Source organism: Bradyrhizobium sp. BTAi1, assembly GCF_000015165.1.
Taxonomy (GTDB): domain Bacteria; phylum Pseudomonadota; class Alphaproteobacteria; order Rhizobiales; family Xanthobacteraceae; genus Bradyrhizobium; species Bradyrhizobium denitrificans.
The window spans coordinates 3,709,995-3,825,337 of the sequence record NC_009485.1 but is presented as its reverse complement, the minus strand read 5'-3'; the positions used below and the strand labels follow the sequence as shown (position 1 = coordinate 3,825,337).

General features: G+C 65.0%; 96 protein-coding genes and 2 pseudogenes (2 of these 98 cut by a window edge). 24 read left to right on the top strand and 74 right to left on the bottom strand.

All coding sequences use genetic code 11. The annotated features are described in order from the left end of the window. From rbbA to BBTA_RS17115, 3 genes are all read left to right on the top strand, one after another. Positions 1-949, top strand: partial view of a ribosome-associated ATPase/putative transporter RbbA gene (gene rbbA / locus BBTA_RS17130; protein ID WP_012043750.1) — the 3' portion only. 1,826 nt of this gene lie to the left of the window's left edge; only the last 949 of its 2,775 coding nucleotides appear in the window; its start codon lies off the left edge, out of view; its stop codon occupies positions 947-949. Positions 950-951: 2 nt separating this feature from the next. Beyond that, the gene (locus BBTA_RS17125) at positions 952-2,064 is read left to right on the top strand and encodes an ABC transporter permease (protein WP_012043749.1); all 1,113 of its coding nucleotides are present in this window, start codon (positions 952-954) and stop codon (positions 2,062-2,064) included. A gap of 1,121 nt (positions 2,065-3,185) precedes the next feature. After that, on the top strand, positions 3,186-3,557 hold the full coding sequence (locus BBTA_RS17115; protein WP_012043748.1) for a hypothetical protein: 372 nt from the start codon (positions 3,186-3,188) through the stop codon (positions 3,555-3,557). 378 nt (positions 3,558-3,935) lie between these two features. On the opposite strand, the gene BBTA_RS17110 is transcribed toward BBTA_RS17115, so the two are convergent. Next, on the bottom strand, positions 3,936-4,235 hold the full coding sequence (locus BBTA_RS17110) for a hypothetical protein (RefSeq protein ID WP_049795376.1): 300 nt from the start codon (positions 4,233-4,235) through the stop codon (positions 3,936-3,938). A 31-nt stretch (positions 4,236-4,266) separates the two neighbouring features. Between BBTA_RS17110 and BBTA_RS38200 the strand changes: the two genes are divergently transcribed. Beyond that, positions 4,267-4,458: a helix-turn-helix domain-containing protein gene (locus tag BBTA_RS38200; RefSeq protein ID WP_049795375.1), complete on the top strand. Its 192-nt coding sequence runs from the start codon at positions 4,267-4,269 to the stop codon at positions 4,456-4,458. A gap of 397 nt (positions 4,459-4,855) precedes the next feature. Here BBTA_RS38200 and BBTA_RS17100 read toward each other — a convergent pair whose 3' ends face one another. The 3 genes from BBTA_RS17100 to BBTA_RS17090 form a co-directional block, all read right to left on the bottom strand. Then, positions 4,856-5,557 carry a VIT family protein gene (locus BBTA_RS17100; RefSeq protein WP_012043746.1) on the bottom strand — a complete coding sequence of 234 codons (702 nt, stop codon included), beginning with the start codon at positions 5,555-5,557 and terminating at the stop codon, positions 4,856-4,858. After that, entirely contained in the window at positions 5,554-5,958 is a 405-nt protein-coding gene (locus BBTA_RS17095; protein WP_012043745.1) for an OsmC family protein, read from the bottom strand. The genes BBTA_RS17100 and BBTA_RS17095 overlap by 4 nt, the downstream gene beginning before the upstream one ends. Positions 5,959-6,101: 143 nt before the next feature. Beyond that, the gene (locus BBTA_RS17090) at positions 6,102-6,668 is read right to left on the bottom strand and encodes a cytochrome b (protein WP_041750714.1); all 567 of its coding nucleotides are present in this window, start codon (positions 6,666-6,668) and stop codon (positions 6,102-6,104) included. A 327-nt stretch (positions 6,669-6,995) separates the two neighbouring features. Between BBTA_RS17090 and BBTA_RS17085 the strand changes: the two genes are divergently transcribed. Further along, positions 6,996-8,237 (top strand): APC family permease, encoded by a 1,242-nt coding sequence (locus BBTA_RS17085; RefSeq protein ID WP_012043743.1) that lies wholly within the window; start codon positions 6,996-6,998, stop codon positions 8,235-8,237. Positions 8,238-8,372: 135 nt separating this feature from the next. Here BBTA_RS17085 and BBTA_RS17080 read toward each other — a convergent pair whose 3' ends face one another. From BBTA_RS17080 to BBTA_RS17070, 3 genes are read right to left on the bottom strand one after another with little or no spacing between them, the layout of a single operon-like run. Beyond that, positions 8,373-9,284 carry a DUF1259 domain-containing protein gene (locus BBTA_RS17080; RefSeq protein WP_012043742.1) on the bottom strand — a complete coding sequence of 304 codons (912 nt, stop codon included), beginning with the start codon at positions 9,282-9,284 and terminating at the stop codon, positions 8,373-8,375. A gap of 15 nt (positions 9,285-9,299) precedes the next feature. Continuing rightward, positions 9,300-9,536 carry a PepSY domain-containing protein gene (locus BBTA_RS17075; RefSeq protein WP_012043741.1) on the bottom strand — a complete coding sequence of 79 codons (237 nt, stop codon included), beginning with the start codon at positions 9,534-9,536 and terminating at the stop codon, positions 9,300-9,302. Positions 9,537-9,577: 41 nt separating this feature from the next. Then, positions 9,578-9,898: a hypothetical protein gene (locus tag BBTA_RS17070; protein ID WP_148221459.1), complete on the bottom strand. Its 321-nt coding sequence runs from the start codon at positions 9,896-9,898 to the stop codon at positions 9,578-9,580. Positions 9,899-10,148: 250 nt separating this feature from the next. Here BBTA_RS17070 and BBTA_RS17065 point away from each other — a divergent pair, with 250 nt between their 5' ends. Beyond that, the gene (locus tag BBTA_RS17065; RefSeq protein WP_041750712.1) at positions 10,149-10,427 is read left to right on the top strand and encodes a metal/formaldehyde-sensitive transcriptional repressor; all 279 of its coding nucleotides are present in this window, start codon (positions 10,149-10,151) and stop codon (positions 10,425-10,427) included. Positions 10,428-10,431: 4 nt separating this feature from the next. Next, complete coding sequence (locus BBTA_RS17060; protein ID WP_012043738.1) at positions 10,432-11,496, top strand: sulfite exporter TauE/SafE family protein; 1,065 nt, start codon at positions 10,432-10,434, stop codon at positions 11,494-11,496. A gap of 665 nt (positions 11,497-12,161) precedes the next feature. Here BBTA_RS17060 and BBTA_RS17050 read toward each other — a convergent pair. From BBTA_RS17050 to BBTA_RS17035, 4 genes are all read right to left on the bottom strand, one after another. Next, positions 12,162-15,353 (bottom strand): efflux RND transporter permease subunit, encoded by a 3,192-nt coding sequence (locus BBTA_RS17050; RefSeq protein ID WP_012043736.1) that lies wholly within the window; start codon positions 15,351-15,353, stop codon positions 12,162-12,164. Then, positions 15,350-16,777 (bottom strand): efflux RND transporter periplasmic adaptor subunit, encoded by a 1,428-nt coding sequence (locus BBTA_RS17045; RefSeq protein WP_012043735.1) that lies wholly within the window; start codon positions 16,775-16,777, stop codon positions 15,350-15,352. The genes BBTA_RS17050 and BBTA_RS17045 overlap by 4 nt, the downstream gene beginning before the upstream one ends. 82 nt (positions 16,778-16,859) lie before the next feature. Then, entirely contained in the window at positions 16,860-17,252 is a 393-nt protein-coding gene (locus tag BBTA_RS17040; RefSeq protein ID WP_012043734.1) for a FixH family protein, read from the bottom strand. Positions 17,253-17,348: 96 nt separating this feature from the next. Further along, the gene (locus BBTA_RS17035; RefSeq protein WP_041750710.1) at positions 17,349-17,717 is read right to left on the bottom strand and encodes a hypothetical protein; all 369 of its coding nucleotides are present in this window, start codon (positions 17,715-17,717) and stop codon (positions 17,349-17,351) included. Positions 17,718-17,928: 211 nt separating this feature from the next. Between BBTA_RS17035 and BBTA_RS17025 the strand changes: the two are divergent. Both BBTA_RS17025 and BBTA_RS17020 read left to right on the top strand, forming a co-directional pair. Further along, a pseudogene (locus BBTA_RS17025) lies at positions 17,929-18,893 on the top strand (LysR family transcriptional regulator). Between the two features lie 548 nt (positions 18,894-19,441). Beyond that, positions 19,442-21,382: a sigma-54-dependent Fis family transcriptional regulator gene (locus BBTA_RS17020; protein WP_012043732.1), complete on the top strand. Its 1,941-nt coding sequence runs from the start codon at positions 19,442-19,444 to the stop codon at positions 21,380-21,382. Positions 21,383-21,466: 84 nt separating this feature from the next. On the opposite strand, the gene BBTA_RS17015 is transcribed toward BBTA_RS17020, so the two are convergent. From BBTA_RS17015 to BBTA_RS16970, 10 genes are all read right to left on the bottom strand, one after another. Further along, positions 21,467-23,095 carry a molecular chaperone GroEL gene (locus BBTA_RS17015; protein WP_012043731.1) on the bottom strand — a complete coding sequence of 543 codons (1,629 nt, stop codon included), beginning with the start codon at positions 23,093-23,095 and terminating at the stop codon, positions 21,467-21,469. 70 nt (positions 23,096-23,165) lie between these two features. Beyond that, positions 23,166-23,969, bottom strand: coding sequence for a metal-sulfur cluster assembly factor (locus BBTA_RS17010; RefSeq protein ID WP_012043730.1), 804 nt, complete (start codon positions 23,967-23,969; stop codon positions 23,166-23,168). 5 nt (positions 23,970-23,974) lie between these two features. Beyond that, complete coding sequence (locus tag BBTA_RS17005) at positions 23,975-25,012, bottom strand: amidohydrolase family protein (protein WP_012043729.1); 1,038 nt, start codon at positions 25,010-25,012, stop codon at positions 23,975-23,977. 105 nt (positions 25,013-25,117) lie between these two features. After that, positions 25,118-25,474, bottom strand: a complete 357-nt coding sequence (locus BBTA_RS17000; RefSeq protein ID WP_012043728.1) for an MmoB/DmpM family protein — start codon at positions 25,472-25,474, stop codon at positions 25,118-25,120. Positions 25,475-25,516: 42 nt separating this feature from the next. Next, positions 25,517-26,611: an aromatic/alkene monooxygenase hydroxylase subunit beta gene (locus tag BBTA_RS16995; RefSeq protein WP_012043727.1), complete on the bottom strand. Its 1,095-nt coding sequence runs from the start codon at positions 26,609-26,611 to the stop codon at positions 25,517-25,519. A gap of 48 nt (positions 26,612-26,659) precedes the next feature. Beyond that, positions 26,660-27,730 (bottom strand): 2Fe-2S iron-sulfur cluster-binding protein, encoded by a 1,071-nt coding sequence (locus BBTA_RS16990; RefSeq protein ID WP_012043726.1) that lies wholly within the window; start codon positions 27,728-27,730, stop codon positions 26,660-26,662. Positions 27,731-27,795: 65 nt separating this feature from the next. After that, positions 27,796-29,466 (bottom strand): aromatic/alkene/methane monooxygenase hydroxylase/oxygenase subunit alpha, encoded by a 1,671-nt coding sequence (locus tag BBTA_RS16985; RefSeq protein WP_012043725.1) that lies wholly within the window; start codon positions 29,464-29,466, stop codon positions 27,796-27,798. A 166-nt stretch (positions 29,467-29,632) separates the two neighbouring features. After that, entirely contained in the window at positions 29,633-29,932 is a 300-nt protein-coding gene (locus BBTA_RS16980; RefSeq protein ID WP_244424443.1) for a hypothetical protein, read from the bottom strand. Beyond that, the gene (locus tag BBTA_RS16975) at positions 29,932-30,309 is read right to left on the bottom strand and encodes a hypothetical protein (RefSeq protein WP_012043723.1); all 378 of its coding nucleotides are present in this window, start codon (positions 30,307-30,309) and stop codon (positions 29,932-29,934) included. Before BBTA_RS16975 ends, BBTA_RS16980 begins: the two co-directional genes overlap by 1 nt. A gap of 51 nt (positions 30,310-30,360) precedes the next feature. Beyond that, positions 30,361-31,404 carry an NAD(P)-dependent alcohol dehydrogenase gene (locus BBTA_RS16970; RefSeq protein WP_012043722.1) on the bottom strand — a complete coding sequence of 348 codons (1,044 nt, stop codon included), beginning with the start codon at positions 31,402-31,404 and terminating at the stop codon, positions 30,361-30,363. Positions 31,405-31,742: 338 nt separating this feature from the next. On the opposite strand from BBTA_RS16970, the gene BBTA_RS16965 reads away from it, so the two are divergent. Further along, the gene (locus BBTA_RS16965) at positions 31,743-33,623 is read left to right on the top strand and encodes a sigma-54-dependent Fis family transcriptional regulator (RefSeq protein WP_012043721.1); all 1,881 of its coding nucleotides are present in this window, start codon (positions 31,743-31,745) and stop codon (positions 33,621-33,623) included. Positions 33,624-33,665: 42 nt separating this feature from the next. Then, positions 33,666-34,106, top strand: a complete 441-nt coding sequence (locus BBTA_RS16960) for an SseB family protein (RefSeq protein ID WP_012043720.1) — start codon at positions 33,666-33,668, stop codon at positions 34,104-34,106. Positions 34,107-34,962: 856 nt separating this feature from the next. Here BBTA_RS16960 and BBTA_RS16955 read toward each other — a convergent pair. From BBTA_RS16955 to BBTA_RS16895, 12 genes are all read right to left on the bottom strand, one after another. Continuing rightward, on the bottom strand, positions 34,963-35,469 hold the full coding sequence (locus tag BBTA_RS16955; protein WP_148221458.1) for a hypothetical protein: 507 nt from the start codon (positions 35,467-35,469) through the stop codon (positions 34,963-34,965). Between the two features lie 8 nt (positions 35,470-35,477). Further along, positions 35,478-35,945 carry a hypothetical protein gene (locus BBTA_RS16950; protein WP_148221457.1) on the bottom strand — a complete coding sequence of 156 codons (468 nt, stop codon included), beginning with the start codon at positions 35,943-35,945 and terminating at the stop codon, positions 35,478-35,480. A 1,180-nt stretch (positions 35,946-37,125) separates the two neighbouring features. Next, complete coding sequence (locus BBTA_RS38195) at positions 37,126-37,896, bottom strand: TIGR02391 family protein (RefSeq protein ID WP_012043716.1); 771 nt, start codon at positions 37,894-37,896, stop codon at positions 37,126-37,128. After that, the gene (locus BBTA_RS16940) at positions 37,893-38,684 is read right to left on the bottom strand and encodes a hypothetical protein (protein ID WP_012043715.1); all 792 of its coding nucleotides are present in this window, start codon (positions 38,682-38,684) and stop codon (positions 37,893-37,895) included. The genes BBTA_RS38195 and BBTA_RS16940 overlap by 4 nt, the downstream gene beginning before the upstream one ends. Positions 38,685-38,691: 7 nt before the next feature. Then, positions 38,692-39,408: a hypothetical protein gene (locus BBTA_RS16935; RefSeq protein WP_041750705.1), complete on the bottom strand. Its 717-nt coding sequence runs from the start codon at positions 39,406-39,408 to the stop codon at positions 38,692-38,694. Positions 39,409-39,987: 579 nt separating this feature from the next. After that, positions 39,988-40,497 carry a hypothetical protein gene (locus BBTA_RS16925; protein ID WP_012043713.1) on the bottom strand — a complete coding sequence of 170 codons (510 nt, stop codon included), beginning with the start codon at positions 40,495-40,497 and terminating at the stop codon, positions 39,988-39,990. Positions 40,498-40,508: 11 nt separating this feature from the next. Beyond that, positions 40,509-42,113 carry a glutamine-hydrolyzing GMP synthase gene (gene guaA / locus BBTA_RS16920; protein WP_012043712.1) on the bottom strand — a complete coding sequence of 535 codons (1,605 nt, stop codon included), beginning with the start codon at positions 42,111-42,113 and terminating at the stop codon, positions 40,509-40,511. Positions 42,114-42,622: 509 nt separating this feature from the next. Further along, the gene (locus BBTA_RS16915; RefSeq protein WP_012043711.1) at positions 42,623-43,921 is read right to left on the bottom strand and encodes an RsmB/NOP family class I SAM-dependent RNA methyltransferase; all 1,299 of its coding nucleotides are present in this window, start codon (positions 43,919-43,921) and stop codon (positions 42,623-42,625) included. A 15-nt stretch (positions 43,922-43,936) separates the two neighbouring features. Then, on the bottom strand, positions 43,937-44,275 hold the full coding sequence (locus BBTA_RS16910; protein ID WP_012043710.1) for an MAPEG family protein: 339 nt from the start codon (positions 44,273-44,275) through the stop codon (positions 43,937-43,939). A gap of 141 nt (positions 44,276-44,416) precedes the next feature. After that, positions 44,417-45,439, bottom strand: a complete 1,023-nt coding sequence (locus BBTA_RS16905; RefSeq protein ID WP_012043709.1) for an NADP-dependent oxidoreductase — start codon at positions 45,437-45,439, stop codon at positions 44,417-44,419. Positions 45,440-45,594: 155 nt separating this feature from the next. Next, entirely contained in the window at positions 45,595-47,082 is a 1,488-nt protein-coding gene (guaB, locus tag BBTA_RS16900; protein WP_012043708.1) for an IMP dehydrogenase, read from the bottom strand. A gap of 281 nt (positions 47,083-47,363) precedes the next feature. After that, positions 47,364-47,612 (bottom strand): hypothetical protein, encoded by a 249-nt coding sequence (locus tag BBTA_RS16895; protein ID WP_012043707.1) that lies wholly within the window; start codon positions 47,610-47,612, stop codon positions 47,364-47,366. A gap of 138 nt (positions 47,613-47,750) precedes the next feature. On the opposite strand from BBTA_RS16895, the gene BBTA_RS16890 reads away from it, so the two are divergent. Further along, the gene (locus BBTA_RS16890; RefSeq protein WP_012043706.1) at positions 47,751-49,238 is read left to right on the top strand and encodes an MDR family MFS transporter; all 1,488 of its coding nucleotides are present in this window, start codon (positions 47,751-47,753) and stop codon (positions 49,236-49,238) included. A gap of 144 nt (positions 49,239-49,382) precedes the next feature. On the opposite strand, the gene BBTA_RS16885 is transcribed toward BBTA_RS16890, so the two are convergent. From BBTA_RS16885 to BBTA_RS16835, 12 genes are all read right to left on the bottom strand, one after another. Further along, positions 49,383-49,856, bottom strand: coding sequence for an SgcJ/EcaC family oxidoreductase (locus BBTA_RS16885; RefSeq protein WP_041750703.1), 474 nt, complete (start codon positions 49,854-49,856; stop codon positions 49,383-49,385). 328 nt (positions 49,857-50,184) lie between these two features. Beyond that, entirely contained in the window at positions 50,185-51,477 is a 1,293-nt protein-coding gene (locus BBTA_RS16880; RefSeq protein ID WP_012043704.1) for a hypothetical protein, read from the bottom strand. Positions 51,478-51,841: 364 nt separating this feature from the next. After that, entirely contained in the window at positions 51,842-53,818 is a 1,977-nt protein-coding gene (locus BBTA_RS16875; RefSeq protein WP_012043703.1) for a glycosyltransferase, read from the bottom strand. Next, on the bottom strand, positions 53,818-55,032 hold the full coding sequence (locus BBTA_RS16870) for a hypothetical protein (protein ID WP_012043702.1): 1,215 nt from the start codon (positions 55,030-55,032) through the stop codon (positions 53,818-53,820). Before BBTA_RS16870 ends, BBTA_RS16875 begins: the two co-directional genes overlap by 1 nt. Continuing rightward, positions 55,029-56,498, bottom strand: a complete 1,470-nt coding sequence (locus BBTA_RS16865; RefSeq protein ID WP_012043701.1) for an HlyD family secretion protein — start codon at positions 56,496-56,498, stop codon at positions 55,029-55,031. Before BBTA_RS16865 ends, BBTA_RS16870 begins: the two co-directional genes overlap by 4 nt. Before the next feature lie 196 nt (positions 56,499-56,694). Continuing rightward, positions 56,695-58,194 carry a tripartite tricarboxylate transporter permease gene (locus tag BBTA_RS16860; RefSeq protein WP_041750702.1) on the bottom strand — a complete coding sequence of 500 codons (1,500 nt, stop codon included), beginning with the start codon at positions 58,192-58,194 and terminating at the stop codon, positions 56,695-56,697. Next, on the bottom strand, positions 58,194-58,685 hold the full coding sequence (locus tag BBTA_RS16855; protein WP_012043699.1) for a tripartite tricarboxylate transporter TctB family protein: 492 nt from the start codon (positions 58,683-58,685) through the stop codon (positions 58,194-58,196). The genes BBTA_RS16860 and BBTA_RS16855 overlap by 1 nt, the downstream gene beginning before the upstream one ends. Further along, positions 58,682-59,650, bottom strand: coding sequence for a tripartite tricarboxylate transporter substrate binding protein (locus tag BBTA_RS16850; protein WP_041750701.1), 969 nt, complete (start codon positions 59,648-59,650; stop codon positions 58,682-58,684). Before BBTA_RS16850 ends, BBTA_RS16855 begins: the two co-directional genes overlap by 4 nt. A 231-nt stretch (positions 59,651-59,881) precedes the next feature. Continuing rightward, positions 59,882-60,241: a hypothetical protein gene (locus BBTA_RS16845; RefSeq protein ID WP_041750700.1), complete on the bottom strand. Its 360-nt coding sequence runs from the start codon at positions 60,239-60,241 to the stop codon at positions 59,882-59,884. 82 nt (positions 60,242-60,323) lie between these two features. After that, on the bottom strand, positions 60,324-60,599 hold the full coding sequence (locus BBTA_RS38955) for a DUF3551 domain-containing protein (RefSeq protein WP_083780670.1): 276 nt from the start codon (positions 60,597-60,599) through the stop codon (positions 60,324-60,326). Positions 60,600-60,701: 102 nt separating this feature from the next. Continuing rightward, entirely contained in the window at positions 60,702-61,397 is a 696-nt protein-coding gene (locus tag BBTA_RS16840) for an RlmE family RNA methyltransferase (protein WP_012043695.1), read from the bottom strand. A gap of 109 nt (positions 61,398-61,506) precedes the next feature. Further along, positions 61,507-62,580, bottom strand: coding sequence for a Ppx/GppA phosphatase family protein (locus BBTA_RS16835; RefSeq protein ID WP_012043694.1), 1,074 nt, complete (start codon positions 62,578-62,580; stop codon positions 61,507-61,509). A gap of 201 nt (positions 62,581-62,781) precedes the next feature. Here BBTA_RS16835 and BBTA_RS16830 point away from each other — a divergent pair, with 201 nt between their 5' ends. Further along, positions 62,782-65,157, top strand: coding sequence for a xanthine dehydrogenase family protein molybdopterin-binding subunit (locus tag BBTA_RS16830; protein WP_012043693.1), 2,376 nt, complete (start codon positions 62,782-62,784; stop codon positions 65,155-65,157). 293 nt (positions 65,158-65,450) lie between these two features. After that, positions 65,451-66,608 carry an IS481-like element ISBrsp4 family transposase gene (locus BBTA_RS16825; protein ID WP_083780592.1) on the top strand — a complete coding sequence of 386 codons (1,158 nt, stop codon included), beginning with the start codon at positions 65,451-65,453 and terminating at the stop codon, positions 66,606-66,608. A gap of 277 nt (positions 66,609-66,885) precedes the next feature. Here BBTA_RS16825 and BBTA_RS16820 read toward each other — a convergent pair whose 3' ends face one another. After that, entirely contained in the window at positions 66,886-67,686 is an 801-nt protein-coding gene (locus tag BBTA_RS16820; protein ID WP_012043691.1) for a hypothetical protein, read from the bottom strand. Positions 67,687-67,809: 123 nt separating this feature from the next. On the opposite strand from BBTA_RS16820, the gene BBTA_RS16815 reads away from it, so the two are divergent. The 3 genes from BBTA_RS16815 (at position 67,810) to BBTA_RS16805 (ending at position 71,447) form a co-directional block, all read left to right on the top strand. Then, positions 67,810-68,304, top strand: a complete 495-nt coding sequence (locus tag BBTA_RS16815; RefSeq protein WP_041751481.1) for a YaiI/YqxD family protein — start codon at positions 67,810-67,812, stop codon at positions 68,302-68,304. A gap of 4 nt (positions 68,305-68,308) precedes the next feature. Next, the gene (locus BBTA_RS16810; RefSeq protein ID WP_012043689.1) at positions 68,309-70,129 is read left to right on the top strand and encodes an ABC-F family ATP-binding cassette domain-containing protein; all 1,821 of its coding nucleotides are present in this window, start codon (positions 68,309-68,311) and stop codon (positions 70,127-70,129) included. A gap of 238 nt (positions 70,130-70,367) precedes the next feature. After that, positions 70,368-71,447, top strand: a complete 1,080-nt coding sequence (locus BBTA_RS16805; RefSeq protein WP_012043688.1) for a D-TA family PLP-dependent enzyme — start codon at positions 70,368-70,370, stop codon at positions 71,445-71,447. A gap of 12 nt (positions 71,448-71,459) precedes the next feature. On the opposite strand, the gene BBTA_RS16800 is transcribed toward BBTA_RS16805, so the two are convergent. The 13 genes and pseudogenes from BBTA_RS16800 to BBTA_RS16740 form a co-directional block, all read right to left on the bottom strand. Further along, positions 71,460-73,022 carry an outer membrane beta-barrel protein gene (locus BBTA_RS16800; RefSeq protein ID WP_049795373.1) on the bottom strand — a complete coding sequence of 521 codons (1,563 nt, stop codon included), beginning with the start codon at positions 73,020-73,022 and terminating at the stop codon, positions 71,460-71,462. 240 nt (positions 73,023-73,262) lie between these two features. Beyond that, entirely contained in the window at positions 73,263-74,192 is a 930-nt protein-coding gene (locus BBTA_RS16795; RefSeq protein ID WP_049795372.1) for a hypothetical protein, read from the bottom strand. A gap of 257 nt (positions 74,193-74,449) precedes the next feature. Next, the gene (locus BBTA_RS16790; RefSeq protein WP_012043686.1) at positions 74,450-77,818 is read right to left on the bottom strand and encodes a M56 family metallopeptidase; all 3,369 of its coding nucleotides are present in this window, start codon (positions 77,816-77,818) and stop codon (positions 74,450-74,452) included. After that, the gene (locus tag BBTA_RS16785) at positions 77,818-78,177 is read right to left on the bottom strand and encodes a BlaI/MecI/CopY family transcriptional regulator (RefSeq protein WP_041750699.1); all 360 of its coding nucleotides are present in this window, start codon (positions 78,175-78,177) and stop codon (positions 77,818-77,820) included. Before BBTA_RS16785 ends, BBTA_RS16790 begins: the two co-directional genes overlap by 1 nt. A 152-nt stretch (positions 78,178-78,329) precedes the next feature. After that, complete coding sequence (locus BBTA_RS16780; RefSeq protein WP_041750698.1) at positions 78,330-79,571, bottom strand: TIGR03862 family flavoprotein; 1,242 nt, start codon at positions 79,569-79,571, stop codon at positions 78,330-78,332. Positions 79,572-79,720: 149 nt separating this feature from the next. Beyond that, positions 79,721-80,638, bottom strand: coding sequence for an SDR family NAD(P)-dependent oxidoreductase (locus BBTA_RS16775; protein ID WP_012043683.1), 918 nt, complete (start codon positions 80,636-80,638; stop codon positions 79,721-79,723). A gap of 165 nt (positions 80,639-80,803) precedes the next feature. Further along, positions 80,804-81,283, bottom strand: a complete 480-nt coding sequence (locus BBTA_RS16770) for a MaoC family dehydratase (RefSeq protein WP_012043682.1) — start codon at positions 81,281-81,283, stop codon at positions 80,804-80,806. Between the two features lie 197 nt (positions 81,284-81,480). Beyond that, positions 81,481-83,211: an AMP-binding protein gene (locus tag BBTA_RS16765; protein WP_012043681.1), complete on the bottom strand. Its 1,731-nt coding sequence runs from the start codon at positions 83,209-83,211 to the stop codon at positions 81,481-81,483. Continuing rightward, positions 83,211-84,119, bottom strand: a pseudogene (gene mmsB, locus BBTA_RS16760) (3-hydroxyisobutyrate dehydrogenase); the annotation flags it as partial. The pseudogene mmsB and the gene BBTA_RS16765, both read right to left, overlap by 1 nt. 10 nt (positions 84,120-84,129) lie before the next feature. After that, positions 84,130-85,206 (bottom strand): enoyl-CoA hydratase/isomerase family protein, encoded by a 1,077-nt coding sequence (locus tag BBTA_RS16755; protein WP_041750697.1) that lies wholly within the window; start codon positions 85,204-85,206, stop codon positions 84,130-84,132. Next, positions 85,203-86,348: an isobutyryl-CoA dehydrogenase gene (locus BBTA_RS16750; RefSeq protein WP_012043678.1), complete on the bottom strand. Its 1,146-nt coding sequence runs from the start codon at positions 86,346-86,348 to the stop codon at positions 85,203-85,205. The genes BBTA_RS16755 and BBTA_RS16750 overlap by 4 nt, the downstream gene beginning before the upstream one ends. Before the next feature lie 199 nt (positions 86,349-86,547). Next, positions 86,548-88,044, bottom strand: coding sequence for a CoA-acylating methylmalonate-semialdehyde dehydrogenase (locus BBTA_RS16745; RefSeq protein WP_009027964.1), 1,497 nt, complete (start codon positions 88,042-88,044; stop codon positions 86,548-86,550). Between the two features lie 180 nt (positions 88,045-88,224). Further along, the gene (locus tag BBTA_RS16740; RefSeq protein ID WP_012043677.1) at positions 88,225-88,881 is read right to left on the bottom strand and encodes a TetR/AcrR family transcriptional regulator; all 657 of its coding nucleotides are present in this window, start codon (positions 88,879-88,881) and stop codon (positions 88,225-88,227) included. A gap of 147 nt (positions 88,882-89,028) precedes the next feature. Between BBTA_RS16740 and BBTA_RS16735 the strand changes: the two genes are divergently transcribed. The 3 genes from BBTA_RS16735 to BBTA_RS16725 all read left to right on the top strand — a co-directional run bounded on the left by BBTA_RS16735 (position 89,029) and on the right by BBTA_RS16725 (position 92,490). Further along, positions 89,029-89,799 carry an enoyl-CoA hydratase gene (locus tag BBTA_RS16735; protein ID WP_012043676.1) on the top strand — a complete coding sequence of 257 codons (771 nt, stop codon included), beginning with the start codon at positions 89,029-89,031 and terminating at the stop codon, positions 89,797-89,799. Positions 89,800-89,938: 139 nt separating this feature from the next. Beyond that, positions 89,939-91,126, top strand: coding sequence for an acetyl-CoA C-acyltransferase (locus BBTA_RS16730; RefSeq protein WP_012043675.1), 1,188 nt, complete (start codon positions 89,939-89,941; stop codon positions 91,124-91,126). An 86-nt stretch (positions 91,127-91,212) separates the two neighbouring features. Beyond that, positions 91,213-92,490: an MFS transporter gene (locus BBTA_RS16725; RefSeq protein ID WP_012043674.1), complete on the top strand. Its 1,278-nt coding sequence runs from the start codon at positions 91,213-91,215 to the stop codon at positions 92,488-92,490. Positions 92,491-92,619: 129 nt separating this feature from the next. Here BBTA_RS16725 and BBTA_RS16720 read toward each other — a convergent pair whose 3' ends face one another. Both BBTA_RS16720 and BBTA_RS16715 read right to left on the bottom strand, forming a co-directional pair. Next, the gene (locus BBTA_RS16720; protein WP_012043673.1) at positions 92,620-94,179 is read right to left on the bottom strand and encodes an acyl-CoA carboxylase subunit beta; all 1,560 of its coding nucleotides are present in this window, start codon (positions 94,177-94,179) and stop codon (positions 92,620-92,622) included. Then, positions 94,109-95,095, bottom strand: a complete 987-nt coding sequence (locus BBTA_RS16715; RefSeq protein ID WP_012043672.1) for an IclR family transcriptional regulator — start codon at positions 95,093-95,095, stop codon at positions 94,109-94,111. The genes BBTA_RS16720 and BBTA_RS16715 overlap by 71 nt, the downstream gene beginning before the upstream one ends. A gap of 384 nt (positions 95,096-95,479) precedes the next feature. Between BBTA_RS16715 and glsA the strand changes: the two genes are divergently transcribed. Next, complete coding sequence (gene glsA, locus BBTA_RS16710) at positions 95,480-97,342, top strand: glutaminase A (protein WP_012043671.1); 1,863 nt, start codon at positions 95,480-95,482, stop codon at positions 97,340-97,342. A 664-nt stretch (positions 97,343-98,006) separates the two neighbouring features. Here glsA and BBTA_RS16700 read toward each other — a convergent pair. From BBTA_RS16700 to BBTA_RS16685, 4 genes are all read right to left on the bottom strand, one after another. Next, a complete protein-coding gene (locus BBTA_RS16700) occupies positions 98,007-98,363 on the bottom strand; it encodes a Zn-ribbon domain-containing OB-fold protein (protein ID WP_012043670.1) in 357 nt (118 codons plus the stop codon). Beyond that, positions 98,360-99,496, bottom strand: coding sequence for a thiolase family protein (locus tag BBTA_RS16695; RefSeq protein WP_012043669.1), 1,137 nt, complete (start codon positions 99,494-99,496; stop codon positions 98,360-98,362). The genes BBTA_RS16700 and BBTA_RS16695 overlap by 4 nt, the downstream gene beginning before the upstream one ends. Before the next feature lie 403 nt (positions 99,497-99,899). Then, positions 99,900-101,066, bottom strand: coding sequence for an acyl-CoA dehydrogenase family protein (locus tag BBTA_RS16690; protein WP_012043668.1), 1,167 nt, complete (start codon positions 101,064-101,066; stop codon positions 99,900-99,902). A 4-nt stretch (positions 101,067-101,070) separates the two neighbouring features. Next, positions 101,071-102,276 carry a CaiB/BaiF CoA-transferase family protein gene (locus tag BBTA_RS16685; protein WP_012043667.1) on the bottom strand — a complete coding sequence of 402 codons (1,206 nt, stop codon included), beginning with the start codon at positions 102,274-102,276 and terminating at the stop codon, positions 101,071-101,073. Between the two features lie 382 nt (positions 102,277-102,658). Between BBTA_RS16685 and BBTA_RS16680 the strand changes: the two genes are divergently transcribed. Beyond that, the gene (locus tag BBTA_RS16680; protein ID WP_012043666.1) at positions 102,659-103,084 is read left to right on the top strand and encodes a GFA family protein; all 426 of its coding nucleotides are present in this window, start codon (positions 102,659-102,661) and stop codon (positions 103,082-103,084) included. A gap of 93 nt (positions 103,085-103,177) precedes the next feature. Here BBTA_RS16680 and ybaL read toward each other — a convergent pair whose 3' ends face one another. Further along, positions 103,178-104,920: a YbaL family putative K(+) efflux transporter gene (gene ybaL, locus BBTA_RS16675; protein ID WP_041750695.1), complete on the bottom strand. Its 1,743-nt coding sequence runs from the start codon at positions 104,918-104,920 to the stop codon at positions 103,178-103,180. A 164-nt stretch (positions 104,921-105,084) separates the two neighbouring features. Here ybaL and BBTA_RS16670 point away from each other — a divergent pair, with 164 nt between their 5' ends. Further along, positions 105,085-105,648, top strand: a complete 564-nt coding sequence (locus BBTA_RS16670; protein WP_012043664.1) for a DinB family protein — start codon at positions 105,085-105,087, stop codon at positions 105,646-105,648. 97 nt (positions 105,649-105,745) lie between these two features. Here the strand turns inward: BBTA_RS16670 and BBTA_RS16665 are convergent, their stop codons facing one another. Then, complete coding sequence (locus BBTA_RS16665; RefSeq protein WP_012043663.1) at positions 105,746-106,300, bottom strand: GNAT family N-acetyltransferase; 555 nt, start codon at positions 106,298-106,300, stop codon at positions 105,746-105,748. A 268-nt stretch (positions 106,301-106,568) separates the two neighbouring features. Here BBTA_RS16665 and BBTA_RS16660 point away from each other — a divergent pair, with 268 nt between their 5' ends. Beyond that, complete coding sequence (locus BBTA_RS16660) at positions 106,569-107,798, top strand: LON peptidase substrate-binding domain-containing protein (protein ID WP_012043662.1); 1,230 nt, start codon at positions 106,569-106,571, stop codon at positions 107,796-107,798. A gap of 231 nt (positions 107,799-108,029) precedes the next feature. On the opposite strand, the gene BBTA_RS41115 is transcribed toward BBTA_RS16660, so the two are convergent. The 7 genes from BBTA_RS41115 to BBTA_RS16625 all read right to left on the bottom strand — a co-directional run. After that, positions 108,030-108,560 carry a GNAT family N-acetyltransferase gene (locus BBTA_RS41115; RefSeq protein WP_012043661.1) on the bottom strand — a complete coding sequence of 177 codons (531 nt, stop codon included), beginning with the start codon at positions 108,558-108,560 and terminating at the stop codon, positions 108,030-108,032. Positions 108,561-108,664: 104 nt separating this feature from the next. Continuing rightward, positions 108,665-109,834, bottom strand: a complete 1,170-nt coding sequence (locus tag BBTA_RS16650; RefSeq protein ID WP_012043660.1) for an acetyl-CoA acetyltransferase — start codon at positions 109,832-109,834, stop codon at positions 108,665-108,667. A 73-nt stretch (positions 109,835-109,907) separates the two neighbouring features. Continuing rightward, positions 109,908-110,891 carry a D-erythronate dehydrogenase gene (gene denD, locus BBTA_RS16645; RefSeq protein WP_012043659.1) on the bottom strand — a complete coding sequence of 328 codons (984 nt, stop codon included), beginning with the start codon at positions 110,889-110,891 and terminating at the stop codon, positions 109,908-109,910. 187 nt (positions 110,892-111,078) lie between these two features. After that, positions 111,079-111,987 (bottom strand): carbohydrate ABC transporter permease, encoded by a 909-nt coding sequence (locus BBTA_RS16640; protein WP_012043658.1) that lies wholly within the window; start codon positions 111,985-111,987, stop codon positions 111,079-111,081. Then, complete coding sequence (locus tag BBTA_RS16635; protein WP_012043657.1) at positions 111,984-112,937, bottom strand: carbohydrate ABC transporter permease; 954 nt, start codon at positions 112,935-112,937, stop codon at positions 111,984-111,986. Before BBTA_RS16635 ends, BBTA_RS16640 begins: the two co-directional genes overlap by 4 nt. A gap of 207 nt (positions 112,938-113,144) precedes the next feature. Next, on the bottom strand, positions 113,145-114,467 hold the full coding sequence (locus BBTA_RS16630; protein WP_012043656.1) for an ABC transporter substrate-binding protein: 1,323 nt from the start codon (positions 114,465-114,467) through the stop codon (positions 113,145-113,147). A gap of 96 nt (positions 114,468-114,563) precedes the next feature. Beyond that, positions 114,564-115,343, bottom strand: partial view of an ABC transporter ATP-binding protein gene (locus tag BBTA_RS16625; RefSeq protein ID WP_041750694.1) — the 3' portion only. Its footprint extends 282 nt past the window's final position; only the last 780 of its 1,062 coding nucleotides appear in the window; its start codon lies beyond the right edge, outside the window; its stop codon occupies positions 114,564-114,566.

Genomic DNA, 115,343 nt, shown 5'->3' with positions numbered 1-115,343 from the left:
GACCATCAGCCGCGACTACGCGCTGCAGATCGCGGGATCGCGCTATTTCGTCGAAAGGCCGCCGATCGCGGACTATACCGATCTGGACCGGCGCATGCGCAACGGCGAACTCAGCCTGGCGCTGGAGATCCCGCCGGGGTTCGGCCGCGATCTCGAGCACGGACGGAACGTGCAGATCGGCGCGTGGATCGACGGAGCGATGCCGAGCCGCGCCGAGACGGTGCGCGGCTACGTGCAAGGCATCCATGCCGACTGGCTGTCGAAGAAGGCGACCCAGCTCCTGGGGAAGCGCGCCGCCACCAGTGAATTCCAGCTCGAGATGCGCTACCGTTACAATCCGGCCGTGGCGAGCCTCGTCGCCATGGCGCCCGCCGTCATTCCGCTCCTGCTGCTGATGATCCCCTCGATGCTGGCGGCCCTCAGCGTCGTCCGGGAAAAGGAGCTCGGCTCGATCATCAACTTCTACGTCACGCCGGTCACCAGGCTCGAGTTCCTGGTCGGCAAGCAGCTCCCCTACGTCGCACTCGCCCTGTCCAACGCGGTGCTGCTCGTCCTGTTTGCAGTCCTCGTGTTCCGCGTCCCGTTCACGGGAAGCTTCCCGACCTTCATGCTCGCCGCGCTGCTCTATGTCACCGCCACGACCGGGATCGGGCTGCTGATCTCGAGCTTCACCAGCAGCCAGATCGCGGCGATGTTCGCCACGACGCTGCTCACGATGATCCCCGCCGTCCAATACTCCGGTCTGATCGATCCGGTCTCTTCGCTGCAGGGCGTGGGAGCAGTCATCGGCCGGGTCTACCCGACCACCTATTTCGTGACCATTGCGCGTGGCACGTTCTCCAAGGCGCTCGATCTTCGCGAGCTGTGGACGCAGCTGCTGCCGCTGGCCGCGGCCATTCCCGTGCTGATCGGAGCGGGCGCCGCGCTCCTCAAGAAGCAGGCAGATTGATCATGCAGATCGTCAACATCGTCCAGCTTGGCATCAAGGAGCTGCGCAGCCTGCTCCGCGATCCGATGATGCTCGTGCTCATCATCTACGCGTTCTCGGTCGCCATCTACACCGGCTCCAAGTCGATGCCGGAAAACCTGAACATGGCGACCATCGCCATCGTCGACGAGGATCGGTCGCCGGCCTCGTCCCGCATCATCACGGCATTCAACCCGCCCTATTTTTCCCTGCCCCGGCTGATCAGCCAGCCGGAGATGGATCGGCGGATGGACAATGGCATCGACACCTTCGCTCTCGACATTCCGCCAAACTTCCAGCGCGACCTGCTGGCGAGGAAATCTCCCGCGCTTCAGCTCAACATTGATGCGACGCGCGTCTCACAGGCGTTTACCGGCGCGGGCTACATCCAGTCGATCCTCACAAGTGAGGTCAGCGAGTTCCTCAGGCGATATCGCAGCTCCGCCGCCCTGCAGGTGGATCTGGACCTGCGGGCGCGCTTCAACCAGGAGCTCAAGCAGGCCTGGTTTGGCGCCATCAACAACCTGATGTCGAATATCACGATGCTCTCGATCGTGTTGACCGGAGCCGCGCTGATTCGGGAGCGCGAGCACGGTACGATCGAGCACCTGCTCGTGATGCCGGTGACGCCGTCCGAGATCATGCTCGCCAAGATCTGGTCGATGGGGCTCGTGGTGCTGGCGGCGTCCACTTTCGCGCTGGGCGTCGTCATCCACGGGCTGCTCGCCGTCCCGATTGAAGGCTCGTGGCTGTTGTTCCTGGCCGGAACGGCCCTCTACCTGTTCGCCACGACCAGCCTCGGCATCTTCCTTGCCACCCAGGCCGGCACGATGCCGCAATTTGGTCTGCTGCTGATGCTCGTGCTGCTGCCGCTGCAGCTGCTCTCCGGAACCATGACCCCGCGGGAGAGTATGCCCGAGCTGATCCGGGACATCATGCTGGCCGCGCCAAATACGCATTTCGTCATGATGGCGCAGTCGATCCTGTTCCGCGGAGCCGGCTTCGACGTCGTTTGGAGGCAGTTCGCGTCCTTGTTCGTGATCGGCACGATCCTCTTCGCCTTCTCGCTGCGCAAGTTCAGAGGGTTTCTGAAGTAGCGAGGCAGCTGCTGCCGACCACTTGCCGACGATCAGATCTGCACATCGCAGCTTGCCGCTTGAACGAGATCTTCGACCGCCACACAAGCGGCTCTCAGATGAACGCGATCCGTATGCGGCCTGTGACACCTTACGCCGCTTACAGGATTGAGACGTGGGCGCCACGCCGGCGCGCGATCTCGTCACGGTCACCTTCTCCACGTTTCAAACAGCAGGCGCGACGATGCCATCTCGCGGCGGCCCGTGCCCGAGTTTTTGCGATCGGTCGACCTCTTCCCGGGAAGAAGAGGCGCAGGGAAGGCCGGGTATCGACTGATACCCGCGGTCCGCGTGCAGCAAATAAGCACGCGGTAGAACCACAGGTTCAGCCCAATATCCGGCCTTCCCTGCGCGACGGTTTGAACGGGTTATAGGCGCTCTCCCCGGGGATCGGCTGTCTTGCCCCCGTCGCCAGCGGATCATCATCCCGACCGGCTTGGCATCAGCACCGCGATGCCAGGACCACACCATTTCGCCGTCGCATCGCTCCGTTCGCCGGCCCGGCTGTGACACCAGGCTGCAGAGCAACACGCCCGTCGCATCTTCCAGCTCGACGCTCGTGACGATCGCGAAACGTCCCTCTTCAGCGAGCCGGGATGCGCGGAAAGGTGGAGGTGATTTGCCCGACGAGACAAGCGATGCGTCCGCGACAAACTGGCACGACGGGCGGCTGGCGCATGCGGGCGATGCAGAGATTGCCCGTCGTGCGGCTCCGGATGGCACGCGTTGAGCGGAGCATCGTGGCCGGTCTCGTCGACATCCCTTCAAACGTCTGTCACAGTGATGAATTGTCCGCCGCGCCGAGCGCCTGGGTCGGCAGAGCAAGGACGCAGCGGCACAGGTCCGATCGCATCAAAGTTCCGGCCGGGCTGGAACTCCAGAGGGGAGCAGCGGTTCTCATACGGTGGACCTGACCTTCGCTTTGGGACCGCCGCCGGCTCCGCAAGCGAGTTCAGGTTCAGAACCGCAATCGCTTATCCGTCTGCCGGCATTGTTCGGCTCTGGCATTCGTCAACAGTTATCGGCAGAGCCCGACGCGGGAGACATCCGTCGATCACGGCGCACTTCACCGGAGGCACAACATGTCGACCAAACAATCACTCCTCGGCCGCACGGCCATCATCGCTTCATTGACCGCACTCGCGATCGGCGCCCTGACGCCGACGAGTGCCGATGCTCGGAATCGGCGCTGGCACGGCGGCGCTGCGGCCGGCGCGGCCCTTGCGGCGGGAGCCATCGGCACCGGTCTTGCGATCGCCGCGAGCCGCGACGCCTATGATTATTATGGTGGTCCGGTCTATGGCGGCCCGGCCTATGAGGAGGTGCCGGCCTATTACGGCCCGAACCCCTACGCCTATGGCTATTATCGCAAAGGCGAATACCCCTATCAGGTGTATGGCGGCGAAAGCCCGAACGCGGTCTGCGCGCAAGGAACCACCTGGAATTGCCGCTGAGGGGCTGCTGATGGAAACCTCGGGGCCGCACAGGGGGCGGTTTCGCGGCGTTCGCCCGGCACCGAGGCCCAGCGCGTCCCTGCCCTCGTGACCAGTCCCGTGGCCCGCCATGAGCGTAGCGGCATGCGGGACCGGTCGCGGGGCGTTTCCCCGAAGCCCGCTGAGCCTCGGCGGGCGCGCCCCCGGCCAACGTCAAACGCGATGACTTGCGTTGATCCCGGCACAGTCAGTCTCGCGCACTGTCGCGGCTCCCCCCGCAAACGGATCGCCCGGAGAGCAACACCCAGCGGCGTGAGTCGCCGAAGCTGCCATCCGCGTCATCGCGCGTCACCAACCAAACGAAGATCGATCCTGCCGATCAGCTCCGCGCGAAACCTCTCAGCGGCGGCGATCGCCGCCATGGTCGCGCGCCGCCGCCGACGACTGCTCGAAACATTCGACATAAGGCGCGAAGTGACCGCAAGGCAGGCTGACGAACTGCTTCGGCTCGCCCGCCTGGGCGAAGGCCGCGCGCGCCGCCTCGATCGGCATCAGCGTGTCGCCCTCCGCAGCGATGACCATCAGCGGACGCGGCGCGATGCGATGCAGATAAGCAGCCGGCTCGAAGCTGAAGGTCAGCTCCAGGGTCCGCACGGTGACCTCGTTGCGCCACAATGGCGAGAATTTCGCCGCCTCCATGCACCAATCATACGCGTCGGGTGTCGCGAGAATGCACGGCGTCGTCCGCCAGCGCCGCCTCGACCGTTGCCGCAGCGATCTGGAAGCCGCGCGCCGCACCGAAAGCATCACCAGCATTGCCCTGCGCTGGGGCTTCAACGACCCCTCGCATTTCAGCCGCCTGTTCCGTCGCCGCTACGGCATCGCGCCGCGCGCGCTGGCACGAAAGAGGCAGGAGGCCTGATTACGCGCCGCGGTTCGATGGCCTCGTAACCGGACATCCCGAACAATCCGAACAGCCTCCGCATCTGCAGGCGAATGCGGACCAGCACGTCCTCCTTCATCGCGCGAGCGTCGAGGATGACCCTATCGGTCGCGCCGCGATCGGACTTGAACTCTGCGGCGTCCGTTGCCGCCAGCGTGCCGTTGACCATCATTCTGCCGAGCATGGTCGCATATTTCTTGCCGCGACAGACCCTGCCGCCGATGGAAAGGCAGCATTGGTGCTCGCGGCTTACTCCTCGATGGCGGCGATCGCTGCGCCATTGTGCGGGATCATCGCTTCGGTTCTTGCCGGCTTCGCATCCGGCGCACGATGCCGGAAGCAAGTTCGCTCTCGAAGGCTATTCAAAGCACCGATTTCAAACGACGGCCCCAAACAGCTTTCCGATGCCTGCGGTGAGACCGAGGGCGAAAGCCCCCCAGAACGTCACGCGAACCGTGGCGCGCGGAATGTTCGCCCCGCCCGCCTTTGCGCCGATCGCACCCAGCACCGCGAGGAAGGCGAGAGACGCCGCGGACACGATCGGGACCAGCGCGTTGACCGGCGACAGGACGACCATCAGCAAGGGCATGGCGGCCCCCACCGAAAACATCATGGCCGAGGTCAGGGCAGCCTGGATAGGCCGCGCTGCGGTGATCTCGGATATTCCCAATTCATCACGCGCATGAGCTGTCAGTGCGTCTTTCGCCATCAACTGCTCCGCCACCTGCCGCGCCAGGGATTGCTCGACACCCCGCTTGATGTAGATGTCGGCAAGCTCATCGCGTTCAAATGCCGGGTTGTCGCTGAGTTCCTTGCGCTCTCGCGCAAGGTCGGCCTGCTCCGTGTCCGACTGCGAACTGACCGAGACATATTCTCCGGCGGCCATCGACATCGCTCCAGCGACCAGCCCCGCAACGCCGGCGATCAGGACGTCGTTTCGAGTCGCTGCTGCCGCGGCAACACCGACGATCAGGCTCGCAGTCGAAATGATGCCGTCATTGGCGCCCAGAACGGCCGCCCTGAGCCATCCGATCCGCGCCACCAGGTGGCTTTCCGGATGGACGTGAAGGCGGCTCATGTCTTTCTCCTGATCACGCCCTGCAACTTCGTCGCGGCCGCCACGGTGTTGGATATCGTCCCATACTTCCGGACATTCTGATGGAGTAATTCGAGCCGACGGTCATCTTCGTCGGTGTCGATGATCAGCTCATAGTCGATCGACGCCATCATCGGCGGGCTGTCCTGCCGGACGCCGATCAGGCGCACTTCGACGCCGCTCATATGGAACTTGAGCATCGGCGTGACACGTTCGATTCCCTTGATCATGCAGGCAGCCACCGCAGCAAGCAGAAGCTCCGCAGGGTTGAACGCATCCCGCCGTCCCATGACATCCGTATCGAGCACCACGGTCGCATCCTTGCAGTCTGCGACGCTTTCATGCGCATCGATCCGTCTGGCGCTGACGCGATACTCCAGCATTGGCGTGTCTCCCGATCGGGTTTGCCTGGAGATTGTCAATCCGGACGACGAGCGGAGCGATCGACCAGATCCCGGCCTTTCAGTCACGCCGGCAGAGGTGTCCGGCGGACTCGTCATCTCCTGCAGGCGCGTCATTCCTTTAATTAAGTGTCCGAGTGAGGGAGCATGCGAAGGAGCGTCCGATCGCGGAAGATCCAGTGATGGATCAGCGCTGCAGCCGCATGCATTGCGGCCACGATGACCAGCGCATGGGCGAGAATTTCATGCACTTCCTTGACGTTGTGAGCAAACGCGCGGTCCCTGGCCCAAGGCGAGGCGATCTCGGCGATGCCAAACAGCGGCAAGGCATCACCGCGCGCAAACTGCAACACAATGCCAACGACAGGCACGGCAAAAAGCAGCGCATAAAGGACGTAGTGCGCGAAACGCGCGGCCGGATCCTGCCACTTTCCCATCCATGAGGCGAACTCGGTCGCTTCGGGCGGTGGAGATGGATCGGCCAGCCGCCAAGCCAGACGCACCACCAGAAGCGCGAGGATCGCGGTTCCGGCCATCACGTGGACGAACAGGCCGGACTCCCGCGGCGCGCCCTTGGGCAGCACATCACCGAACACGCCAATGACCCAGGCAACGGCCACGAGCAGCACCGTGAGCCAATGCAGTATCTGAGGAATCGCGCCGTATCTCCGCGTCGAATTGAAGAGCTGCATCTCAAGATCCTCTCGACACAACGTAGTTCGGGCTCGATGACCCCTCGTTGACGTGGATCAAGTCCTTGCAGACCTGCGCTGCTTCGGGCTCCACTCGGACTTCGTAGCTCCGGCATCAGTCGAGGCCGTGAATGCCGTTGGAGGAATTCCGGCGCCCCCGCCATCTTGGTTGCTTTCGCGGCAGCGGCTGGTGCATTTTACGGCCCAGCCATCGGCTGAGAGCAAGACCACTCCACGCAAGACTTCCTCGATCGACTTGCAGCTGAGACCGTTTCTGCCCTGAACACGTGCGGGTGCACGTGTCATTCCAAGCGAGGAGAACGTCGAATGTCTATCGAGGCTGCTGGCTCGCCGGCCGAGTCGCAGCGCCTGTTGCGGTCACTGTCGCTGACCCAAGCGGTGCTTTATGGCCTTGGCGTCACCATCGGCGCAGGAATCTACGTCCTGGTCGGGATCGCCGCGGCACGCAGTGGTATGCATGCGCCACTTGCCTTCATCGGTGCAGCCCTTGTGATGGCGTTCAGTGCAGCATCATTCGCCGAACTGGGAACGCGCATGCCCGTCAGCGCCAGCGAGGCCGCTTATGTGCAGGCCGCTTTTGGTCGCAAATGGCTCAGCCTCGGGGTCGGGCTTCTGGTGGTCGCGACGGCAACAATCTCCGCCGCAACCATCAGTGTTGGTAGCTCGGGCTATGTTGCCGTGTTTCTGCCGATTTCGGCTCCGTGGATCATCTCGGGAGTCGTTCTTGCGATGGGCGTCGTGGCGTGTCTCGCCACGGCCCAATCCGTCACCTTCGCCGGGATCATGACGGTTGTCGAGGTGGGCGGTCTCGTGCTGATCATTGTGACTGGCCTCGGTCACGGGACGGATGTTGTCACACGCCTGCCGGAAATGTGGCCGCCGACACGTGATACGGAGGCCTGGATTGGATTGGGCGGAACGGCCCTCATCGCAGTCTTTTCCTTCATCGGCTTCGAGCACGTGGTCAACATTGCGGAGGAAATGAAGGAGCCGAGTCGCACCCTGCCCCGTGCGCTGTTCCTGACCCTCGGTTTGACCGCGCTGATCTACGCGCTGGTTGTGTGGATTGCCGTCACGGCGGTACCTCCGCAGGAACTCGCGCGCTCATCGGCACCGCTTGCGCTGGTCTTCGAGCGACTGACAGGCCTGCCGCTCGTCACCATGAGCGCAATCGCCATTGTGGCCACGCTCAACGGCATCATTGTGCACATGATCATGATCGGTCGCGTCATCTATGGTCTCGCGGATCAAGGCAATTTGCCAAGGGTCTTTGCCCGGTTGAATTCGGTCACGCAGACGCCGCTTCTTGCGACGGCGTTCGGCATCGGAGCGATCCTCGTACTCTCACTGGCCGTTCCGCTTGGTGGCCTTGCAGATCTCACGGCGCGCTTCACCCTTGTTGTTTTCGCAATCGTGAATATCGCGCTGATCCGGATTAAGGGCAGACGACAGCCGGCGCCATCTGGGGCGTTCATTTGCCCGATGTGGGTGCCCTGCTTCGGCCTCGCCTCGAGCCTCCTGCTTCTCGTCGTCGATCTTGTGGCATGAAGAAGGTTTGCCGATTTCGGTATCCCCTGCTCTGCGCCCGCTACAGTGTAAGCACCGGGGGCTCACGAACCGGCTCGCGCAGTGCGGAGACCACCACGCGTCTTAGGCTGTAGCGGGCAGGCCGGCCGTCTTTGGCTAGCTCTTCGTGCTGGCAGTCTTGTCGAGCGCCGCGCGGAGACCTTCCGCGAGCTTCACGGCATCGTCGTTCGCCCAGAAGTGCATGAAGAAGAGCCGCGGCTGTTCATCGAGCATGTGACTGTGCAAGGCGGTCACCTCGATGCCGTGAGCCCGCAACGCCAAGATCACGGGGTTGACCTCGTCGCCAGTCAGAACGAAGTCTCCGGTTATTGCCGCCTTGCCTGCTCCGGTCGGCTGGAAATTGATTCCAATCGCGACGCCCATCGCGCCGACTGGCGTCAGCGGAGTGCCATCTTGCGTGATCGCATCGCGTCGCTTCACGCTGTACTGGTAGACCCCTCCGTTGGCCTGCCCCTTGACGCCGATGATCTGATCGAGCTTCGCCGTATCGAGGTCCACGGCAGGCGACGGCCCCGTCGGCGCCGGGACCACCAATGGCGTCTTGCTTTCGGCCAGCGCGTCGTGGATGGCCGAGGCCAGTCTGACAGGTTCTCCATGACCGGCGACGTGCATGTAGAAGGTCGCAGGGTTCGCCCGCAGCAAGTGATTATGCACGGCGGTGATCTCGAGACCGCTCGCGATCATTTTGGCCATGACCGGATTGATCTCAGTCTCGAGGAGCACAAGGTCTCCCATGACCATGGCACCGCCATGCGCGGGCTTGAATGCGATCCAGCCGCCGAGCGCCAGTGCCGGCTTGATCGGCACTCCGTCCAACGTCACCGCGAGATCCGTGCGCGGAAAGCTGTAGCGGTGAACGTCGTCAGAGACGGCGGGCTTGCGGCCGAGCGTCTCGTCGACCTTTTGCCAGTCGACGTCTTGCGCATGGGCCGCCGAGGCGAGCCATTCCGAAGCCGGCGCCAGAACGCAGGCGCCGATGCCGATCAGGGCCAGGATTGCTTTTCTCATCGCGCTGCTCCTTCCTCAGTCCTGCTGTTCTTTGATCCGGCCGCCGCTATCGACGACGAGCCGCACTTCCTTGCCGTTCTTCATCGCCTTCGCGGTCGTGCCTTCCGCGGTGGACTTGATGTCCCTGACTTGCGAATAGCCGGCTGCCTGAATCTTGGCGACGAGCTCTTCCTGGGTCAGCGCATGGGCGGGTGACAGCCCCGCCACTAACGCCAGCAAGGCTGCGACTTGAGAGATATTCGGTATCCGCATGATCGTTCTCCTGGTTGTCCTGCCCCAGGTGAAGTCAGTCGTCATACCGCCGCTCGATGAGGTCTCGTGTGCAGCGAGAAGCAGATCAACAGATTCAGGATCACGACGGCAGCGGGTGACCGCCGGGAGCAGATGATCTCCCGGGGAGCCACCCAACAATGGCATTCGGCGGCCTGCCGGGCGACGCAGGTGAGTACCGCATAAGCCCCACCGAACGTCACCACCGCCATCTCGAAGTCATCCTCGACAAGCGTCCGCGCGGCCGACGCACCGAGCAGTCGAGACAATTTGTCGGGTGGAATCGAACTGGATGATGATGACATGCGGCGCCCTTGGTGATCCAGGACGCGATGCTTGGGCATGTCGCCTCGCGGGGAGATCGCACATCCCCGTACCGCAAATAGAACTCCTGAAGCCGGAGCTGTCAACCCGTTCGCACCCGAGATGTCACGCCGAAGGATCACGAAGACTTCACCGCTCCGGAACCGTTCATCTCACCGCCAAGGCGCAGGCCGGCGTCAATGGGAGCGGAACCGTCTCGCTTGGCCGGCCTGCGACACGCGCCATCGCGCTCACCTTGACCGAAATAGGGTACCCCCCTATCTTATGGGGATGTCGCACACCATCAAGCACAAGTCGAAGCTCCTGGCGCGGGTGAAGCGCATCAAGGGGCAACTGGACGCGGTCGAGCGTGCATTGGAGGCCGAGCTCGGCTGCACGGACGTCCTGATGCTGGTCGCATCGGTCCGGGGCGCCGTCGGCGGGCTCACCACCGAATTGATCGAGGACCACATCCGCCATCACGTCGTGGATCCGGACCGCGAAGAGGATCCCGAAAAGGCCAAGGGTGCGGCCGACCTGATCGACGTCGTCCGAACCTATTTGAAGTGAATTCATGACCGATCTGTCGCACCTGCTGCAGCAGAGCAGTGCTCACGCATGGCTCTTCGTTCCGAGCGCGATTCTTCTCGGCGCGCTGCATGGTCTCGAGCCCGGCCATTCCAAGACCATGATGGCCGCTTTCATCGTTGCGATCCGTGGCACGGTCTTCCAGGCCGTGCTTCTTGGACTGTCGGCGACGATCTCGCACACGGCGGTGGTATGGGCGGTCGCCTTTCTCGGCCTCTACTTCGGCCACGATCTCTCCGGAGAGCGCAGCGAAGCCTATCTCCAGATCGCGTCTGCACTCATCATCCTCGGAGTCGCCGCGTGGATGGTCTGGCGCACCTGGCGCGGGACGACCGAGGAGCACGGCCACGATCATCACCAGGACGAACCGCAGGCCGTCTCGCTCGCGGGCAGGACGCTTTCGATCGCGGTGTTCGAGACCGGCGTTCCGCCGCGCTGGCGGATTTCCAGCGACGCAGGTGGCCTCCCTTCCGCCGCGGACATCGGGGTGACGACAGTCCGTGCCGATGGCAGCGAACAGAGCTTCGCGTTCGTCGACCGCGACGGATATCTGGAGAGCACCGAGGAGATTCCGGAACCGCACGCCTTCAAGGCACGCATCGCACTCGCGGGCGATGTCGCCGAAATGCGTTTCGGGGAGCACGATCACGACCACATGGACCTCGGGGAACAGGATGACGCGCACGCTCGCGCTCATGCCGCCGACATCCAAAGGCGCTTCGCCGGACGCACCGTCACCACACCGCAGATCGTCCTGTTCGGTCTCACCGGCGGCCTAATCCCGTGCCCGGCAGCCATTACAGTTCTTCTGCTCTGTATTCAGTTGAAGCAGTTCAGCCTCGGCTTCGCACTGGTGCTCTGCTTTGGCCTCGGCCTCGCCATCACCATGGTATCGGCCGGCGTCGTTGCCGCTCTCGGTATTCGGCACGTCGAACGCCATTGGAGCGGCTTCAGCCGCTTCGCACATCGCGCGCCCTACGTCTCGGCGGCCTTGATCGCCCTGGTCGGGCTCTACACCGGCTGGATCGGCCTGCATGAGTTCGCGTCGTGATGTCCGCGGCCTCGGTATCGGCCCCGGATTGAGGTCTTTTCAGTTTTGGAACCAATTGCTTGCAGCCGTTTTTTTAACAAAAGATCGGAACGGATTCCCGGCTCGCGACTCATTCCATCGCAACTCAGATGGGGTAACGACCTCGTGCCGCGTTTCAACTATTTCGCCCGAGAAGCCGCAGCGACGCTCCTGAGGATGGCAAAGACGACAACAGATCCGGCCGTGGCATCCGGCTTGATCCAGCGTGCGGCCGATCTCAAGGAGCGCACGGAGGAACTCCCGGCGGTCCCCGAGGTCGATGCCATGGCAGAACAGTCGCCGAAGGCTCTCACAAAGAAGCAGAGCTAGCTCAACTGGCCCCTCCCCAACCGATGGCTCATCAGCGACCTCGGCGACCATGCACTCTTCAGCGAACGAGGCCGGTAAACCGGACATCAGGCGGAGGCTGCCGCGGAGGTGCTGATGCTGAGGCATCGCCCCCGCGATAGACGAGCTGCGCAGCCCGGCGGATTTGGTCAATTGGGAACTGTCCAACATTGCCGACTCGGCCTGGCCGAGACAGCCCGCGTAGGGGCTCCCCGGCAAGTGCCGGGGCCAGGAAGGCTAAGCGGACCACGTTTCGCTTGATGGATTTCTGCCCTCTGGTCGATGAAAAGACGCGATGCCTACTCGGCCGCTTGCGGAACCTGCGCCGGTCTCGCGTTTTGGCCAGGACGCCCATCAAGGGCGACGTCGCCTGCGCGGTCGGGCGGAAGGCCCCTGCCCTTCACGAGGCCGAAGATCGCCGGAATGACGATCAACGTCAGCAGCGTCGACGAGATCATGCCGCCGATCATCGGCACCGCGATGCGCTGCATGATCTCGGAGCCCGTGCCGGTGCTCCACATGATCGGCAGCAGGCCTGCCATGATGGCGACCACCGTCATCATCTTGGGACGCACGCGCTCAACAGCGCCGACCATGATCGCCGCATGGAGATCCTGCCGGGTGAGCGCGCGGTTCTCGGCGGCTCGCGACGCCCTGACCTCGGCCAGCGCGTGATCAAGATAGATCAGCATCACCACGCCGGTCTCTGCGGCGACGCCTGCGAGCGCAATGAATCCGACAGCGACGGCAACCGACAGGTTGAAGCCGAGCCACCACATCATCCAGATGCCGCCCACCAGCGCGAACGGCAACGAGAGCATGACAATCATCGTCTCCGTCAGAGCCCTGAAATTGAGGTATAGGAGCAGGAAGATGATTGTCAGCGTCACGGGCACGACGATCTTCAGGCGGGCCGCGGCGCGCTGCAGATATTCGTACTGACCGCTCCACACCACGTAATATCCGGCCGGAAACTGGATGCTCTCCGTCACGGCGCGCTGCGCGGCGGCGACGTAGCTGCCGATGTCCCGATCCCTGATGTCGACGTAGATGTAGGTGGCAAGCTGCCCGTTCTCGGTACGGATGGAGGTCGGTCCACGCGCCGGCTCGACCGTCGCCACCTCGCCCAGCGGCACGGCGCCGCCTGCCGGCATCGGCACCAGAATGTCGCTGGCGATAGCCTTGGGATTGTCACGGAGGTCGCGAGGGTAGCGCATGTTGACCGTGAACCGCTGTCGGCCTTCGACCGTCGTGGTCACCGTCTGGCCTCCCAACGCGGCAGCGATCGTGTCCTGAACGTCCTGAATCAGGATGCCGTAGCGGGCGAGCGCCTCGCGGTCGGGAGAGATCTCCAGATAGTAGCCGCCGATGCCGCGCTCGGCGTAGGCGGACGACGTCCCGGGGACCGTCTTGATGACACGCTCGATCTGCCTGGCCAGCCTGTCGATCTCGACCAGGTCCGTGCCCATCACCTTCACGCCGATCGGCGTCCGGATGCCGGTCGAGAGCATGTCGATGCGCGCCTTGATCGGCATGGTCCAGGCGTTCGACACCCCCGGGAACTGCAATGCCTTGTCCATCTCCGCGATCAACCCGTCGACAGTAAGGCCGGGGCGCCATTGCTCCTTCGGCTTCAAATTGACCACGGTTTCGAACATCTCAGTCGGAGCCGGATCGGTCGCGGTCGCCGCCCGTCCCGCCTTGCCATAGACCGAGGCGACCTCCGGGAACGACTTGATGATCCGGTCCTGCGTCTGCATCAGTTCGGCCGCCTTCGTGATCGAGATGCCCGGCAACGTCGTCGGCATATAGAGCAGCGTGCCCTCGTTCAGCGATGGCATGAACTCGGTCCCGAGCTGGCGGGCCGGCCATATCGAAATGGCCAGCACGGCCAACGAGGCCAGGATGACCAGCGTCTTCGCCCGCAGCACGCCCTTGATGACCGGCCGATAGATCCAGATCAGGAAACGATTGATAGGATTACGGTGCTCCGCAACGATCCTGCCGCGAACGAAGATCACCATCAGCGCGGGCACAAGCGTCACCGACAGCAATGCGGCTGCGGCCATCGAGAACGTCTTGGTGAACGCGAGCGGGCTGAACAGACGCCCCTCCTGCGACTCCAGCGTGAAGATCGGCATGAACGACACGGTGATGATGAGCAGACTGAAGAACAGCGCCGGCCCGACTTCCGCAGCCGCATCGATCAGCACCTGGACGCGCGACTGACCGGGTTTGGCCCGCTCCAGATGCTTGTGGGCGTTCTCGATCATGACGATGGCCGCATCCACCATCGCGCCGATCGCGATCGCGATGCCGCCGAGGCTCATGATGTTGGAGCCGAGGCCCAGCAGCTTCATCGCGCCGAACGCCATCAGCACGCCGACCGGCAGCATCAGGATGGCGACGAGCGCGCTGCGGATGTGCAGCAGGAAGACCACGCAGACCACAGCCACGACGAGGCTTTCCTCGAGCAGGGTGTGCTTCAGGGTGTCGATCGCGGCGTAGATCAGGTTGGAGCGGTCGTAAACCGGCACGATCTCCACCGAACTCGGCAAGCTGCTGGCGATATCCTTGAACCGGGCCTTGACGTTCTCGATGACGTCCAGCGCGTTGACGCCGAACCGCTGCAGCACGATGCCGCTGGCAACCTCCCCCTCGCCATTCAGCTCGGCGATGCCCCGCCGCTCGTCGGGCCCGAGCTCCACGCTGGCAACGTCGCGCAACAGCACAGGCGTGCCGCCGGAGGTCTTCAGGACGATGTTGCCGAGATCGTTGATGCTCTTAAGGTAGCCCTTACCGCGGATGACGTATTCGAACTCGGAGAGCTCCACGGTCCGACCGCCGACGTCCGCGTTCGAAGCGCGGATCGCGTCCCGGATCTTCTGCATGCTGATGCCGCGGTCGCGCATCCGCTGCGGATCGAGGATCACGTTGTACTGCTTGACGAAGCCGCCAATGCTGGCGACCTCGGCGACGCCACCCGCCTTGGCCAACGCGAATTTCAGATTCCAGTCCTGGATCGTGCGCGTCTCGGCGAGGTTCAGCTCCTTGGACATCACAGCGTACTGGTAGACCCAGCCGACACCGGTGGCGTCGGGACCGATCGTCGGTGTGACGCCGGCAGGCAAGCGCGAGCTGGCGCTGTTCAGGAACTCCATGACGCGCGAACGCGCCCAGTAGATGTCGGTGCCGTCCTCGAAGATCACATAGACGAAGGACACGCCGAAGAACGAGAATCCGCGCACCACCTTCGACCTCGGCACCGTCAGCATGGCGGTGGTCAGGGGATAGGTGACCTGATCCTCGATCACCTGCGGTGCCTGGCCGGGGTACTCGGTATAGACGATCACTTGCGTATCGGAGAGATCCGGGATGGCGTCGAGTGGAAGATGGACCAAGGCGTAGAGTCCCGCCGCCGCCGCGAAGCCGGTGCCGAACAGGACGAGCAGCAGGTTGCGCGCCGACCATGAGATGATGCGGGCGATCATTTGTGCTCTCCATGGGCATGTCCACCCGCGGCATCCGATGACGGGTGCGCGTCGGCGAAGCCCCTCAGGGCGGCTTTGAGGTTGCTTTCGGCATCGATCAGGAAGTTCGCGGAGGTGACGACCGCCTCCCCTTCCTTGAGACCGCCACGGATTTCGATGTATCCGCCGCCCCGGCGTCCAAGCTTCACGTCCCGCGGCTCGAACTTGCCTTCGCCTTTGTCGACCAGAACGGCCTGCCGGGCGCCGGTGTCGAGCACCGCACTATCCGGCACCGCAACGACCGAAGATGCATCGGCGGTATTGATTTCGGCATCGACATACATGTCCGGCAGCAAGGCCACGTCCGGATTGGACAGCTCGATTCGAACGCGAGCGGTGCGCGTGTCCCGGTTCACCTGCGGATAGATCACGGCGATCTTTCCGGAGAAGGTCCGGCCTGCGAAGCTGCGTGCCCGGATCAAGACGGGTTGTCCCACCGCGACGGTGCCGAGATCGCGCTCGGCGACATCGACCAGCGCCCAGACCAGCGAGATGTCCGCGATCCGGAACAGCACGTCGCCAGGGTTGGCACGCATGCCCTCCACCGCGTTGCGTTCGAGCACAATTCCGTCGCGCGGCGCTGTCCATTGCACGGTCACGGGCGCGACATGGGATTTCTCCATGGCGGTGATTACCGGCTCCGGAACGTCCAGATTGGTCAAGCGCTGGCGCGAACCGCGGCCGTAGAACTCCACACCTCCCACGATTTTCGAGTTGATCGTGGCGAGGTATTCCGCCGCGGCGGCCGCAATTGCCGAACTGTAGATCTCCATCAGCGGCTGACCGGCGCTCACGCGCGTGCCGGTCGTGACATCCGCAACCTTCTGAACGAAGCTCTCCGAGCGCATCGCGATCACCGAGATCCGCCGCTCGTCGAGCTGGATCGTGCCCGGCGCCTTCACCACCACGCTGATGCTGCGCCGCTCGGCGGGCTCGGATTTCACGCCGGTGCGCTGGATCTTGCCCGGCGAAAGCTTCACCGTGCCGTCGTCGGTGTCGTCGCCGTCGTACACGGGGACGTAGTCCATCCCCATGGGATCCTTCTTCGGTACCGCCGATGTGTCCGGCAGTCCCATGGGATTGCGGTAGTACAGGATCTTTCGCGAGGCGTTCGCCTGTTGCTGCAACTTCGGCGGCTCGGCCGCGGCCTCGTCATCGTAGACCGGCAAGTAATCGCGCCCTTGTGCATCCTTCTTCGGCACCGCCGACCAGGCCGGAGCGCCACCGGGATCCCTGTAGTAAAGTGGACTTCCGTCTGCGGCAGCCGCTGGAGAAGTCAGGTCGGCGTGTGCAGGCCAGGGCCCGCCGTTCAGATACCAGGAGCCGACCAGAGCCAAGGCCCCGCCCAGCGCCAGGGCCGTCGTCAGGAGACGCAGCGTCTTCATGGCGTGTTCCGCGCGCGATCAAGCGCGTCCATGTGATCGTGAATTGGGGATGTCGGGGCGCCGCCGAGCGGCGCCCCAGCGCTCACTTGGTCGCCTTGACGATGACCTTGCCGGTGACCGTCTCCGGCTCGCCCTGCACCTTCGCCGACAGCGTCACCTGATAGCGGCCGGCCATCGGCAGGTCGGTCTTGAAGGTGTAGACGCCCGGCTCTTTCGAGGGCAGAGGAGAAACGGACGATTCCATGTCGGCCATGCCGTCGGGCGCCATGTCGACGCGGGTCTTGAAGATGACCGCATCCGGCACCGGCTTGCCGGTCTGTCTGTTCAACAAACGAACGGCGAGCGTGACGTCGTCGCCTTTCTTCATCTCCGGATTGACAGGCTCGAAGGCGAAGTCGCTGGCGCCGGCCATGGCGGCAGAAGCGGCAAGCGAAAGGGTGGCGGCCAAAGCCGCAGTCGTGAGCTTGGAAAGCATTGTTCTGTCCTCATGGATTGATCTCGACCGTGGCGCTGCAGGCGCACACGTCCGCTTCATCGCGAGCAAGCGTGCTGCTCGCGCGGATTTGCGAGATCAGATTCGTGGAGGTCGGAACGGAGGACTGGTCCCGCGCAAATCGGCGACCTGATCCGAAGGAATGGCGATCTTGCTCGCCGCGACGGCAGATGGGCCGAACGCGATCGGTCGAACGTCGTCAAAAGCGACCGCGCCGCCGATACAGCAGACGCCCATTCCACACTTCTGGCCGTCGGTGTGGGAGGTCTTTCCGTCCATGTCGTCCGGACAGCACTCATCCATCGACATGTCGCCGGCGCCGGCCATCGTCATGTTCGCCTTCATGCCACCCGACGGCATGGCATGCGCGGCGGCCGACGCGCCAAGCGGCACCATCGCCAGTGAGATGGCGATCATGAATGCCAGCATGGCACGGACAAGCCGCATGGAGACGCTTTTACCTTTCGGGCAGCAACCAGCCTCTGAATATCATATTTCGCGTCCTGACGCAGTCATTGATCCGGGTCAAGCATTCGTGACCGTCGCCGGGCGCTTGTCTGTCCAGCCGAGGCGCTGTGGCCACCATCCGGAGACCGCGATGCAGCCAGATCATCGTGCGCCCGTCTCCGTGCGACTGCATGCGCCCGCAAGGCATTTCATCGCGAAACAATCACCACTTCCGTTGACGAGGACATGGGAGGGCAGCCTCGCCGGCGCGGGCCGCAAGCTCGGCCGCTCGTCGGCGGCGGTCAGCCGCGCCATCAGCTTCCTGGAGAACCAGGTCGGCGCCGAACTGCTGCACCGGACGACGCGGTCGATCAGGCTGAGCGAGGAAGGCGAGCGCTATGCCGCGATCTGCCGCCGCGTGCTCGCCGAGCTCGAAGAGGCCGACATGATCGCGGCCGGCCCGAAAGCGGCGCCGCGCGGCGTCATCGCCATCTCGGCGCCGGTGGTTCGGGCGAGATGGTGCTGCGCCCCATCCTCGATGCGTTTCTCGACGCCGACCCGACCGTGTCCGCCAAGCTCCTGCTGTTCGATCGTGCGGTCAATCTGATCGAGGACGGCTTCGATGTCGCGCTGCGCATCGGTCCGCTGACGGATTCGGCGATGATCGCGATCCGCCTCGGCGATGTGCGCCGGGTCGTGGTCGCCTCTCCGCGCTATTTGAAGCAGCATTCACGCATCGCCGAGCCCGGTGATCTCGCCAAGCACCAGATCGTGGCCATGGCGCATCTGCCGAACTCCTGGACGTTCGCGCCGGCGGCTGGATCGTCAGCACCGCGGACGGTGCAGTTCACGCCGCGGCTGGTCGTCAACAGCACCTATGCGGCCGTGGCCTCCGCCGTGGCCGGCCGTGGCGTGGCGCGGATGTACTCATATCAGGTGGCTGAGCAGGTCGCGCGCGGTGAGCTCGACATCGTGCTCGCCGGCGACGAGGATCCGGAGATGCCCGCGCATGTGATCGCTCCGCAGGGCCGGTTGTCAGTCCCCAAGGTCCGCGCCTTCACCGACTTCGCGGTTCCGCGGCTGAAGCAGCAATTTGCACGACTGAAAGCAAGCATCGGCCCGCGCGAGCGTCGTGAGTCCGCGGCCGCGTCTGTGACGCCTCGGCCCGCACGCTAAGCGCGGCCGCCCTCTCAAGCTTGAACCGCGATGCAACGTAGTAGCCGGCTAGCACATCGGGACCGCGAGATGATGGATGCTGTCCCGCATCGCACACCGATGCGCGAGGCGCGTTGATGGTTGCGGCGATGTCGTGTGTTGCAGCCATTCGGATACGGTGCATGTCAACATTGCTAGACAGAGCAGATGCGATGCGCGTTCAAATTGTCGCATGATTGATCAGCAACGCGATGAGTTCGGCTTTGCGCATTCTACCAAGGCGTATAAGGTCGGGCGTTACCAGCGTCGACGAAGCGCTGGAACGTCGGGGACGTGAAACGCGAGCAAGGTGGTTGACGGGCTGAGTTCGTCGCCCTCGTTGTCGCACGCGCACATATTTTCCGACATTTTGGAGGTAGCAGGTTCGAACGGCTCGAACGATTCGACAATTGCGGCTGATGAATGGCCGATTGGCCACGCCATGACATCCGCAGCAGGCGTTTGATCGCGAGGCGACGTGGGCAGCGGGCATCGTGGGCAGCGGGCATCGACACGTTGGAGGAACCGGAATGGACCAACGCGACGTACGGGCCGCATGGCAAAAATTCGTCGAGCGCGGCACCTTGTCGGGCGACGTGAGGTCGACAGTGGCCGCTTCGTGGCAGCGGTCGCGGCAGCACAGCGTCACGGTCGATCGGGCGAAGGCGCCGCTCGTCGCCGAGGCTGAATTGTTTCGCCAGCGCGCCAAGCACGCGGCGCTTCGCCAGGCCGCGCGTTGCGCGCTGCAGAACTCCAGGACGTTCCTGAGCGACGCCGGCTCGATCATGATCCTCACTGATCCCACCGGCCTGATCATCGACACCCAGGGCGATGCCAGGGTCATCGATGCCGGTCGCGCAGTGCATCTCGAGCACGGCGGGCGCTGGAGCGAGGCCGACATCGGCACCAACGCAATCGGCGCGGCGCTGGCCGACTCGTGCCCGGTGCAGATTCACGGCGCCGAGCATTTCTGCACCGAGGTCCAGCGCTGGACCTGCGCCGCCGTCCCGGTTCACGATCCGAGCGATGGCGAGCTGCTCGGCGTCGTCGACATCTCCGGTCCCGCCAGCACGTTCAATCCGCAGAGCCTGGCGCTGGCGGTGGCGGTCGGCCATCACGTCGAGAGCGTGCTGGCGCAGCTGGCGCGGCAGGACAAGGAGCAGCTGCTGTGCGACTTCATCGCCAAGCGCGCGTCCTGGGCGACCGAGGAATGCATCCTGCTCGACCGCCGCGGCGCCATCCTGCATGCGACCGAGCGCGGGCTGCGCGCCATGAAGGACAACGGTCTCAACACCGACGGCGACGCACCGACGCGGTTCCTGAAGACGGTCGCGTTCGAGGACTGGCCGGCGAAGCTCAAGGAGATCCTGCCGCATGCGAGCTTCGAGCTGGTCAAGAACGGCAGCACGGGTGTCGGCGCGATCGTCGTGATGCACACCCGCCGCCGCGCCCCCGGAGAGCGCGGTGCGGTGGCCATCCGCGGGCGCGACGCCGCGCTTCCGGCGGCGCCGTCGCACCACGCGCAGGCCTCTCAGCCGCCGGCGACGTCAGCCGGGAACAAGAGGCCCCGATTTGTTGCCGAAGACCCGAACGTGCTCGCGATCGTCCGGCGCGTGGAGAGCGCGGCGGCGCGCAAGATGCCGATCCTGATCCGCGGTGAGACCGGAACCGGCAAGGAGCAGCTGGCGCGCCATGCCCACGCTGCCAGCCGCCGTTCCGGCGCCTTCGTCGCGGTCAATTGCGCCGCCCTCCCCGACAGCCTGATCGAGGCCGAACTGTTCGGCTATGCCGATGGCGCGTTCACGGGCGCGCGGTCCGGCGGCGCCATTGGTCTGGTCAAGGAGGCCGATGGCGGCACGCTGTTTCTCGACGAGATCGGCGACATGCCGGTTGCGCTGCAGGGCGTACTGCTGCGCCTGCTCGATGACTGGACGGTGCGGCCGGTCGGCGGCAGCGCGTTCAAGGTCGACGTCTTCCTGGTGTCGGCGACCAACGCTGCGCTGGACAAGGCGATCGCCGAGGGACGCTTTCGGTCCGACCTGCTCTATCGGCTCAACACGCTCGAGGTGCGGCTGCCGCGGCTGCGCGAGCGCTGCGATTTCGACGCCATTGCGCGGCAGCTGCTGCACAAGATCGATCCGGGCTGCGACATCACGGCGGAGGCGCTGGCGCGGCTGGCGTCGAACCATTGGCACGGCAACATCCGCGAGCTCGGCAACATGCTGGCGCGGCTCACGCTCGGTGTCTCCAACGGGCTGATCGACGAGGCCTGCGTCGATGCCATGATCGGCCACGTCATCGGTCAAGTGATCGCGCGGCCGCCGCAGGACACAGGATCGCTGCACGACGTCCAGCGCGCCCGCATCCTGATGGTCTATGCGGAGACCAATGGCAATGTCAGCGAAACCGCGCGCCGTCTCGGCGTGTCCAGGAACACGATCTATCGCGCGCTCGGCCAGCCGCGGCCATAATCGCCAGCGCAGTGCTTCACACGATCGGCGGACAACGAGAGCCGGGCCTATGCCCGGCTCATCATCGGCGCAAGCCGCGCGGGCTCACAGCAACTCGGCGCCCCCGCCCAGGGCCGGACCGGCGGTCGGGTCGTAATCGTCCGGCTTCTTCGCGATCAAGGTCTGCGTCGTCAGGATCAGCCCGGCAACGGAAGCGGCATTGCGCACCGCGCTGTAGCAGACCTTGACGGGATCGACGATGCCGGCCTTGACGAGATCGACCGAGGCGCCGTTGCGGGCGTCGAGGCCGTGGCCGTTGGCGCCCTTGGCGACCTTCTTGACCTCGGCCTCGGCGTCGAGGCCGGCATTGGCCGCGATGTGAAACAGCGGGCGGCTTAATGCACGCTGCAGAAGCTCGGCCCCCTGCCGCACGCTGCCATCCAGCCCCTTGATCAGGTCGTCGAGCTTCGGCGCCGCCTTCAGCAGCGCAAAGCCGCCGCCCGGCACGATGCCCTCCTCGATCGCCGCCCGCGTCGCATTGATCGCGTCTTCGATCAATTGTGTGCGGCGCTTCTGCTCGACGGGCGTCGCTCCGCCGGCCAGGATCATCGCCGTGCCGCCCGAGAGCTTGGCGATGCGCTCCTGGAACTTGTCGCGCTCGATATTCTCCGGCGCCGCCTCATATTGCCGCATCACCTGCGCGCGGCGCGCGGCAATCCTGTCCGGATCGCCGGCGCCCGCCGTGATCAGCGTTTTGGAGGCGGAGATCCGCACCTGGCGGGCGGCGCCGAGATCCTGCAGCTCGGCCTTTTCCAGCCGACCGCCGAGATCGACCGAGATCACGCGGCCGCCTGTCGTGATCGCGATATCCTCCAGCATGGCCTTCCGCCAGTGGCCGAACTCCGGCGGGTGGATCGCGGCGACCTTGAAGTTGGTCTTCTCCCGGCGCGCCAACAGCTGCATGATCACGACCGGCGCGACCTCCTCGGCGATGATCAGCAAGGGCCGGCCGCTCTTCTCCACCAGGGAGATCACGCCGGCGAGCTGTTCGCCGCTGTGGATCTTGTGGTCGGTCATCAGGATGAACGGGTTGTCGAGCACGACCTGCATGCGCTCCACATCCGTCACCATGTGATGCGAGAGATAGCCGCGCTCGAACGCCATGCCTTCGACGACTTCCAGCGTCGTCTGGACCGTGCTGCCATATTCGACGGCGACGATGCCGTGCGTGCCCGCGCGCTCGAACGCTTCGGCGACCATGTCGCCGAGCGCGGCATCATTGGCCGCGATGCTCGCGACCGCCCGCAGACCCGCCGAGCCCTGCAGGGCGATCGCCGAGCGCTTCAGATTCTTGATCGTCTCGGCCACCGCAAGCTCGAGTCCCTCAACCAATTCCACCGGGTTGGCGCCGGCGGCGAGGCATTTCAGTCCATCCTGCACCAGCACGTCGGCCAGCACCGTCGCCGTGGTGGTGCCGTCGCCGGCGGTGTCATTGGTCTGCTTCGACACCTCGCGCAGCACCTGCGCGCCCATATTCTCGAACGGACACTCCAGCTCGATCTCGCTGGCAATGCTGACGCCGTCGCGCGACACGATCGGCGTTCCGATCGGACGGTCCATGATCGCGTTCATTCCCTTCGGACCCAGGGTGCCGCGCACCGCCTTGGCGAGCTTGGCAACGCCCCGCCCCAATGCGGCCCGCGCCGCCTCGTCATGCAGCATGATCTTCGGCATGTTCTCAACCTCCCATTGGCCTGATCGCTCGCCGTCTTCGCCGGAGCGACTTTGTTATCCCCCCGGCCGGTCAGGCCGAGGCGCGTGCTTTTGGAACGAAGGGCGTCTCCAGATCGAACCGCACTGACAGCAGGCCGCGGCACAGCGCGCTGTTGAACTCGGCATTGACGCCGACACGCCGCAGTCCCGAGACGTAGGCGGCAAAGCGCTCGGCGCTCAGGGGCAGGCCCGCGGCGTCGACGAAGGCCGGCATCTCGTCGTCCGCGGCCGCCACGACGCCACGCCGCTCGAGATAACGCCGCCGCAGCCGGTCGCCCTCGTCGTCGACAGGCAGGCCACGAAGCTCGAACAAGGTCAGCGCCGCAATCGTCTCCGGCGAATGTCCTGTCCCGGTGAGATGATTGAGCAGCGCGACCTGACGGCGCTGGAACGCCTTGACGAGGAACGTCCGCCGCAGATCATCCAGGTCGCCATCGGCCTCGACGCCGAACGTCTCCTGGAACGACAGGCCCCGCGCCAGCCCGGCATTGATGGTGTCCGCATACATGTGCTCGCCGAGCACCACGCTGACGCCGGTGACCCAGGCGAGCGCCGCCACAGCGCGGCGCATGTCATCCGCCATCAGGAACGAGAAGTTGGCGGCACACCAATAGGTCGGCAGCCGGAACTCGATCTGGACATGGTTCGCAGCGTCAATATCCGCTTTGGTGACGAAGTTGAGTTCGACCACGGATTCGTCGAGCTCCGGATCCATGACGCTCTGCAGAGCGCCCCACAATTCAGTCTGCCTGGTCTCGACCTGGCTCTGCCCGGCCTGCCAGTGCTCCGCCTGCCGGTCCCGTTCCGGCAGGCTCCTTGCAACATGCCCGCTCATGGCATTCACGCCGGCACGGGTTCGGACAGATGGGCGTAGCCGCCGCCAGCCCGGATCTTCTTCTTTTGGGCTTCGACATCGATGCCGTAGAGCCGCGCGGCGTTGAGGCCGAGAATCTTGGTCTTGTTCTCCAAGGTCAGAACCGAGCCGGTTTCCTTGGTCAAGTCCTCCGGAATCTCGAACGCCATGAACTTGTCGATCAGCCATTTCGGCGTCCAGATGCCGTAGTCGCTGCCATAGAGGATCTTGTCCGGCCCGAGCCAGAACAACAGCTCCGACATCACATGGGCGAAATAGCCCGGCCGCGAGTGGATGAACGGCAACGCCACGGCGATGCCCGCATAGACGTTGGTTTCCTGGGTCGCGATCCAGCAGAAATCATCCAGCCGCGGCAGCCCACAATGCTCGACGATGAAGTTGAGATCCTGAAACGAGGTCGCGACGTCGTCGATATCGGCCACATCAAAAGCATCACGGTTCAAGGGAATGATCGTCGGTCCCTTGTGGACGTGGATGTTCTTGATGCCGAGCTTCTGCGCCGCCTCGAGATATTTGTAGGAGTCCTTGTCCGAGAGCTTGTAGCCCTTGGACTCGCCGCGCCATTCCGCCGTATACAGCTTCACGCCCTGGAGCTTGTATTTCTCCGCCAGCGCGTGCAGATCTTCCAGCCCCTTGCTGCCGTCACGCGGATCGAACGCGCCGTTGAGGATGAAGCGATCCGGATGGCTCTTCTTCATCGCGGCATTGCGCTCGGTGGTGTTGAAACCGTTCTTGTAGAAGTCCGTCAGGTATGTGGGTTGCAGGATCGCCATGTCGTCATAGCCCAACACGAACAGATCGTCGAACATCGTCTTGGCATCGTATTTCTCGAATTTCTCCTTCACCCACTTCTCCGACGGCGGGCTGAGGTTGGAGTGGTAGGCATAGAAGCACTCGATGAACTGCTTGCCGTGAATGTTCTTCTGGTTGGCCGGGCTGCCGTCCCAGAAGTGGGTATGCCCATCGATCACGAATATCTCTTCGCCGTTGGCCGTCCTGTACATCGCGCTTCTCCCGCTCCCAGATTGATTGTGATGCGGCCTGCCATTGATGGCGGCGCCCTGTTGATCCGGCCGGCACAAAGCCGGCCGGACGCCGTTCATTCCCGCTCAGACGATGTATTTCATCATCTCGTTCATGTCGCCGAACAGCATCACGGTGTTGTCGTCGATCATCACCATCCGGCCGTAATGCGTCGAGGTCGCGATCTCGAACAGATGCGGCGTCATCTCGCGGCCGAGCTCCTCGGAGATCTCGTCCATCTTGAACTCCATCTTGCCGATGCCGTCGATCCGGATCATCGCCGGCATGTAGGTCACGGTGATGTGGTCGTGACGGCTCATCACGTCGGCAATGGCGCGCGCCTCGACGCTGTCGTTCATCGTGACCCCGCACTGGTGGGACACCGTGTCCTCGAACTTGATGTCCTTCATCGATTTGAAGATGTTGTCGGCTTCCTGCATCATGGTGGCTCTCCTGACGGATTGAGTGAAACGTGTAGGCTTCGGCTAGGACAGGATGGCGGGAACCGTCAGCCCCAGCTCGGCGGCAATGCCCCTGATCCGGTTCTTGGCCTGAGCGAGCGCATCGCTGAAGGTCACGACCTTGACCCGCGGCTGCGACCAGATCGGCTGCAGCCGGTTGGCTGCGTCGAGCGCGAGCTCGGCGTGCTTGGCCAGCCATTTGTTGAACAGCGCGATGTTGTGCGCCGCATGCTGGGCATCGGTGCCGAGGATGTGGAACAGCTCGACCGTGTTGGCGAGATTGCGCTCGTAGTCGGCCTCCGCCGCCGACACGACGGCCGGCGTGATGAAGTCGTTCTGGGCCGATGCGGCCTGCATCAGGAAGCCGGACCGGAACAGCTCACCGACAACAGGCTCGAACACCGCGTTGGTGGCGAAATACTGTTCAAGATAGTCGTTCGATCCCATCACCGACTCGATCGACTTGCGCACGCCCTGCCAGATCGGATCCTCCAGCCAGTGCTGCTTGCCGGCGTTGACGTCGAAGCCGGGAAGGTCGAGCGCGATCTCGCTGAGATACAGCGTGATATCCTGGGCGAAGCGCAGCTTGTAGGAGGAGTTGGTCAGGATCGCATTGTTGACCATCTGGGTGTAGCCATAACGCTGGGCCTGCATCGTCGACGTTCCCAGGCCGAACTCGGCATGCTTGTAGGCGCCGAGATGGTTCTGCAGGATCTTCACCCAGGCGGGGTCGAAGCGTGCCGGTGCGCCGGACTTGCGGCCGTTCTCGATGGTGTTCTGCACCATGCCGCAGATCGTCGACTGGCGCTGATAATGCGTCCGCTCCCACTCCTGGTCGACGGCACGGAATTTGTGCCAGTTGGAGCTCTTGGCCGCCGTCCAGTCCTTGCTGTAGGTCGGCGTGCCGTCCGGGAATGAGATGATCCAGTCCTGCAGCAGATAGCGCTCAGGGTCGGGCTGGACGTCGACCGTCATGTCCTCGTAATGGGTCGCCTTGCGGCCCTTCGGCTCGAAATAATTATACTTGCGGCTGTCGGAGCCTGGAAACACGGCCGAACCCGCCGCGCCGGATTTGACGACGCCCGGCTCCACAGTGGCTCCGCTTGCTTGTGCACTCATGACGACCTCCCTCTTTTGCTGTTGTGTTGCGACGATGTCCGAACGCCGTCATCGCACCGCCGGCGTAAACTTGTCGAAATAGATGTGGTCCGGCTCGACGCCATTGATCTGCAGGACCGGCAGCACAGCATCGATCATCGGCGTCGGGCCGCAGGCATAGGCGTCGATTGCCCCGGCCAGGTTCTCCTGCTTCAGGTGACGGGCCACGACCTCGTGCACGAAGCCGGTCTCGCCGTCCCAACCGTCCTCGGGCGAGGCGTGCGACAGCGCCGGGACGAATTTGAAATCGTTGAGCTGCCGGCCGATCGCGGCCAGTTCGTCGAGATAGAACAGATCGGCGCGCGTCCTGGCGCCGTAGAAGAAGCGGACCGGCCGCTGTTCGCCGCTGGCGATATGGTCGGCCAGGATCGACCACAGCGGCGACATCCCCGAGCCGCCGCCGATCAGCAGCATCGGGCCAGGCCGTTCCTCGCGCCGGAAGCAGGTGCCATAGGGACCCTTCGCCATCACGACATCGCCGACACCAAGTCCGCCGTCGAGCTGGGCGGAAAACGCGCCATTCGGATATTTCTTGATGATGAAGCTGAGCCGCGTGCCCTCGCCCGGCGCATTAGCCATCGAGAAGGCACGGGTGATGCGGCCGTCGTCGATCGTCAGGTCAACATACTGCCCGGCCCAGAACTTCATCGGCTTGTCGATCTCGATCTCCAGCAGGCGGATGTCCGAGGTCAGCGCCGTGATCGCCGCGACGCGGCCGCGAAACGCCTTGACCGCGATCGATCGCCGCAGCATGTCCTCGTCATAGTTCAGCAATTCGAAGCTGACGTCGCTATAGGCGTGGGTCCGGCACAGCAGAACATGCCCGTTCTCGCTCTCGTAATCCGGCAGCGCGAAGGTCGAATATTTCAGGAGCTCGATGTCACCATCGACGAGCTTCGACTTGCAGCTTCCGCACTGGCCCTCCTTGCAGCCATGCATCAGCGAGATGCCCTGGCGGAACGCCGCATCGAGCACGGTCTCGCCTTCTTCGACCTCCATCTCGATCCCTACAGGCTCGAACCGCACCTTGTGAACCTGCACGTCCGTCACCACAGCCTTCGTACCAACCGACATCGACATCCTCCCCGGCACCTCAAGCAGATGATCGCAGGGAGCCGGCGCGCCGGCCCCCTGCTCTCGTATCGTCAATGGCAAGGATTGATGGTGAAGCCCTTGCGATAGTCGGCGACCGCGATCTCGCGCTCGATCGGCGAGAGCGCGCGGAAGCCGCGCAGCGGACTGCCAAGCTGGTGGCCGCGCACGTGGTCGAGCGTCCACATGTCCTTGGCGTCGAACCGCAGATGCGGCTGGGCCGTCAGGGTCTTGCCGTCCGGACGAACGAAGCCGAGATCCTTGATGGCGTCGGCAATGTCCCAGCCGTGGTAGCAGTCTTCCCATTCGCGGCGACCGCTGAAACGACCCATTGCCGGCGTGGCACGGCCTTCATACTCGGCGGCAAATGCCACCTTATGGGTCCAGCGGCAGCCTTCCGAGCAATAAGTATAGATCTTGCCGTCGACCTCGTCACAGACGAAGTCCTCGCGGATCAGGCAAGGCACCATGCAGCTCCAGCAGCGGTGCGGATAGACGTAGCCAACGTCGCTGTTGAACAGGATGTTGGTCTCGCCCGGCACGCTCAGCTTCGCATACCACTTCCAGAAGTCGCCGAACTCAGCGTACCAACCCGGATATTTGTGCTCGAACCACTCGAAATCCTTCTCGGTCTGGGCCTCGATGCGCCAGAAGTTCGCCGACCAGCCAACCGCGAAGAACTGCGCGGTCTTGTGGACATAGTTCTTCTTGACGATCCGGTCCCAGGCGGCGGCGACGTCGTCATGGTGGATCTTGATGCCGTACTTTTCCAGCGGCAGCATGTAAGTGCGATAGTAATCTTCATAGATCCAGCGGTGCCAGAGCTCCGCATAGGACTCCTTGTTCTTGTCGCGGTTTGTGGTGCCGTATTCGATGAAGGTACCGATCGCGGCGTCGACGATGGCGTGGTTCTGCCAGAACGCGTATTTCAGGTCGCGCTCGAGCAGCTGATGGTTCGACGGATCGTTGATCATCGCCATCAGCATCGAGTGGCCGTTGCCGATGTGGCGCGATTCATCGGACTGCACCGACAGGAACACGGTCGGCAGTGCGTAGTCGCCGTTGCGGGCGGCCTCCGACGGCATCGCGACGAACAGGGTGTTGGTGAAGGCCGTCTCGGCGACCACCGTGAGATAGACGTTCGCGGCGGTGATCGCGTCCCCGGTCAGGAAGCCCTCGGCGAACTGGCGCCCGATGGTGGTGGCGTAGCACTTGCCGAACGCGGCTTCGGTGATATCAAACCCAGCCGGATCGATATAGTTCTCCATGTACCACTTCTTGAGGTTCATCTGGATCGTCGAGTGCCGGAACTCGTCGACCATCTGCATCGTGAAGCCGGTACGCAGCTCCTCGCCCGGCGCCAGCCGGCCGACCATCGCCATCGATCGCGCCGCTGAGATTTCCGGGAACGGGATGATGGCCAGGAACAGCTTCATCCATTCGACCCAGCGCGGCTCGACATTGCGGAACATGTCGCCGCGCAGCGCCGCGTCGAGAGCTCCATAGACGCGGTTGTCCTTCTCCTCCTGCATCGGGAAATACGAGCGCAGGACCTGCTTCATCGGATCGCGGGGAGTTTTCGAAATCTTGTAGTCGGTCGGGAACGTCATCGCCTCCTGGACGTAGCTCGGCGTCCAGCCGAGATCCGCGACGCGATTGGCAGCCTCGGCAATCGTGATGCCCTTCTGGGCGGTAATCTTATTGAGCGTCAGACTTGCAGACATTTCCTTCTCCTTTGAACGTTGCATCAGCTTCTTGGTCAGGCCTTGATCGTTCGATCGAAGGAGCTACGCCAAACGACGACTCCCGCGACGTCTCCTGCAAATTCACGTCTGCCCATCAACTTTGAGGTCCGAAAATTGACTTTGACTCCCGCAATGAATTGGCATTTCAGACCGGCTTGGCGGCGTCCGCCGCCCCGCCCGCTTCCGTGCCGCGGCTGACCAGAGGCCGGCCTTCCGCGACGAACTTCGCCGCCAGCACCAAGGTGCCGATGGCAAACTCTTTGCCGTGTCGCACGATCATCGCCTCGGCGACCTCGCCGACCGTCGCGAAGAACGCGTCCTTCGAGCGGTCCTCCTCGGTCGGCTCCGGCGGCGGCGGGTTTGTCTGGCTGCGTACCGGCGGCACCGCCGAGACGGGCGCACCGGACGTCCTGAGATTGAGCCTGTTCATGTCGACCTTGCTCATCATGCATGTCCCGTCCGTTTGTGGTCATCCTCGGTGGGTGAGCTGTCGAACTCCAACAGCGCGTGATTGAGCCATTCGCGCTCGGCGACGAGGCGGGTGTGCTCGTCGCGAAGCTGGCTCAGGCGCTCCGTCACCCTGGCGAGTTCGTCCTGCACAGCGCGGCCGCTGTCCGAGCGCGCGACATCGCGCCGCGCGCATTCCAGCTCGATCTCGGCGCCGCCGCGCGCACTTTCGTTCCGGAGCTGCATTTCGTTATTGCGGATGATGCCCTCGATCAGCCTATGCCGCGCGATCATGCGGTCGCGCGCCTGCTGCAGCCGGGCCGCTTCCTCGGCCGTGATCTGTGGCCCGCTTTCGCTGGACTTGGTCACGAGCATCACTCTCGTTCGACGATTGGGGTGGACACCGCGCATCTGGCCGCGCCCGCCTTACGGGATCAGCACGGCGCGTCCGTGGATACGCCCATGATGCAGGTCATGCAGCGCGTCATTGGCCTCGCTCAGCCGGTATTCTTTGGTATGCAGGTTCACGAGGCCGCGGTCGGCCAACGCCATCAACTCGACCAGCTCCGCATAGGTGCCGACCAGATTGCCGACGATGGTCTTCTCGGTGGTGATCATGTCGATGGTCGGCAGATCGATCTTGCCGCCATAGCCCACGATGTAATAGGAGCCGCCATTGGCGGTCATCGCGAGACCCTTGGCAATGGCATCGCCCTCGCCGACGAAGTCGATGACGGCCTCCGCGCCGCGACCGCCGGTCAGCGCCAGCACCGCCTCGACCTCGCCGCCATCGGCCTTCACCAGGTGGTGCGCCCCGCAGGTCTTGGCGAGCTCCAGCGATTTGTCGGAGCGGTCGACGACGATGATCTCCGCCGCACACAGCGCCGCGAGAACCTGGATGCCGATATGGCCGAGGCCGCCGGCCCCGATCACCACGGCGTATTCGCCCGGCAGCAGATGACGCGACGCCTTCTTGGCCGCGCGATAGGCCGTCAGGCCGGCGTCCGTGTAGGGCGCGACGTCCTTCGGCGCCAGCGACTTTGGCAGCTTGATCAGCGAGCGCTGTCCGGTCAGCAGATATTGCGCGTAGCCGCCATTGGCGTTGATGCCAGGAAAGGAGCTGTCGAGCGCGTGCATGTCGTTGCCGCGCCGACACGCCAGGCAATGGCCACTGGTCACCAGCGGGTGACAGATCACGCTGTCGCCGACCTTGACGCCTTCGACGCCAGGGCCAACAGCTTCGACCCAGCCTGCGTTCTCATGACCCATGATGTAGGGAAGCTTGACGTCGACCTTGCTGCGCCAGATGCCCTCGACGATGTGAAGATCGGTACGGCAGACTCCGGCGCCACCGATGCGCACAATCACGTCCATCGGACGCGAGATCTTCGGGTCGGCGACCTCTTCGTATCTGACGAACTCCTTCGCCGTCAGCTTTTCATCGAATGCATGGAGAACCGCGGCCTTCATGAACTCCCCCCGGATATTTTTCGTTTCGACGTCAACGTATCGCAGCCGTCGTTGACGAGAGTTGAGCAAGAGCTATGCCAGCGAGCTAACAGGCTGATAATCCGGATCTTCTCAGCCGCGCCTGCGCCGGTCTTCGGTCCGCCGCGGATCAATGCTGATTGCACAACTGTTCCGGGACGGAACAGTTTTCGCGATGCAAGAACAGCTTGCGACGGCAGCGGCGCATTTTTGCTTTTCGCGCGATTGCTCTATGCTGATCGAAGCAGCACCAGATCACGAACAATCAAACAGCCGCGGCGGCCCGAATAAGGCAAAGCCACGGACCGGGAGGATGGACGATGCTGCCTGCCAGCCGGCGCCTCGATGGCGCGTGGTTGAAGCTCGACGATGAGGGGCATCCGCCAGCCGGTCTGATGTCGGCCGACATCTACGACAGCTGGATGCGCTGCATCACGTTGGGTCTCGATGCGCTGCGTCCGCCCTCGCCCGAATTCGTCGATGCCGCCGTGCTGCGGCAGGAGCAGCAACGCTGCTCGCTGGTGCGCGGCCTCGCTTTGGCCGAGATGCACACGCTGCATCAGCAGATCGCCGGCTCCAATTTCATGATCGCGTTTGCCACCGCCGAAGGGCTTCTGCTCGACAGCATCTCGGATTCCAGCTTCAGCGATGCGTCAGATGCCGCCTGCATCCGCGCGGGCTCGATCTGGACCGAGAGCATCTGCGGCACCAATGGGCTCGGCACGGCGGCCTATCTGAAGCGGCCGATCGTCGTGCACGGCCGCGAGCACTTTTTCGCCCGCTACAACAACCTGACCTGCGTGGCGGCGCCGATCTTCGCGCCCGACGGCGAGGTCGCCGGCATCCTCGACGCGTCGTCCGATTGCATGTCGCGCCAGGCGCACACACAGGCGCTGGTGGCGATGGCCGCGACCCAGATCGAGAACGGGCTGTTCCGCGAGCAGCATCGCGGCAACATACTGATCGCCTTCCACAACCGCGGCGAATATCTGCACACGCTGAGCGCCGGCCTGCTGGCCGTCGACAATGACGGCCGGATTCTCGCCGCCAACCGCGCCGCGCGTGTGCTGCTGCACGGCCTGCCGGCCTTCGCCGGCCGCCTGTTCGGCGATGTGTTCCGTGGCCGGTTCAGTGACTTCGTCGACGAGGGCCGGCGCAAGGAGCGACAGCGGCTCGAGGACGATGTCGGGAGCCAGTTCGTCGCGACGATCGAGAACAGCCGCCAGTTCCCGATGACGCATCGCGTGCTGGCACCACGGCCCGCGCCGCCGAAGAGCCCGGCGGCGGCGTTCGTCTCCGCCGATCCGAGGATCGCGGCCATCGTGCAGCGCGTCGCCATCGCCGCCGCGCGCAAGATGCCGATCCTCATTCGCGGCGAGACCGGCACCGGCAAGGAGCAGATGGCACGGCACGCCCATGCGGCGAGCCAGCGCGCCGGCTCCTTCGTCGCCGTCAATTGCGCCGCCCTTCCCGACAGCCTGATCGAGGCCGAGCTGTTCGGCTATACAGAAGGCGCCTTCACCGGTGCCAGGAAAGGCGGCTCGGCCGGCCTGTTCAAGGAGGCCGATGGCGGCACGCTTTTTCTCGACGAGATCGGCGACATGCCGGTGACGTTGCAGGCAGTGCTGCTGCGCTTCCTCGACGACTGGACGGTGCGGCCGGTCGGCGGCAGCAAGCGCGAGGTCGACGTGCTCCTGGTGTCGGCCACCAACGCCAATCTCGACGACGCGATCGCCAAAGGCCGCTTCCGATCCGACCTGCTGTTTCGCCTCAACACGCTCGAAGTGACGCTGCTGCCGCTGCGCGAGCGCACCGACTTCGCCGACATCGCCCGCCATTTGATGGCGAAGATCGATCCGTCGATCGCACTGTCCGAGGCTGCCATTCAGCGGCTTGCACAGCGGAGCTGGGACGGCAACATCCGCGAGCTTCGCAACGTCCTGGCGCGGCTGTCGCTCAGCGAGACCGGCCCGGTAATCGACGCCGCCACCGTCGACGCCGCCATCGGACCCGGCAGCGCCGAGCCCGTCGCGCCAAAGATCAAGATGAACGAAAGCGCACCGGCCGACCTGCACGAGATCCAGCGCGCCCTCGTGCTCGCCACCTTCGCGGAGACCGGCAACAATATCAGCAAGACGGCGCGGCGGCTCGGCATCTCGCGCAACACCGTCTATCGCGCGCTGCGCGGCAAGCCGGGCTGACGCGCGCATGACAAGGGCTCGATCAATCCAAGGGAGGCCACGATGTTCGAACCGGAGAACAGTCTCGAAGCGCTGATGCAGGCGGCCGGACGCGACCCCGCGATCATCCCGCGGTTCTACCGCGCGCTGCTCGAGGCCGAGATCTATGTCCTGACACCGGAGGCCCGGATCGAGCCCGGGCAACGCCGCTCGCTGGCGCGCCAGGAACGCATCAACGTCGCGAGCGTCGAATTCCAGGGTCTGACTTGGCTGCCGGCGTTCACCTCGAGGAAGCGCATCTCCGACTATGTCAAGGCACCGGAGGCCTGCCTGGGCGCCACGGCGCGCGACCTGTTCACGATGCTGCCCGACGCGAATTTCTGGTTCAATCCGCTGTCCGAATGCCAGAAGCCGATGCCGGCCAGCGAAATCCTGCTGCTGATGAATGGGACGATCTTCGACAAGCTGCAGGCGGCGGACGCGGCTCGGCACGCCGGCCGGTGATCACGTTTCCGCGGCGGAGCGGAAGGGTACTGGCCTCTCCGAGCTGCTAGCGAGGCTGAACGCCAATGCAGGTTGTCGTACCATCGGTCTCGCGGGCTGAAACGCTGCAGGGCCGCGGCTTCACAGGCTTGTCCACGATCTCCGGCTGAGCCCCGCCGGACTTTGTCGCTGCCGCCGTCGCATCTTGAGCCGACGTCGTGTTCGAGGGACCGCTCTGACCCGAGGTGGATGGAGCCGTCCCACCGGGTTCGCTGCCCTTGGGCGGCACGCCGGCGGTTCCGCCGATCACACCGCCAACGGTCGGCGCATGTTCCAGGCCGGCGGCTGGATGATCAGGGCTGACCCGTTTGGGCGCGGCGTTGGCACCCGAAGCAGTGTTCGGAGCAGGCGGCCCTCCGCCTATCTGGCCGGCGGGAGGGCCGCCGCCAACGCTTTGACCGGCCCCTGTTCCCGCCGCAGCCGATCCCGAACCTGCGCCGGCCCCCGCCGCCCCACCGCCACCTTGGGCCCGAGAGGCGTGCACCGAAGCGGCCGCCAGAAGGCTGATGATGAGGATCCTGATAGATGACTTTCGCATGCCAACCTCCCAATCTCGGAAGAACAAGGCTCTTGGTGGCGTCACGTTCCATCTCGGAAAGGACGATTATGCCGATCTCGATGCGCCACAGGCTCCCCGGGCTGACGAGCGGCGGCGTCTTCGGCTCAGGACGGGAACCACGTCCCGCCATTCATCCGGGCAACGCAGCTGACCAGCGCCGCTGAGCTGAGCGCCGACAGTCCTGCCGCCCCGCTGTTGCATTGGCTCTTGTCTTGAACGGGCCACCTGGGGGCCAACCTTGCAAACGCAGCATGGAGATCACTCGCCGGCCGACAGCGTAACGACCGGATCGGCATTCGCAGCCGATCGGATCGCCATCGCCACCGCCGACATCCCTCGCCAATCCAGGCCAAGGTGAGCACCGGCTTGTTGCAGCTGGGCGTCGTCCTGTCCGCCAACGATCACCGTCAAAATGGATCTCTCGTCAGCCGAGAGGCGATTGCATGATGATGGCAGACAGACGAGATCACGATGCCTTCGGATCCGTCGGACGAGCGCCGCCACATGGGCAACAACGAGCGGCGCGCGCTCACCGCCCAGCTCCCGCTCGGCGACATCAAAAGCCGCGTCCCAGCAATCCACATGGCCGGTCGCATAGCCCGCCGCAATCGACCGCAACACAGACAGGACGACCGCCTTCCAGTCCTCACGGCCACAATCGCCTGAGCGCCTCCATCTTTCGTATCTCGCAAACCCGCATGTGGCGGCACACTCATCGACATGTGTGGCGCCAAGCAGATCCCGAGGTCGTTGAAAGGCCGTCATGAGCGGTCCTAGTGCAAAGTGAGTGATCCGACCTGCCAACTTCGCATGACCATCGTGGCTTGCCGTTCGGTGTCGTCTGCATCGTGAATAGGAAGCATCAACCCGGCATTGGCGAAAATCCGTCCAAACCCGCAGGCCGGCCCCATGATCCAACTAGCAGCAGACGGCGGAAGCCACTGTTCGAAGCGCCTCCGAGCGATGTCAAAGCAGCCGTACTGGACAGCGGCTACGGCTTGCAGCAACCGGCATTCGCTCAGCGACACACACCGGCAGCCGGAGGCGTGAAGCTCAACTGGAGCATGGGCCGTGCGCGCGAACACGTCGAGCATCGCCTCAAGCGAATGCACGGCGTCTGCCACCTTGAACTGCTCATAGACCTGACGCAGATCGCCTACGCTCGCTCGTCCGAGACGTCGCGAATGAGCGACGACGCGGACCCCCCAGATGAGCAATCGCCCGCTGATGTCGACAGTCATGAGGCCGTCGGCCTCACTTTTGATAGCGTTATCCGAATTCACCATCCTACCCCGATGAGAGCGACGACTGACCCTGTTTCGACATGTGCGATGTGATCGCGAATACAAGTCGTGTGCACCGTGCTGTTTGATCTCATTTGCGCAGCCATCCGCCGCAAGTCAACGCGCGGCGCTGTGACATAGAGATCTTCTACGTCGCGACCTAGAACAAGTCGAAATCGGATCGACCGGTGTTGTTTGTACGAAACAGCCATGCTCTTTGCGTCTCGACTTGAATCATGGCTTAAGCAGCAATCTGCGCTCCCTAATGCACGAATTGGCCCGCGATCCTCGACGGGTCGGGCTCGGGCATGCTTCACCGCCGCGGCAGATCACTTTGGAGCAGAGCGGCAAACGCAGCAGATGGGTTGGTGACAGGCCGCAGATCACCATGCCCCGCCCGTTTGCTGCGCGGCATCGCACGACGTCTATTATACGCTTCAAACAGCGGGCATGGCTGCGGTGTCTCGCGGCGGACTCCGCCCGAGTTGTCGTCCCGAGAGAACCTCTCCCTTGATGAAGAGGCGCAGGGAAGGCCGGGTATCGACTGATACCCGCGGTCCGCGTGCAGCAAATAAGCACGCGGTAGAACCACAGGTTCAGCCCAATATCCGGCCTTCCCTGCGCGACGGTTTTTCGGGTTATAGGCGCTCTCCCCGGGGATCGGCTGTCTTGCCCCCGTCGCCAGCGGATCATCATCACCACCGGCTTGGCATCAGCACCGCGATGCCAGGACCACACCATTTCGCCGTCGCCTCGCTCCGTTCGTCGGCGCGGGCTGTAACACCCGGCTGCAGAGCAACACGCCCGTCGCCTCCCCGGCTCGACGCTCGTGACGATCGCGAAACGTCCCTCTTCAGCGAGCCGGGATGCGCTGATATGTGGAGGTGATTTGCCCGACGTGGCAAGGGAGACGTGCGCGACAAACTGGCACGACGGGCAGTTGATGCATGCGGGGTGTGCAAGGGTTGCCCGTCGTGCACAGGCGTGATCCCGGCTGAAAAACAGTCTATCTAACTATACGGCTTGAATGGCGCGCCAGGAGCGAGGCGACCGTCGCCGCTCTTCTGCATTGAAAACAAAAACAAGTCGCCGTCACCGCCCCGTGGCTCGTACCGCATTCTGCAACCACCAGCAGACTTCATTGCAGGCGCCGCGCGCCGTCGACCAACTTCGCTAGGAGGCTGACGAAAGCAATGAATTCCAAGGCACGTTCTGGATCGTCCTTCATCAGCCGGTGAGCCCGCGGGTTCCGAAGGCCAGAAACCGCTCCGGATAACATTCCCATGAAGCCTTTTTGCTCGTTCCTATCGCTCTCGTTCTTCAAATCATTGAACGCCAACACCGGGTTCTTGACGCTGAAGACGTACTCCATGAGTTCGTTGCCATCTCTGTCGTCCACCCCGCTCCTCAACCGCACGAAAGCGTTGAGAGCTTTCACCGCATCCTCTATCGCATTCGCGTAATGCCCATCCAGATAGAGTTGGCTTGCTGCGCGCGCGATTTCCGGGTGCAGATCAAGACCTTCGTAAGCGCGCAGGTGGCGGGCTTCCGCCTCGTGCTCTGCGTCGCTTTCAAGTTCTTGCAGCCGTTTGATGGCGTCCCTTATAGCGTTTCGTGCCCGCGCCGTTCCGCGCTTGAACTCAGCCACGTTGTCCGAGTGCTTCGCAGGGTACGTCAGAACGAACCAAGCCTCATCGACAGAAAAATCGTGGGCTTCTATTGTTCCCTGACCAAAAACGTCATCCATCGTGGCGCTTATGGCAACCGCTATGCGTTGCGCCTCGTTGTACCAGTCTATTGTTTCGACTTCAGCCTCATCAATCTCGGGAAGTTCCGCAAGCCGCCGCTCGAGCTTCTTGATGGACGAGGGAATGGTCTGCACTGCAATTTTTGCGCGACGCCGGATCATTTTCGTACCCCTCGTCTCTTTCGCGATCTCACGGATCGAGGCTTATCACTTCCGTTGATCAACGAATGAAGGTGTTGTTCTCCCGGACCCGTGATGTGATAGTTGCCATCACGGGCCTTGTGAATGTGGCGAGCATCCTCAAGCCGCGTTAGCGTCCGGGTAACTGTTGGTGGCGGTAACTTTGCGGCTTGGCCCAACGCCGTTCTATCGAGGCCAACTGGACCGACACGAGCGAGCAAGAGAAGGAGTTCGCAATCCGCCGACACCTTCCGCGTTACGACAAACTCGTCCCCAAACTGCTCGATGAACGGGATGTGTGGGCGCATCAAATTCTGCAATGCGAGGTTCACCGATGCCTCATCATCGGAGTGAAACTGTCGAAGTAGCTCCGCGACCACCCAAGAGGCCGCTTGAACGCTCAGGGCTACGTCAATCGCTCGCGGATCGACTTCTTTGACGTGGATTGCGCCTCGCTTACTGCGAACGTCGTAGATCATAGAATGTGCAATGCGCGGGACGAGCAATCGCAAGCCTTCCGGTAGCGCGCCGTCCTTCTCGATGTCCTTGACCGTTTGCAGTGCAGACTTGATTTCCGGTGGAGCAGTTCCAGACCGGATGAATTCGACGGTGCGGAGGGTGTGTTCTACGAACTTGCCGCTGGCTGCGAGTGCCCCATCCAAGTCGCCTCGTTGAGCGCGGGCAACGAGGTTCTCGTAGTTGGTCAGCAAGTCCGCGAGCAACTTCGGCTCAATGGCTGCCGCTAGATTTCTAAGGATCAAATCTCTCATGCGTATTTCATTTTGCCTGCGTGTAGACCCAGACGCTCTTTCCGTCCACCTCCGCCTCTGAGCGCGTCAGACGATCACCCCGTACAGCCTTTAACAAAAGCTGCGGGATGCTGGTGCGCGCGATGATGACCCCTGATTGACGAAACTTTTTTTGCACATCTCCAAGCGTCCGCGGCTCGGCGAAGAAGCCAGCCTCAATCCAGCCGTCGAACCGAGCTTGCTGGCTTCCGCTCTTTCCGCTCGCTTTGGTCCCGCCATTCGCACGGCGACGACGCTGATCGACCCGGCTTGACTTCGGCTCAGCCCCAGCCGGCTTGGCAGCACGTCTTGCTCTCGGTGCCCGCGCAACACCTTCGCCGTTCAATTCAGCCTTGACCGCATGAAGGCTTGCAGCACGCACAGAGTAGCGGCCGTCCTTGCCCGCGATAAGGTTACGTTCTCGCAAGTCAATAAGTATCGGCCGCACCGTTCCTCCGGGCATTCCGAGGTGGTCCGCGATTTGAGTGGGCGTAGCATCCGTGGGCACACCTGCCGAAATGAAGGGCCAGCCCTGCAATGCCACCAAGTAGACCAGCACCTTCTTTCGCGCCGCCAAGGCGGTTCCGCTCGGAGTGAAGGCGATTTCCTTCTCGTCTTCGTCGTACCGCACGTAATCTGAGACGATTGCCTCGATGTCAGCCTCCTTCAGGGAAGCCTTGGAGGCGACCAAGTCCTTCAATGCCATCGACACGGTCCTATAAACGAATAAACCAATACAAAAATACGACGGTTCGCAAAGGTGTCAACGGTTGGAACTCACCATCCCCACGTTGCACAGGTACCCGATCGCCTCGGTAGGGTCTACCATCGCGAGACGTTCGCCTGAGACACGAGAGCCTTCTTATTAGGATTGACAAATTGCCAATTATTTCAATGTCTAATGAGACAAGATGCTGATATGATTGTGATCGGATATGCCCGCGTAAGCACACCGATCACATCCTGGATGTCCAAGAGAACGCCTTGCGCTCGCGGGGTTCTGATCAGATTCGCTCTGAGAAGCGCAGCGGCGTTAAAGGCGGCGAGGAGTTGCGCAACGTCTTTGACTTCCTCAACGGGCGACGTGCTCATGGTAACCCGCACCGACTGCTTGGTCCTCAGCATCGGTAACCTTCAGGACATCGCGCGCGGTCAAGACCCGTGGCGCATCCCTACGGCAGCTGAGCAGCCCATCGACATGAGCACCGCTGGCGGCGAATGCTTCCTCGGCATGTTCGCCGAGTTCGGCATTACGGCGCACAAGACTACAAGAACCCGGGCGCAGTCAGATCAGCACCTTAAACGACGCCATGAACTTCCGGTCGGCCGCGTCCCAGCCCTCTAGCGGCTTGCGCTTCATGACCTGCACGAGGAAGGTGTGCGGTCCGGAGACCGTCGTCAGGCCGCCTCCCCAGACCTTGTCGCTGCTGAAGGTGAAGCGCTTGGCGGGGAGCATGGCGCCGCTCGCCGACTTGAACTCGGTCTTGTCGATCGAGAGGAATTCGCCCGATACGCGCTCCACCAGTCCGTCGAGCATGGACTGCATCATCAGGGCCGGCTTGCCTTGGATCGGCCAGGACGCATGGAAAACGGCGAAGGCCTTGTTGCCGTCCTTGGCGAGAAACGTCGTCGACGAAAGTCCAAGCAGGCCGCTCGACTTTTCCTCCGGCGGCGTCGGAAATTCGACCGAGAAGAAATGCTCGGCCGGGGCGAACACGCGGCCGGCGAAGGCCGGGGCCGGGATAACGGCGCCACTGAGGATGGCCAACAGATGGCGTCGCGATATCCCGCTCATGACGGCCTACCCTACTCCCACTCAATCGTCCCCGGCGGCTTGCTCGTCACATCATACACCACCCTATTCACGCCCTTCACCTCGTTGATGATGCGCGTCGCCGTGTTGCCTAAGAACTTCATGTCGAACGGATAGAAGTCCGCCGTCATTCCGTCGGTTGACGTGACCGCGCGCAGGCCGACGACGTAGTCGTAGGTGCGGCCGTCGCCCATGACGCCGACGGTCTTGACGGGGAGCAGCACGGCAAAAGCCTGCCAGATGGTGTCGTAGAGGCCGGCCTTGCGGATCTCGTCGATGTAGATGGCGTCGGCTTTGCGCAGGATGTCGAGCTTGTCGACCGTGATCTCGCCGGGGCAGCGGATGGCGAGGCCCGGGCCCGGGAACGGGTGGCGGCCGACGAAGACGTCGGGCAGGCCGAGCTCGCGGCCGAGCACGCGGACCTCGTCCTTGAACAATTCGCGCAACGGCTCGACCAGCTTCATGTTCATGCGCGCCGGCAGGCCGCCGACATTGTGGTGCGACTTGATCGTCACCGAGGGGCCGCCGGTGAAGGAGACGCTCTCGATCACGTCGGGATAGAGCGTGCCCTGCGCCAGGAAATCGGCGCCGCCGATCTTCTTGGCCTCGGCCTCGAACACGTCGATGAAGAGTCGTCCGATGGTCTTGCGCTTCTGCTCCGGGTCGGTGACCCCGGCGAGCTCGCCGAGGAAGAGTTTTGAGGCGTCCACATGCACCAGCGGAATGTTGTAGTGGTGCCGGAACAGGTCGACGACGGTCTCGGCCTCGTTGAGCCTGAGCAGGCCGTGATCGACGAACACGCAGGTGAGCTGGTCGCCGATCGCCTCGTGGATCAGCACCGCGGCAACGGCGGAATCGACGCCGCCGGAGAGGCCACAGATCACCTTGCCCTTGCCGACCTGGGCGCGGATCTTCTTGATCTCCTCGGCGCGGAAGGCGTGCATGGTCCAGTCGCCGCCGAGGCCGGCGATGTTGCGCACGAAGTTGCGGATCAGCTTGGCGCCATCAGGCGTGTGCACCACTTCGGGGTGGAACATCAGGCCGTAATATTTGCGCGTCTCGTCCTGGATCACGGCGAAGGGCGCGTTCGGCGAGACACCGGCCACCGAGAAGCCCGGCGGCATCTGGGTGATGCGGTCGCCATGGCTCATCCACACCTGGTGCTGCTCGCCCGGTTGCCAGACGCCATCGAACAGGCGGCTCGATGTCTTGACCTCGACGTCGGCGCGGCCGAACTCGCGGTGGTGGCCGCCCTCGACGGTGCCGCCGAGCTGGGCGGCCATCGTCATCTGGCCGTAGCAGATGCCCATCACCGGGACGCCCGAGTCGAAGATCAGCTGCGGGGCGCGCGGGGAGCCGGCCTCGTGGACCGATTCCGGGCCGCCGGACAGGATCACGGCCTTGGGCTGCATCTGCCGGAAGGCGGCCTCCGCCTTCTGGAACGGCACGATCTCGCAATACACGCCGTCCTCGCGCACCCGGCGCGCGATCAGCTGCGTGACCTGGCTGCCGAAATCGACAATCAGGATCTTGTCGTGGAGCGCGGCCACGGAGGTCTCAGTGGCGGCGCTGGCGGGGGTGTCGGGCTGGGCTGTCATGGCAAGGAATTACGCCGCTGCGGGGGGACTCGCAACCCTCGCAAGCGGGCGATTCACCGGTCTGTCGTTGACTGAAAGGCCCCCTCCCAGATCTCCGTCATGGCCGGGCTTGTCCCGCCATCCACGTCGATCGACGCGGTTGGAACGACGTGGATGCCAGGGTCAAGCCCGGGCATGACGACGGAGAGAGATGGCGCCGTAGGAGTGGGCAAAAGGCCCTGGCACGATGGGGCGTTTGGACCACACCGGCGCGCGCCGTGCCCACCGTCGGGCGGCGTCCGCCGCGGTGAGACGGAGGCACGGCGCCATTGCGAGCTCGCGTGTGGAAACGAAGGGCCGCGCCTTTGCCCACCCGACGATAGCCGAGGGTGGCGCGACCGCCTCCCCCGTCATTGCGAGCGCAGCGAAGCCATCCAGAGTCCCGTCCGCCACCCTGGATTGCTTCGCTGCGCTCGCAATGACGGAGGAAAGAGCTTTGACGCGGAGAGACCTCGGATGGCGGAGAGAGCTTATGCCTTCTTCAGCACCGACACGAAGAACCCGTCCGTCCCGGTGCGGCGGGGGGTCATCAGCCAGCCTTCGTCCGACTTCAGCGCGGCCTCGGCAAAGGCTTCGGCCTTGTCCCAGAGGACGGTGGCGGTCTGGTCGGGGGGCTGGATGGAAAACTCCGGGTGGCGGGCCACGAAGCCGCGGACCTGATCGCCGTTTTCCGGCTGCAGCACCGAGCAGGTGATGTAGGCGATGCGGCCGCCGGGCTTGACCAGACCGGCCGCCCGATCAAGCACTTCAGCCTGGTCCTTCAGGCGGATCTCGAGCGCGCCGGGGCGCATGCGCCATTTGGCGTCGGGGTTGCGGCGCCAGGTGCCGGTGCCCGTGCAGGGGGCGTCGATGACGACGAGATCGGCCGAGGCCCTGATGTCGGCGAGCGGGTCGGCGTCGCCCTTCGGGCTGCGGACATCGGCATTGTGGACGCCGGCGCGCGACAGCCGCTCATGGATCGGCGCGAGCTGGCGCTTGTCGTCATCGGTGGCGATCAGCCGGCCCTTGCCGCCCATCATGGCTGCCAGCGCCAAGGTCTTGCCGCCGGCGCCGGCGCAGAGATCGATCACCTGCTCGCCGGGCTTGGCGGCGGTGAACAGCGCCGCGAGCTGCGAGCCCTCGTCCTGGACCTCGATGGCGCCCTTGATGAAATCCTCCTCGGCATGGATGCCGGGATTGCGCGCATCGGCCCCGAGCGTGATGCGCAGGCCGATCGGCGACCACGGCGTCGGCACCGCGCCAAGATGCTTCAGCGAGGCCTGAACCTTCTCGCGCTTGGCTTTCAGCGTGTTGACGCGCAAATCGAGCGGCGCACGGCTGGCCATCGCCATGGCCTCGGCGACGCGGTCGTCGCCGAACACGGCGGCGAGATACGGGTCGAGCCAGTCGGGATAGTCCCCCGCGACCGGCGACGGCGCGCCCTCGGTGGTGCGCGAGGCCAGCGCCTTCTCCTCCTGGTCGGTAAGCGGCGGCGGCGCGAAGCGGCTGCCGTCGCACATCGCGCCGATGGTCGGCACATCCAGGCCGCGCTCGAGCTTGAGCATGCCGAGCACGCGGGCGCGGGCGCTGTCGTCCTCCATCACCCAGGCGCTGGAGGCGCGGCGGCGCAGCACGTCCCAGACCAGGCCGGCGATGGCGGCGCGGTCGCCGGAGCCGGCGAAGCGGTGGCTGGTGCCCCAGTCCTTCAGGGCCTTGGCCGCCGGTGCCCTGTCGGCCTCGATGGTCTCGATGATGTCGATGGCGGCGGACAGCCGGGCGGCGGGGGTCATTGAGAACAATCCAAGCTAGAGAAGAAGCAGCATCTTCAACGCGAAATACAACCACATGGCCAGCAGCACCAGCGCCGAGGCGGTCCAGGCGAGACCGCGCTGGCGGCCGTCCGCGCTCCGGAGGAGCCCGGCATTGACGAAGCGGGTGACCACGAACACCCAGGACAGCAGCACGATCGCCAGATCGGCATGGCGCAGCGGCAGCGCCAGCGCGATCAGCGCATAAAACAGCGTCGGCAGGCCGAATTCCTCAGCGGCCTCAGCGGTCTTGGCGCGTCCCTTGGTCCAGAACAGAAGCGCGAAAGTGAGCCCGACCTCGACGAAGACGGGCAGCAGAACCATGGTCAGCGACATCGAAGATCCCCCTTGAGGAAAGCCGAAGGCCCGGCGCGACGCCGGGCCTTCATGAATGAACCGGTTCCCTCAGGACTCCCGGCAACCGTCCGTGGTTCCCGTATTTTTGCGGTCGTGCTCAACTTTCACATCAGCTGTGGCTCAAGCCTTGTCCGGCCCGACCCGCACCAGCTGCTTGCCGAAATTGGCGCCCTTGAGCAGGCCCATGAAGGCGTCCGGGGCGTTCTCCAGGCCCTCGGTGACGTGTTCCTTGTACTTGACCTTGCCGTCGCGCACCCAGGCCGACATGTCCTTCAGGAAGTCGCCATGGCGGCTGGCGAAATCCGAGACGATGAAGCCGCGGATGGTGAGCCGCTTGGTCAGGACGTTGCGCATCAGCGCGCCGGCCCATTTCGGCGCCACCGACTGGGTGTCGTTGTAATGCGCGATCAGGCCGCAGACGGGCATGCGGGCAAAGGCGTTGAACAGCGGGAACACCGCCTCGAACACCGGGCCGCCGACATTCTCGAAATAGACGTCGATGCCCTTGGGGCACGCCGCTTTCAGCTTCGCCGCAAGATCGGGATCGCGATGGTCGAGGCAGTCGTCGAAGCCGAACTCGTTCTTCACATAGTCGCATTTGTCCTTGCCGCCGGCGATGCCGATGGCGCGGGCGCCCTTGATCTTCGCGATCTGACCCACGGCCGAGCCGACCGCGCCGGACGCCGCGGCGACCACCACGGTCTCGCCCGGCTTGGGCTGGCCGATGTCGAGCAGGCCGGTATAGGCGGTCATGCCGGGCATGCCGAGCACACCGACGGCGGTCGAGATCGGCGCCAGCTTGGGATCGACCTTGGCGAGGCCCTTGCCGTCGGAGATCGCATGCGTCTGCCAGCCGGCGCGCGCCAGCACGATGTCGCCGGCCTTGAAGCCGGGATTGTTGGAGGCCACCACCTCGCACACAGTGCCCGCCTCCATCACGCCGCCGACCGGCACCGGCTGGGCATAAGACGGCCCGTCGCTCATGCGCCCGCGCATATAGGGATCGAGCGACAGCCAGATCGTGCGCAGCAGCACCTCGCCGGCGCCGGGCGTCGGAATGGCGTGCTCCTCGAGACGGAAGTCACTCGGCTTGGGCTCGCCGACGGGACGGGCGGCGAGAACGATGCGCTTGGCTTGGGACATCAGATGTTTCCTCTTTTGTTGGTTGTGACGGTCGGTGCCGAACCCAAAGGAGCCGTCATTGCGAGCGAAGCGAAGCAATCCAGGGCGGCGTGCGCAACCCCTGGATTGCTTCGTCGCTTCGCTCCTCGCAATGACGGAGAGAGCGGGCGTGTGGCTTACGCCCCGCCCGGATAGTTCGGGCTTTCGCGCGTGATCGTGACATCGTGGACGTGGCTCTCGCGCAGGCCCGCGCCGGTGATGCGGACGAATTCGGCCTTGCCGTGGAATTCGCCGAGATCCTTGGCGCCGACATAGCCCATGGCGGCGCGCAGACCGCCGGCGAGCTGGTGCATGACATTGCCGACCGGGCCCTTGTACGGCACCTGGCCCTCGATGCCTTCAGGCACGAGTTTCAACGTATCCTTGATGTCCTGCTGGAAGTAGCGGTCGGCCGAGCCGCGGGCCATCGCGCCGACCGAGCCCATGCCGCGATAGGCCTTGTAGGAGCGGCCCTGCCACAGGAACACCTCGCCCGGCGTCTCGTCGGTGCCGGCGAGCAGCGAGCCGACCATGGCGACGTCGGCACCGGCGGCGAGCGCCTTGGCGAGGTCGCCCGAGAACTTGATGCCGCCGTCGGCGATCACGGGCACGTCGGCCTTCTTGGCGGCCTCGACCGCATCCATGATCGCAGTGAGCTGCGGCACGCCGACGCCGGCGACGATGCGCGTGGTGCAGATCGAGCCCGGGCCGATGCCGACCTTGACCGCGTCAGCGCCGGCATCGATCAGCGCCTGCGCGCCGTCGCGGGTGGCGATGTTGCCGGCGATCACCTGCACCGCGTTGGAGATGCGCTTGATGCGGTTAACCGCTTCCAGCACGCGCGAGGAATGGCCATGCGCGGTGTCGACCACGACGAGGTCGACGCCGGCCTCGATCAGCTTCTCGGTGCGCTCGAAGCCGCCCTCGCCCACCGTCGTCGCCGCCGCGACGCGCAGCCGGCCCTGCGAGTCCTTGCAGGCGAGCGGATGCGCGACCGCCTTCTCCATGTCCTTGACGGTGATCAGGCCGACGCAGCGATACTGATCGTCGACGACCAGCAGCTTCTCGATGCGGTGCTTGTGCAGGATCTTCTTGGCCTCGTCCTGGCCGACGCCCTCGCGCACGGTGACGAGGTTCTCATGCGTCATCAGCTCGGAGATCTTCTGCCGCGGATCGGTGGCGAAGCGCACGTCGCGGTTGGTGAGGATGCCGACCAGCTTGCCCGGAATGCCTTTGCCGCCGCCGGTGACGACGGGAATGCCGGAGAAGCCGTAATCCTTCATCAGCGCCAGCGCATCGGCGAGCGTCGCGTCGGGCGCGATGGTCAGCGGGTTCACCACCATGCCGGATTCGAACTTCTTGACCTGGCGGACCTGCGCGGCCTGGCCCTCGGGATCGAAATTGCGGTGGATGACGCCGATACCGCCGGCCTGCGCCATCGCGATCGCCATGCGCGCCTCGGTGACGGTATCCATGGCGGAGGCCATGATCGGGATGTTGAGCGGGATTTCACGCGTCACGCGCGAGCGGATGTCGACCTCGGAGGGAAGCACATCGGAGAGGCCCGGCTTCAAGAGCACGTCGTCGAAGGTAAAGGCTTCGCGAAGTGTCTGCACGGTCGCCATCGTCAACTCCTTGTCTGCGGCCTGATACGGCCGCGATGCTGATGCGGATGAGCGGCGGCGCCGTCGAGACCATGCCTCGCCGTCGAATCGATGCCCATCGGTGGGGTTGACGCGGGTCGATAGCATGGGCCTGTGACGAATCAAAGGGCCGATCCGTCACCATCCGGCGATTACGCGGGATGGCGGCGGAGAGCCTTAATTTTCGCGTCACGAGCAATAAAAGATCGCGCAGGGCGCGATTCCGGAGCGGAAGTTCCGTTCCTGGCGACCCCCGCCAGGACTCAGCGCCACGCGCCCGGCGGCGGCCCGTAACGCCGGATCGCGTCCACTACCTCCCGGTGACGCCGGTCCTCCCGCCGCATGTGCACGGCGATCAGAGCGTGCGCCGAGGGCACCAGCAGCAGCACGTGGAAGAACAGGCCGAGGACCAGGCACACCACGCACAGCGCCAGATTGAACACCGCCGCGAACGGCTGCCCGTTGAACAACAGGCCCAGCGGCGGCACCAGAGCGGCGAGCAGGTAGATCATCGGCACATCTCCAACAAAGGGGACGCGACAGCGTCGCGCTGGATCTAGTGGGCCATGCCGCCAGCGCAATGGCCTCGTTCGTCGCAGGGTGTTAAAGCCGCACCGCCCGCGTCTCCCTCCTCCCGCCACCGACATCCGATGAACAAGCAACGCGTCATTCCGCTGATCGTCGCCACTGCCCTGTTCATGGAGAACATGGACTCCACGGTCATCGCGACCTCGCTGCCGGCGATCGCCAGGGACATCGGCACCAGCCCGCTGACGCTGAAGCTCGCCATCACCTCCTATCTGCTGTCGCTCGCCGTGTTCATCCCGGCGAGCGGCTGGACCGCCGACCGTTTTGGCGCGCGGCGGGTGTTCTCGAGCGCCGTCGCCGTGTTCATGATCGGCTCGATCGGCTGCGCGCTGGCGAACTCGGTCGAGAACTTCGTGTTCGCGCGCATCCTGCAGGGCATGGGCGGCGCGATGATGACGCCGGTCGGCCGGCTCGTGCTCTTGCGCTCGGTCGACAAGAGCGCGCTGGTCGGCGCCATGGCCTGGGTCACCATCCCCGCGCTGATCGGCCCGGTCATCGGGCCGCCGGTCGGCGGCTTCATCACCACCTATTTCTCCTGGCACTGGATCTTCCTGATCAACATTCCGATCGGCATCGTCGGCATCATCATGGCGCTGCGCTTCATCGATCCGATCAAGAGCGACAATCCCGAGCCGTTCGATCTCTATGGCATGGTGCTCGCCGGCCTTGGCCTCGCCGGTCTCGCCTTCGGCCTCTCGGTCGCGGGTCTCAATTTGCTGCCCTGGTCGGTGGTGGCGAGCCTGGTCGCGATCGGCGCGATCTCGATGACGCTCTACGTCCGCCACTCCTGGCGGACCAATTCGCCGGTGCTCGACTTCTCGCTGCTGCGGCTGCCGACCTTGCGGGCCTCGATCGTCGGCGGCTTCATGTTCCGGCTGGGGATCGGCGCCCTGCCCTTCCTGCTGCCGCTGCTGATGCAGCTCGGCTTCGGCCTGTCGCCGTTCCAGTCGGGCCTCGTCACCTTTGGCTCCTCGGCTGGCGCGATGGGCATGAAGGCCTTGGCCGCGCGCCTCATCCGCGCCTTCGGCTTCCGCCACCTGATGACCGTCAACGCGGTCGTCAGCTCGGTCTTCCTGGCCGCCTGCGCGCTGTTCACGCCGGCGACGCCGCTGCTCCTGATCGTCATCATCTTGTTTGTCGGCGGCTTCTTCCGCTCGCTGCAGTTCACCGCGATCAACACCGTGGCCTATGCCGAGGTCGAGACCGCGCAGATGAGCCGCGCCACCACGCTGACCAGCGTCAACCAGCAGCTCGCGATCTCGGCCGGCGTCGCCGTCGGCGCGTTCTCGGTGGAGACCACGATGTGGGCGCATGGCGCGAGCCAGCTGACCGCCACCTCTTTCGCGCCGGCCTTCATCGTCGTCGCCATCACCTCGGCGCTGTCGTCGTTCTTCTTCTGGCAGATGCCCGACGATGCCGGCAGCGAGATCTCGGGCCGCAAGGTCGCGGCCATCGCCAGCCGCAAGGGCGCCGAGAAAGGGGTGGAGAAGGCAGCGACCAAATCGGCCAGCGAAACCACGCATGACGCGCGGGATCAGCGGCTGGGTTAGCTGATCCCGGCTTCGTCATCGGGCCCGGGCGGGAGCGACGCCTGGACATCGGCTGGCATCGATAAGTCCCCGGATATCATTGCGCTCCGGACCACGACGCTGAACCCGCCTCGAATGAAGCGGGTCCAGCCACGGAGACGCCGACTATTTCTCCGGCATCATCGATGAGTGCAGATGGTCGATCTTCCAGGCGCCGTCCTCGTAGCGATAGATGAACGAGTAGCGTGCCTTGACGTCCGACTTGGCGCCCGTTGCAGGATCGGTCAACGTCACCGTCCAGGTGCCGAGACGCGTCGCCGTGTTGCAGTCCAGCTCGACCGTCGATGTATCGATGCGGCCGACCGGGCTGCTCTTGAGGAATTTGACGAAGTAGTCCTTGACCTCCTCCGGTGTGGTGCGCGGCGTGTTCGACACGGTCGCGAGCAGTACCGGCTTCTTGGTGAAAAGTGCAGTCACCTTCTCCGGATCCTTGGTCGCCCAGGCATCGTTGAAGCTTGTGAACAAGCCTTCGATTTGAGTTTCGGATGTCGTGGGACATTCCATGCTCTTGGCCTGGACGGCGCTCGCGGACACCAAAACGAGAAGAGCGGATACGGTGGACTTAACGATGGTAGACACGTCTGTCGTTCTCCTGCTGGACAGTGATCAGCACGTAAGAACACGCGGTCGATCAGCAAGAGGCTGCGACACTTTAACGAACATGTCTGACAACGAAATCCGACTTCACACTCATTAGTTGTTAGGATCAGCCCCATTTTCTCGCGGCACGCGTAGATTACGATTTCATGACAACGATCAACCTTGTACACCTGCCGCCGCTTCCAATCCTCCTCTTGTCTGCAAGACTCTGCGCAACCCGCGAGCGCAGAACGCCTCACATGCAAGGCGACCTTTCAGGATCTGAACTGCATCCTTGGCATACAATAGGCCAACCGCGCACCGAGCGTCATCGCGCATCGAACTGGCCCGTCACCGTCAGCCGCGGGCCATGCGTGAAGCGGTTCGGCGTGAACGTCGTATCCTGCGTGTTGATCAAGGCATCGACCCGGTAGCTTCCGCCGAGCTTGACGTTCTCGTTGATCCAATATGACAGGCCGAACTGCAGATCGGCATTGAACAGCGCGGTGTTGCGCTCCGTGGAGACGGTGAAGCTGGTGCCGGGTTGCGCCAGTACCGGCACGCTGGCGGACGACTGGGACCTGCTGTTGACGACGTTGCGCTGAACGCCGAACAGCACGGCAACGTCGCTGAGATAGTCCAGCGACCAGCGGCCGGCGAACGGGATCGAGCCTTCCACGCCGACACGCGGGCCGGCGCCGAGAAAGCTGTTGCGATTCGCGCCGTCGTTCGCCTGTGCGGCATCGACGTTGGTGAAGACCACGTTGCCGACATCGACGATGCTCGCATTCTGTCGCAGCAGATCGGAGTTGGTCGCACGGGTTTCAAAGTCGAGCAGCCGCAGTCCACCCTTGACCTGAAGCGCCCCCGGCCCGGTTCCGAACACGTCGCGCCCGATGGCGATATCGGCCAGCCAGCGCGATTCCTGATAGGTCGCATCGAACGTATCAGAGGCCGTGATGACGCGGCCCCGTCCAAGATCAAGCCGTCCGGACGACAGGATTTGCGCGCTGGCCTGGCCGCTCTGACCATAGCGGAGCTGGCCGCTGACGTGCCATGGCGAGCCAGCGATCAGATAGTCGAAGCCGGTGGCGGCCTCCCAACCGACCTTGGGCGTCAGATCGAGCGGCGGGGACACGGTCGTGTTGGGAAATGCAGCGAGCGCCGTGCCCGCATCCTGGAAGAACCGGTCGCCGCCGCTCCAGATGGCGCCGCCTTCCCCCCAGATCTTCAGCACGCCGCTGGCCGGACGAGCCGGTGCCTTGTAGGCGCCGGGACCATCTGCCGATGCATAGCTCTGATAGGGATCTCTGGCTTCCAGTCCCGGGCGCAGAGAAGCTGGCGCCGCGCTTCGGTCTGCGGCCAGCCGTCCTGAGCCGGCTGCACCATTCGAGGAGGCCGAGCGCATCGGCTCGGAGTTCTCAGCCGAGCGCAGCCGGCCGTTCTCCTCACGCAGCCGCTTGTTCTCGCGCAGCGCGGCGTTCTCCATCCGCATCGCTGCATTCTCCCGCTCCAGCCTTGCCAGTCGGGCATTCAGATCCTCGACCTCCGCAGCCGAGGCGCTTGCGGATGCAAGCACGAGGCTGAGGATCGAGACGTTACGACGAAGCGCGGTGCTCATGGCCATTCCTATCTGCAATCGGAAAACAGCGAGGTTGCTGCTTGCCAAAATGCGGAAGCCGCACGCCTCCGCCAAATGATGGAGACCGGCCAAGATTGGGCGAGCGTGACCTGGAGGCCACATCAGCGGAGCGGCACGGGTTTGCGACCGAGCGATGGAACGCTTCGCCGCGAGGTTTCGTTCTGATCGGATGACCGAAGAGCTCGCACCGCGTCATGCCCCGAGCCCGGGGCTCACTCCCGCCCTCGGACGCAACATTCAGGCGCTGGTCGACCGCCGCAAGCGCGAGGAGACGACAGCAACAACGCAGCAAAAGTCGCCGCCTCGATCACGCGCTTCACGGGATCGAAGATCTTCAGGTGCATCACCGCCCGGCGAAGCCGCGTCGCGCCAGCCCGGCCAGTGCACCACGCAGGCGCGCGCGGCCGGTGATGACGCCGCAGGAGGAACTGAACAGGCGAAGCACCAACTGCCGCCGCTGCGCTTCGGACGGCTGGAGACGGAGATGCATCGTCGTCTTGGAGACGGCGCTCACCGACGCCTCGATCCATCCGAGACCATCGAGATGCAGCGGCAATCGGCTTCCGGGCGTGGTCAGGCGCTGATGGCGCAGGCCGGCGACCCGTGCCGACGACAGCGACAAGGCCTCGATGCGGCACGGCACGACTTCATTGTCCTTCGCGAGCCAGCCGGCTTCACCGCTTGGGAATAGATCCTCGCCCCGCGGCAACTCGAAGCAGACCAGGAATGCGATGAAGGCGATCAGCATGGCAATGCCAGCCCACATCAGGTTGAAATAGTCGATCGACGAGATCTCGCTGGCGGCTGTCGGCGATATGAAAGCCCAGACGATGCTGGCCGCCGAGCTTGCGGCGATGAGCCCGAAGAGTGTCGCCAGCTTGGCGTGGACCCGCGGCCGGGAGCGGTCGCCACCTTTGTCAGTGACCTTGAAAGGGCGGCCGAACGGCCGGATCAGCGCGCTGAGCAAGGTGGCCGTGACGGCAAAGCAGGTCACCGCATGCGTCGCCTCCATGAACAGCGGCAAGGTGCGCGCCCGCGAAATCCAGCCCATATAGATGATCGTGCCGAGCAGTGCCGGCACGCCGTAACGCAGGAACGAGAGATAGTCTGCCGCGAAGGCCGGCAGGCCTGCGAACCAGTAGATCGGCGGCGCGATCAGCAGCAGCACCATGAACGGCTTGCACAGCCAGTTCAGCACGCCATGCAGAAAATGCCAGCGCTGGGTGAAGCTGTAGCCGCGGCTGCGCAGCGGTCCGTCGCGCAGCAGCGCGACCTGGATCGTGCCGAGGCACCAGCGCGCGCGCTGGGTGATGTATTCCGGCACGCCCTCCGCCGAGAGACCGAAGCTGAGCGGCTCGTTGAGCCAGACCGTGCGCTGACCGCGCCTCAGCAGCGTGTAGGTGAGATTGAGGTCTTCCGAGATCGCCGCATGGGGGAAGCCGCCGATCTCGGCGAGCCGCTCGCGGCGCACGACAAAGGATGTGCCGACGCAGAACGCGCAACCCCAGGCATCCTTGGCCGGCTGGAACACGTCGAAAAAGAAGCGCTGATCGTCGACCCAACTGCTGGACGAGAGCAGATTGTGCTGGATCGGATCGGGATTGTAATAGAATTGCGGCGTCTGCACGACCGCGATATCGGGCTCGGAGAGCAGCAAGCCGACGGTGCGCTGGAGGAAGTCGCGCCGCGGCGCGAAATCGGCATCGAGCACCAGGATCACCGGTGCATTGGAGAGACGCGCGGTCGCTGCCAACGCGTTGTTGAGATTGCCGGCCTTGGCGCCCTTGTTGTCGGGCCGGGTCAAATGGCGCGCGCCGACCTCATCGCAGAAGGCGCGCAGCCAGTCGCGACGGGTGTCGTCGAGCACCCAGACGGTCTTGTCGGGATAGTCGAGCGCCAGCGCCGCCAGGATCGAGCGCTCGACGATCTCCATCGGCTCATCATAGGTGCAGATGAAGACATCGACGGCCGGCTGCTCGCCCCGCGCCGCCAGCGCGCGACGCGCGGCATCGGCCTGCGCCGAGCGGTCGACGCTGCGGGTGAGGATCAGGATTGACATCAGCGTATAGGAGATCGCGATGATCTCGAGCGTGATGAAGAGACGCGGCCACAACGCCTGCAAGGTGAGATCGAAGCTCGGCAGCGTGTCGTTCCAGCGCCACAGCGTGTAGATCAGCAGGAACGTGGCCGTCGTCGCTCCCAACAGGGCGCGATCGCGCCATCGCGTCGGGTCGAGCAGCCTGGCCATCGCCAGGAGCCCGAGCAGGACTCCAAGGTCGGTGGTCAGCACCGACGCAGCATCGCTGGGAAGTGGAAACATCAGGGCACCTTCGCGCCGGTGAACGGATTCCAGCCGGTCTCGGCGAGCACCGCCCAGGCGGTGGCCCCGAGATGCGGTCGCTTGTAGTAGAAGAAATCGGGGATCGTGCTGGTCCCGCTCGGATCGATCGACAGGCCCGTGCTCACACGCGCGCTGCGCGTCGCGTTGAGGAGCCCCGATGACGTTCCATCGTTGCGCATGGCCGCCAGCAGCTGCTGGCTGGCCGCGGCGTTGCCGACCATGCGATAGGCCAGCGCGGCCTGCGCCGTGCCCTCGACCCAGACGCCGTCACGATCGCCGTTGAAGTCGAAGCCGTCGTCGACGGCGAGATGGGCTTGCGCAAAGCCGAGCGCCCTGCGCCAGTCGGGCGCATCCGGCACCGCCATCCACGGCCAGAGCTGCACATCGAGCGCGAGAAGGTTGTCGTCGGCGAGGCTGCCATCCGGTTTGGTGCCGAGCAGGAAATGATCACCGCGAAAGGTGCGATCGAGCAGCCGGTGCGCCGTCTTCGCAGCGTCCCGGTAGCGCGGCGCGGAGGTGAGTCGAAAGAGCCATGACGCGACGGCGTAGACGTCGGCATTGTGCTCGGTCGACATCCAGGTGAGGCCCACCTGCTGCGGATCATAGCCGTGAAAGCCGCCGCTGAAGCCATCGGACCCGTGGCTCGCATTGGCGATGATCCAATCCATCAGACGCTTTGCGCCGGACAGATAGGCGGCCTCGCCCGTCGCTTGATGCAGCGTCAGCAGCGCCAACGCCGCCCAGGCGACATTGCCAGTCGCGGTGCCGTCCTGCGCGGGGTCCTCGCCCCAGATGTTCTTCTGGCTATCCCACCAGCCCGGCAGCAGGGCCGCGCCGCGACCGAGGGGACCGGCGCGATAGGCATTGCGCAGACGCCCGTCATCGAAGGTGCGGTCATAGGTAGCCGCCTGCACCAGGGCGTTGCCGATCGTCCGCGCCTGATCGACACGCTCGCAGGCGACCAGCGCGATCGCGGCGAGCGCATTGTCATAGACGAACGCCGTGGTCGAGAGACCGAGCGGCAGGGCGTCCTCGTCGGCGCCCGGCTCGTAGCTGCGGATGAAGGCCGCAGCCGTGCCTTTCAGCCCGGGTTCGACCGCCTTGACGAGGCCGGGACAGAACGACAGCTCAGCGCGCGCAGGCGATGTGCCGACCAGCACCATGGACAGAATGAGCATGGCGAGCAGCCTCATTGCGCCGACACCGCGCTCGACACCGGCAACCAAGGCTCGTCGAGCTGCGACCGCTGCGCGGCCGACGGCGATCGCAGCGCCTCGTCGAGCTTGGCGACGCCGGCCCGCCGTGTCGCTTCGTCCGGCGCCGCCGGATCGAGATCGGCCAGCGAGGCCACCAGATGTCCGAGCCGCCGCCACGTCACCGACATCGACGGCACGATGCCGTTGTCGCGGGTGACGGTGACCCACTGCCCGACCGTGCAGGCCGGCGTCGCCGCGGAGGCAGGCTCCGCGGCAGGCTTTTCATCGGCGGCATCTGGCGTGATCATGACATAGAGCTCGCGGCGCTCGGTCTGCGGAAACGGCACGGCGAAGCGCTCATCGACCTTGTCGCTGGTCTTCGGCAGCACGGCGCTGACCGTGCCGCTGTGATAACCGCCGCCCTCGATGCGGACCTTGGTGCCCGGCTTCATCGATTCACCCTGGCGATAGGAGAAGATCGCCACGACGAAGCGCTTGTCGCAATCGACCACGGAGGCGATCGTATCGCCGGCGCTGACCTGGCGTCCAGTCTCGGCGCCCACCGCGAGCACCCTGCCGGACCCCGGCGAGAGCACATCGGCTGCCGCGAGCCGGGCAAGCCGCGCGCTCTCGGATTTGAGCAAGCCTTCGAGATCGTCGAGCATCGCCGATTGCTGCTTCTCCTCGATCTCCATCCGTCGTGCGTCGAGGTCGATGTCACGGCGCTTCTGGCCGAGCATGTTGAGCGCGACCAGATCCTCGCCGACATAGATGCCGGCGTTGAGCGCCTTCAGCTGGGTCAGCTTCTGATTGAGCTTGGCATTCTGCGCGTCGGTGTCGTGCAGCGCCGCCGCATATTGCTGCTCGGTCGGCTTCAGCATCTCGGCGCTGGCCGCATCGCGCGCCACCATACGGTTCTGACGTTCGACGATCGCCTTCTTCTCGCTGCTCATGGCGGCGGATTGCGCGACGCGGGCGCGCAGCTCCTCGATCTGCGACTGCAGCTGTGCCTTCAACTGGTCGGCCTGGCTGGCGATCTCCTGATCGAGGGAGGCGACGTAAGCGAGGTCCGATTGATGCTTGGCGCGGGTCGCGTCGAGCTTCTGGCGCGCGTCGCCGGCCTTTTCCTGCAGCGAGATCAGGGTGGTCCGGTCGAGCCGCGGATTGGTGATCTGGGCCAGACGATCGCTGCTGCGCACCTCGCCGCCGGATGTCGCCGTGAGCGACTCGACCTGGCCCGAGATCGGCGAGGTCAGCAGCATCACAGGCGCATCCACGACGGCGCGGTCGGATTGGTCGGCCACGATCGGCGGCACCACGGCCGTCAGCATCAGCGCCGACAAGATGCCGGCGACGCCGAAGGCGGAGGCGCGCAGGATCACGGGATGGCGCGACTGGTCTGTCCTGGGGGCGACGCGCGGCGCGGGCGATGGCTTGAAACCGTCATCGAAGCGATCGGTCATCGGGTCTCTTTCGGTTTGGGGTGACGCCCCGAAAGACGCTTCCTCGGATGATCCGGAGTTCCAGGCCCCGGTCTCGATGTTCAAGCGCAAACCAGATCACGCGCACATCGTTTCATGCCGAGGCCGATCTTCGCCCCCTCCCCGCGGTCACGTTATGTTGCAGCGCGGTCGTGGGATTCCCGCTTGCAAGCCACACTCAGTCCTCATTCGCCTTGAAGCGGCCGAGCCCCTTCAAGATGAACGGCGCAATCAGCGCAATCAGCGCGACCACGAGCAGCGTCGCCGAGATCGGCGATTGCAGCAAGGTCATGGGATCGCCGAGGCTGATCGCGAGCGCGCGGCGCAACTGGCTCTCCGCGATCGGCCCGAGGATCAGGCCGACGACGACGGGCGCAATGGGGAAATCGAAGCGCCGCATCAGGAAACCGAGCACGCCGAAACCGGCGAGCATCGACAATTCGACCACCGATGGCTTCGCGGCGATCGTGCCCATGGTCGCGAAGACGAGGATGCCGGCATAAAGCCACGGCGTCGGAATCTTCAGCAGCCGCACCCAAAGGCCCACCAGCGGCAGGTTGAGCACCAGCAGCATCGTGTTGGCGATGAACAGGCTCGCGATCAGGCCCCACACCAGATCGGGCCGCTCGGCGAACAGCAGCGGTCCCGGATTGAGGCCATATTGCTGGAAGCCCGCGAGCATCATCGCCGCCGTCGCCGAGGTCGGCAGACCCAGGGTCAGAAGCGGCACCAGCGTGCCAGCGGCCGAGGCGTTGTTCGCGGCCTCCGGACCGGCGACGCCTTCGATCGCACCCTTGCCGAACTGCTCCGGATATTTGGTCAGCCGCTTCTCGGTCGAATAGGACAGGAAGGTCGGAATCTCCGCGCCGCCGGCCGGCAACGCGCCGATCGGAAAGCCGAACGCGGTGCCGCGCAGCCACGGCTTCCAGGAGCGCTTCCAGTCCTCGCGCGTCATCCACAGCGAGCCTTTGACGGCCTCGATCTTCTCCTCCGTGTGGTGCCGGCGCGAGGCGACATAGAGCGCCTCGCCGACCGCGAACAGGCCGACGGCCAAGGTCGTCACCTCGACGCCGTCGAGCAGCTCGGGCACGCCGAAGGCGAGCCGCGCCTGCCCCGTGAGCTTGTCGATGCCGACCAGGCCGAGCGTCAGCCCGATGAACAGGCTGGTGAGCCCGCGTACGGGTGAATCGCCGAAGGTCGCGGACACCGTGACGAAGGCGACGCACATCAGCGCGAAGTAATCCTCCGGCCCGAAGCGCACGGCGATGTCGACGAGGTAAGGCGACAGGAACGCGAGCCCGATGGTGGCGATGGTGCCGGCGACGAAGGAGCCGATCGCCGACGTCGCCAGCGCCGGGCCGCCGCGGCCGGCCTTGGCCATCTTGTTGCCCTCCAGCGCGGTCGCCATCGAGGCGCTTTCGCCGGGCGTGTTGATCAGGATCGCGGTGGTCGATCCGCCATACATGCCGCCGTAATAGATGCCGGCGAACATGATCAGTGAGCCGCCGGGATCGAGCTTGTAGGTGACAGGCAAAAGCAGCGCGACAGTGAGCGCCGGCCCGATGCCTGGCAGCACGCCGACCGCGGTGCCGAGAAACACACCGATCAGCGCATAGAGCAGGTTCATGGGCTGGACGGCGATCGCCATCCCATGTGCGAGCGCGGCGAACGTGTCCATCAGAGCAGTCTTTCGAGCGGACCGGCGGGAAGGCTCAAAGTGAGCAGACGATCGAAGGCGAGATAGATCAGGGTCGTGAGCACCGCGCCGATGACGAGATCGGTGACGAAGGCGCGGCGGCCGAACGCGGCCGATGTCGTCACGAACAGCGCCGTCGTCGCCAGGATGAAGCCGCCGCCGAAGCCGATGATGGCGATCAGGAGCGCAAGGCCCGCCAGGATCAGCAGCACCGCGACCGGATCGGCGCTCTCGCGCGGCGGCAGGTTGCCTCGGACAGCGTCGATCAGATTGGCCAATGCGAGGATGCCGAGCCCGATCGCGATCACGACCGGCATGACCTGCGGGCCCATGCCATACATCGTGGTCGCCGGGATCTGGTTGGCGTCGTAGACGAGCACCAAGGCGACGGCGGCCAGCAAGCCTGCGATGACAATGCCGGCCTTGTCGATGCCTCGCGAGGGTGGCTCCGCGCCGGCGCTCTCCGTCGTCATGACTTGACGAGGCCGACCGACTTCAGCACGTCGGTGACGCGGATGTTTTCCTTTTTCAGGAACTCGGCGAAGGCATCGCCGGGCAGATAGGCGTCATCCCAGCCCTTCTGCTTCAGGATGTCCTTCCAGGCATCCGACTTCACCATCTTCTCGACCGCGTCGGCCAGCGTCTTCTTCTGCTCCGGGGTGATGCCGGGCGGTGCGACGACCGAACGCCAATTGGCGAGCACGAGATCGATGCCCTGCTCCTTGAAGGTCGGAATATCGACGCCAGGGATGCGGTTTTCCGAGGAGACGCCGATCGCGCGCAGCTTGCCGCTCTTGATCTGCCCGTCATATTCGGACAGGCCGGAGATGCCGGCCGTGACCTTGCCGCCGAGGATCGCCGCCAGCGACTCACCGCCGCCGGAGAACGGGATGTAGTTGACCTTCTTGGCATCGGCCCCGACAGTGCCGGCGAACAGCGCGGCCATCACGTGATCGACACCGCCCGCCGAGCCGCCGGCAAAGGTCACCTTGGCGATGTCGGCCTTTAGCGCCGCCGCGAGATCTTGCGCGGTCTTGATCGGCGAATTCGCCGGCACGACGATGACCTGGATCTCCTCGGTCAGGCGCGCGATCGGCGTCACCTGCTCGAGCGTCACCGGCGACTTGTTCATCGCGAGCGCGCCGACCATGACGAAGCCGTTCACCATCAGCTGGTTGCCATCGCCCTTGGCGCCGTTGACGAATTGCGCGATGCCGACCGTGCCGCCCGCGCCGGCCACGTTGGTGACCTGGACGCTGCGCGCGACGCCGGATGCGACGAAGGCTTGCTGCATCGCCCGCGCGGTCTGGTCCCAGCCGCCGCCGGGCGCCGCAGGCGCCATCACCTTCAGTTCAAGCTGCTGGGCAGAGGCCGGGGCGCCGGCCAGAACGATCAACGCGACAGCTGCGCCGCACAGGCGCGCACACAACGACTTCAAGGACCCCTCCACGGCCGGCCACGCGGCTCTCGTTTCTTGATATTGCGTTTCGATAGCAGCGATACGGCCAGGATGGCCAGCCTGCGGCGATCGCGCGCCCCATCGCCGCTTTCGAATTCTCAAGATAATGCAATAGCTTACAGCCAAAGCGGGGGCATTCAAGGCGCCGCCCTGCGACAGGATGGCGCACCCTCCCCGCCGGCATCGCAGGCGCCGGTGGCGGCTCGGAGCCTAGCCGCAGGTCCAGACCATGCCCACTGGCGTCCGGGTCCAGCATGGCCCGAAGCTGCCGCCATTGTAATGGCCGCGGTAGAAGCCGGGCTGGCCGAAATAATGCCACTCGCCGTTATAGAGAAGGTATTTCGGCGTGCCGTCGATGTACCAGTGACGGCGGTTGCCGCGCGGCCCGTTGCGCATCGCCTCCTTGTCCGCATAGAGCGGCAGGCTGTTATTGGGAGGCTGCTTGTAGCCAGGCAGGAAGCCGTAGCCCTGCCAGCGCTGCGCCTTCCGCTTGTGCGCCGGCGCGGCGAGCGCGATTGCGGGCAACAGCAGCAGGAGCGTCACGATCGAAACGATGAAACGATGCGGCATCAAGGCGGCCCGCTGGACTGGATGTTTCGGATCTTGAGCTTGATCGCGCGGCACGGCAATGGCCGTTCCGTCATGAAATGTTTCAGTGATGCCGCCGGTGCGCGCGACGCGGCGGAGGCGGCGGTGGTGCGAAGAACGGATTGAGGTCGCACATCGCCGCCCGGCCCGACGCCGTTGCGCGGCATTGCGGCAGCGACGTGTAGCTGCAGTCGATCCACTCGCCCCCCCACCGGCCGCCTTCATAGACCTTCATGCACACGGGATAGCGCGGATCGTAGGCCTGGGCGCGAGCCGGGCCTGATACGACGACCCCGACCATCAAACCGAGCGCGAGGGCGCTCCAGCTCAGGATACGCATGCAGGACCTCCGGAATTTGCGTCTCGTCGGCGCAGGCCGATTCCCGAGACCTTGATTGCATCTGCTCTGTATCGTCAGCGCGCAACGGTCGCAATGACGCCGTTACAACAGCTCGGCCGGCTCTCCGCCGCGAAAGCCCATCGCCAGCACGTAGCGCTCCGAGGAATCCTGCCGGCTGGCGGCCGGCTTGACGTGGCGGACGGTGGCGTAATCGCGCTTCAGCTGCGCCAGCAGCTCGGCATCGGCGCCGCTCTGAAAGGTCTTGGCGAGGAAGCTGCCGCCGGGCTTGAGCACCTCGCCGGCAAAATGCGCGGCGAGTTCCACCAGACCGACGATGCGCAGCTGGTCGGTCTTGCGATGGCCGGTGGTGTTGGCGGCCATGTCCGACATCACCACGTCGGCGCGGCCGCCGAGCATCGCCCGGAGCTTCTCCGGCGCATCCTGGGCATGAAAGTCCATCTGCGTGAAGGTGACGCCGGGGACCTCGCCCATTTCCAAGAGATCGATCGCGATGACCTTGCCCTTGCCCGCTTCGGCGCCGACCCGGCGCGCCGCGATCTGGCTCCAGCCGCCGGGCGCCGCGCCGAGATCGACCACGGTCATGCCGGGCTTGAGCAGGTGATATTTGTCGTCGATCTCGATCAGCTTGTAGGTCGCGCGCGAGCGATAGCCGTCGCGCTTGGCTTGCGCGACATAGGGATCGTTGAGCTGACGCTCCAGCCAGAGCTTCGAGGACAGCTTGCGCTTACCTCCGGTCTTGACCTGCACATGCATGCGGCCGGTGGTGTCTTTTGCCATGCGGGTCTCTGTGTCGTGACCTGTGCTCCGTCGACGGGATCGAAAGATCCACGAGGCGACAACAGCAGATGGGACGTCCACCCTCCCCTGGAGGGGGAGGGTGAAGAATTTACGCCGTACGGAGCGCCCCGTCCTCGCGCATCATCTCCACCAGCATGCCTTCGCGCAGGCCCCGATCGGCGACGCGCAGCCGTGGCAGCGGAAAGGATTGCCGGATGGCATCGAGAATGGCGCAGCCGGCCAGCACGAGATCGGCCCGGTCGATGCTGATGCAGTTGTTCTCGGCGCGCTCCTGGTAGCTCATCGCCAGCAGCTTGGCGATGGTCGCGGTGATGTCGGCGTCATTGATCCAGATGCCGTCGACCCGGCGACGGTCGTAGCGTGCGAGGTTGAGATGAATGCCCGCCAGCGTCGTCACCGTGCCGGAGGTGCCGAGCAGGTGCATGCCGGCGAGATCTCCGCCGTTCTCCGCCGCGAACGGACCGACATGTCCGGCCACGTCCTCGACCATGGCGGCGTAGATCTCAGGCGTCACGTCGCGCCCGCCGAAGCGCTCGGCGAGCGTGACGACCCCGAGCGGGATCGACATCCACGCCTTGATGCGTGGCTCGGCATGACGATCGGAAGGATCACGCTCGATCCGGACCAGCTCGCTGGATCCGCCGCCGATATCGAACAGGATCGCCCCGCGCCCGGACGGATCCAGCAGCGGCGCGCAGCCCTTCACGGCCAACGCCGCCTCGGTCTCGCGATCGATCACCTCGAGCTCGATGCCGGTCTCGGCCGCCACCCGGCTGCGGAACCCCTCCGCATTGGCCGCCGCGCGGCAGGCCTCCGTCGCGATCAGGCGCAGGCGCCTGGCCTTTTTCGATTGGATCTTATCCCGGCAGATGCTGAGGGCGGCGATCGCCCGATCCATCGCCGCGTCGCTGATGCAGCCGGTGGTCGAGATGCCCTCGCCCAGCCGGACGATGCGCGAGAAGGAATCGACCACGCGAAAACTGTCGCCCGAGGGACAGGCGATCAGGAGCCGGCAATTGTTGGTTCCGAGGTCCAGGGCCGCATAGACGCTGCCGCCATTGCTGGCGCAGGGCTGTGACGCGACGTCCAGACCCGGATGCAAGCCGGGCTCCAGGTTCCCGCGCGGCGTGGGATCCTCCCGCAGCCGCGTGTCATTGATCATTCAAATGTCTTTCCGCTGGCCGAACCGGCCCAGATGGAAGTTCTCTTTCGTGAGACATTATCAGTGGATAGCCCCGGCGCAACAGCCCCTCCGTCAGGCGTGATGCACCATTCCTAATCAACCGTTGTCCGGCCGCAGGGGCTGCACTATCTGGGAACAGCCCGCATTTGCGCCTCATCCAGCCTCCCGGATCGTTCATCCATGCAAGATCACACCTCGCCGGCTTCCCTCGAAAACGCGATCGCGCTGCAGAAATTCGGCGTCGGGCAGCCGGTCCGGCGCAAGGAGGACGACACGCTGGTCCGCGGTCACGGCAAATATACCGATGATTTCAACCTGCCGGGCCAGGCCTATGCCTGGATCGTCCGCTCCAGCCATGCCCATGGCATCATCAAGGGCATCGACACGACGGCCGCCAAGGGCATGCCGGGCGTGCTCGGGGTGTGGACCGGCGCTGATCTCGCCGCGGCCGCCTATGGCCCGTTCACCTGCGGCCTGCCGCTGAAGAGCCGCGACGGCTCGCCGCTGCTGCAGACCAATCGGCCGGCGCTTGCCACCGACAAGGTTCGCTTCGTCGGAGATCCCATCGCCTTCGTGGTGGCGGAGACCGCGGCCCAGGCCCGCGACGCGGCCGAGGCGGTCGGGCTCGACATCGAGCCCCTGCCCGCGGTCACCAACGCCGAGGAGGCGACCAGGCCCGGCGCGCCGCAGCTCTATGACCACATCCCGAACAACGTCGCGCTGGATTACCATTATGGCGACACTGCCAAGATCGAGGAGGCGTTCGCGAAAGCCGCGCATGTGACCAGGCTCGACATCGTCAACACCCGGGTCGCCGTGGTGTCGATGGAGCCGCGCGTGGCGCTCGCCGCGTTCGATGGCAAGACCGAGCGCTTCACCTTGCAGGTGCCGACGCAGGGCGTGTCCGGCAACAAGGCGACCTTGGCAAAGATCCTCAACGTCGCGCCGGACAAGGTCCGCATCCTCACCACCAATGTCGGCGGCTCCTTTGGGATGAAGAACGTCTCCTATCCCGAATATGTCTGCATTCTGCACGCCGCCAGAGAGCTCGGCCGCCCTGTGAAGTGGCGCGACGAGCGCACCACCGCCTTCCTGTCGGACAGCCAGGGCCGCGACCAGATCATCCATGGCGAGCTCGCGCTCGACGCCGACGGCAAGTTCCTCGCCGTGCGGCTGTCCGGCTATGGCAATCTCGGCGCCTACATCATGGGCGTGGCGCCGCTGCCGCTGTCGCTCAACACCGGCAAGAACCTCGCCAGCGTCTACAAGACGCCGCTGCTCGGCGTCGACATCAAGACCGTGCTGACCAACGTCACCCTGATGGGCGCCTATCGCGGCGCCGGCCGGCCCGAGGCGAACTATTTCATGGAACGGCTGATCGACACCGCGGCGCGCGAGATGGGCATCGACCGCCTCACCATCCGCAAGCGCAACTTCATCAAGCCGAGCCAGATGCCGTTCCCGGCGGCCTCCGGTGTCACCTATGACTCGGGTGATTTCGCCGCGGTGTTCGAGAAGGCGCTCGCTGTCTCGGACTATGCCGGATTCGCCAAGCGCAAGCGCGAGAGCCGTAAGAATGGCAAGCTGCGCGGCATCGCGGTCGGCTCCTATCTGGAAGTGACCGCGCCGCCATCCGGCGAACTCGGCAAGATCACGTTTGACGCCGATGGCGGCGTGACCCTGACCACTGGCACGCTCGATTACGGCCAGGGCCATGCCACGCCGTTCGCGCAGGTGCTGTCGGCGCAGCTCGGCGTGCCGTTCGAGAAGATCCGGCTTGAGCAGAGCGACTCCGACCTCGTGCGGTTCGGCAACGGCACCGGCGGCTCGCGTTCGATCACCGCGACCGGCCAGGCGATCGTCGAGTCGTCGCAGCTCGTCATCGCCAAGGGCAAGCAGGCGGCGGCGCATCTGCTGGAGGCCTCGGAAGCCGACATCGAGTTCGCGGGCGGCCAGTTCACCATTGCCGGCACCGACCGCAGCATCGACATCATGGAGCTGGCGCGGCGGATGCGCGAGGGCAAGATGCCCGAGGGCGTGCCGGCCTCGCTCGACGTCGACCACAATTCGACGGCGACGGAGTCGACCTTCCCCAATGGATGCCATGTCTGCGAGGTCGAGATCGACCCGGACACCGGCGTCGCCCAGATCGTCGCCTATACCGCGATCAACGATTTCGGCACCGTGATCAACCCGATGATCGTCGCGGGCCAGCTGCATGGCGGCGTCGCGCAAGGCATCGGCCAGGCGATGATGGAGCACCTGCGCTACGACGAGAGCGGCCAGCCGATCACGGGATCGCTGATGGACTACGCGCTGCCGCGCGCCTCCGACGTGCCGATGATGACGGTCGACAATCACCCGGTGCCCGCCAAGAGCAACCCGCTCGGCACCAAAGGCTGCGGCGAAGCCGGCTGCGCCGGCTCGATGGCGAGCGTCATCAACGCCGTGATCGACGCGCTGTCCGACTACGGCGTGAAGCATCTGGACATGCCGCTGACGACCGAGAAGATCTGGCGCGCGATCCAGGACGGCAAGGCGAAGTCGGCGGCGTGAGCCGCGCGTTAGTGGGGCCGATGAGTGAGTGCCCCTCTCTCTCCTCCGTCATGGCCGGGCTTGACCCGCCTGCGGGGCCGAAGCCCCTTCGGCGCGGCGTAGGCCCTGCCATCCACGAGCCGCAGGTGACGCACGACGTGGATGCCCGGGACAAGCCCGGGCATGACGAGTGGTTGTCGAAAGACAGCGTCATTGCGAGCGCAGTGTTCAGCCCGGGGACATGGCTGACAGGTGTTCGGAGACATGGTTGACACCTCAAAATCGGCTCGATTCGTCAAGCAAAGGGGCGAGCGATGCCGTGGCGAGAGGTGTCTGTCATGGACCAGCGACGAGAGTTTGTGATGCTTGCCAAGCAGGAGGGCGTGAACCGGCGGAAGCTGTGCCGTCAGTTCGGCATCAGCGCCGAGACCGGCTACAAGTGGATCCAGCGGTATGACGCCGGCGATACGACGCTGGCGGACCGGTCGCGGCGGCCGCATCGGAGCCCGGAGCGCACGGCGGCTGCGACTGAGCAGCAGATCGTCGCGTTGCGCGACGCTCACCCGACCTGGGGCGCGCGCAAGCTCGCACGTCGTCTCGCGCGCGACGGGCAAACTGTCCCGGCGATATCCACCGTGCACACCATCCTGCGCCGCTACGATCGCGTGAGCGAGCCTGCAGGCACGCCGGGGCAGCCGTACAGGCGCTTCGAGAAGGATGCGCCCAATCAGCTGTGGCAGATGGACTTCAAGGGGCACAGTGCGCTGGAGAACGGCGTGTCCTGTCACCCGCTGACTGCGCTGGACGACCACTCGCGCTTCTCCGTGTGCCTGGCGGCGTGTGACAACGAGCGCGGCTCTACGGTCAAAGGACATCTGGAGACGACGTTCCGCCGCTATGGACTGCCGGATGCGATGTTCGTCGATAATGGTGGTCCCTGGGGCTTTACTCTCGAAGACCCCTGGACCGCGCTGACGGTCTGGCTTCTGAAGCTCGGCATTCGAACGATCCACAGCCGGCCGTATCATCCTCAGGGCCGCGGCAAGAACGAACGCTTCCACCGCAGCCTGAAGGCCGAAGTCTTTGCCTTCAAGCGCTACAGGGACCTTGACGACGTCCAGCGGGCGCTCGACGAATGGCGGGCCGTCTACAATCTCGACCGGCCCCACGAGGCTCTCGACTTCGATGTGCCGGCGAGCCGCTACCGGCCGAGCCCGCGAACGATGCCGGATCGCCTTCCGACGGTGGAATACGACGAGGGTGAGATCGTCCGTTCGGTGTCGAGCACCAAGGCCTATGTCAGTTTCGAGGGACGGCTCTGGAAAGTCCCGCAAGCCTTTCGCAGCGAGCGGCTCGCTATTCGCCCGCTCAGTCAGGACGGAAAATTCGGAATTTTCTTTGCCGCGCATCAGATCGCAGCGATCGATTTGCGCGACCCCAAAAGTGTCAACTATGTCCCCGAACAGGTGTAAGCTATGTCCCCGGGCTGAACAGCAGCGAAGCAATCCAGAATCCCGCCCGCCACCCTGGATTGCTTCGCTGCGCTCGCAATGACGGAGTGTGGGCAGACGGCTCGCTTCAATCTCACCTGTCATCATCCGCGGAGGCGGACGATCCAGTACGCCGCGGCAGTTGTGACTGAACCGAGAAGCCGCGATGTACTGGATACCCGCCTGCGCGGGCATGACGGCCTTGTTCAGAGAGGCGGCGTGCCTTTTCCCTCAGCCCATCGCTTCTCCAAACTATCCGCTACGCCGCCGCTTGCGCGCGCGGCTGGTAAATCGCGACGTGCTGGCAATGTGCCAGCGCGCGCGTGCCGTTCGCGACCACCAGCGCGTCGATCTCGACGAAGCGGTGGCCCTTCTTCTCGTAGTTTGCGACCACCCGCCCCCGTGCCGTGATCTCGTCGGTCTCGGCGATCACCGACAGCAGCTGCATCCGGCTGCCGACGTGAATCCAGGGACCGAGCACGACATTGTCGACCAGCAGCCGGTTCATCACCCGCTGCAGCATGCCGGGATGGCCGAGCCGGTCGTTCGCATAGAGCGGGTCGCGCTCGCGGATCTCATCGAGATACAGCTTCGCCGCCTGCCCGGGCCAGGCGCGTGGCGCGGTGCCGAGCCAGCTGCCGACAGCGAAGGACTCCGCGCTGACCGGAGGCCGCATGGCAGCCGGCGGAACATCGCGGTATTCGGCCAGCACGACATCCGGCGCCACCGCCGGCAATGACGCGGAACCGGTGGCGCATAGCTGGCCTTGGCTTGTCACCTCGAGCCCGATGCCATCGCCCACCTGCTCTGCCCTGACCTCGGCCATCTCGCCATCATAGACCGGCTTGATAAACCGCGCCTCGATCAGCCCGCGCTCCAGGAATGCCCGGCCCCAGCGGGCCACCGGCTGATGCAGCATATAGGCCAGCACCTCGACGCCGGGTACGAGGCCGCCGGCGAAGCCGAAACGGCGCGCTACGGCATCATCATGCATCTTGTTCTCGGATTGCTTGGCCGTATTGAACGCCTCGACCGCGTACACCCCGAGTCCGCCTGCCATGCTTGCCTCCCTTTGAGTCCTTTCGGCGATGGTAGCGGCCGGAAAGGTCCTGGCAAGCGCAGCGTTTGGCTCGCAATTCCTGGCGCGATGGAGTACCAACCGGCCATCCCGATGAAAGGCCCGATGACCACCGAAGCCGCACCTTTCCGCATCTTTGTCGACGCCGACGCCTGCCCGGTGAAGGACGAAATCTACCGCGTCGCGCTCCGGCACGGCCTGCCGGTGATCGTCGTCGCCGGCGGCTTCATCCGCGTGCCCGACGATCCGCTGATCACCCGCGTGGCAGCCGGCAGCGGGATGGACGCGGCGGACGACTGGATCGCCGAGCGCACCGGCGGCGACGACATCGTCATCACCGCGGACATTCCGCTGGCGAGCCGCTGCGTCAAGGCCGGCAGCGCCGTGATCGCGCCGAACGGCAAGCCGTTCACGGAGGAGTCGATCGGCATGACCTTGGCAGTACGCAACCTGATGACCGATCTGCGCTCTTCAGGCGAGGTCACGGGCGGGCCGCGCTCGTTCACCCCGCGCGACCGCTCCACCTTTCTCTCCACCCTCGATACGACGATCCGCCGCCTGCAGCGCCAGCGCGCGGCGCGGGTCCACCAGCAGAGCTAGAAACATGGCGCCACCGCTCATCCAGTTGAAAGACATCCGCCTGACCTTCGGCGGCACGGCGCTGCTGCAGGGCGTCGAGCTGTCGGTCTCGCCCGGCGAACGCGTCTGCCTGATCGGCCGCAACGGCTCCGGCAAATCCACTTTGCTGAAGATCGCCGCCGGCCTGGTCGATTGCGACAGCGGCACGCGCTTCGTGCAGCCGGGCGCCACCGTGCGCTATCTGCCGCAGGAGCCAGATTTCTCCGGCCATCCCACCACGCTGTCTTACGTCGAGGCCGGGCTTGGGCCCGGCGACGATCATTACCAGGCCCGCTATCTGGTCGAGCAGCTCGGGCTGACGGGCGAGGAAGATCCGGCGCATGTCTCCGGCGGCGAGGCGCGCCGCGCGGCGCTGGCGCGCGTGCTGGCACCGAACCCGGACATCCTGCTCCTGGACGAGCCGACCAACCATCTCGACCTCACCACGATCGAGTGGCTGGAGAACGAGCTCGACGGCCGGCGCTGCGCGCTGGTGCTGATCAGCCACGACCGGCGCTTCCTGACCAATCTGTCGCGCTCAACCGCGTGGCTCGATCGCGGCCAGATCAAGCAGATCGACCGCGGCTTTGCGGCGTTCGAGGCGTGGCGCGACGAGGTGCTGGCGGAAGAAGAACGCGAGCAGCACAAGCTCGACCGCAAGATCGTCAACGAGGAGCACTGGCTGCGCTACGGCGTCTCCGGCCGGCGCAAGCGCAACGTCAAGCGGCTCGCCAATCTGCATGCGCTGCGCCAGCAGCGCCGCGACTATCGCGGAGCCGTGGGGAGCGCCAATCTCGCCGCCGCCGAGGCCGACAAGTCCGGCAAGCTCGTCATCGAGGCCAAGGGCGCGTCGAAGAGTTATGGCGATCGCAAGATCGTCGACAATTTCTCCATCCGCATCCAGCGCGGCGACCGCATCGGCATCGTCGGCCCCAATGGCGCCGGCAAGACCACGCTGGTCAACCTGCTCACCGGCGGCAGCGAACCCGACAGCGGCAGCATCCGGCTCGGCGTCAACCTGGAGATGGCGACGCTCGACCAGCATCGCGAAAGCCTCGATCCACGGACAACCTTGGCGGAGGCGCTGACCGGCGGCCGCGGTGACCACGTCATGGTGGCAGGCAAACCGAAGCACGTCGTCGGCTACATGGAAGACTTCCTGTTCTCGCGCGAGCAGATGCGCACGCCGCTCGAGGTGCTCTCCGGGGGCGAGCGCGGCCGGCTGATGCTGGCGCGCGCGCTGGCCAAGCCGTCGAACCTGTTGGTGCTGGACGAACCGACCAACGATCTCGATCTCGATACGCTGGATGTCCTCGAGGACATGCTCGGCGACTATGAGGGCACGGTCATCCTGATCAGCCACGACCGCGACTTCCTCGACCGCGTCGTCACCTCGGTGATCGTGCCCGAGGGCAACGGCAAATGGCAGGAATATGCCGGCGGCTACAGCGACATGCTGGTTCAGCGCGGCGCCGACCTGAAGCGCGAGCACGCCGCGGCGGCAGCAGCCGCCGCCGATGAGAAGAAGGCGGCCAAGCCTGCGGCGACGGCTTCGAGCACGTCGAAGCGCAAACTCTCCTTCAACGAGAAGCACGCGCTGGAGACCTTGCCGAAGACGATCGCCAAGCTGCAAGGGGAGATCGCGAAGCAGCAGAAGCTGCTCGACGACCCCGCGCTGTATGCGAAAGACCGCAAGACGTTCGACGCCGCTTCGCTGGCCCTCGCCACCGCACAGGCCGAGCTCACCGCTGCCGAAGACCGCTGGCTGGAGCTCGAAATGCTGCGCGAGGAGATCGAGGGCGGGTGACGGCGCCGTAGGGTGGGCCAAGGCGCGCCAGCGCCGTGCCCACCGCGGTCTTGCGCAACAGAAGACGGTGGGCACCCTTCGCTTTGCCCACCCGACGTTCTCTTCGTCATTGCGAGCGAAGCGACTTGTCCGCCATAGCCCGAAGGGCGACGGCGGAAGCAATCCACAGCTGTAGATGCGACTCTGGATTGCTTCGTCGTTTCGCTCCTCGCAATGACGGCAACATGGAGTGAATGAGATGACCACGCCGCTCGCCGCCAGGATCGCCAGGGAATACGGCACCCCGTGCGCCGTCATCGACATGGACAGGGTCGAGCGCAACATCGCGCGCATCCAGGCGCAGTGCGCGGCGGCCGGCGTCGCCAATCGTCCCCACATCAAGACGCACAAGAGCCCTGAACTGGCCAAGCTGCAGATCGCGGCCGGCGCCCAAGGCATCACCTGCCAGAAGATCGGCGAGGCCGAGATTATGGCTGAGGCCGGCATCGACAACGTCCTGATCAGCTACAATCTGATTGGCGAGGAGAAGATGGCGCGGCTCGCCGCGCTGCAGGCCAAGGCCGACATGACGGTCGCCGCCGACAATCCGGTCGTCGTCGCCGGCCTGCCGGAGGCGGCGAAGCAATCCGGTCGCACGCTCTCCGTCGTGGTCGAATGCGACACCGGGCGCAAGCGCGCTGGTGTTGAAACGCCGGCCGAGGCGATTCAGCTCGCGCGCCAGATCAAGGTGTCAGAGGGCCTGCGCTTCGCCGGCTTCATGCTGTATCCGACCGAGACGGGCTGGGACGAGGCGCAACGCTTCTTTGACGAGGCGCTCGCCGGCGTGCGCGCCGAAGGGCTGGACGCGGCCATCGTCTCGACCGGCGGCTCGCCCAACCTGAAAAATCTCGGCAAGCTCAAGGGCGCCACCGAGCACCGGCCCGGAACCTACATCTACAACGACCGCATGCAGGTCGCCGCCGGCGTTGCGACCTGGGACGACTGCGCGCTGCATATCTACTCGACCGTCGTCAGCCGTGCCGCGCCCGAGCGCGGCATCCTCGATGCCGGCTCGAAGACGCTGACATCCGATACTGGAGGCCTCGACGGCCATGGCCTGATCCTGGAGCACCCGGAGGCCAAGATCGCCCGCTTCGCCGAGGAGCACGGATTCCTCGATCTGTCGCGCTCCAACACCCGCCCCCATGTCGGCGACGTCGTCCGCATCGTCCCCAACCATGTCTGCGTCGTCGTCAACATGATGGACGAGGTCGTGATGGTCCGCGGCGACGAGATCCTGGGAACGCTGCCGGTCGCGGCCAGGGGCAAGCTGCGCTAGGCAGACGGATCGTCAGTATTGGAATCGGATTCCCACCGTCGCCGTCGTCGCCATGTTGTTGACGGTGGGGATTGTCGATCTCAACCAATCCTGCCGGACGTCGGCCTTGAGCTGCACTTCACGCGACAGCTTGTAGACGGCGCCAAGCGCAACGGAGTATCGATCGTCGGTCCGGACAATGCCCGCGAACCGGTCCTGACCAAAGCCGAAGGACAGCGAGGCACTGGTGCGGGGATCGAATTCCTGGCGCGCCTGCAGGATCAGGTCCCGCCGAAAGATCCCGCTCACGCCCGGTATGACGCTCTCCAGAGTGTCGGACGTTCCGACCAGGACGAATGACGTCCTGTCGAATGGCCGATAGACGAGCGCCCCGTTCACGATCATGCCGGAAATCCCGGGCAGCATCGGGTCGGCAAAACGCCGCGTCAGATATCCGACCGCGATCTCGCCGGCCAATCGTCCAGCAAAGGCCAGGCTCAGTCCGGCACTGACCACGGTGCCATTGGAATCGCGGCGGACGCCGCCGAAATCCACCGGGATGTCGTGCACCCTGCGGTCCAGCGTCACGTCGACGAACGGACTGATCTGCGGCGACAATGCGTAAGACACGCGCGTCTGCACCGCAGGCTGGGTGAAATTGCGGTCCTTGTTCGGGATCGGCGCGTCATCGCCGGGGCGTGCGCCGCTGAAGGTGCTCCGATCGACCAGCCCCTTCACCGAGACGCTGACATTGTCGAGCTTCTGGCTCACGCCCACCGTCGCTCCGGATTTAGAGACGAAGGTGCCTCTGGGGGCTTCGAGCACCCGGTCGACGGGATCGAGCGCATACCGGACCTCGCCATTGATCGATCGATCGTCGGTGATGTCGTAGCGGCCATCGATCTTCGCATCGACCGCCGGGGCGTTGAGCACGGGCACGCCTTGCGTCTGGCTGTAACCGACGCTCAGATCCGCATTGAGCTCGTGCCGCTCGAATTGCGAACGTATTTCGAGCTCGTGGACGACAGAGCGCGTCTGCGCGGGCCTGCCGCCCCGCGGCATCCGCAACGGATTGGAGTCGACCCCGACGGTCAGTTCCAGTGCCGGCTTGATCACAAAGGCCCCGACCTTGATTCCCTTCGGTTCGAAGGGATCGTCCTCCTCGGCCTTCTCCTCCGGCTTGGGCGCCTCCGCGACCTCCTCCAGCTTCGGCATGACCGGCGCGACCGGCCGCTTGGGTCCGATAGGCCGGCTCTTGACGTGACAACGGACCAGCGCGCGCCAGATCCGAGTTGCATCATTGGGGGGCACCCGCATCAAGGCAAGGCATCCTGTGCCCTCGAGCATCGCGCCCGGCAAGGGCAACGGCTTCGCCGCGGCCGGGGCAAAGCGGACGGCTCGCGCCAGGCTCTCCCGCGGATCGATCGCCTTGAACCGCCGCAACAACAACGGGTCTGCGTCGGCGACCGGGCGCAACAGCAATGTTTCAGCCCTGACGGCGGCTTCCGCACGGTCGACCGAGAGGGTGATGGTGAGCAGCAGACAATGCAACACGATGCGGCAAGCCGCGCCAAGCAATCGCCGCGTGATCTCCATCGCCCGAACCAAAGCTGACGCTTTCGCATGTCTCACAACAAACTCGGGCAACGCATCAGGCAGACGCGCTCGGCGCATCTGCGCATGAAAACGCAACGGCTATCGTCGGTATCCGAGCAGACGTCAGCAGCCTGCACATGACGTCGATGCACCGTCCTCGAGATGGACCGTCGGCGAGCAACGCTGACGGTCCGTCGTTCTCTCCCGAGGGCGGCCGCTTACGCGGTCGACATGGCCTGGCTATTTTGCAGCTTGTGCCGTCTTGGCCGCAGCCTGATTGGCTGCATTGTTGGCCTGCGCCGCAGCCTTCCCGGCAGCGGCCTGCGCGGCCTTCGCCGCGGCCTGCTTCGCAGCCTTGGCCTTCTGCTCAGCCGCTTCCTTTGCAGCCTTGGCCGCCTTCTTCTCAGCAGCCTTCGCGGCCTTCGCTTTCTTTTCGGCTGCTTCCTTCGCTGCCTTGGCAGCCTTCGCCTCTGCGGCCTTCGCCGCTTTGGCCTTCTGCTCGGCCGCTTCCTTCGCCGCCTTGGCAGCCTTTGCCTCTGCAGCCTTCGCCGCCTTGGCCTTCTGCTCGGCCGCCTCCTTCGCTGCCTTGGCAGCCTTCGCCTCTGCGGCCTTCGCCGCCTTGGCCTTCTGCTCTGCGGCCTCCTTCGCAGCCTTGGCAGCCTTTGCCTCTGCAGCCTTCGCCGCCTTGGCCTTTTGCTCGGCCGCCTCCTTCGCAGCCTTGGCAGCCGCCTTATCCGCAGCCTTCGCTGCGTTCGCCTTCTGCTCTGCAGCCTTGGCCGCATTGGCATTGGCCGCTGCAGCCTTGTCGGCGGCCTTCGCGACCGCTGCCGTCTGCTTGTCTGCAGCTGTCGCGGCCTTGGTGGCGGCCTTCGCAGCGGCCGCGGTCTGCTTGTCCGCAGCCGTGGCCGCCTTGGTAGCAGCCTGAGTCACGGCCTTTGCAGCAACGGCCGCCGTCTTGTCGGCGGCCTTGAGCGTATCAGCCGCCTTCTTGCCGGCGGCCTGGGCCGCCGCCACAGCGTTGTTGGCCTTCTGATCGACGGCCGCCGCAGCCTTCAAATTGGCACCCGGTTTCGCTAGAGCCGCATGGTTGCCAGCGAATACTGGATTGGACGACACACCAATGCCGATCAGCACAGCCGCAGCCGTCCTGACGATCCTCAGGTTCTTCATCTTTACGTTCTCCACGAGACGGTCGATTGTTGACGCCTTATTCGCTACAAAATGTAACACTCGCAATGCGTCGCGATATTGACGGCAATTCGACGATGTCTGGTCGTCCAAGCCACGACTAATTAGTTGATCGTGGCGATCCCGGCGCCGTTATCGGTTTACGACCGCCACATTTGTTCGCTCAACAAACAGCTCGATGAATGCGAGCGGGCTCAATCCGATTCGGAAAACCGGCTTCCACTTTTCCGGATCATGCTCTAGTCAGCGCCGACAGCGAGGCTGGAAATGCGTCCGTCTGCGGCGGTGACGATCCGCCAATCGAGTTCGCCGTTGCTGAAGCGCGCGCGGAACCGATCGCCGACGGCACTATCTCCACCGATAAAGCGAAGCGACTCGAACCGGCCGAGATCGGTCAACATGCGCTGCCAAACGGCGAGCCTCTCGCGTCCATTGCGCGCCATCGACCGGGTCAGCATCGTCTCGTCGATCCGACCGTCGCGCACTGCGGCCATGTAGTCCAGCAGCCGCGTCTGGCTCTGCGGATCCGGTGTGTCATGGATCAGGGGCGCGCCGAGGACAGCGCCATTCTCGCTTCCCCGCACCTCGGTGACACGGGTCGCCCTGCCTGGAAGAACGATTCCGATGCAATCGCCAGCCTTGTCGGTGATGACGATCGGCCGATCGAGTTTCGTCGCGACCTCGCCACGCGTGTCCGGCTCGAAACTGCTTTGAAATCTGCGCTCGCCATCCGGCCCGACCAGGTAGGCGTTGACGGGTCCTTCGCTGTGATTGATCAGGGTCACGTCGATCGACAGCGCTCCGGCGGGCTCGCCGGCGGGGATTTCAGCTCCGCAGGGCACATAGGCCCCCGGCGTGTCGTCTCCGTACCAGCGAAAGGCCAGCCGCTTCACGGTCCGGTCGCTGTCCAAGAGCACTCTGAATCGGGCACTCCCCCACGCAAACTGGGCATCGAAGACGTCCAGCCCGTCCGCCGCGACTCCGGCAAACCGAAGCTGCTGAAGCACGCCGAGTGCCTGCAGCTCACGCTTGGCCTTGAGCAGCCTGACCCGAAGCTCCTGCGGAAATCTCTGTTTCAGCTGCGTCGAGTCGACCTCGCCGCGCTGCAACTGCGCGATCGTATCACGCAGGATCTCCTCACTGCCGGCCGTCGCCGTCTGAGCCAGAACGCGGTCGATCCTCATCGCGGTCCGACGAATATGCTCCACTTCGAGCTCTCGCGCCGTTGCGCCATCGATCCGTGTGGCCAACGTTGCACCGACACCCGGCTCGAAGATCACGAGGTTCAGCGCGCTTGCCGAGGGATCCCGAATGAACAGAAAATGCTTGCCGGTCGCCCGGCACAGGAACACTCGATCGGCGACAGGTTCGATCTCATCTCCGGTCACCAGACCAGGCTTTTCGACGCGGAGGCGGTCTCCCTCTCTGGTAATTCGGATCAAAGTATCGAACCCCGCCTGGTAGTTTCCGGCGTATTCGGCATCGAACAGCCGCGCATCGAGCCGAGAGGCCTGCGGTGCAAACTGCGGCAAACCACTGATGCGCGGTAGCCGCGTCGTCTTGCCCTTGCGAATGAGCATCGCGCCCGAGACTTTGCCCGCATCATCCAACGTGAAGCGAAGCCTGAGCGACATGCCGACATCGCCATATGAGCCGTCGCGGGCCGCCTCAATCTCGACCTTCGGCTGATAGCCGAGCTGCGCGAAACTCCTGCCGTTCTCTGCGGAAATGACCAGGATCTTGAACGAATCGACCTGGTAGAATCCTGCGATCGTCTCGGCCGATCGCGGCTCACGGAGAATGACGGCCTGCTCGGGAGCGATACCCGGATTCCGCGACGCGGCAGCGTCCTCGACCTGGCCCACGGTTCGGTCCGGTGCGGCTATCCGCTGGGCAGGCCACAGACGGCCGTCCTGGTGACTGGTCAGCGCATTGACGTGTCCATCGGCATCGGCGAAGAAGGCGATCTGTGCATCAATATCCTTGAAGAAGAAGTGCAGATCGTCTTCGGCAAACAGCTCCATTTTGCGGCTGCCGCTGTATCGGCCGAACAGCCGATCGCCATCTCGGCTGATTTCGACGTGGAGCCGCGGATTCTCACGATAATATCCGACCAGGCGGTCGAAGGCAGCCGGGTCAATCCTGGCTGGACTGCGCGTTCGCGCCTGTTCAATGAGACGCTGCTCGAGCAGGTCGGCCGCACGGCGGGCGACGTCCGCCGAGACCCGCGACGCACGGATATGCGTGCCGTTCTGATGCAGTACCATGGCAATGGCGCGCGCCCCCGCCCGGCCGATGAAGGACAGTTCGAAGCTTCGATCGGTGTAGAAGAAATCGCGTTCGCTCTCCGGCAGCACTTCGATCTTGTTCTGGCCGGTACGTTGCACGAACAGATGCTGCTTGTCGCGCGTCACGGTCAACACCAGGTCGGGCAGGACCGCCGGATCGGCCTGATAGTAGCCGACATAGCTGTCGAGCTGCTCGGGGGGGACCATCACGGCCCGCACGGCCCCCGAGGTCCTGCGGGCCGTGAACTCGTCCCAGCTGACGTCCAGCGGCAGATAGCCGTAGCCGATCCTGCCTGCACTCAGCAGAATGAGGGTGCAACAGGCGCCATAAATGGCGATGCGTTTGCGCAATGCGGGCCGTTCCGAAACGCAGTCGGAATCCAGGATCCGCTCGATCCGTTGGGCAACGATCGCATGCATCAGGGCGACCATGCCATGAGGTGGCGGCGCCGGGTTGCTGGCCACCCCGAGCAGCACTTCCGCATAGGCCAGGCGATCGCCGATGCCTTCGATCGCCTCGTCGTCGCTTCGCATCTCTGCCAAGGCCGCGACCCTGTAGCAGAGATACCAGGCGAGCGGATTGATCCAGAACACCGCGCGGTGCAAGGTCGCAAACAACAGCGTGTAGAAATCCAGATGGCGGACATGGGAATGCTCGTGCCCGAGCACCGCGATTAGTTTGACGGGCTCCCAGTCGCGGTATTCCAAAGGCAGCAGGACGCTGCCGGCAAACGTCACCGGCGATCTGACGGCGGGGCTGACGCGCACATCGCCGCCGGCAAGCGGCTCATGAACGATCTCCGCCGACCGCCACAGCCTGACCGCGAACAGAATGCCCAGACTGATCCGCAGCAGCAGCACGGCGGCCACAGTGACATAGAGATAGAAGACAAGTCCGCGCCAGTTCGGACGCCAAGCAGAGAGTTGCGCGCCGACGCCCGGCGCGGCAGACGACGAGGACGTCGCGGCACCCACACCGCGGTTGGTGTCGGCCTGGCCGATTTCGCGAGCCGAACCGCTTTGATCGACAGCCGCGGCAACGCGCGCGGCGCCGGCCGAGCCCGACCGCAAACTACGGGCCATTGGCTGCTCGTCCGGCGCGCCTGGCAGCGGGATCGCCGCCGCGGGAGGATCTTCGTGCAGCGTGAGCGTGACCAGACTCGACCCGACCAGCGCAGGCATCGCGGTCGAGGCCAGCATCACGCAGACCCACACCCGCAACTCGATCCGCGGATTGACGACTCTGACCAGCCGCAGACCGATCCAGACTGCCGCCCCGAGGCCAAACGATCGCAGTGCGGCCTCCAGCAGCAAGTCCATCAACGCTCTCCCGACTTGCTCCTCGCAATCCTGTCAGCGAACGCCTTCAACTGGCGTTTGTCGATGAGCTTCTCGTCGATCATGCCGACCAGGAGCTCCTCGACGGAGCCGCGACAGAACCAATTGACGATCTTGTTGACTGCGTTCGCCGCGACGGCCTCGGGCGGACGACTTGCGCTGTACAAATAAGTCCGGCCTTCGATCCTATGGGACACATATCCCTTCTCTTCGAGACGACGCAGCAAGGTCCGGACCGTGGAATCCTTCAGGTCACGATCGAGGAGCTCGCGGACCATCTCAGCCGTGACAGGCTGTCTGAGCCAGACGAGCTTCATGACGTCCCGTTCCAGATCACTCATGTCCGGTAGCTCTGACTGCACGCGCGTCTCCCTCGGTGCGCCTCCTGCGCATGACAAGTTGTAACGGTCAGCAAGTAGGCTTCGAATATGCTTGGATTAGGGCCAAGCACCGGTCTTTTTCTGGAGATGCGCGCTCTGCGCCAGCGGCCCGATCAGTCAGCCTGACCGGCTCCGCGCAGCCATGTCAACACGCCCTGCCCGGCTGCCGCGCCCGTCGCGAATGAGGCCTGCAGGAGATAGCCGCCGGTCGGCGCCTCCCAATCCAGCATCTCGCCGGCGACAAACACACCCGGCCGCCGCCTGAGCATGAAGTCGGCATCGACCTCGCTGCGCGCGACACCGCCGGCGCTGGAGATCGCGCGTGCGAGGCCGGTGGTGCCGGTCAGACGGATGGACACCCCGTTGATCAGGGCCGCGATCCGGTCCGGCGGCAACGACGCCAATGCGAACCCCTGCGCCTTCGCGGTCTCCTGCAGCAGGCCGATCGCAACCGGCGACAGGTGCAGCGCCTTGCGCAGCAGATTCGAGAATGACTGCTTGCCGCGCGGCGCCGACATGCGGCTGATCAGGTCCGCGGTCGCGAGATCAGGCCGCAGCGCGACGTGCAGGATCGCCTCGCCCGTCCGCGCGAGCGCCTCGCGCATCTCAGCCGAGAGCGCATAGACCGCGCCTCCTTCGATGCCGTCGCGCGTCACCACCGCCTCTCCGCGCACAATGCGTTCGCCGAAAGACAATGCAATGCCCTTCAGCGGCTGGCCCTCGAAACGATCGCGAAAGATGTCGGACCACGCGACACTGAAGCCGCAATTGGCTGGCCGCAGCGGCGCGATGGTGACGCCCTGCGCGGCGAGAATCGACACCCAGCCGCCGTCGGAGCCGAGCCGCGGCCAGCTGGCGCCGCCGAGTGCGAGCACGGTGGCGTCGGCGGCAACCTTGCGTGGTCCATCCGGCGTCGCGAAGGACAGCCGCCCATCGTCCCATCCGGTCCAGCGATGTCGCAGTTCGAAGCGAACACCCTGCGTGGCCAGCCGGCGGAGCCAGGCCCGCAGCAGCGGCGAGGCCTTCATCGCAACCGGAAACACGCGGCCCGAGGAGCCGACGAAGGTCGGCTCGCCCAGCGCCTCGCACCACGCGCGCAGCCGCTCCGGCGGGAAGGCGCGGATCGCCGGCTCCAGCCAGGACGATGCGTCACGGTAGCGCGACAGGAATGCGGGCAGCTCCTCGCTGTGGGTGAGATTGAGCCCGCCCCGGCCGGCCATCAGAAACTTGCGCGCCACGGATGGCATCGCGTCGTAGACGGTGACGGCCGCGCCGCCCTCGGCCAGCACCTCGGCCGCCATAAGCCCTGCGGGGCCGGCGCCGATGATGGCGATGTTTGGTGCGTGTGAGGACATCGCGCAATCGGGGTGAAGAGGGATAACGGATCAACGAAAAAGGTCGTCATTCCGGGATGCGCCGCTCGGCGCAGGCCCGGAATCCATACTCCCGATCGTGGTCAGGATTCCGGGCTCGCGCTGACGCGCGCCCGGAATGACAGCGAGACCTACAGCTTGATCCCCAGCCGCGCTGCGGCCTGGCCGACATATTTCTGCGTCTGCTCGAACGCGCCCTGCAGGGCCCGCGCCTTCGACATGTCGCTGATCTCGGCAAAATGCGCGGCGATCGCGTCCGGCGTCCACTCCTCCGGCGGCAGGTTGATGCCCTCGGTCTCCAGGATCTTGATCACCGCAAAGGAGCCCGCACCGGCGCCCATGATGGTGCGGGTCGGGGCGTCCTCGCTGAGCAGATATTCCACTGCCGGGGTGATCGCCTCCGGCTTCATCAGCTGCAGCGCCTGCGGCGGCAGCAGCTCCTCGGTCATGCGCGTGGCCGCGGTCGGCGAGATGATGTTGACGCGGATGTTGGTCTTGCGGCCCTCTTCCGCCAGGACGTTCATCAGCCCGACCATGCCCGACTTCGCGGCGCCATAATTGGCCTGGCCGAAATTGCCGAACAGGCCGGACGACGACGTCGTCATGACGATGCGGCCGTAATTGCGTTCGCGCATGCCGTTCCACACCGCCTTGCAGCAATAGAAGGTGCCGACGAGATGCACGTCCAGCACCTTGGCGAAATCGGCGACCTCCATCTTGCCGAACGATTTGTCGCGCAGGATGCCGGCATTGGCGCACATGATGTCGACGCTGCCCCATTCCTTGGTGGCGCGTTCGACCATCGCGGTGACCTGCTCGAAATTCGAGACGTCGGCGCCGTCGGCCATCGCGGTACCGCCGGCCTTGCGGATCTCCTCGACGACCGTCTCCGCCGCGGTCAACGAGCCGCCTGTGCCGTCACGCGCGCCGCCGAAATCATTGACCACGACCCTTGCGCCGCGGCTCGCCAGCCCCAGCGCATGCGCGCGCCCGAGACCATTGCCTGCGCCGGTGACGATGGCGACGCGTCCGTCGAATCTGATTGCCATGATGTTGTGTCCTAGGTTCTTTGCTCGTCATGCCCGGGCTTGACCCGCCTGCGGGGCCGAAGCCCCTTCGGCGCGGCGGAGGCCCGGGCATCCATCAGCTTTCTTCAGTGATGGATCGCCGGGTCAAGCCCGGCGATGACGAAGGGTGGGTTGTGTCGAGGTGAGTTAGCTCAGATAAATCAGTCCGATCCAGTCGGCGACCAGAGCGGGTTTCTCCTCGCCCTCGATCTCGACGGTGACATTGGTGCGCGACTGCAATTCCTTGGGCTTGCGCAGCGTGGCTTCCGCCAGCACGAAGCGGCCGCGCACGCGCTTGCCGGATCTCACCGGCGAGATGAAGCGCAGCTTGTCGAAACCGTAGTTGACGCCCATCGCCGTGCCCTCGATCGCCGGCATGACCTCGTAGGACATCACCGACAGCAGCGACATCGTCAGGAAGCCGTGCGCGATGGTGGTGCCGAACGGCGTCGCCTTGGCCTGCTCGGGATCGACATGGATGAACTGATGATCCTCGATCACGTCGGCATAGGTGTCGATGCGCTTCTGATCGAGCACGTGCCACGACGACACGCCGATCTCCTGTCCCACCATCGCCTGATAGGCTTCGAGTGAAATCGGCGGCTTCTTCCAGATTTGATTGTTCATTCCTTGCTCGTCCTGCCTTGTCTACGCCTTGCTCCGGAAGCCGTGTCACGCACCGGCTTCGCTGCCGCCATGGCCGGGCTTGTCCCGGCCATCCACGTCGTCCGGCATGCTCAGCAAGACGTGGATGCCCGGGGCAAGCCCGGGCATGACGAGTAACCCAACTCACGGCGTCATTGTCGCCTTTACCAAATAGTCCCCTATCCCTCGTGGCCGGCTTGCCGAGACTTCAGCTCCGGGAAATCCTCTTCCCTGAACTCCGCACCGCGCAGATGGTCGGTGCGGTTGTCCTCGTGCTCGAGCCGGCGCAGCTGCACGCGGCGGATCTTGCCCGAGATCGTCTTCGGCAATTCGCTGACCAGCTCCAGCCGGCGGATACGTTTGAACGGCGCCAGCCGCGATTGCAGATGCGCGAAGATCGACAGCGCCGTTTCGCGCGAGCGCTCGGCGCCCGCTGTCAGCAGCACATAGGCCTTGGGGACCGCCAGCCGGATCGGATCCGGTGACGGCACCACGGCGGCCTCGGCAACCGCCTCATGCTCCAGCAATACGCTCTCCAGCTCGAACGGCGAGATCCGATAGTCCGATGATTTGAACACGTCGTCGGAGCGGCCGACGAAGGTGAGATAGCCCTCCTCGTCCCGGAACACGACGTCGCCGGTGCGATAGCGCACCCCGTCAGCCCCCGACAGCTTGCCGTCGTCGCCCTGATAGCCCTGCATCAGCCCGGCCGGTCGCTCCCCCGTGAGCGCCAAGGTGATCTCGCCCTCGCTCGCGAGATTGCCGTCGATATCGGCGACCTCGACGCGGTAGCCCGGCAGCGGCCGGCCCATCGAACCGATCTTCAGCGTCTGGCCCGGCGAGTTGCCGACGATCGCGGCGGTCTCGGTCTGGCCGTAGCCGTCGCGGATGGTGAGCCCCCAGGCCGCACGGACCTGGTCGATCACTTCCGGATTGAGCGGCTCGCCGGCGCCGCAGGCCTCGCGCAGGCTTACCTTGAAATCGGCGAGATGCTCCTGGATGAACAGCCGCCACACCGTGGGCGGCGCGCACAACGTGGTGACGCCGCAGCGGCGGATGATCGCGAGCAGCCCCTTGGCGTCAAAGCGCGGCTGGTTGACCACGAACACGGTCGCGCCGGCATTCCACGGCGAGAAGAAGCAGCTCCAGGCGTGCTTGGCCCAGCCCGGCGAGGAGATGTTGAGATGGACGTCGCCCGGCTGCAGGCCGAGCCAGTACATCGTCGAGAGATGGCCGACCGGATAGCTGCGGTGGCTGTGTCGCACCAGCTTCGGCTTGGCCGTGGTGCCCGAGGTGAAATACAGCAGCATCGGATCGTCCGGCTGCGTCGGCCCATCCGGCGTGAACGTCTCGTCCGCCGCAGCGGCCAGCTCGAACGGCAGCCAGCCCGCCGGCGTGGTCGGTGCGCCGACCACGATTCGGACCAGATCTCCGGCACCGAGATCGGCGAACTTCGTGACCTGATCCTGCGCGGCGACGACGGCCTTGGCGCGGCCGCGCTCTAGCCGGTCGCGCAGCTCGTCGATAGTCAAAAGCGTCGTCGCGGGGATCACGACGACGCCGAGCTTCATCGCCGCGAGCATCGTCTCCCACAGCGGCACGACATTGCCGAGCAGCAGCAGCAGATGATCACCGCGCTGCAGGCCCTGCGCCCGCAGGAATTTGGCGACCTGGTTGGAGCGGCGCGACAGCGCGGCAAAGGACAGCTTGGTCTGGCGGTCCTGCGCCGCATCGAAGATCCACAGCGCGGTCCGCTCGCGGCTTTCCGGATCGGACGCGAGCTCGGCATCGAACCAGTCGAGCGCCCAGTTGAACGGGACCGGATCGGGCCAACGAAAGCCCTTCACGGCCGCATCATAATCGGTGCGATGCGCCAGCAGAAACGCGCGGGCGTCCTTGAATGTCGTCATCAGGGGGTCCCGGCAAGCTTGCGGACGTGCTGAATGATTCCGGAAAAATCGACACCACCATGGCCGGCGGCCTCGAACGCCTTGTAGATCTCCTGCGCGTGCTGGCCGAGCGGCGTCGCCGCGCCCGCCGCCTTGGCGGCGTCCTGCGACAGCGTGAGATCCTTGAGCATCAGCGCGGTCGCAAAGCCCGGCTTGTAGTCGTTGTTGGCGGGCGAAGCCGGCACCGGCCCGGGCACCGGGCAATAGGACGTCAGCGACCAGCACTGGCCCGACGAGGTCGAGGCGACGTCGAACAGCGCCTGGTGCGACAGGCCGAGCTTTTCACCAAGCGCAAAGGCCTCGCTGACCGCGATCATCGAGATGCCGAGGATCATGTTGTTACAGATCTTGGCCGCCTGACCGGCGCCGGCGCCGCCGCAATGGACAATCTTCTTGCCCATCTTCTCCAGGATCGGCTTGGCAGCGGCGAACGCCCCCTCCTCGCCGCCACACATGAAGGTGAGCGTCGCGGCCTTGGCGCCGCCGGTGCCGCCGGACACCGGTGCATCGATCGCAGCGATGCCATGCTTGGCGGCGAGCGCATGCGCGGCGCGCGCGCTCTCGACGTCGATGGTCGAGGAATCGATGATCAGCGCCCCCTTGGCCATTGCCGGCACGACCTCGTTCCAGACCGCCAGCACATGCTTGCCGGCCGGCAGCATGGTGACCACGGCATCTGCCCCCTTCGCCGCAGCCAACGCGCTGGCGGCGATCTCGGCGCCATCGGTCTTGGCCTGCGCCCTGGACGCCTCGACCAGATCGAACGCGACCACCTTGTGGCCGGCCTTGACGAGGTTGGCGGCCATCGGACCGCCCATGTTGCCGAGGCCGATGAATGCGATCGTTGCCATGGTTCGTTGTCTCCCCTCGACCTGCTTGTTATCTCGTTTGCGGAAATGTCAGCTCGTCGGCGCCGATCTCGGCAAGATAGCGCTCCAGCATCTCCGGCGTCACCTGATCGACATTCGGCGGCGACCAGCTGGGATTGCGGTCCTTGTCGATGATCGCGGCGCGCACGCCTTCGCGAAAATCATCGCTGCGGAACACTTCGAGCGCCGCACGATACTCACGCACCAGGCATTCCTGCAGCGATGTCGCCTTGCGCGCCAGCCGCAGCAGCTTCAACGTCACGACCATGCCGCGCGGCGACTTCTCCTTCAGCGTCTTCAGGGTCGCCAGCGCCAGCTCCGAACCATCGGCTTCGAGCGCCACGAAGATATCATGCATGCGATCATGAGCGAACCACGCATCGATCTTCGCCTGCTGCGCGGCCACCGGCCCGGCGGTCTCGCCGGTGGCAAAACCTGCAATGAGCTGGTCAATCTCAAGGGACACCGCTCCGGGCCTGACCTTTGTCAGAACCTCGCGCAGCGCCGGCCATCTCTCCGTCGGCACCACTGCATCGGCAAAACGGGCATGAATCGCGTCCGGCCCATTCATCGTCTGTCCGGTCAGACCGAAATAGGCGCCGAGCTCGCCGGGTGCGCGCGACAACAGCCAGGTGCCGCCGACATCGGGGAAGAAGCCGAGGCCGACTTCGGGCATCGCGAGTCTGGTCTTCTCGGTGACGATGCGATGGCGGCCATGCGCCGACAGCCCGACGCCGCCGCCCATCACCAGGCCGTCCATATAGGCGATATAGGGCTTGCCGAACGCCGCGATGCGCGCATTCATGATGTATTCCTGGCGCCAGAACACCTTGCCCAGGTCACCATTCACCTTCGAGCTCTCGTAGAGCCCGCGGATGTCGCCGCCGGCACAGAGCCCACGCTCTCCGGCGCCTTCGAGCACCACGACGGCCACGGCGGGATCGGCCTCGAACCGATCCAGCGCGGCGTCGATGCCCATCGACATCTCCAAGGTCATCGCGTTGATCGCCTTCGGACGATTGAGTCGGATGATGCCGGCCGAGCCCTCGCGGCGAACGATCAGATCGCCTTCGACCAATTCGCTCATCGCGCGCCCTCGATCAGCTTGCGGGACACGATCAGACGCATGATCTCGTTGGTCCCTTCGAGGATCTGGTGCACGCGCAGATCGCGCACGATCTTCTCGATGCCGTATTCGCTCAGATAGCCGTAGCCGCCATGCAGCTGCAGCGCCTGGTTGGCGACCTCGAAGCCGACATCGGTGCCGAAGCGCTTGGCCATCGCGCACAGCATGGTGGCGTCAGCATCCTTGCGGTCGAGCGCGGCGGCGGCACGCCAGACGAAGGTGCGTGCCGCTTCCAGCTCGATTGCCATGTCGGCGATGCGAAACTGCAGCGCCTGGAATTCGTCGAGCCGCTTGCCGAAGGCCTTGCGCTCCTTCGTGTAGGCAAGGGTCTTGTCGAGCGCGCTCTGCGCGCCTCCGAGCGAGCACGCCGCGATGTTGAGCCGACCGCCGTCGAGGCCGGCCATCGCGATCTTGAAGCCGATGCCTTCCTCGCCGAGCCGGTTGGCGACGGGCACGCGCGCATTCTCGAAGATCACGGCGCGGGTCGGCTGCGCGTTCCAGCCCATCTTGCGCTCATTGGCGCCGAACGACACGCCCGGGGTCTTCGCATCGATCACCAGGGTCGAGATGCCGCCGGGGCCATCGGCACCGGTGCGCACCATCGCGACGAGAATGTCGGTCGCGCCGGCGCCGGAGATGAACTGCTTCTGGCCGTTGAGGACGTAGTCGTCGCCGTCGCGCACCGCGCGGGTGCGCAGCGCGGCGGCGTCCGAGCCGGCGCCCGGCTCGGTCAGGCAATAGCTCGCGATCAGATCCATGGCGCAAAGCTTCGGCAGATAGGCCTGACGCTGCGCCTCGGTGCCGAACGTGTCGATCATCCACGACGCCATGTTGTGGATCGAAATGAAGGCCGAGACCGTCGGACAGCCGGTCGCCAGGGCCTCGAAGATCAGCGCCGCGTCGAGACGGGTCAGGCCCGAGCCGCCGACATCATCGCGGATGTAGATGCCGCCCATGCCGAGCGCCGCGGCTTGGCGCATCACGTCGACGGGAAAGTGCTTCTCCTCGTCCCAGCGCAACGCATGCGGGGCGATCTTCTCGGCCGCGAAGGCGCGCGCCATGTCGCGCACCGCGATCTGTTCCTCGTCGAGAGCGAAATGCATCCGTTCTCCGCGTTTCCCTGGTTTGTTATCTTGGCCGTGGCGCTTCTTCACACTCCGTCATTGCGAGCGAAACGAAGCAATCCAGAGTCTTTCCGCGGAGGCAGCCTGGATTGCTTCGTCGCTTCGCTCCTCGCAATGACGGCCAACAATGACGCAAGTGGGAGCCCTTAAGGGCTCCCACTCTCGTCAACTCATCTCGTCACTTCATCAGCGGGATCGAGAACTCTGCGCCTTCCTTGACGCCGGACGGCCAGCGCGAGGTGACCGTCTTGGTCTTGGTGTAGAAGCGGATCGAATCCGGGCCGTGCTGGTTGAGGTCGCCGAAGCCGGACTTCTTCCAACCGCCGAACGTGTAGTAGGCGATCGGCACCGGGATCGGCACGTTGATGCCGACCATTCCGACATTGACCTTGGCGGCGAAGTCGCGCGCCGCGTCGCCATCGCGGGTGAAGATGGCAACGCCGTTGCCGTAATCATGCTCCGACGGCAGCGCCAGCGCTTCGGCGTAATCCTTGGCGCGGACGACCGACAGCACCGGACCGAAGATCTCTTCCTTGTAGATCCGCATGTCCTTGGTGACGTTGTCGAACAAGCAGCCGCCCATGTAGAAGCCGTTCTCGTAGCCCTGCATCTTGAAGCCGCGGCCGTCGACGGCCAGCGTCGCGCCTTCCTTGACGCCGATGTCGACATAGTTCTTCACGCGCTCGACCGCCTCGCGGGTGACCAGCGGGCCGTAATCGGCCGACGGATCGATCGAAGTGCCGATCTTCAGGGACTCGACGCGCGGGATCAGCTTCTCCATCAGCCGGTCGGCGGTGGTCTTGCCGACGGGCACCGCCACCGAAACCGCCATGCAGCGCTCGCCGGCCGAGCCATAGCCGGCACCGATCAGCGCATCGACGGCCTGGTCGAGGTCGGCGTCGGGCATCACGATGGCGTGGTTCTTGGCGCCGCCGAAGCACTGGCAGCGCTTGCCGTGGGCGGCCGCGCGCTCATAGATGTATTGCGCGATCGGCGACGAGCCGACGAAGCCCACCGCCATGATGTCCGGATCCTCCAGGATGGCGTCGACGGCCTCCTTGTCGCCGTTGACGACGTTGAGGATGCCGGCCGGCAGGCCCGCCTCGATCATCAGCTCGGCGAGCTTCATCGGCACGCCGGGATCGCGCTCCGACGGCTTCAGGATGAAGGCGTTACCGCAGGCGATGGCGGGAGCGAATTTCCACATCGGAATCATCGCCGGGAAATTGAACGGCGTGATGCCGGCAACGACACCGAGCGGCTGGCGCATCGAATAGATGTCGATACCGGGGCCGGCGCCTTCGGTGTACTCGCCCTTCATCAAATGCGGGATGCCGCAGGCGAACTCGACCACTTCGAGGCCGCGCTGGATGTCGCCCTTGGCATCCGGAACGGTCTTGCCGTGCTCGCGGGCGAGCAACTCGGCGAGTTGGTCGTAGTCGCGCTGCGCGAGTTCCAGAAACTTCATCATCACCCGCGCCCGGCGCTGCGGATTGGTGGCAGCCCAGGCCGGCTGGGCCGCCTTGGCATTTTCCACGGCCGCCCGCAATTCGGCCCGCGACGCCAGCGCGACCTTGGCCTGAACGTCGCCGGTCATCGGCTCAAAGACATCGGCCGTCCGACCAGACGTGCCCTTGACCTCTTTGCCGCCAATGAAATGACCGATCGAACGCATGGGGTATCCTCCGCAGGGGTAAGCAGTGCCGATTTGGCCGGCATCTTGCAGTCTTTGCGGCGTTTGGGAAGGGTCTAAGCGCTGATCGGCGCTGCGAAATTGCCGCCCCTCCGTCGCGGTCAAACCCGCTCCCCTTCTCGGTCCTTACGACCTTGCGCTGAGGCCCGCGGGCCCAAGGGGTCAGCCTCGGGCGGTGGGCGCCTTGCTCACGCGCGGCTTCGCCGCCGGGCGTGCCGACGTCTTGCCCGCCGGACCGAGTCCTGTCGCGATGGCGAGAGCCGCCTCGCGGCCTGCGCCGAGAATCTCGTCGGACGCATCCCCACTGCCGGTCACCCGTGCCATGACCAACGTCCCCATCAGGGTCGCGAGCATCGCCGACGCCCGCTTTCGGGCGATCTTGGGCGGCACATCAACGATGTATCCGGCGAACAGCTGGATCAGATCCTCCTGCTTCGCCGCAAACGCCTTGCGGGTCTTGGCGCTCTCGCGCGCGATCTCGGCGCCAAGCGCGGGAACCGCGCAGCCGTGGCCAAGGTCGTCGCGATGCTGCCGCGAAAGGTAACCGTCGACGATCGCGGCGAGCCGCTTTTGCGGCGGCAGTTCGTCCAGCAGCTTGCGCCACCGCGCCACCGAGCGGTCCATGGCATAACCAAACGCCTCGACGACAAGCGCCTCGCGCGATTCGAAATGCGCGTAGAATCCGCCGTGTGTCAGCCCCGCTTCCTTCATCAGGTCGGCGACGCCGACCCCATGAGCCCCTTTCTCGCGGAGCCGCACCGACGCCTTGCGTACGATTCGCGCGTGGGTTTCCGCCTTGTGTTCCGGAGAGTAGCGCATTGCCGTCCCATTGAATGTCTGCGGTCATACAATAGCAGCTCCGCGCGCGGATCGCCGCAGCAATTTGATGAATTCGAGTTGATCTAAGGCTCGATGCCGTTCAGGCTCGGCGCGCTTCATGAACACGACAACCTTACGAGGCCGGCCATGGACATGCTCAATCCATACTGCGGCGTCAGCCGCGACGGCCGTGGGGTGGCCCGGCTGACGATCTGCAACGCCGGGACGCTCAACATTCTCGGCTCAAGCGCAATCGCCGGCATCAAAGAAGGACTGCAGTCGCTCGCCGCAGACGAGAGCATTCGCGTCCTCCTCTTCGCCGGAGCAAGCGAAAAGAGCATGATCGGCGGCGCCGACATCAAGGAGATGGCGACGCTCGACCAGGCCTCCGCAGAGGCTTTCATCACCCGCCTCGCTGAACTTTGCGACGCGGTGCGAACATTTCCGGCCCCCGTGATCGCCCGGCTACCCGGCTGGTGCCTGGGCGGCGGGCTGGAGGTGGCGGCCGCCTGCGATCTTCGCGTTGCAGCACATGATGCCAAATTCGGTATGCCAGAAGTACGCGTCGGCATTCCCTCGGTGATTCATGCCGCGCTGCTGCCCCGGCTGATCGGCTGGGGCCGCACCCGCTGGCTGCTGCTGACGGCCGAGACGGTCGATGCGCCGACCGCGCTCGCCTGGGGTCTCGTCGATGCCGTGGCGTTGGCAGGAGAATTGGATGCGGCGGTGGAAAAGGCCGTGGCGTCGCTGCTCGCCTGCGGCCCGCACGCGCTCCGGGCGCAGAAGGCCCTGCTGCGGCAATGGGAGGATCTGCCGTTGAAGGATGCGATCGAACTGTCGGTCGGCACCTTCGGACGCGCGTTCCTCACCGACGAGCCGAAGCGGCTGATGCAGGGGTTCATCGACCGCAAGCGATAGCAATTCGCCACGTTCTGCGCCGAGTCCCGCGGCCGCCTCGCCTCCCGCATCACGACACCGTTGAGCCGAGATCGCCGGGATTTGCTTTTGGGATCCGTTATTATATGATGACCATCATATTCAATTCAGGAAACCTGTCATGGCCTCGTCCGATCCCGTCGTGATCCTGTCTGCCGCTCGTACCCCGCTCGGCCGCTTCATCGGCGAGTTGTCCCCGCTGAGCGCGCACAAGCTCGGTGCGCATGTGATCCGAGCCGCGATCGAACGCGCGACCATTGCGCCCGACGCGGTCCAGGAGATCTTCATGGGCAACGTCCTGCCCGCCGGTCAGGGCCAGGCTCCAGCGCGACAGGCGGCGCGCGGCGCCGGCCTGCCGGATGCGACGGGCGCTACGACGATCAACAAGGTCTGCGGCTCCGGCATGAAGGCGACTATGCTGGCGCACGACATCATCACGGCCGGCTCGGCCGAGATCGTCGTGTCCGGCGGCATGGAGAGCATGAGCAATGCTCCCTATCTGCTGACCAAGGCCCGCAGCGGCTATCGCGCGGGGCACGATCGCATCCTCGACCACATGCTGCTGGACGGACTTGAGGACGCCTACGAGTCCGGGCGCTCGATGGGCGATTTCGGCGAGGCGACGGCAGAAGCCTACCAGTTCAGCCGCGCCGATCAGGATGCCTACGCGATCGAGACCCTGACACGAGCGCGCCAGGCCGTCGAGAGCGGCGCATTCAAGGCCGAGATCGCACCGATCACCCTGACGGAGAAAGCCGGCCCTCGCCTGATCGCCAATGACGAACACCCGCTCAAGGTCGATCCCGCGAAAATCCCGACGCTGAAGCCGGCGTTCCGCAAGGACGGCACGATCACGCCAGCGGCCTCCTCGGCCAATGCCGACGGCGCCGCAGCGCTCGTGCTCGCGACCCGATCCCGCGCCGTGCGCGACGGACTGCCTGTCATCGCCGAGATCAAGGGTCATGCGACGCACAGCCAGGAGCCGCAATGGTTCACGACGGCGCCGATCCCCGCGATCCGGAAGCTGCTCGACAAGGTCGGCTGGCGCGTCGAGGACGTCGATCTGTTCGAAATCAACGAGGCCTTTGCCGTCGTCGCGATGGCAGCGCAGCGCGATCTCGGCATCCCCCGCGACCGTCTGAACGTCAATGGCGGCGCCTGCGCGCTCGGCCACCCGATCGGCGCCACCGGCGCACGCCTGATCGTGACGCTGCTGCATGCGATGGAGGCCCGCGGCCTCAAGCGCGGCGTGGCATCGCTGTGCATCGGCGGCGGTGAGGCGACCGCCATCGCGGTGGAGCGTCCGTGATGTCGTGAAATGAGGGAACTTCGTCGTTTATGTCACCCGCGCCGCCTGCCACAATGGCGCGGTGGCACACACTGGCGAGGCCTCGCATGATATCGAACCAGATCGCAGCAGCCCTCGGACGGCGCAACATCCATTACGGATGGGTCATGGTCGCCGTGACCTTCTTCACGGCCCTGGTCACGGCTGGCACGGTCGGCGCGCCTGGCGTGTTCATCGTGCCGCTGCAGCAGGAATTCGGCTGGAGCACCGCAGAGATCTCCTCTGCGCTGTCCATCCGCTTCGTGCTGTTCGGGCTGATGGCGCCGTTCGCCGCAGCCCTGCTCAACCGCTACGGGCTGCGCAACATCACCTTGCTGGCCCAGGTGATCGTGGTGTCGGCGCTGCTGGCGTCGCTGGCCATGACGCAGATCTGGCACCTCGTGCTGCTGTGGGGCTTCGTGATCGGCATCGGCACCGGCATGACGGCGCTGGTGCTCGGCGCGACCATCGCCACGCGCTGGTTCGTGGCGCGGCGCGGCCTCGTGGTCGGCGTGCTCACCGCGAGCACGGCGACCGGACAGTTGGTGTTCCTGCCGCTGCTCGCCAGCCTCACCGAACGGCTCGGCTGGCGCACGGCGCTCGCGCTGGTTTGCTGCGCCCTCGCCGTCTCGGCCACGGCCGTGCTGCTCCTGATGCGCGACCGGCCGAGCGACCTCGGCCTGCGCCCGTTCGGCGACAAGGGCAGCGAGCCGATCACGGCGCCCGCGCCGGTCACCACGCCGATTCTTGCCGCCGCGCTCGGCACCCTGCGCGATGCAGCGCGAGTGCCGGTGTTCTGGATGCTGTTCGCGACCTTCTTCATCTGCGGCGCCTCGACCAACGGCCTCATCCAGGTGCACCTGATCCCGATGTGCCTCGACTTTGGCATTCCGCAGGTACAGGCCGCGAGCCTGCTCGCCGCGATGGGGATCTTCGATTTCTTCGGCACCATCGTTTCGGGCTGGCTGTCGGACCGCTACGATAATCGCTGGCTGCTGTTCTGGTACTACGGCCTGCGTGGGCTTTCGCTCCTCTTCCTGCCGTTCACGGATTTCTCGTTCTACGGCCTGTCGCTGTTCGCGATGTTCTACGGTCTCGACTGGATTGCCACCGTGCCACCAACGGTGCGGCTGACGGCGCAGCGCTTCGGCACGGAGCGGGCCAACCTGGTGTTCGGCTGGGTGTTCGCCGCACATCAGCTCGGCGCGGGGACCGCCGCATTCGGCGCCGGCCTGTCACGCACCCTGCTGCAGAGCTATCTGCCGGCCTTCTTCACCGCAGGCGCGCTCTGCGTCCTGGCGGCGCTGCTGGCGCTGGCGATCGCGCGACAACCGAAGCCGGCGTGAAACGGGCGAGTAGCGAGTAGCGAGTAGCGAGTAGCGAGTAGCGAGTAGCGAGTAGCGAGTAGGAGATGGGTCCGGCGATCTCGATTCGCCACCCTTTTCCCTTATTCGCTACTCGCCATTCGCCCTCTCTCATGGCCGCGTCGTCATCGCGGTCGGCGGACCGACCGTCCGCAACGGCTCGGCGAGGCGCGCGAACTCGCAGAGCAGCGCGCGCGTCTTGCGCGGGTCGATGATCTCCTCGACCCAGAACTTCTCGGCCGAGCGGAACGGCGAGCGCAGCTTGTTCAGCCGCTCCTCGATCTCCTTGAGCTTGGCCTTCGGATCCGGCGCGGCATCGATCTCGGCACGATAGGCGGCCTCGATGCCGCCTTCGAGCGGCAGCGAGCCCCAATAGGCCGATGGCCAGGCGTAACGGATCGAGAAGCGGTCGGCCGGCTGATGCACGACGCCCGCAACACCGAACGAGTTGCGTACGATCACCGTGCACCACGGTACCGTCGACTGGTTGACCGCCGCCATCGCGCGCACACCGTGGCGAATCGTCGCCGCCTTCTCGGCCTCGAGACCGACCATGAAGCCCGGGCAATCCATCAGATAGACGATCGGCAGATGGAACGTCTCGGCAAAGTCGACCCAGCGGATCACCTTCTGGCAGGCATCCGCCGTCCATGAGCCACCATAGTGATAGGGATCGCTCGCGAGCACCATCACCGCGCGGCCTTCGAGACGCGCGAGTCCGATGATGATCGGGCGGCCGTAGTTCTGCGCCACCTCGAAGAACGAGCCGCTGTCGACCACGGACTCGATGATCGGCCGCATCTTGTAGACCCGACGGCGATCCCGCGGCACGGCGCTGATCAACTGCTCGTCGGTGCGCTGCGGATCGTCGGTGCAGGGCAAGGTCGGCGGCAGTTCGTACACCGACGACGGCAGATACGACAGGAAGCGGCGCGCGCAGGCGAAGGCTTCCGCCTCGGTGTCGACCGCATGATCGACGCCGCCGGCGCGGGTCTGGATGTCGGCGCCGCCGAGCTCCATCTTGCCGAGGTCCTGGCCGAGCCGCTTCACCACCGGGGGACCGGCGACGAACATCGCCGATTGCTTGGTCATCACCGAATAGTGGCTGGCGGCAAGCCGCGCGGCGCCGAGGCCTGCGACCGAGCCGAGGCCGAGCGCGACCACCGGCACCAGCGACATGTTCTCGGTCGTGTAGCGATACCAGCGATTGCCGCCGATGCCGCCGGGCAGATTGGCCGCGCCCTTGGTCTCGATCGTCTTGACCGAGCCGCCGCCGCCGGAGCCCTCGATGATGCGGATGATGGGCAGACGGAAATCGTGCGCCATCTCCTCCGCCATCAGCGGCTTGGCGGCGATCGACGCATCGGCCGAGCCGCCGCGCACAGTGAAATCGTCGCCGACCACGACGACGGTGCGGCCGTCGATGCGGGCACGTCCGAACACGCAATTGGCGGGCGTCACATGTTTCAGCTCGCCCTGCTCGTCATATTCGCCGAGACCGGCGACGGCGCCGATCTCGTGGAAGCTGCCGGCATCGACGACGCCGTCGATGCGCTCGCGGACAGTCAGGCGGCCCTGGTCGTGCTGACGCTTGACCTTGTCAGGCCCGCCCATCTCCCGCGCGAAGGCTTCGCGCCGGGCCAGTTCCTCGAGCTCCGGCTGCCAACTCATTCGTTCCCCCTGCCCCGGTGATGGTCTTGTTCTTGTGGTTGGTCTTCGTGGTCACAGGCAGCGGCTTTCTTTCCATCCGGCTGTTGAAGACGTCGGCCTCGGCCCCCTGCAGCAGCGCAGCGACGCTGCGGCCGAGTTCGAGCATCGGCTGCGCCACCTCGTCATGCAGGCGTTGCTCGTCATACATCGCGGACAGCAGCCCGATCGTGAGCACGACATAGGTCTGGTACTGCGGCGACCACAGCGGCAGCGCGACACCGTTGATATGCGGGCTCCACAGGCCGCAGGCCACCACATAGCCATGCTCCTTGAGGAACTGCCTGTTGTGCTCCAGCCGCGGCCGCAGCAGCCTCGCCGCATCCGGCAGCTCGCGTTCCATCTCGGTCAGCAGGGCATCGCCGACCTCGGGCTCGAGGGCTGCGACATAAGCGTGGCCAGCCGCGGTCGACGCCATCGAGATCCGGCTGCCGGTGGTCTCGTGCAGCCCGAGCGCATTCGCAGCACGGCCGAACTCCAGATAGACGAGGTGGAAGCGATCGGGAATGACGAAACCGACCGTCCCCGGCAACTGCTCCGCGACGTCCTGCAGGCGCTGGCGGATCAGGTTGCGCAGCTGCAAGCCCCGCGTCATCGACGTGCTCATGGCCACCGCGCTCGGGCCGATCCGGTACTTCTGATCGCGCGGCAGATACACCAGTTGGCCCATCCGGGTCAGCGTGTGCGTCAGCCGAGACACCGTCGACCGCGGCAGACCACAGCGGTTCGAGATCTCTAAATTGCCCAGCCGCGCCTCGTGCCCCTCGAAGCAACGAAGTACGTCGAACGCCCGCGACACCACCTGAATCACCTCGCCGTCACCGGCGAGATCTCCAGGCAGCATCCCCACCCTGCTCAATCGCTCAGACCGTCGTCCCATGCGCGTTCCACTCAATTCCATGGTGCGGAATTAAATTCCGCTTGCAGAACAAGCTAGCCCAGCCGTTTTTCCCTCACAACAGCAGAGCGTTTCTAAAACCCACCGTTGTTCAGCGTGTTGGCACAAGACGCGGCCTGTCAGCGCAATTCGCAATGGCATGGCAGGCATTCATTTTGGCGACGGTGCTGTCGCACCGCACCGCCCTCGCCTCAGCCCGATCGTCCCCGCCTCCCGGCAGCCCCCGACCGCATCTCTGCGTGCGCGCGGCAGCTCAATTCATGAGCAGCAGCAACATTTGACCAGACTTGCACCAAGTGTGGGCTGGCTGCTGCAACGCAGCTGCGACATAACCGGCGCGCGATCGACTCCCCCGCCGAGCTTGCCATGACCACCGACCACAAGCGGCCCATCCGCAATCCGCAACATTGGGCGTCCGCGGCGATGCCGCCGCTGCAGCGCTTCCTCGCCGCCTGCCACGCCGATTTTGGGCCCGACCATGACGGCACGGTCGCCAACTACATTCCGGAGCTCGGCAAGGCCGACCCCGTGCATTTCGGCATCAGCCTCGCGGCACTCGATGGCCACGTCTACGAGGTCGGCGACAGCCGCGTGCCATTTACGATCCAGTCGATGTCGAAGCCGTTCGTCTTCGCGCTCGCGCTGGACACGCTCGGCTCCGACGCAGTCGAACAGGTCATCGGCGTCGAGCCGTCGGGAGACCCCTTCAACTCGATCCGGCTCAATGCCAACAACCATCCGTTCAATGCGATGGTCAATGCCGGTGCGATCGCCTGTAGCGGCCTCATCCTGAAGGCCAGGGGCGCCGATGCCTTCGAGTCCATCCGCGACGCGCTGGGCCGCTTCGCCGGTCGCAGGCTCGACGTCGACGATGCGGTGTTCGCATCGGAGGCCGCGACCGGGGACCGCAACCGCGCCATCGCCTATCTCCTGCGGACATCCCATGTGATCAAGGAACCGGTCGAGGATGTGCTCGCGGTCTATTTTCGGCAATGCGCCGTGCTCGTGACTGCGCGCGACTGCGCGGTGATGGCGGCGACGCTGGCCAATCGCGGCGTCAATCCGGTCACCGGCGAGCAGGTCGTGACACCCTATGCGGTGTCACGGACGCTGTCCGTGATGACGTCTTCGGGCATGTATGATTTCGCCGGCGAATGGATCTACCGAGTCGGCATTCCAGCCAAGAGCGGCGTCGGCGGCGGCATCCTGGCGAGCCTGCCGGCGCGACTCGGGCTCGGCAGCTACTCGCCCCGGCTCGACAGCCACGGCAACAGCGTGCGTGGCATCAAGGTCTGCGAAGCGCTGTCGGCGCACTACGGACTGCACATGCTGAACCGCTCGGACGATGCGCGCGCCTCGATCATCGCCGACTACGACATCGGCGCCAACCCGTCGCGGCGCAGCCGTCGGGCGCAGGAGCGGAAGATCCTCGCCGCTCATCCCGATGCCGTGCGCGTGCTCGAGCTGGTCGGCACGCTGTCGTTCTCCAACGTCGACTATGTCTCGCGTCAGCTTGCGGGGCGCGCGCGCCCGCAATTCGTCATCTTCGATCTCCACCGCGTCAACGCCATGACACAAGCAGGCCTGCGCCTGCTGGCCGAGCTGTTTCACGAGCTGGCAGATTTCCACGTCACGGTGGTGCTGTCCGGGATTCGGCGCAGTTCGCCGGAATGGCAGGAGATCACGGCGCGCACCGGCGACATCCGGAACGTGCGCGATTTCTATCTGCTCGATACGGCGATCGAATGGGCCGAGGATCAGATCGTCTATCGTCATGGCGGCGCGATCGACTTCCTCGAAACCACGGAGCTTGCGGAGCAGCCACTGCTCGCCGGCCTCACGGAGGGCGAGCGCGATGAGCTCGCCGCGTTGGCGACCATCAGGCAATATCGACAGGGCGAACGGATTCTCAGCGCCGGGGACGCGGCGACATCGCTGTTCTTCCTGCGCTCGGGCGTCGTCCATGTCACTTTGCCCGATGGCATCCGGCTGGCGACCCTGACGGCCGGGCAATGTTTCGGCGAGATGGCGCTGCTGGAACCGGTGCGCTCCGCCGATGTCGTCGCCGACTTCTCGGCCAGCGCCTTCGAAATCACGCTTCCGGATTTCGAGCGCTTCCGCAGCTCTCACCCGCACGCGGGCGCCTGCATCATGCGCAATCTCGCGCAGCTGCTGGCGGACCGCCTGACGGTGGCCAATGCGCGCCTCAATCTGCTCGCGGCCGACTAGGTCCGTCATCGAAACGTCACGCGACGGCAGGCTTCGCCTGGACCTGGAATGGCGGCTCGTGCCGCCGGATGGTCTCTGAAGGCCGATTTTCATGACTCGTATTTGTACGGCCTCGCCCAAACGTTACCGGGACTCGGTCGCAGGACAACCATAAGCGAGCCCAATTCGCGCCGCATTGGCCGACGATGTTCCCTAGTGTCGATCGACGCCGAGTGGGGACTCGCGAAGCGGACGTCGACGTGGGGTGTTCCGAGTAAATTCCAGCCGACCGTCGCGTGTGTATTTGCGCAACGGAGAGTCGTGTCCAGTGTCCAGGGAGGAAACGGCATGAAGGAAGCCACAAAGAGGGCGACATCGGAAGCACTTGCACACATGCTGGCGGTGACCTCGATGATCGTCATCGCCAGCGTCCTGTTCTACGGGCGATGAAGGGCTGTCTGGAGGTTCTGCGTCGCAGCTGCTTCATCGCCCGTCGATAGGAATGTGGGCTTGATTGCTCACGCGAACGACCGAGTTGAGTTGCGTTTGAGTTGGTAGGCGTAGCGTAAGCGTTTTGCGTCAATCGCGCGGCGATCCGGGTCGGGACGAAATAACTGTATTGCGTATCGTTCCCGCCTCGGCCGCCCGCGGTCGGCCCGTCCGGATGTGCATCGGCCGCACAACCTCATTCCGTTTTGCCGAAATATGGCACGGTGCCGCCTGCGAAGGCGACGAAGCGGACTTCGACCCCGTCGCCGATCGCAAGATCATGGTCGCCATGGGCCATCATCCGAAAGCCCTCGCGCATATCCACGAGCACGATGTTGTAAGGCACATGGGCGCGCGTCTCCGGCGTTGCAGCCCGGCAGACCGATGATGTCGCGTAGACGGTGCCCATACCGCTCGCCTGGTGGTCGGTGACGGCCGCCGAGCCGCAGGCCGAACAGAAGCTGCGCCGGAAGTACTGCAGGTGAGAGCACGACTCGCAGCGCTGGTAGCGAATCACGGCCTCACCCCGGGTCCAGTCAGCCGCCTCGCTCATCGCACCCGCTCCCAGAACATGCTGACATGCGACGACAGCACGCCGCCATCGCCATGCAGCAGCGACAGCGACGCCTCGCGCACCTGCCGGTGGCCGGCCCGTCCCGTCATTTGCAGATGCGCCTCGTTGAGATGCGCCATCGCGCCGCCGACGCCGCAATGGCCATAGCTCAACAGCCCGCCATGGGTGTTGAGCGGCACCGCGCCCGCACGGCCAAAATGGCCGGCCCTGACACGCGCAGCCGCCTCGCCACGGCCGGCCAGACCGAGATCCTCGAGCAGCATGCAGAGCGTGATCGTGAAACTGTCATAGACCGCCGCGTAGTCGACATCGACGATCTCGACCCCGGCAGCGGCTTTGGCCTTCGTGATCGCGATCTCGGCCCCGAGGTTGCTCAGCGCCGGCGCCGCCGTGATGTGTTGATGCGTGTGCGCCTGGGCACAGCCGCGCACACGCACCGCTGCGGCTCCGGTCGGTTCGCGGCTGACGATGGTGGCCGCGCCGCCATCGGACACCGGGCAGCAGTCGAGCAGCTTCAGGGGCCGCGCCACCGGCTTGGATGCCATGACGTCAGCCACCGTGATCGGATCATGGAACTGGGCGCCGGGATGGTCGAGCGCATGCGTGCGCATCAGCACCGCGAATTCGGCAAGGTCCTGCTCGGTGACGCCATGTTCATGCATGTAACGCGAGGCGACGAGACCGTAATATGCGGGGATGGTCGGTCCCAGCGGCAGTTCGTAGACGGGATGCCCGACCTGCGCCAAAGCCTGGATCGACGCATCGCGGCTCTGCCCGGTGAGGCGGTTCTCGCCAGCGACGACGAGCATGTGCCTGACCACGCCGGCCTCGACCAGATGATGCGCCAGCATCACCATTGCGAGCCCGGTGGCGCCGCCGACCTGCACGGCGTGAGCATAGGACGGCGTGATGCCGAAATGCTCGGCGAACACGGTCGCGAGCATGATGTGCGGCGACACGGTGGAGTATCCGCACAGGATGCCGTCAATGTCGCGCCGCGTGAGCCCGGCATCGTCGAGCGCGAGCTGTGCTGCCATGCTCATCAAATCGAGCGACGAGCGCCCATCGTGCTTGCCAAACGCGGTGAGGCCGGTGCCGGTGATGTAGGTCATGGCGCCAGCCCCGAGTGCCGCTGCGCTTCCCTCACTGCGCACAGGGTCGTGTCGGCCCCCTGTAGCTTGACCCGAGATTGTGCGACGCGGGCGGTGCGCCCCCTCTCTCCGTGCGCGGGGAGAGGAGAACTCTCCACGAGTTCAGTGCGTGGAGAGTTCCCCTCACCCGGATTGCATCTTCGATGCAATCCGGCCTCTCCCCGCACGCGGGGAGAGGCGAGCCCCCCGCGAGCCCCGGGGCATGTGCTCACGTCGGCCAGTCCGGAAAATCGACCGACGCCGGTATCCTCATACGACGAGTCCCCGTAGGGGACCGCCCTCCCTGTCCCTCCCCCACAAGGGAGGGAATACGGGTATCGTGCGTCCCTGATGATTGCGCTCAACATCTCAGCAAGAACTCATCTCAATACGATTTTGGCATACCGAGGACCTTCTCGGCGATGAAGGCCAAGATCAGCTGCGGGCTGATCGGGGCGATGCGGGGGATCAGGGATTCGCGGAGGTATCGCTCGACATGATACTCACGCGCGTAGCCGAAGCCGCCATGGGTCATGACCGCCTGCTCGCAGGCGTGGAAGCCGGCCTCGGCGGCGAGATACTTCGCGGCATTCGCCGCCGGCCCGCAGGCCATGCCCTGGTCGTATTGCCAGCCGGCCTGCAGCACCATCAGCCACGCCGCTTCCAGCTCCATCCAGTTCTTTGCCAGAGGATGCTGGATGCCCTGGTTCTGGCCGATCGGCCGGTTGAACACGTTACGCGTCCGCGCATAGGCCGAGGCGCGCGACAGCGCGAGATGGCCGAGACCGACGGCCTCTGCAGCAATGAGGATACGCTCGGGGTTCATGCCGTGCAGGATGTAGTCGAAGCCCCGCCCCTCCTCGCCCAAGCGATCCTCGACCGGAATCTCGAAATCTTCGAAGAACAGCTCGTTGGAGTCGACCGGCTTGCGGCCCATCTTCTCGATCTCGTGCACCTTGATGCGGCTGCGGTCGAAATCCGTGTAGAACAGGCTCAGTCCGTGAGTCGGGCGCTTGACCTCCTCGAGCGGCGTGGTGCGCGCGAGCAGCAGGATCTTCTCGGCGACCTGCGCGGTCGAGATCCATACCTTTTGGCCATTGACAACGTAGCGGTCGCCCTTGCGCACCGCGCGGGTCTTCAGCTGCGTCGTATTGAGGCCGGTGTTCGGCTCGGTCACCGCGAAGCACGCCTTCTCGCTGCCATCGACGATGCCCGGCAGCATCCGCGCGCACTGCTCCTTGGTGCCGAACACGACGACCGGATTGAGCCCGAACACGTTCATGTGGATCGCCGAGGCGCCGCTCATGCCGGCGCCGGACTCCGCGATCGTGCGCATCATGATCGCGGCATCGAGAATGCCGAGACCGGAACCGCCATACGCTTCCGGAATGCAGATGCCGAGCCAGCCGGCGTCGGCCAGCGCCTTGTGGAAGTCGGCGGGAAAGCCGCCCTCCTTGTCCTTCTTCAGCCAGTAGGCGTCGTCGAACCGGGCACAGATCCTGGCCACCGCATCGCGGATCGAGTCCTGGTTGGCGGAGAGCGCGAAATCCATCGGGTCACTCCTTTGCAGGCGGCGGGGTCGTTGCGCCGTCGCGGATCATTGCGACGATCTCGTCATGCGAGAAACCCAGCTCGCGCAGGATCTCCTCGCCATGCTCGTTCGGCCGCGCCGCCAGACGCTGCGGCTCAGCCTTGGTTTCCGACCAGGTCGCCGAGACGCGGGTGCTGCGGATCTGGCCTTCGGTGGGATGCTGGACGATAGGAAAGAAATCAGTCGCGACAAGATGCGGATCGTGCAGCAGGCTCTCGAGGTCGTGCATCGGCATGACCGGGATGTCGGCCGCATCCAGCAGATCAGTCCATTCGGCCGTGCTGCGCGTTTCGAAGATGCGGGCGAGCTCGGCATAGACGAGGTCGATATTCGCGGCACGCCGGGCAAAGCTGTTGAAGCGGTCGTCGGCGCGCAGGTCGGGGCGGCCTGACGCAGTGAAGAACGCGTCCCATTGCTTGTCGTTGTAGACGATGACGCAGATGTAGCCGTCGGCGGTCTTGTAAGGCCGGCGGTCCGGCGACAGATGCCGGGCATAGCCACCGCGGTCGAGCGGCGGGGCGTAGGTCAGCCCGCCCATGTGATCGCCCATGATGAAAGCCGACATGGTTTCGAACATCGGCACGTCCAGGCGCTGGCCGCGTCCGTTGCGGTCGCGATGCACGAGGCTGGCGCAGATCGCGCCGACGGCGGTGAGCCCGACGATGCGGTCCACCAGCGCATTCGGCACATAGCGCGGCGTGCCGTCGCCGGCCACCGCCATCAGATGCGACAAAGCCGCCCCGCCCTGGATCAGATCGTCATAGGCCGGTTTTGCCGCATAGGGTCCGTCCTGACCAAAGCCGAACACGCCGGCATAGACCAGCCGCGGATTGAGCGCAGACACCACGTCGTAGCCGAGGTTCAGCCGCGCCATCGCCTGGGGACGGATGTTATAGAGGAGCACGTCGGCGTCCTTGACCATGCGCAGCACGGCCTCTCGGCCGGCCGGCTTCTTCAGGTCGAGGCAGATCACGCGCTTGCTGCGGTTGGTGTTGAGGAACACCGGTCCCATGCCGGGATGGTGCCATGGACCGATCTTGCGGGTGACGTCGCCCTCGGGCGATTCCACCTTGATGACGTCGGCGCCGTAATCGCCAAGCGTCTGGGCGGCATACGGCCCCATCAGCACGGTGGTCATGTCGATGACCTTGATGCCCGCAAGCGGTCCCATCGCGGCGCCGTCTCCCTCGTTCGTTGTTGTGCCAGGAGCTAACGGCACCCGGGTTCCGGGGCAAGCGGCGTGCGCGTATGGGGCCATGCGCAGCGCATACGGCCTTCCGACGTCACGACAGATGTCCCCCTCCTCGTATGGCCGGGCTCGTGCCATCTACGTCCGTCCTCCCCCGAGGAACGACGTGGATGCGCGGGACAAGCCCGCGCATGACGGAGTTACTCAAGCCACATTCCGCCGTGCGGACGATCAGCGACGTCAGCCGCTGCGCTGCACCAGATGTTCCCTGCGCTGACGCGCATTCTGCGATTCCCTTTCGCCGCCGAGCTGTGTCAGCATGTCCGCCCAAGATCCAAAAACAACACACAGGGAGAACGCTGTCATGACGCTCTATCAGGGCAAATGCTTCTGCGGCGCGGTCGAGCTCGAGGCCGATGGCGAGCCGGAGGCGATGGGCTATTGCCATTGCTCGTCCTGCCGCTCGTGGTCGGCGGGCCCGGTCAATGCTTTCACCTTGTGGAAGCCGGCGAATGTCCGCGTGACCAAGGGCGCGGATGCGATCGGTACCTATCACAAGACCGACATGAGCCACCGCAAATACTGCACCAAGTGTGGCGGGCATCTGATGACCGACCACCCGCCGCTCGGCATGATCGACGTCTATGCCGCGACCATCCCGACCTTGAAGTTCACGCCGGGAGTCCATGTCAACTATGCGGAGAGCGTACTGCCGATCAAAGACGGCCTGCCGAAGCTGAAGGACTTTCCGGCCGAGTTCGGCGGCTCCGGCGCGATGATGCCGGAGTGAGCGCGAGGTCGCTCCTCATCTAGCCCGGATGAGCGACAGCCTGCGCCCGCAAGGGCGCAGGCATCTGCTCATCCGGGCTACAAGACAACGACCTCACACCTGCACCTGCTCCGCCGGCCGGTGCGGCACCAGCGCGGGCGCGGCGTCGGGCGGCCTGGTGCCCAGCTCCTCGATCATGCCGCGTGCGATCTCGCGCTCGCCCATGATGACGACGTCGGCGCCGAGCGACTTGAGATGCTCGACCTCGGCGTCGGAATGCGCCCGCGCCACGATGTGCAGCGCGGGGTTGGCGGCGCGCGCCTGCTCGACGATCTGCCCGGCCTCGAACGCCTCGGGGATGGCGATGACGAGCGCATGGGCGCCGGCTGGATTGGTTGCGCGCAGCACGTGGCTGGCCGCGGCATTGCCCGTGATGGTCTCGACGCCCTCGTCCTTCAATGGCTTGAGGATGTCGTCCGACGTCTCCACGGCCAGCAAAGCGTGGCCGCGCTGCCGGAGGGCCTCGCCGACCAGCCGGCCGACGCGGCCATAGCCGACGATGATCGTGTGCTCGGTGAGCGCGGTCGCCGGGATCTCGGCCGGCGGCGCCGCCGCCGGCGTGGCTGGATCATTGCGGCGGCGCTCCAGCCGCGGCAGCAGCCAGTCGAGGCCCGCGAACAGCAGCGGATTGAGCATGATCGAGATGATGGCACCGGCCAGGATCAGGTCGCGGCCGGCCTTCGGCAGCAGGTTCGTGGCGCCGCCGATCTCGGCGAGGATGAAGGAGAACTCGCCGATCTGGGCAAGACTGGCGGAAATGGTGAGCGCGGTCGAGACCGGATGCCGGAACGCGACCACGATCAGGAACGCGGCGAGCGACTTGCCGAACAGGATGATGAAAAGGGTCGCAAGCAGCGGCCAGGGCTCGCGGATGATGCTGGCGGGATCGAACAGCATGCCCGCCGAGACGAAGAACAGCACCGCGAAGGCATCGCGCAGCGGCAGCGATTCCTGTGCGGCGCGCTGGCTCAGCGGCGACTCGCCGAGCATCATGCCGGCGAAGAAGGCGCCGAGCGCCAGCGACACCCCGAACAGCTTGGTCGAGCCGAAGGCGACGCCGAGCGCGATCGCGAGCACCGCCAGCCGAAACAGCTCGCGCGAGCCGGTATGGGCAATGTAGTGCAGGATCCACGGGATCAGCCGGCGGCCGACCACGAGCATCAGCGCCATGAACACGCCGATCTTGACGAAGGTCAGCAGCAGCACGCCCGTGAGCCCGAGGCCGAAGCGTGCCGCCAGCGGATCGGCCGCGACCGCCGCGCCGTCGCCATTCTGCAGGCTGGCGAAGGCCGGGATCAGCACCAGCGCCAGCACCATCGCGAGGTCCTCGACGATCAGCCAGCCGACTGCGATGCGGCCGCGCTCGGTGTCCATCAGCCGCCGCTCCTGCAGCGCGCGCAGCAGCACCACCGTGCTGGCGACCGAAAGCGCGAGGCCGAAGACGAGGCCGCCGCCGAGCGACCATCCCATCGCCCAGCTCAAAGCCATCCCCATCAGGGTCGCCACCGTGATCTGCACGATCGCGCCGGGCACGGCGATGGCGCGCACTGACATCAGATCCTTCAGCGAGAAATGCAGGCCGACACCGAACATCAAGAGGATGATGCCGAGCTCGGCGAGCTCGGTCGCCAACGCCTGGTCGGCGACGAAGCCCGGCGTGAACGGGCCGACGGCGACGCCGGCCAGGAGATAGCCGACCAGCGGCGGGAACCGGAACCGCTGCGCAAGGGCTCCGAAGACGAAGGCCAATCCAAGGCCGGCGACGATGGTCGCAATGAGAGGTGTTTCGTGCGGCATCTCGACTTGTTGCACAGGCGGCCATCAGATGCACCGCGACCAATTGTGGCAGAGTTCCGCCACGCGGATGGGGACGATGCGCGAGGGACAGCCGAAATCTGTGGTGAATGACGCGATCCGTTCCGTATGATCGGCGACGAGCCATCACGGGGTGATCAGACACAATGCCCGCCGATCTCGTCCAGACCTTTCGTGCCTTCGCCTACAACAATGCCTGGGCCAACCATCGCCTGCTGACCGCCTGCGGCGAGCTCAGCGCCGACGACTTCGCGGCTGCGCGCACCGGCTTCTTTCCCAGCCTGCAGAAGACGCTGAACCACATCTACATCATCGACCTGTTCTATATCGACGCGCTGGAAGGCGGCTGGCTCGGCCCGATGGCGTGGCAGAACGAGGTGCCGTTCCCGCGCCTCTCCGACCTCGTGAAGGCGCAGAGCGCGATGGACCGCCGGCTGATCGCGTTCTGCGAGGCGCTGACGCCGGCACGGCTCGACGAGACCGTCCGCATCAACCGCGAGAGCCGGGTGCAAAACGAACGCTGCGACCGGCTGCTGCTGCATCTGTTCCAGCACGATATCCATCACCGCGGCCAGGCCCATGCGATGCTGTCAGCCACATCAACCAAGCCGCCACAACTGGACGAGTTCTTTCCGGCGGACGATGCGGCGCTGCGGACGAAGGATTTCGCCGAACTCGGCTTCAGCGAAGAGAAGGTGTGGCGGAGCTGAACGTGGAGCCCGGATGAGCGCAGCGATATCCGGGATCACACAAACAGCGGCGATGGTCCCGGATGTCGCTGTGCTCATTCGGGCTACGCACTCACTTTCAGCGCGAAGCATCGACCCACGCCTGTCGCGCGAGCCGGTACATGACCTGCCGCCGCAGCGGGCTGCCCTCCTCGACGCGCGGATGATCGAAATCCGAGGCTTCGTCCCTGATCATGCCGAGCTTGCGCATGACCTTCTGCGAGGCCGCGTTGGCCGGCGCGGCATAGGCGACGATCTCGTCGAGATTCAGTTTGTCGAAGCCGAAGTCCAGCGCGGCGCGCGCCGCCTCCGTGGCGATGCCCTGCCCCCAGGTGGCGCGCGCGAGCCGCCAGCCGATCTCGACCGCCGGCGTGAACGGTGCGTCGAAGAACACCCTGAATAATCCTGTCGCGCCGAGGAATGCACCGGTGGCCCGGGACTCGACGACCCAGAAGCAGAAGCCGTGCTCGGCCTGATGCGCGATCTGGAAGTCGATCCATTGGTCACACGCCTCGCGCGTTGGCAGCGCGCGGAGGAACTTCATCACCTCCGGATCGGCCGACATCGCAGCAAACGGCGCACGGTCGTCATCGCGCCATTCGCGCAGGGCCAGCCGGTCGGTTGCGAGGATCATGGCGTGTCACTCCTTCCGCGGGCAGACGGATGCCTTGGCGGCGGCACGACAGTCGCGGCCCGTCGCGGCCTCCTCCACCTGCTGCGGCGATTGACAGACGTCGCGGCCTGCGTCAACCTGTCGGTAGGTTGATACGACCTGCCGGTTGCGCCCTCTCCTGGGAATGGTGAACGTATCGAGCCCTTACGGCCTCCCCCTTTGCCCGAGCGACCGGGTCAGCAACGCAGCCACCTGACATGCCTGGTTCGCTCCTGCAGAGGATCAAGCGATGCGCGATTTTCGCGATGCCAAGCTTATGGCGCAGACCCTGCGCGACTCCCTGACTACGAAGTCCATCACCATCAGCCACAGTCAGAGCCTGGAGCTGGTCTCGCGGATGTTCGGCGTGGCCGACTGGAATACGCTGTCGGCGCTGATCAAGAGCGGCGATGGCACCAAGCCGCAGCGAGCACCTGTCATTCAGACCACAACGGTCCGGCGTCCCGCCATTCCGTTGCGCGACCTCGTTCCGTTCCCTGGCGCCACCTACCCGCTGTTTGTCGGGCGCGCCAAGACGATCAATGCGCTGAACGACGCCTTTGCCCGACAGACCGACCTCGTGATTGCACTGCAGAAGCAGCGCGCCGTCGACGAGCCCGGCTTCGCTGACCTGCACGAGATCGGGCTGCGCGCCGACCTAATGGAACTCTCGCCGCTGCCGGATGGCACGCTGAAGGTTCAGGTGCGCATCGGCCGGCGCGTCCTCATCAGAGCGTTCAGCAACGACGGCAGCGCCTATGAGGCGGAGGTGTCCGACATCGCCGAGGACGGGGCTGCCGATGCGCCGGATCTGATCCTGCGCGCCGTGACGCGCTTCGAGCGCTACGCCGCGATCCGCAACAGCCGCATGCCCGAGAGCTGGCCGCCGTTCGGTCAGGGACGACAGCCGGGCACCGTGGCCGACACGATCGCCGCGCAGGTGCTGCTGCCGCTCGCTCACAAATACGAGCTGCTGGCGGTGCTCGATCCGATCAAGCGCCTGGAGCTGGTCGAGGCACTGCTGGACGTCACGGCGCGGCCGCTGTCATCCGCGCTGCAGGCGACACGACAGCGTGCGATCGCAAGCGCGCGCGACCGCCGGCATCGCCATGCCACCCTCGAGCATCTGCTGCTCGCGCTGGTCGATGACGACAGCGCCGCTGCGGTGATGAAGAGCTGCCGTGCCAGCCTGAAGCAGCTGCGGACGAAGACCCTCGCCTATGTCGACACTGATCTCGCCCACCTCGCGGCCGAGGATGGCGAGATCGCGCAGCCGTCGCCGGCGTTCCTGCGCGTCAGCGACCGTGCCGCGCTGGCCGCCCAGGAGGTCGGCTATCCCATGATCACCGGGGCGAATACGCTGCTCGCGCTGTTTCCGGAGACGCGTAGCCCCGCCGCGCGCCTGCTCGCCGAGCACGGCGTGACCCTGGTGCGCGCCGCCAAGGCGGTGGCCGACGGCGTTGGCAAGGAGGAGGCGTGAGCCGGCGTCGCTCCCCGCCCACGATCGTCATTGCGAGGAGCGAAGCGACGAAGCAATCCAGAGTCGAGCACTCGGCTCTGGATTGCGTCGCTTCGCTCGCAATGACGAGAGTTTCGCAGCCCGGATGAGCGCAGCGATATCCGGGGTCACACGACATGCTGCGATGAACCCGGATGTCGCTGCGCTCATCCGGGCTGCGGCCGAAAGCCGTGGCGACATCCGCGCCTCTCGCTACACCGTCTCGCCGCAGAGATCGACGGGCCCATCCGGCCAGGGTCGTCCGAGCAGTTCGGCGACCATGCCGCCGCGGTAGACCAGGGTTTTCCAAGTGCGGTCCTTGTCGAGAAACAGCATCTCGTTCGTCATCGAGCGATAGCCGCTGGACATGTAGACAGGAGGCTCGAACGCGAACAGGATCGAGAAGGGGATCGATCGCTCGCGCAGGTGCTGATGCGCCCTGCCCATCAGCGCGCGGACGTGACCCCATCCGCGCTGATCGACGGCGACCGCCACCTCCCCCACCAGACCAGCCATCACCTCGTCGGAACCGACCTTGATGCGACTCTCGTAGATCGAGAGATGGCCGACAATCCGCTGTGCGAGGCGCAGCAGCACCGTCGCGTCGGGAGGACCGTGCTTGCCGTAGTAAAGACCAAGCTCGTCGGGCGCGCCTTCCGGATAGGCCTCGTTCAGAAGCGCGCGGACATCGGCCTCATCCGGGCTGCGTGATGGCGGGCTCGGTAAGACGCCGATCACCGTCATTGCGAGGAGCGAAGCGACGAAGCAATCCAGAGTCGAGCACTCGGCCCTGGATTGCGTCGCTTCGCTCGCAATGACGGAGGATGGAGTTTCACTTGAAGCGCTTCCTACTTCGCCGGCTCCAGAATCGACACGTAGTTCGCCACTGCGGCGCCGCCCATGTTGAAGATGCCGCCGAGCTTGGCGTTGGGGAGCTGCATGCCTTCCGGCGCCGTGCCAGTGAGCTGCATGGCGGTCATCACATGCATGGAGACGCCGGTGGCGCCGATCGGGTGGCCCTTGGCCTTCAGGCCGCCGGACGGATTGACCGGCAGCTTGCCGTCCTTGAGCGTCCAGCCCTCTTTGATCGCGCGAGCGCCCTGTCCCCTGGGCGTCAGACCCATTGCTTCGTACTCGATCAGCTCGGCGACCGTGAAGCAGTCATGGGTCTCGACGAAAGAGAGATCGGACAGCGTGACACCGGCCTTCTCCAGCGCGCGCTGCCAGGCCACCGTGCAGCCCTCGAAGGCGAGGATGTCGCGCTTGGACATCGGCAGGAAGTCCTGCGCATGGGCCGTGGCACGGACATTGACCGCCTTGGCGAACGACTTGGCGGTCTCGCTGTCGGTCAGCACCAAAGCGGCGGCGCCGTCCGACACCAGCGAGCAATCGGTGCGCTTCAGGGGGCCGGCGACATACGGGTTCTTCTCGCTCTCGGAGCGGCAGAACTCGAAGCCGAAATCCTTGCGCATCTGCGCATAGGGATTGGCGACGCCGTTCTTGTGGTTCTTGGCGGCGATCAGCGCCAGCGCGTCCGACTGGTCGCCGTATTTCTGGAAATAGCCTTGCGCGATCTTGCCGAACACGCCGGCGAAGCCGCCAACCGTGTCGCCGTCCTCCGGCAGGTAGGACGCCTTGAGCAGGTTCTTGCCGATCTCCGGTCCCGGCGTGCGCGTCATCTGCTCGACGCCGACGACGAGGACGATCTTGGCGGCCCCGGCGGCGATGGCGCGAATGCCCTGGTGCACGGCGGCCGAGCCGGTCGCGCAAGCGTTCTCCACCCGGGTCGCCGGCTTGAAGCGCAGCGCCGGATCGGCCTGCAGCACCAGCGAGGCGGTGAAGTCCTGGGCTGAGAAGCCGGCATTGAAATGGCCGAGCACGATCTCGTCGACGTCCCCGGCCGAAATGCCGGCGTCGGCGATCGCCTCATTGGCGACCTTGACGACGAGGCTCTCGACGGTCTCGGCGTCGAACTTTCCAAACGGCGTATGCGCCCATCCGACGATGCTGGCGGTCATGATCTCTCTCCCGAATATGTTTCCGCCCAGATGGCGACGCGCGCCATCCAGGTCCAGGGCTCAAGTGGCGTTCTCAAGCAACGAACTTACCATCAAGTTCATCCTCGATGTGAATCCGGATGATGTCGTCGAAGCTCTTTTCCTCGGTGGTGAAGCCGAGCTCGCGGGCCCGCTTGGCCTCGAAATTCCGCGGCCAGCCGTCGACGATGCCGACGATGAAGGGATCGGGAACCCGCTTGATGCGATTGGCGACGTTGTCGCCGGCGACGCGCCGGAGCGCGGCGATCTGCTCGCCGACGGTCGCCGACAGGCCGGGCATGGTCAGGTTGCGGCGCGGACCGATCTTCGCGGTGTCCATGGTCGCGGCATGCAGGAGGAAGCCGACCGCCGAGCGCGGGGTGGCGTGCCAATGGCGGACGTCCTCGGACACCGGCAGCACCGCCTCCTTGCCGGCCAGCGGCTCGCGCAGGATGTTGGAGAAGAAGCCGGAGGCCGCCTTGTTGGGCGCGCCGGGGCGGACACAGATGGTGGGCAGGCGGATGCCGACGCCGTCGAAGAAGCCGCGGCGGCTGTAATCGGCCAGCAGCAGCTCGCCGATCGCCTTCTGTGTGCCGTAGCTCAACAGCGGCGCATTGACGAACTCGTCGCCGATGGCGTCGGGGAACGGCGCGCCAAACACCGCGATCGACGAGGTGAAGACCAGCCGCGGCTTGTAGCCGTCACCGATCAACCTGACCGCGTCGAACAGCATCCGGGTGCCGTCGAGATTGATGCGGTAGCCCTTGTCGAAATCGAGCTCGGCCTCGCCCGAGACGATGGCGGCGAGGTGGAAGATCACGTCGGGACGATCAGCAACCAGCTTCTCGGCAAAGCCGGCGACCGCGAAATCGCCGGCGATGGTCTCGACCTTGAGGCTGGTGTCCGGCTTCGCCGGCGCGACAATGTCCTGCAGGGTCATGCGGGTGATGGCGGCCTCGCCGAGACGACCGTCGCGGACCAGCCGCTCCACCAGCTTGCGCCCGACCATGCCGGCGGCGCCGAGAACGAGAATATGCAAGGGATGCTCCTTCAAATGCAACGGTTGGGCGCGGTCTTAACTTCCGTCATTGCGAGCGAAGCAAAGCAATCCAGAGGCATCGGAATGGCTCTGGATTGCTTCGTCGCTTCGCTCCTCGCAATGACGAGAGTTGAGATCCACGTGAGCAATCGGCGACACCTTAACCCGGCTCACGGGCAAAGCCGCCCTACTCCTTCACTGCGCCGGTCATGGCCGACACATAATGCTCGACGAAGAAGGCGTAAAGGATCACGAGCGGCAGCGAGCCGACCAGGGCGCCGGCCATCAGCGATCCCCATTTGTAGATGTCGCCGTCGACGAACTCGTTGACGATCGCGACCGGCACGGTCTTGTTCGGGGTCGATTGCAGGAAGGTCAGCGCGTAGATGAACTCGTTCCAGCACAGGGTGAACGAGAAAATGAAGGCCGAGATCAGGCCGGGGACCGCAAGCGGCACCACGATCTTGACCAGGATCTGCCAGCGGTTGGCGCCGTCGATCAGGGCACATTCCTCGAGCTCGAACGGGATCGTCTTGAAGTAGCCCATCAAGAGCCAGGTCGAGAACGGGATCAGCAGGGTCGGATAGACCAGGATCAGCGACAGCGGCGAGTCGAACAGGCCATAGGCCTGGATCACCGAGGCCAACGGGATGAACAGGATCGACGGCGGCACCAAGTACGCGAAGAAGATCAGCACACCCACCGTGTCGGCGCCCTTGAAGCGCAGCCGAACGATGGCATAGGCGGCGAGCACCGAGGCGAAGATCGACAGCGTGGTGGCGCCGACCGCGACATACATCGTGTTCCACAGCCAGCGCGGATATTGCGTCTCGAACAGCAGCTTGGAGATGTGCTTGAAGGTCGGATGCACCACCCAGAACGGGTTGTACTTCTCCATGTCGATCAGCTGCTCGTCGGGTTTGATCGACGTCAGCCCCATCCAGTAGAACGGGAACAGCAGCACCACGAGAATGATGAACAGCGGCAAATAGAGCGTGACCAGCCGCCGCGGCAGCGACTCCAGGTAGCTCATGCCCTCGGATTCGTCGGAGCCCGCCGTGGTGGGCGCCTTGGCTTGCAGCGCGGTGTCGGTCATTGGTCGGATCCTTGCTGCCATTTGCGCCGTTGCATGCCGAACCAGGAAATCGCGATGGCCGCCATCAGGAACGGGATCATGGCGGTGGCGATTGCCGCCCCCTCGCCGAGCCGGCCGGAGATGATGCCGCGCTGATAGCTGAGCGTCGCCATCAGATGGGTGGCATTGACCGGGCCGCCGCGGGTCAGCGCCCAGATCAACTGGAAGTCGGTGAAGGTGAACAACACCGAGAAGGTCATGACGACGGCGATGATCGGCGTCAGCAGCGGATAGGTGATGTAGCGGAAACGCTGCCAGCTGGTGGCGCCGTCGAGCGTTGCGGCCTCATAGAGCGAGGGCGACACGGTCTGCAGGCCGGCCAGCAGAGTGATCGCGACGAACGGCACGCCGCGCCAGATGTTGGCGATGATAACGCTCGCGCGCGCCCAGGAAGTATCGCCGAGGAAGTTGATGTTCTGGGTGATGATGCCGAGCTTGATCAGCGACCAGGAGATGATCGAGAACTGCGCGTCATAGATCCACCAGAACGCGATCGCCGACAGCACGGTGGGCACGATGAAGGGGATCAGCACGATCGCGCGGATCATCGCCTTGAACGGCATGTGCCGGTTCAACAGCAGCGCGAGGTAAAGTCCGATAGCAAATTTGATGGCCGAAGCCACGATCGTGTAGAGCAGCGTGTTGAATACCGACAGCCAGAAGATCGAGTCGTCCCACAGCCATTCGTAGTTCTCGATGCCGACGAAAACGCCGCTGCGGCCGATCTTCTCGTCGGTGAAGCTCATCCAGACGCCCAAGCCCAGCGGATAGGCCAGGAACAGGATCAGGAACGCCGCCGCCGGCAGCATGAACCACAGCGCGATGACGTTGCGGTTGGTCTTGAGCCGCACCCACGCCGAGGGCTCGCCGATGGCCGCAGCCTGAGGCAACGAGGTCTGAATGGTACTCATTTATCCAGCAGCTCCCTTCGAACTGGCGCATGGATGACGCATGCCCGGCGGCGTTCGGGACCGATTGAGCGACTCCGTCATTGCGAGGAGCGAAGCGACGAAGCAATCCAGAGTCGTATGCGCGGCCCTGGATTGCTTCGCTTCGCTCGCAATGACGGTGAGCATGGCGCTAGCGCCTTTGCCCACCCTACACGGTCGAGTCCCGCCCTAGCGGAAGATGCGCTTGGCCGAGCGCTCGGCGCTGGCCATCGCCGTCTTCACGTCCTCGCGGCCGGTGCAGTAGTTCGCGAACATGTCGACCAGCACGAAATCGGCGATCGCAGCCGCGGCCGCTTCGCCGAGCTTGCCGAGTCCGGCCGGCGTGGTGGCGGTTGCCGCAACGTCGCGGTACGGCGTGTTTTTCGGATCGGCCGTCCAGATCGGATTGGCGTCGTAGCCTTTGAGGAAGTGCGACAGATAGCCCTGCGCCGCCTCGATCCACGGGTTGAACTGCTCCGGCTCCAGCATGAAGGCGGTGAACGCCTTGCAGGTCTGCGGGTACTTGGAGAAGTTGAACACCAGGATCGGGAAGCCCAGATGCATCTCGCGGGTCTTGCCGTCGATGCCGGGCGGCAGATGCGCGTGGTTCATGTCCTCGGCGATCTGCGGCGCCTCCTTCTTGGCGGTCACGTAAATCGAGATGCCGTTGACGGTCGCGTAGAGCTGGCCGGCCAGGAACGCCTTGTTGTTGGACGAGTCGTTCCACGACGCGGTGCCCGGCACGAAATTGTCGTACAGGCCCTTGACGTATTCGAGCGCCTTGGCGGTCTCCGGCGAGTTGATGACGACCTTGTTGTCCTTGTCGATGAGATTGCCGCCATGCGCCCACAGCGCCCAGTGCACCCAGCCATTGGCGTCACCCGAGGCGTGGCCGAGCGCCATGCCGCCTGGCGTGCCGTTCTTGTTCATGGCCTTGAAGAACTCGGCCATGCCGGCAAGGTCCTTCGGGAACTGCTTGAAGCCGGCCTTCTCGGCCGCCGAGATGCGATAGTTGATCAGGCCGCCGGTGGCCGCCACCGGGATGCCGATCCACTTGCCGTCGAGCATGCCATAGGCCTTGCCGGAGTCGGTCCAGCCGCCGCACTTCTTGCCGAGGTAGTCGGCGACGTCGGTCATGTCGACGCATTTGTTGGAGAACAGGAAGGGCAGCGTGTAGAGGCCCCACACCATGTCGAGCCCCTGCCCTGTATTGGCCGCGACCGAGGCCTTGGGCTGGACATCGTCATAGGATTCGTTGGAGATGTTGATGGTGACGTTGTTGGCCTTCTGGAAGGCGTCGACGATCTTCATGAAGGCCACGTCCTCGGCCTCGACGAAGCGCTTCCAGCGCATCATGTTGACCTTTGCGCCCGGCTCCGGCTTCCAGGGCGAGGTCTGCGCCCAGGCCTTGGCGTAGCCGAGCAGATCCTCGGCCGACATCGTCGCCGCGGCCGCCAGCAAGGTCGCGCCACCCTTGAGCAGAGACCGTCGATCCGTAGGGAAATAAGTCATCTGAAGTTTTCTCCCGTTGAATATTTTGCTTGTTTTGTTTGTTGGCAGTTTCTTGTTCTTTTTATTCGTTCGTTGGTTCGGCCTCGCGCGGCCGGATCAGAGTCTCCGGCCGGTATCCTTGTCGAACAGATGCGCCGCGGACGCACGCGGACGCAAATGGATCTTCGCGCCCGGCACGACCTCGTGGCGGTCGCGGAACACCGCGATGATGTCCTGTGTGCCGATGCGGGCGACGATCTGGGTCTCCGATCCCGTCGGCTCGACGACGACGACCTCGGCCTCGATGCCGTCATCGGCGAGTTCGAGATGCTCGGGCCTGACGCCATAGACCACCGGACGGCCGTTGGACGCGGCCGGCGCGGTCAGCAGTGGCAGCTTGGCGCCATTGTCGGTCTCGACATAGACAGTGCCGTTGGATTTCAGGTGGCCGTTGAGGAAATTCATCGCCGGCGAGCCGATGAAGCCGGCAACGAACTGGTTGTCCGGCTTGTCGTAGAGATCGAGCGGCGAGCCCATCTGCTCGACGATGCCGTCATGCATCACCACGATCTTGTCGGCCATGGTCATGGCCTCGATCTGATCATGGGTGACGTAGACGGTGGTGGTCTTGAGCCGCTGATGCAGTTCCTTGATCTCGGTGCGCATCGCAACGCGCAGCTTGGCGTCGAGGTTCGACAGCGGCTCGTCGAACAGGAACACTTGGGGATCGCGCACGATGGCGCGGCCCATCGCGACGCGCTGGCGCTGACCACCGGACAGCTGGCGCGGATAGCGGTCGAGCAGCGGCGTCAGGGCGAGGATCTCGGCGGCGCGCGCCACGCCCTTCTTGATGTCCTCGGGCCGCGCGCCGCGCAGCTTCAGCGAGAAGCCCATATT

Excerpts from the sequence above, each read along its gene's own strand:
- guaB (WP_012043708.1), bottom strand. The coding sequence starts at position 47,082 with ATGGCGACCGTGCAGACACTTCGCGAAGCCTTTACCTTCGACGACGTG.
- glsA (WP_012043671.1), top strand. The coding sequence starts at position 95,480 with ATGACCACCGACCACAAGCGGCCCATCCGCAATCCGCAACATTGGGCG.
- BBTA_RS16990 (WP_012043726.1), bottom strand. The coding sequence starts at position 27,730 with ATGTCGATGTCGGTTGGTACGAAGGCTGTGGTGACGGACGTGCAGGTT.
- BBTA_RS16845 (WP_041750700.1), bottom strand. The coding sequence starts at position 60,241 with ATGCCGCATCGTTTCATCGTTTCGATCGTGACGCTCCTGCTGCTGTTG.
- BBTA_RS16940 (WP_012043715.1), bottom strand. The coding sequence starts at position 38,684 with ATGAGAGATTTGATCCTTAGAAATCTAGCGGCAGCCATTGAGCCGAAG.
- BBTA_RS17035 (WP_041750710.1), bottom strand. The coding sequence starts at position 17,717 with ATGCGGCTTGTCCGTGCCATGCTGGCATTCATGATCGCCATCTCACTG.
- BBTA_RS16935 (WP_041750705.1), bottom strand. The coding sequence starts at position 39,408 with ATGGCATTGAAGGACTTGGTCGCCTCCAAGGCTTCCCTGAAGGAGGCT.
- BBTA_RS17005 (WP_012043729.1), bottom strand. The coding sequence starts at position 25,012 with ATGTACAGGACGGCCAACGGCGAAGAGATATTCGTGATCGATGGGCAT.
- BBTA_RS17075 (WP_012043741.1), bottom strand. The coding sequence starts at position 9,536 with ATGCGGATACCGAATATCTCTCAAGTCGCAGCCTTGCTGGCGTTAGTG.
- BBTA_RS16875 (WP_012043703.1), bottom strand. The coding sequence starts at position 53,818 with ATGTTTCCACTTCCCAGCGATGCTGCGTCGGTGCTGACCACCGACCTT.
- BBTA_RS17080 (WP_012043742.1), bottom strand. The coding sequence starts at position 9,284 with ATGAGAAAAGCAATCCTGGCCCTGATCGGCATCGGCGCCTGCGTTCTG.
- BBTA_RS16820 (WP_012043691.1), bottom strand. The coding sequence starts at position 67,686 with ATGGCAGGCGGACTCGGGGTGTACGCGGTCGAGGCGTTCAATACGGCC.
- BBTA_RS16770 (WP_012043682.1), bottom strand. The coding sequence starts at position 81,283 with ATGAACAATCAAATCTGGAAGAAGCCGCCGATTTCACTCGAAGCCTAT.
- BBTA_RS16860 (WP_041750702.1), bottom strand. The coding sequence starts at position 58,194 with ATGGACACGTTCGCCGCGCTCGCACATGGGATGGCGATCGCCGTCCAG.
- BBTA_RS16695 (WP_012043669.1), bottom strand. The coding sequence starts at position 99,496 with ATGACCTACATCACCGGCACCGGCCTCACCGCGTTTGGCAAGCACGAT.
- BBTA_RS16750 (WP_012043678.1), bottom strand. The coding sequence starts at position 86,348 with ATGCATTTCGCTCTCGACGAGGAACAGATCGCGGTGCGCGACATGGCG.
- BBTA_RS17125 (WP_012043749.1), top strand. The coding sequence starts at position 952 with ATGCAGATCGTCAACATCGTCCAGCTTGGCATCAAGGAGCTGCGCAGC.
- BBTA_RS16890 (WP_012043706.1), top strand. The coding sequence starts at position 47,751 with ATGAACAAGCAACGCGTCATTCCGCTGATCGTCGCCACTGCCCTGTTC.
- BBTA_RS38200 (WP_049795375.1), top strand. The coding sequence starts at position 4,267 with ATGCACGGCGTCGTCCGCCAGCGCCGCCTCGACCGTTGCCGCAGCGAT.
- BBTA_RS16870 (WP_012043702.1), bottom strand. The coding sequence starts at position 55,032 with ATGAGGCTGCTCGCCATGCTCATTCTGTCCATGGTGCTGGTCGGCACA.
- BBTA_RS17050 (WP_012043736.1), bottom strand. The coding sequence starts at position 15,353 with ATGATCGCCCGCATCATCTCATGGTCGGCGCGCAACCTGCTGCTCGTC.
- BBTA_RS16690 (WP_012043668.1), bottom strand. The coding sequence starts at position 101,066 with ATGGATTTCGCGCTCTCCGCCAACCAGGACTCGATCCGCGATGCGGTG.
- BBTA_RS16700 (WP_012043670.1), bottom strand. The coding sequence starts at position 98,363 with ATGAGCGAGGCGGCTGACTGGACCCGGGGTGAGGCCGTGATTCGCTAC.
- BBTA_RS16745 (WP_009027964.1), bottom strand. The coding sequence starts at position 88,044 with ATGCGTTCGATCGGTCATTTCATTGGCGGCAAAGAGGTCAAGGGCACG.
- BBTA_RS16790 (WP_012043686.1), bottom strand. The coding sequence starts at position 77,818 with ATGGACTTGCTGCTGGAGGCCGCACTGCGATCGTTTGGCCTCGGGGCG.
- BBTA_RS16720 (WP_012043673.1), bottom strand. The coding sequence starts at position 94,179 with ATGAGTTGGCAGCCGGAGCTCGAGGAACTGGCCCGGCGCGAAGCCTTC.
- BBTA_RS16995 (WP_012043727.1), bottom strand. The coding sequence starts at position 26,611 with ATGAGTGCACAAGCAAGCGGAGCCACTGTGGAGCCGGGCGTCGTCAAA.
- BBTA_RS17095 (WP_012043745.1), bottom strand. The coding sequence starts at position 5,958 with ATGCTGGAGTATCGCGTCAGCGCCAGACGGATCGATGCGCATGAAAGC.
- BBTA_RS17000 (WP_012043728.1), bottom strand. The coding sequence starts at position 25,474 with ATGATGCAGGAAGCCGACAACATCTTCAAATCGATGAAGGACATCAAG.
- BBTA_RS17015 (WP_012043731.1), bottom strand. The coding sequence starts at position 23,095 with ATGCCGAAGATCATGCTGCATGACGAGGCGGCGCGGGCCGCATTGGGG.
- BBTA_RS16670 (WP_012043664.1), top strand. The coding sequence starts at position 105,085 with ATGCCCGCCGATCTCGTCCAGACCTTTCGTGCCTTCGCCTACAACAAT.
- BBTA_RS16960 (WP_012043720.1), top strand. The coding sequence starts at position 33,666 with ATGTTCGAACCGGAGAACAGTCTCGAAGCGCTGATGCAGGCGGCCGGA.
- BBTA_RS16740 (WP_012043677.1), bottom strand. The coding sequence starts at position 88,881 with ATGCGCTACTCTCCGGAACACAAGGCGGAAACCCACGCGCGAATCGTA.
- BBTA_RS16855 (WP_012043699.1), bottom strand. The coding sequence starts at position 58,685 with ATGACGACGGAGAGCGCCGGCGCGGAGCCACCCTCGCGAGGCATCGAC.
- guaA (WP_012043712.1), bottom strand. The coding sequence starts at position 42,113 with ATGACAGCCCAGCCCGACACCCCCGCCAGCGCCGCCACTGAGACCTCC.
- BBTA_RS16830 (WP_012043693.1), top strand. The coding sequence starts at position 62,782 with ATGCAAGATCACACCTCGCCGGCTTCCCTCGAAAACGCGATCGCGCTG.
- BBTA_RS38195 (WP_012043716.1), bottom strand. The coding sequence starts at position 37,896 with ATGATCCGGCGTCGCGCAAAAATTGCAGTGCAGACCATTCCCTCGTCC.
- BBTA_RS16835 (WP_012043694.1), bottom strand. The coding sequence starts at position 62,580 with ATGATCAATGACACGCGGCTGCGGGAGGATCCCACGCCGCGCGGGAAC.
- BBTA_RS16980 (WP_244424443.1), bottom strand. The coding sequence starts at position 29,932 with ATGAGCAAGGTCGACATGAACAGGCTCAATCTCAGGACGTCCGGTGCG.
- BBTA_RS16665 (WP_012043663.1), bottom strand. The coding sequence starts at position 106,300 with ATGATCCTCGCAACCGACCGGCTGGCCCTGCGCGAATGGCGCGATGAC.
- BBTA_RS16880 (WP_012043704.1), bottom strand. The coding sequence starts at position 51,477 with ATGAGCACCGCGCTTCGTCGTAACGTCTCGATCCTCAGCCTCGTGCTT.
- BBTA_RS16715 (WP_012043672.1), bottom strand. The coding sequence starts at position 95,095 with ATGGGACGACGGTCTGAGCGATTGAGCAGGGTGGGGATGCTGCCTGGA.
- BBTA_RS17070 (WP_148221459.1), bottom strand. The coding sequence starts at position 9,898 with ATGCCCAAGCATCGCGTCCTGGATCACCAAGGGCGCCGCATGTCATCA.
- BBTA_RS17115 (WP_012043748.1), top strand. The coding sequence starts at position 3,186 with ATGTCGACCAAACAATCACTCCTCGGCCGCACGGCCATCATCGCTTCA.
- BBTA_RS16735 (WP_012043676.1), top strand. The coding sequence starts at position 89,029 with ATGGACATGCTCAATCCATACTGCGGCGTCAGCCGCGACGGCCGTGGG.
- BBTA_RS17090 (WP_041750714.1), bottom strand. The coding sequence starts at position 6,668 with ATGCAGCTCTTCAATTCGACGCGGAGATACGGCGCGATTCCTCAGATA.
- BBTA_RS17040 (WP_012043734.1), bottom strand. The coding sequence starts at position 17,252 with ATGCTTTCCAAGCTCACGACTGCGGCTTTGGCCGCCACCCTTTCGCTT.
- BBTA_RS16810 (WP_012043689.1), top strand. The coding sequence starts at position 68,309 with ATGGCGCCACCGCTCATCCAGTTGAAAGACATCCGCCTGACCTTCGGC.
- ybaL (WP_041750695.1), bottom strand. The coding sequence starts at position 104,920 with ATGCCGCACGAAACACCTCTCATTGCGACCATCGTCGCCGGCCTTGGA.
- BBTA_RS16925 (WP_012043713.1), bottom strand. The coding sequence starts at position 40,497 with ATGAGCGGGATATCGCGACGCCATCTGTTGGCCATCCTCAGTGGCGCC.
- BBTA_RS16780 (WP_041750698.1), bottom strand. The coding sequence starts at position 79,571 with ATGTCCTCACACGCACCAAACATCGCCATCATCGGCGCCGGCCCCGCA.
- BBTA_RS16685 (WP_012043667.1), bottom strand. The coding sequence starts at position 102,276 with ATGGGACCGCTTGCGGGCATCAAGGTCATCGACATGACCACCGTGCTG.
- BBTA_RS16825 (WP_083780592.1), top strand. The coding sequence starts at position 65,451 with ATGCCGTGGCGAGAGGTGTCTGTCATGGACCAGCGACGAGAGTTTGTG.
- BBTA_RS16650 (WP_012043660.1), bottom strand. The coding sequence starts at position 109,834 with ATGACCGCCAGCATCGTCGGATGGGCGCATACGCCGTTTGGAAAGTTC.
- BBTA_RS16635 (WP_012043657.1), bottom strand. The coding sequence starts at position 112,937 with ATGAGTACCATTCAGACCTCGTTGCCTCAGGCTGCGGCCATCGGCGAG.
- BBTA_RS16840 (WP_012043695.1), bottom strand. The coding sequence starts at position 61,397 with ATGGCAAAAGACACCACCGGCCGCATGCATGTGCAGGTCAAGACCGGA.
- BBTA_RS17100 (WP_012043746.1), bottom strand. The coding sequence starts at position 5,557 with ATGAGCCGCCTTCACGTCCATCCGGAAAGCCACCTGGTGGCGCGGATC.
- BBTA_RS17010 (WP_012043730.1), bottom strand. The coding sequence starts at position 23,969 with ATGAGCGGGCATGTTGCAAGGAGCCTGCCGGAACGGGACCGGCAGGCG.
- BBTA_RS16910 (WP_012043710.1), bottom strand. The coding sequence starts at position 44,275 with ATGTCGCTGACCATGGTTCTGCTGCCCGTCTTCGTCGAGGTCGGGCTC.
- BBTA_RS16725 (WP_012043674.1), top strand. The coding sequence starts at position 91,213 with ATGATATCGAACCAGATCGCAGCAGCCCTCGGACGGCGCAACATCCAT.
- BBTA_RS16955 (WP_148221458.1), bottom strand. The coding sequence starts at position 35,469 with ATGACGGCCTTTCAACGACCTCGGGATCTGCTTGGCGCCACACATGTC.
- BBTA_RS17110 (WP_049795376.1), bottom strand. The coding sequence starts at position 4,235 with ATGGAGGCGGCGAAATTCTCGCCATTGTGGCGCAACGAGGTCACCGTG.
- BBTA_RS16965 (WP_012043721.1), top strand. The coding sequence starts at position 31,743 with ATGCTGCCTGCCAGCCGGCGCCTCGATGGCGCGTGGTTGAAGCTCGAC.
- BBTA_RS17085 (WP_012043743.1), top strand. The coding sequence starts at position 6,996 with ATGTCTATCGAGGCTGCTGGCTCGCCGGCCGAGTCGCAGCGCCTGTTG.
- BBTA_RS16630 (WP_012043656.1), bottom strand. The coding sequence starts at position 114,467 with ATGACTTATTTCCCTACGGATCGACGGTCTCTGCTCAAGGGTGGCGCG.
- BBTA_RS16975 (WP_012043723.1), bottom strand. The coding sequence starts at position 30,309 with ATGCTCGTGACCAAGTCCAGCGAAAGCGGGCCACAGATCACGGCCGAG.
- BBTA_RS16755 (WP_041750697.1), bottom strand. The coding sequence starts at position 85,206 with ATGAGCGAATTGGTCGAAGGCGATCTGATCGTTCGCCGCGAGGGCTCG.
- BBTA_RS17020 (WP_012043732.1), top strand. The coding sequence starts at position 19,442 with ATGGACCAACGCGACGTACGGGCCGCATGGCAAAAATTCGTCGAGCGC.
- BBTA_RS16865 (WP_012043701.1), bottom strand. The coding sequence starts at position 56,498 with ATGACCGATCGCTTCGATGACGGTTTCAAGCCATCGCCCGCGCCGCGC.
- BBTA_RS38955 (WP_083780670.1), bottom strand. The coding sequence starts at position 60,599 with ATGCGTATCCTGAGCTGGAGCGCCCTCGCGCTCGGTTTGATGGTCGGG.
- BBTA_RS16640 (WP_012043658.1), bottom strand. The coding sequence starts at position 111,987 with ATGACCGACACCGCGCTGCAAGCCAAGGCGCCCACCACGGCGGGCTCC.
- BBTA_RS16775 (WP_012043683.1), bottom strand. The coding sequence starts at position 80,638 with ATGGCAATCAGATTCGACGGACGCGTCGCCATCGTCACCGGCGCAGGC.
- BBTA_RS16895 (WP_012043707.1), bottom strand. The coding sequence starts at position 47,612 with ATGATCTACCTGCTCGCCGCTCTGGTGCCGCCGCTGGGCCTGTTGTTC.
- BBTA_RS17045 (WP_012043735.1), bottom strand. The coding sequence starts at position 16,777 with ATGAAGACGCTGCGTCTCCTGACGACGGCCCTGGCGCTGGGCGGGGCC.
- BBTA_RS16905 (WP_012043709.1), bottom strand. The coding sequence starts at position 45,439 with ATGTCCCAAGCCAAGCGCATCGTTCTCGCCGCCCGTCCCGTCGGCGAG.
- BBTA_RS16805 (WP_012043688.1), top strand. The coding sequence starts at position 70,368 with ATGACCACGCCGCTCGCCGCCAGGATCGCCAGGGAATACGGCACCCCG.
- BBTA_RS16915 (WP_012043711.1), bottom strand. The coding sequence starts at position 43,921 with ATGACCCCCGCCGCCCGGCTGTCCGCCGCCATCGACATCATCGAGACC.
- BBTA_RS16970 (WP_012043722.1), bottom strand. The coding sequence starts at position 31,404 with ATGAAGGCCGCGGTTCTCCATGCATTCGATGAAAAGCTGACGGCGAAG.
- BBTA_RS16815 (WP_041751481.1), top strand. The coding sequence starts at position 67,810 with ATGACCACCGAAGCCGCACCTTTCCGCATCTTTGTCGACGCCGACGCC.
- BBTA_RS16660 (WP_012043662.1), top strand. The coding sequence starts at position 106,569 with ATGCGCGATTTTCGCGATGCCAAGCTTATGGCGCAGACCCTGCGCGAC.
- BBTA_RS16800 (WP_049795373.1), bottom strand. The coding sequence starts at position 73,022 with ATGGAGATCACGCGGCGATTGCTTGGCGCGGCTTGCCGCATCGTGTTG.
- BBTA_RS16765 (WP_012043681.1), bottom strand. The coding sequence starts at position 83,211 with ATGACGACATTCAAGGACGCCCGCGCGTTTCTGCTGGCGCATCGCACC.
- BBTA_RS41115 (WP_012043661.1), bottom strand. The coding sequence starts at position 108,560 with ATGACGGTGATCGGCGTCTTACCGAGCCCGCCATCACGCAGCCCGGAT.
- BBTA_RS17065 (WP_041750712.1), top strand. The coding sequence starts at position 10,149 with ATGTCGCACACCATCAAGCACAAGTCGAAGCTCCTGGCGCGGGTGAAG.
- BBTA_RS16680 (WP_012043666.1), top strand. The coding sequence starts at position 102,659 with ATGACGCTCTATCAGGGCAAATGCTTCTGCGGCGCGGTCGAGCTCGAG.
- BBTA_RS16785 (WP_041750699.1), bottom strand. The coding sequence starts at position 78,177 with ATGAGTGATCTGGAACGGGACGTCATGAAGCTCGTCTGGCTCAGACAG.
- BBTA_RS16950 (WP_148221457.1), bottom strand. The coding sequence starts at position 35,945 with ATGACTGTCGACATCAGCGGGCGATTGCTCATCTGGGGGGTCCGCGTC.
- BBTA_RS16730 (WP_012043675.1), top strand. The coding sequence starts at position 89,939 with ATGGCCTCGTCCGATCCCGTCGTGATCCTGTCTGCCGCTCGTACCCCG.
- BBTA_RS17060 (WP_012043738.1), top strand. The coding sequence starts at position 10,432 with ATGACCGATCTGTCGCACCTGCTGCAGCAGAGCAGTGCTCACGCATGG.
- BBTA_RS16985 (WP_012043725.1), bottom strand. The coding sequence starts at position 29,466 with ATGTCTGCAAGTCTGACGCTCAATAAGATTACCGCCCAGAAGGGCATC.
- BBTA_RS16795 (WP_049795372.1), bottom strand. The coding sequence starts at position 74,192 with ATGAAGAACCTGAGGATCGTCAGGACGGCTGCGGCTGTGCTGATCGGC.